The organism is Microbispora triticiradicis (assembly GCF_005864065.1).
GTDB lineage: Bacteria > Actinomycetota > Actinomycetes > Streptosporangiales > Streptosporangiaceae > Microbispora > Microbispora triticiradicis.
This window is the reverse complement of record NZ_VANP01000010.1, coordinates 1-115,343: the sequence shown is the minus strand read 5'-3', so window position 1 is coordinate 115,343 and position 115,343 is coordinate 1. Positions and strand designations below refer to the sequence as shown.

Annotated in this window: 102 protein-coding genes, 1 tRNA gene, 2 pseudogenes and 2 riboswitches (1 of these 107 running past the window's edge); of the genes and pseudogenes, 71 read left to right on the top strand and 34 right to left on the bottom strand. The window is 71.5% G+C overall.

Annotated elements, in window-relative coordinates:
- The 14 genes and pseudogenes from FED44_RS24640 to FED44_RS24575 form a co-directional block, all read left to right on the top strand.
- Positions 1–1,677, top strand: the 3' portion of a protein-coding gene (locus FED44_RS24640; protein WP_167521582.1) for a hypothetical protein. It extends 999 nt beyond the left edge of the window; only the last 1,677 of its 2,676 coding nucleotides appear in the window; its start codon lies off the left edge, out of view; its stop codon occupies positions 1,675–1,677.
- A gap of 142 nt (positions 1,678–1,819) precedes the next feature.
- Entirely contained in the window at positions 1,820–2,209 is a 390-nt protein-coding gene (locus FED44_RS24635; RefSeq protein ID WP_117409072.1) for a hypothetical protein, read from the top strand.
- 356 nt (positions 2,210–2,565) lie between these two features.
- Positions 2,566–3,699 (top strand): annotated as a pseudogene (locus FED44_RS24630) (MraY family glycosyltransferase); the annotation flags it as partial.
- Between the two features lie 434 nt (positions 3,700–4,133).
- Positions 4,134–4,556: a hypothetical protein gene (locus tag FED44_RS24625; RefSeq protein ID WP_117409071.1), complete on the top strand. Its 423-nt coding sequence runs from the start codon at positions 4,134–4,136 to the stop codon at positions 4,554–4,556.
- A gap of 36 nt (positions 4,557–4,592) precedes the next feature.
- Entirely contained in the window at positions 4,593–4,835 is a 243-nt protein-coding gene (locus FED44_RS24620; RefSeq protein WP_244302229.1) for a hypothetical protein, read from the top strand.
- Positions 4,836–4,966: 131 nt separating this feature from the next.
- Positions 4,967–5,758 (top strand): F0F1 ATP synthase subunit A, encoded by a 792-nt coding sequence (gene atpB / locus FED44_RS24615; protein ID WP_117409070.1) that lies wholly within the window; start codon positions 4,967–4,969, stop codon positions 5,756–5,758.
- Positions 5,759–5,840: 82 nt separating this feature from the next.
- Positions 5,841–6,062 carry an ATP synthase F0 subunit C gene (gene atpE / locus FED44_RS24610; RefSeq protein ID WP_117409069.1) on the top strand — a complete coding sequence of 74 codons (222 nt, stop codon included), beginning with the start codon at positions 5,841–5,843 and terminating at the stop codon, positions 6,060–6,062.
- A 29-nt stretch (positions 6,063–6,091) separates the two neighbouring features.
- Positions 6,092–6,637, top strand: coding sequence for a F0F1 ATP synthase subunit B (locus FED44_RS24605; protein ID WP_117409068.1), 546 nt, complete (start codon positions 6,092–6,094; stop codon positions 6,635–6,637).
- Positions 6,637–7,446: a F0F1 ATP synthase subunit delta gene (locus FED44_RS24600; protein ID WP_117409067.1), complete on the top strand. Its 810-nt coding sequence runs from the start codon at positions 6,637–6,639 to the stop codon at positions 7,444–7,446. The genes FED44_RS24605 and FED44_RS24600 overlap by 1 nt, the downstream gene beginning before the upstream one ends.
- A gap of 24 nt (positions 7,447–7,470) precedes the next feature.
- Positions 7,471–9,117: a F0F1 ATP synthase subunit alpha gene (atpA, locus tag FED44_RS24595; RefSeq protein ID WP_117409066.1), complete on the top strand. Its 1,647-nt coding sequence runs from the start codon at positions 7,471–7,473 to the stop codon at positions 9,115–9,117.
- A gap of 3 nt (positions 9,118–9,120) precedes the next feature.
- Complete coding sequence (locus tag FED44_RS24590; RefSeq protein ID WP_117409065.1) at positions 9,121–10,020, top strand: F0F1 ATP synthase subunit gamma; 900 nt, start codon at positions 9,121–9,123, stop codon at positions 10,018–10,020.
- Between the two features lies 1 nt (position 10,021).
- Positions 10,022–11,449, top strand: coding sequence for a F0F1 ATP synthase subunit beta (atpD, locus tag FED44_RS24585; RefSeq protein WP_138462208.1), 1,428 nt, complete (start codon positions 10,022–10,024; stop codon positions 11,447–11,449).
- A 71-nt stretch (positions 11,450–11,520) separates the two neighbouring features.
- Positions 11,521–11,922, top strand: coding sequence for a F0F1 ATP synthase subunit epsilon (locus tag FED44_RS24580; protein WP_117409063.1), 402 nt, complete (start codon positions 11,521–11,523; stop codon positions 11,920–11,922).
- A gap of 19 nt (positions 11,923–11,941) precedes the next feature.
- Entirely contained in the window at positions 11,942–12,373 is a 432-nt protein-coding gene (locus FED44_RS24575; RefSeq protein ID WP_138462207.1) for a DUF2550 family protein, read from the top strand.
- Between the two features lie 40 nt (positions 12,374–12,413).
- Here FED44_RS24575 and FED44_RS24570 read toward each other — a convergent pair whose 3' ends face one another.
- From FED44_RS24570 to nucS, 3 genes are all read right to left on the bottom strand, one after another.
- Positions 12,414–13,013, bottom strand: a complete 600-nt coding sequence (locus FED44_RS24570; protein ID WP_117409061.1) for a cob(I)yrinic acid a,c-diamide adenosyltransferase — start codon at positions 13,011–13,013, stop codon at positions 12,414–12,416.
- Positions 13,014–13,042: 29 nt separating this feature from the next.
- On the bottom strand, positions 13,043–13,651 hold the full coding sequence (locus tag FED44_RS24565; protein WP_138462206.1) for a TetR/AcrR family transcriptional regulator: 609 nt from the start codon (positions 13,649–13,651) through the stop codon (positions 13,043–13,045).
- Positions 13,652–14,078: 427 nt separating this feature from the next.
- Positions 14,079–14,753: an endonuclease NucS gene (gene nucS / locus FED44_RS24560; RefSeq protein ID WP_117409059.1), complete on the bottom strand. Its 675-nt coding sequence runs from the start codon at positions 14,751–14,753 to the stop codon at positions 14,079–14,081.
- 206 nt (positions 14,754–14,959) lie between these two features.
- On the opposite strand from nucS, the gene FED44_RS24555 reads away from it, so the two are divergent.
- The 3 genes from FED44_RS24555 (at position 14,960) to FED44_RS24545 (ending at position 16,883) form a co-directional block, all read left to right on the top strand.
- Positions 14,960–15,277, top strand: a complete 318-nt coding sequence (locus tag FED44_RS24555; protein ID WP_117409058.1) for an ATP/GTP-binding protein — start codon at positions 14,960–14,962, stop codon at positions 15,275–15,277.
- A 21-nt stretch (positions 15,278–15,298) separates the two neighbouring features.
- Complete coding sequence (locus tag FED44_RS24550) at positions 15,299–16,003, top strand: alpha/beta hydrolase (protein WP_138462205.1); 705 nt, start codon at positions 15,299–15,301, stop codon at positions 16,001–16,003.
- A 109-nt stretch (positions 16,004–16,112) separates the two neighbouring features.
- Positions 16,113–16,883 (top strand): alpha/beta fold hydrolase, encoded by a 771-nt coding sequence (locus tag FED44_RS24545; protein WP_138462204.1) that lies wholly within the window; start codon positions 16,113–16,115, stop codon positions 16,881–16,883.
- Positions 16,884–17,146: 263 nt separating this feature from the next.
- Here FED44_RS24545 and FED44_RS24540 read toward each other — a convergent pair whose 3' ends face one another.
- Complete coding sequence (locus tag FED44_RS24540; protein ID WP_117409055.1) at positions 17,147–18,451, bottom strand: DivIVA domain-containing protein; 1,305 nt, start codon at positions 18,449–18,451, stop codon at positions 17,147–17,149.
- 184 nt (positions 18,452–18,635) lie between these two features.
- Positions 18,636–19,058, bottom strand: coding sequence for a methylmalonyl-CoA epimerase (gene mce / locus FED44_RS24535; RefSeq protein ID WP_117409054.1), 423 nt, complete (start codon positions 19,056–19,058; stop codon positions 18,636–18,638).
- Between the two features lie 95 nt (positions 19,059–19,153).
- Here mce and FED44_RS24530 point away from each other — a divergent pair, with 95 nt between their 5' ends.
- On the top strand, positions 19,154–20,383 hold the full coding sequence (locus tag FED44_RS24530; RefSeq protein WP_117409053.1) for an acetyl-CoA C-acetyltransferase: 1,230 nt from the start codon (positions 19,154–19,156) through the stop codon (positions 20,381–20,383).
- A gap of 18 nt (positions 20,384–20,401) precedes the next feature.
- Positions 20,402–21,421 carry a methylmalonyl Co-A mutase-associated GTPase MeaB gene (gene meaB, locus FED44_RS24525; RefSeq protein WP_138462203.1) on the top strand — a complete coding sequence of 340 codons (1,020 nt, stop codon included), beginning with the start codon at positions 20,402–20,404 and terminating at the stop codon, positions 21,419–21,421.
- 54 nt (positions 21,422–21,475) lie between these two features.
- Here the strand turns inward: meaB and FED44_RS24520 are convergent, their stop codons facing one another.
- On the bottom strand, positions 21,476–22,207 hold the full coding sequence (locus FED44_RS24520; RefSeq protein WP_244302227.1) for a DUF4230 domain-containing protein: 732 nt from the start codon (positions 22,205–22,207) through the stop codon (positions 21,476–21,478).
- A 128-nt stretch (positions 22,208–22,335) separates the two neighbouring features.
- Positions 22,336–24,243: a hypothetical protein gene (locus tag FED44_RS24515; protein ID WP_187406038.1), complete on the bottom strand. Its 1,908-nt coding sequence runs from the start codon at positions 24,241–24,243 to the stop codon at positions 22,336–22,338.
- 421 nt (positions 24,244–24,664) lie between these two features.
- On the opposite strand from FED44_RS24515, the gene FED44_RS24510 reads away from it, so the two are divergent.
- The gene (locus tag FED44_RS24510; RefSeq protein WP_244302225.1) at positions 24,665–25,210 is read left to right on the top strand and encodes a MarR family transcriptional regulator; all 546 of its coding nucleotides are present in this window, start codon (positions 24,665–24,667) and stop codon (positions 25,208–25,210) included.
- 136 nt (positions 25,211–25,346) lie between these two features.
- Here the strand turns inward: FED44_RS24510 and FED44_RS24505 are convergent, their stop codons facing one another.
- Complete coding sequence (locus tag FED44_RS24505) at positions 25,347–27,077, bottom strand: S8 family serine peptidase (RefSeq protein WP_244302223.1); 1,731 nt, start codon at positions 27,075–27,077, stop codon at positions 25,347–25,349.
- A gap of 188 nt (positions 27,078–27,265) precedes the next feature.
- On the opposite strand from FED44_RS24505, the gene FED44_RS24500 reads away from it, so the two are divergent.
- Positions 27,266–28,936 carry an acyl-CoA mutase large subunit family protein gene (locus FED44_RS24500; protein WP_138462202.1) on the top strand — a complete coding sequence of 557 codons (1,671 nt, stop codon included), beginning with the start codon at positions 27,266–27,268 and terminating at the stop codon, positions 28,934–28,936.
- Positions 28,937–28,966: 30 nt separating this feature from the next.
- Here the strand turns inward: FED44_RS24500 and FED44_RS24495 are convergent, their stop codons facing one another.
- Positions 28,967–29,473 (bottom strand): DinB family protein, encoded by a 507-nt coding sequence (locus FED44_RS24495; protein WP_138462201.1) that lies wholly within the window; start codon positions 29,471–29,473, stop codon positions 28,967–28,969.
- Between the two features lie 127 nt (positions 29,474–29,600).
- On the opposite strand from FED44_RS24495, the gene FED44_RS24490 reads away from it, so the two are divergent.
- The 3 genes from FED44_RS24490 (at position 29,601) to FED44_RS24480 (ending at position 32,854) form a co-directional block, all read left to right on the top strand.
- Complete coding sequence (locus tag FED44_RS24490) at positions 29,601–30,512, top strand: tetratricopeptide repeat protein (RefSeq protein WP_117409085.1); 912 nt, start codon at positions 29,601–29,603, stop codon at positions 30,510–30,512.
- Positions 30,513–30,762: 250 nt separating this feature from the next.
- The gene (locus FED44_RS24485; RefSeq protein WP_138462200.1) at positions 30,763–32,172 is read left to right on the top strand and encodes an NAD-dependent malic enzyme; all 1,410 of its coding nucleotides are present in this window, start codon (positions 30,763–30,765) and stop codon (positions 32,170–32,172) included.
- A 106-nt stretch (positions 32,173–32,278) separates the two neighbouring features.
- Positions 32,279–32,854, top strand: coding sequence for a YqgE/AlgH family protein (locus FED44_RS24480; protein ID WP_117409087.1), 576 nt, complete (start codon positions 32,279–32,281; stop codon positions 32,852–32,854).
- A gap of 97 nt (positions 32,855–32,951) precedes the next feature.
- On the opposite strand, the gene FED44_RS24475 is transcribed toward FED44_RS24480, so the two are convergent.
- Positions 32,952–34,376 carry a cellulase family glycosylhydrolase gene (locus FED44_RS24475; RefSeq protein WP_138462199.1) on the bottom strand — a complete coding sequence of 475 codons (1,425 nt, stop codon included), beginning with the start codon at positions 34,374–34,376 and terminating at the stop codon, positions 32,952–32,954.
- On the opposite strand from FED44_RS24475, the pseudogene FED44_RS38530 reads away from it, so the two are divergent.
- Positions 34,360–34,842, top strand: a pseudogene (locus tag FED44_RS38530) (hypothetical protein); the annotation flags it as partial. The gene FED44_RS24475 and the pseudogene FED44_RS38530 sit on opposite strands and share 17 nt — an antisense overlap.
- A 291-nt stretch (positions 34,843–35,133) precedes the next feature.
- On the opposite strand, the gene FED44_RS37630 reads toward FED44_RS38530, so the two are convergent.
- Positions 35,134–35,775 carry a TetR family transcriptional regulator gene (locus tag FED44_RS37630; protein ID WP_117409089.1) on the bottom strand — a complete coding sequence of 214 codons (642 nt, stop codon included), beginning with the start codon at positions 35,773–35,775 and terminating at the stop codon, positions 35,134–35,136.
- Positions 35,776–35,909: 134 nt separating this feature from the next.
- On the opposite strand from FED44_RS37630, the gene FED44_RS24460 reads away from it, so the two are divergent.
- The 6 genes from FED44_RS24460 to FED44_RS24435 all read left to right on the top strand — a co-directional run bounded on the left by FED44_RS24460 (position 35,910) and on the right by FED44_RS24435 (position 43,052).
- Complete coding sequence (locus tag FED44_RS24460; RefSeq protein WP_138462197.1) at positions 35,910–37,472, top strand: DHA2 family efflux MFS transporter permease subunit; 1,563 nt, start codon at positions 35,910–35,912, stop codon at positions 37,470–37,472.
- A 131-nt stretch (positions 37,473–37,603) separates the two neighbouring features.
- Entirely contained in the window at positions 37,604–37,855 is a 252-nt protein-coding gene (locus tag FED44_RS24455) for a DUF3039 domain-containing protein (RefSeq protein WP_396699200.1), read from the top strand.
- Positions 37,856–37,926: 71 nt separating this feature from the next.
- On the top strand, positions 37,927–38,979 hold the full coding sequence (locus tag FED44_RS24450; protein WP_117409092.1) for a zinc metalloprotease: 1,053 nt from the start codon (positions 37,927–37,929) through the stop codon (positions 38,977–38,979).
- A 129-nt stretch (positions 38,980–39,108) separates the two neighbouring features.
- Positions 39,109–39,999, top strand: a complete 891-nt coding sequence (locus FED44_RS24445; RefSeq protein WP_138462196.1) for a hypothetical protein — start codon at positions 39,109–39,111, stop codon at positions 39,997–39,999.
- 461 nt (positions 40,000–40,460) lie between these two features.
- Positions 40,461–40,988 (top strand): hypothetical protein, encoded by a 528-nt coding sequence (locus FED44_RS24440; protein WP_138462195.1) that lies wholly within the window; start codon positions 40,461–40,463, stop codon positions 40,986–40,988.
- A gap of 309 nt (positions 40,989–41,297) precedes the next feature.
- A complete protein-coding gene (locus FED44_RS24435; RefSeq protein WP_138462194.1) occupies positions 41,298–43,052 on the top strand; it encodes a DEAD/DEAH box helicase in 1,755 nt (584 codons plus the stop codon).
- Positions 43,053–43,109: 57 nt separating this feature from the next.
- Here FED44_RS24435 and FED44_RS24430 read toward each other — a convergent pair whose 3' ends face one another.
- The 4 genes from FED44_RS24430 to FED44_RS24415 form a co-directional block, all read right to left on the bottom strand.
- Positions 43,110–43,901, bottom strand: a complete 792-nt coding sequence (locus tag FED44_RS24430) for a hypothetical protein (protein ID WP_138462193.1) — start codon at positions 43,899–43,901, stop codon at positions 43,110–43,112.
- A 241-nt stretch (positions 43,902–44,142) separates the two neighbouring features.
- Positions 44,143–44,823: a hypothetical protein gene (locus FED44_RS24425; protein WP_138462192.1), complete on the bottom strand. Its 681-nt coding sequence runs from the start codon at positions 44,821–44,823 to the stop codon at positions 44,143–44,145.
- Positions 44,824–44,912: 89 nt separating this feature from the next.
- Complete coding sequence (locus tag FED44_RS24420) at positions 44,913–45,485, bottom strand: isochorismatase family protein (protein ID WP_138462191.1); 573 nt, start codon at positions 45,483–45,485, stop codon at positions 44,913–44,915.
- Positions 45,486–45,549: 64 nt separating this feature from the next.
- Positions 45,550–46,827, bottom strand: coding sequence for a nicotinate phosphoribosyltransferase (locus FED44_RS24415; RefSeq protein ID WP_187406039.1), 1,278 nt, complete (start codon positions 46,825–46,827; stop codon positions 45,550–45,552).
- Between the two features lie 45 nt (positions 46,828–46,872).
- On the opposite strand from FED44_RS24415, the gene clpS reads away from it, so the two are divergent.
- The 5 genes from clpS to FED44_RS24390 all read left to right on the top strand — a co-directional run bounded on the left by clpS (position 46,873) and on the right by FED44_RS24390 (position 49,617).
- Entirely contained in the window at positions 46,873–47,160 is a 288-nt protein-coding gene (gene clpS, locus FED44_RS24410) for an ATP-dependent Clp protease adapter ClpS (RefSeq protein ID WP_117409393.1), read from the top strand.
- Positions 47,160–47,684, top strand: coding sequence for a DUF2017 domain-containing protein (locus FED44_RS24405; protein WP_117409394.1), 525 nt, complete (start codon positions 47,160–47,162; stop codon positions 47,682–47,684). Before clpS ends, FED44_RS24405 begins: the two co-directional genes overlap by 1 nt.
- A 10-nt stretch (positions 47,685–47,694) precedes the next feature.
- Positions 47,695–48,111, top strand: a complete 417-nt coding sequence (locus tag FED44_RS24400) for a M67 family metallopeptidase (protein ID WP_117409395.1) — start codon at positions 47,695–47,697, stop codon at positions 48,109–48,111.
- A gap of 279 nt (positions 48,112–48,390) precedes the next feature.
- A complete protein-coding gene (locus tag FED44_RS24395; RefSeq protein WP_117409396.1) occupies positions 48,391–48,669 on the top strand; it encodes a MoaD/ThiS family protein in 279 nt (92 codons plus the stop codon).
- On the top strand, positions 48,670–49,617 hold the full coding sequence (locus FED44_RS24390; RefSeq protein WP_117409397.1) for a PLP-dependent cysteine synthase family protein: 948 nt from the start codon (positions 48,670–48,672) through the stop codon (positions 49,615–49,617).
- Positions 49,618–49,675: 58 nt separating this feature from the next.
- On the opposite strand, the gene FED44_RS24385 is transcribed toward FED44_RS24390, so the two are convergent.
- Positions 49,676–51,352, bottom strand: coding sequence for a DUF3352 domain-containing protein (locus FED44_RS24385; RefSeq protein WP_138462190.1), 1,677 nt, complete (start codon positions 51,350–51,352; stop codon positions 49,676–49,678).
- Between the two features lie 189 nt (positions 51,353–51,541).
- Here FED44_RS24385 and FED44_RS24380 point away from each other — a divergent pair, with 189 nt between their 5' ends.
- The 10 genes from FED44_RS24380 to FED44_RS24335 all read left to right on the top strand — a co-directional run bounded on the left by FED44_RS24380 (position 51,542) and on the right by FED44_RS24335 (position 60,540).
- Complete coding sequence (locus FED44_RS24380; protein WP_117409399.1) at positions 51,542–52,336, top strand: thioesterase family protein; 795 nt, start codon at positions 51,542–51,544, stop codon at positions 52,334–52,336.
- Between the two features lie 94 nt (positions 52,337–52,430).
- Positions 52,431–53,267, top strand: a complete 837-nt coding sequence (gene murI / locus FED44_RS24375; RefSeq protein WP_396699189.1) for a glutamate racemase — start codon at positions 52,431–52,433, stop codon at positions 53,265–53,267.
- On the top strand, positions 53,264–54,016 hold the full coding sequence (locus FED44_RS24370) for an MBL fold metallo-hydrolase (protein WP_117409401.1): 753 nt from the start codon (positions 53,264–53,266) through the stop codon (positions 54,014–54,016). The genes murI and FED44_RS24370 overlap by 4 nt, the downstream gene beginning before the upstream one ends.
- A 5-nt stretch (positions 54,017–54,021) precedes the next feature.
- Positions 54,022–54,738 carry a ribonuclease PH gene (gene rph, locus FED44_RS24365; protein ID WP_117409402.1) on the top strand — a complete coding sequence of 239 codons (717 nt, stop codon included), beginning with the start codon at positions 54,022–54,024 and terminating at the stop codon, positions 54,736–54,738.
- Positions 54,739–54,763: 25 nt separating this feature from the next.
- Positions 54,764–55,366 carry an RdgB/HAM1 family non-canonical purine NTP pyrophosphatase gene (gene rdgB, locus FED44_RS24360; RefSeq protein WP_117409403.1) on the top strand — a complete coding sequence of 201 codons (603 nt, stop codon included), beginning with the start codon at positions 54,764–54,766 and terminating at the stop codon, positions 55,364–55,366.
- Between the two features lie 46 nt (positions 55,367–55,412).
- The gene (locus FED44_RS24355) at positions 55,413–57,290 is read left to right on the top strand and encodes a molybdopterin-dependent oxidoreductase (protein ID WP_244302222.1); all 1,878 of its coding nucleotides are present in this window, start codon (positions 55,413–55,415) and stop codon (positions 57,288–57,290) included.
- A 107-nt stretch (positions 57,291–57,397) separates the two neighbouring features.
- Positions 57,398–58,894, top strand: coding sequence for a toxin glutamine deamidase domain-containing protein (locus tag FED44_RS37625; protein WP_244302220.1), 1,497 nt, complete (start codon positions 57,398–57,400; stop codon positions 58,892–58,894).
- A 113-nt stretch (positions 58,895–59,007) separates the two neighbouring features.
- The gene (locus FED44_RS24345; protein WP_117409404.1) at positions 59,008–59,370 is read left to right on the top strand and encodes an ArsR/SmtB family transcription factor; all 363 of its coding nucleotides are present in this window, start codon (positions 59,008–59,010) and stop codon (positions 59,368–59,370) included.
- Positions 59,354–59,875, top strand: a complete 522-nt coding sequence (locus FED44_RS24340; RefSeq protein WP_138462189.1) for an SRPBCC family protein — start codon at positions 59,354–59,356, stop codon at positions 59,873–59,875. Before FED44_RS24345 ends, FED44_RS24340 begins: the two co-directional genes overlap by 17 nt.
- The gene (locus tag FED44_RS24335) at positions 59,875–60,540 is read left to right on the top strand and encodes a dihydrofolate reductase family protein (protein WP_138462188.1); all 666 of its coding nucleotides are present in this window, start codon (positions 59,875–59,877) and stop codon (positions 60,538–60,540) included. The genes FED44_RS24340 and FED44_RS24335 overlap by 1 nt, the downstream gene beginning before the upstream one ends.
- A 117-nt stretch (positions 60,541–60,657) precedes the next feature.
- Here FED44_RS24335 and FED44_RS24330 read toward each other — a convergent pair whose 3' ends face one another.
- The 4 genes from FED44_RS24330 to FED44_RS24315 form a co-directional block, all read right to left on the bottom strand.
- Positions 60,658–63,147 carry an ABC transporter permease gene (locus tag FED44_RS24330; RefSeq protein WP_138462187.1) on the bottom strand — a complete coding sequence of 830 codons (2,490 nt, stop codon included), beginning with the start codon at positions 63,145–63,147 and terminating at the stop codon, positions 60,658–60,660.
- A gap of 3 nt (positions 63,148–63,150) precedes the next feature.
- On the bottom strand, positions 63,151–63,894 hold the full coding sequence (locus FED44_RS24325) for an ABC transporter ATP-binding protein (RefSeq protein WP_138462186.1): 744 nt from the start codon (positions 63,892–63,894) through the stop codon (positions 63,151–63,153).
- Positions 63,895–64,008: 114 nt separating this feature from the next.
- Positions 64,009–64,674: a response regulator transcription factor gene (locus tag FED44_RS24320; RefSeq protein ID WP_208759158.1), complete on the bottom strand. Its 666-nt coding sequence runs from the start codon at positions 64,672–64,674 to the stop codon at positions 64,009–64,011.
- A gap of 159 nt (positions 64,675–64,833) precedes the next feature.
- The gene (locus FED44_RS24315; RefSeq protein WP_244302219.1) at positions 64,834–66,018 is read right to left on the bottom strand and encodes a sensor histidine kinase; all 1,185 of its coding nucleotides are present in this window, start codon (positions 66,016–66,018) and stop codon (positions 64,834–64,836) included.
- A gap of 839 nt (positions 66,019–66,857) precedes the next feature.
- Between FED44_RS24315 and FED44_RS24310 the strand changes: the two genes are divergently transcribed.
- Positions 66,858–67,181, top strand: coding sequence for a hypothetical protein (locus FED44_RS24310; RefSeq protein ID WP_138462185.1), 324 nt, complete (start codon positions 66,858–66,860; stop codon positions 67,179–67,181).
- Between the two features lie 138 nt (positions 67,182–67,319).
- On the opposite strand, the gene FED44_RS24305 is transcribed toward FED44_RS24310, so the two are convergent.
- From FED44_RS24305 to bcp, 3 genes are all read right to left on the bottom strand, one after another.
- Positions 67,320–68,513 carry an esterase-like activity of phytase family protein gene (locus FED44_RS24305; protein ID WP_138462184.1) on the bottom strand — a complete coding sequence of 398 codons (1,194 nt, stop codon included), beginning with the start codon at positions 68,511–68,513 and terminating at the stop codon, positions 67,320–67,322.
- A gap of 315 nt (positions 68,514–68,828) precedes the next feature.
- Positions 68,829–68,905: transfer RNA gene (locus tag FED44_RS24300), tRNA-Leu, on the bottom strand.
- A gap of 369 nt (positions 68,906–69,274) precedes the next feature.
- On the bottom strand, positions 69,275–69,742 hold the full coding sequence (bcp, locus tag FED44_RS24295; protein ID WP_111700041.1) for a thioredoxin-dependent thiol peroxidase: 468 nt from the start codon (positions 69,740–69,742) through the stop codon (positions 69,275–69,277).
- Between the two features lie 134 nt (positions 69,743–69,876).
- Here bcp and FED44_RS24290 point away from each other — a divergent pair, with 134 nt between their 5' ends.
- Complete coding sequence (locus tag FED44_RS24290) at positions 69,877–70,212, top strand: DUF3618 domain-containing protein (protein ID WP_117408107.1); 336 nt, start codon at positions 69,877–69,879, stop codon at positions 70,210–70,212.
- 38 nt (positions 70,213–70,250) lie between these two features.
- Here the strand turns inward: FED44_RS24290 and FED44_RS24285 are convergent, their stop codons facing one another.
- On the bottom strand, positions 70,251–71,426 hold the full coding sequence (locus FED44_RS24285) for an amino acid deaminase/aldolase (RefSeq protein ID WP_138462183.1): 1,176 nt from the start codon (positions 71,424–71,426) through the stop codon (positions 70,251–70,253).
- Between the two features lie 190 nt (positions 71,427–71,616).
- Here FED44_RS24285 and FED44_RS24280 point away from each other — a divergent pair, with 190 nt between their 5' ends.
- Positions 71,617–72,399, top strand: a complete 783-nt coding sequence (locus tag FED44_RS24280; RefSeq protein ID WP_138462182.1) for a DUF6286 domain-containing protein — start codon at positions 71,617–71,619, stop codon at positions 72,397–72,399.
- Position 72,400: 1 nt separating this feature from the next.
- Positions 72,401–72,874 (top strand): hypothetical protein, encoded by a 474-nt coding sequence (locus FED44_RS24275; protein ID WP_138462181.1) that lies wholly within the window; start codon positions 72,401–72,403, stop codon positions 72,872–72,874.
- On the opposite strand, the gene FED44_RS24270 is transcribed toward FED44_RS24275, so the two are convergent.
- From FED44_RS24270 to FED44_RS24250, 5 genes are all read right to left on the bottom strand, one after another.
- Positions 72,803–74,257 (bottom strand): hypothetical protein, encoded by a 1,455-nt coding sequence (locus FED44_RS24270; protein WP_138462180.1) that lies wholly within the window; start codon positions 74,255–74,257, stop codon positions 72,803–72,805. The genes FED44_RS24275 and FED44_RS24270 overlap by 72 nt on opposite strands.
- A gap of 81 nt (positions 74,258–74,338) precedes the next feature.
- Positions 74,339–75,712 carry an L-serine ammonia-lyase gene (locus FED44_RS24265; RefSeq protein ID WP_111700046.1) on the bottom strand — a complete coding sequence of 458 codons (1,374 nt, stop codon included), beginning with the start codon at positions 75,710–75,712 and terminating at the stop codon, positions 74,339–74,341.
- A gap of 34 nt (positions 75,713–75,746) precedes the next feature.
- Positions 75,747–76,136, bottom strand: a complete 390-nt coding sequence (gene gcvH, locus FED44_RS24260) for a glycine cleavage system protein GcvH (RefSeq protein ID WP_111700047.1) — start codon at positions 76,134–76,136, stop codon at positions 75,747–75,749.
- Positions 76,133–77,224 (bottom strand): glycine cleavage system aminomethyltransferase GcvT, encoded by a 1,092-nt coding sequence (gcvT, locus tag FED44_RS24255; protein ID WP_138462179.1) that lies wholly within the window; start codon positions 77,222–77,224, stop codon positions 76,133–76,135. The genes gcvH and gcvT overlap by 4 nt, the downstream gene beginning before the upstream one ends.
- Positions 77,225–77,267: 43 nt before the next feature.
- Positions 77,268–77,363, bottom strand: a riboswitch (glycine riboswitch).
- Positions 77,364–77,461, bottom strand: a riboswitch (glycine riboswitch).
- 69 nt (positions 77,462–77,530) lie between these two features.
- A complete protein-coding gene (locus tag FED44_RS24250) occupies positions 77,531–78,307 on the bottom strand; it encodes an AfsR/SARP family transcriptional regulator (RefSeq protein WP_138462178.1) in 777 nt (258 codons plus the stop codon).
- Between the two features lie 374 nt (positions 78,308–78,681).
- Between FED44_RS24250 and FED44_RS24245 the strand changes: the two genes are divergently transcribed.
- Positions 78,682–78,897 (top strand): hypothetical protein, encoded by a 216-nt coding sequence (locus FED44_RS24245; RefSeq protein WP_111700050.1) that lies wholly within the window; start codon positions 78,682–78,684, stop codon positions 78,895–78,897.
- On the opposite strand, the gene FED44_RS24240 is transcribed toward FED44_RS24245, so the two are convergent.
- Positions 78,876–79,664 carry an AfsR/SARP family transcriptional regulator gene (locus FED44_RS24240; protein WP_167521581.1) on the bottom strand — a complete coding sequence of 263 codons (789 nt, stop codon included), beginning with the start codon at positions 79,662–79,664 and terminating at the stop codon, positions 78,876–78,878. The two genes, FED44_RS24245 and FED44_RS24240, sit on opposite strands and share 22 nt — an antisense overlap.
- 319 nt (positions 79,665–79,983) lie before the next feature.
- Here FED44_RS24240 and FED44_RS24235 point away from each other — a divergent pair, with 319 nt between their 5' ends.
- Positions 79,984–86,163: a DNRLRE domain-containing protein gene (locus FED44_RS24235; protein ID WP_138462176.1), complete on the top strand. Its 6,180-nt coding sequence runs from the start codon at positions 79,984–79,986 to the stop codon at positions 86,161–86,163.
- A gap of 1,120 nt (positions 86,164–87,283) precedes the next feature.
- Positions 87,284–87,817, top strand: a complete 534-nt coding sequence (locus FED44_RS24230; RefSeq protein WP_138462175.1) for a hypothetical protein — start codon at positions 87,284–87,286, stop codon at positions 87,815–87,817.
- 151 nt (positions 87,818–87,968) lie between these two features.
- On the opposite strand, the gene FED44_RS24225 is transcribed toward FED44_RS24230, so the two are convergent.
- The 4 genes from FED44_RS24225 to FED44_RS24210 are packed head-to-tail and all read right to left on the bottom strand — an operon-like array spanning position 87,969 to position 92,174.
- Complete coding sequence (locus FED44_RS24225) at positions 87,969–88,664, bottom strand: gamma-glutamyl-gamma-aminobutyrate hydrolase family protein (protein WP_138462174.1); 696 nt, start codon at positions 88,662–88,664, stop codon at positions 87,969–87,971.
- A 51-nt stretch (positions 88,665–88,715) separates the two neighbouring features.
- Positions 88,716–89,480, bottom strand: coding sequence for a 3-oxoacyl-ACP reductase (locus FED44_RS24220; RefSeq protein ID WP_138462173.1), 765 nt, complete (start codon positions 89,478–89,480; stop codon positions 88,716–88,718).
- Positions 89,481–89,484: 4 nt separating this feature from the next.
- The gene (locus tag FED44_RS24215) at positions 89,485–90,792 is read right to left on the bottom strand and encodes an aldehyde dehydrogenase family protein (protein ID WP_244302251.1); all 1,308 of its coding nucleotides are present in this window, start codon (positions 90,790–90,792) and stop codon (positions 89,485–89,487) included.
- A 44-nt stretch (positions 90,793–90,836) separates the two neighbouring features.
- The gene (locus tag FED44_RS24210) at positions 90,837–92,174 is read right to left on the bottom strand and encodes a glutamine synthetase family protein (RefSeq protein WP_187406093.1); all 1,338 of its coding nucleotides are present in this window, start codon (positions 92,172–92,174) and stop codon (positions 90,837–90,839) included.
- Between the two features lie 235 nt (positions 92,175–92,409).
- Between FED44_RS24210 and FED44_RS24200 the strand changes: the two genes are divergently transcribed.
- From FED44_RS24200 to FED44_RS24120, 18 genes are all read left to right on the top strand, one after another.
- A complete protein-coding gene (locus FED44_RS24200) occupies positions 92,410–93,249 on the top strand; it encodes a FadR/GntR family transcriptional regulator (RefSeq protein WP_138462171.1) in 840 nt (279 codons plus the stop codon).
- A gap of 200 nt (positions 93,250–93,449) precedes the next feature.
- Positions 93,450–94,292, top strand: a complete 843-nt coding sequence (locus FED44_RS24195; RefSeq protein WP_138462170.1) for a hypothetical protein — start codon at positions 93,450–93,452, stop codon at positions 94,290–94,292.
- A 189-nt stretch (positions 94,293–94,481) separates the two neighbouring features.
- Positions 94,482–94,643, top strand: coding sequence for a hypothetical protein (locus FED44_RS35995; protein WP_165900921.1), 162 nt, complete (start codon positions 94,482–94,484; stop codon positions 94,641–94,643).
- A 143-nt stretch (positions 94,644–94,786) separates the two neighbouring features.
- On the top strand, positions 94,787–96,568 hold the full coding sequence (locus tag FED44_RS24190; RefSeq protein WP_244302217.1) for an ABC transporter ATP-binding protein: 1,782 nt from the start codon (positions 94,787–94,789) through the stop codon (positions 96,566–96,568).
- A 346-nt stretch (positions 96,569–96,914) separates the two neighbouring features.
- Positions 96,915–97,601, top strand: a complete 687-nt coding sequence (locus tag FED44_RS24185) for an SDR family oxidoreductase (protein ID WP_138462169.1) — start codon at positions 96,915–96,917, stop codon at positions 97,599–97,601.
- A 52-nt stretch (positions 97,602–97,653) separates the two neighbouring features.
- Positions 97,654–98,997, top strand: coding sequence for a formimidoylglutamate deiminase (locus FED44_RS24180; RefSeq protein WP_244302215.1), 1,344 nt, complete (start codon positions 97,654–97,656; stop codon positions 98,995–98,997).
- A gap of 113 nt (positions 98,998–99,110) precedes the next feature.
- On the top strand, positions 99,111–100,274 hold the full coding sequence (gene hutI / locus FED44_RS24175; protein WP_138462167.1) for an imidazolonepropionase: 1,164 nt from the start codon (positions 99,111–99,113) through the stop codon (positions 100,272–100,274).
- Between the two features lie 223 nt (positions 100,275–100,497).
- Positions 100,498–101,430: a sigma-70 family RNA polymerase sigma factor gene (locus tag FED44_RS24170; RefSeq protein WP_111699521.1), complete on the top strand. Its 933-nt coding sequence runs from the start codon at positions 100,498–100,500 to the stop codon at positions 101,428–101,430.
- A gap of 363 nt (positions 101,431–101,793) precedes the next feature.
- Positions 101,794–103,083, top strand: coding sequence for an ammonium transporter (locus tag FED44_RS24165; protein WP_208759146.1), 1,290 nt, complete (start codon positions 101,794–101,796; stop codon positions 103,081–103,083).
- A complete protein-coding gene (locus FED44_RS24160; RefSeq protein ID WP_111699519.1) occupies positions 103,080–103,418 on the top strand; it encodes a P-II family nitrogen regulator in 339 nt (112 codons plus the stop codon). Before FED44_RS24165 ends, FED44_RS24160 begins: the two co-directional genes overlap by 4 nt.
- A 4-nt stretch (positions 103,419–103,422) precedes the next feature.
- Positions 103,423–105,729 (top strand): [protein-PII] uridylyltransferase, encoded by a 2,307-nt coding sequence (locus FED44_RS24155; RefSeq protein ID WP_244302214.1) that lies wholly within the window; start codon positions 103,423–103,425, stop codon positions 105,727–105,729.
- A 272-nt stretch (positions 105,730–106,001) separates the two neighbouring features.
- Positions 106,002–109,346: a sensor histidine kinase gene (locus FED44_RS24150; protein ID WP_208759145.1), complete on the top strand. Its 3,345-nt coding sequence runs from the start codon at positions 106,002–106,004 to the stop codon at positions 109,344–109,346.
- The gene (locus tag FED44_RS24145) at positions 109,343–109,762 is read left to right on the top strand and encodes a roadblock/LC7 domain-containing protein (protein WP_111699517.1); all 420 of its coding nucleotides are present in this window, start codon (positions 109,343–109,345) and stop codon (positions 109,760–109,762) included. The genes FED44_RS24150 and FED44_RS24145 overlap by 4 nt, the downstream gene beginning before the upstream one ends.
- A 15-nt stretch (positions 109,763–109,777) precedes the next feature.
- Positions 109,778–110,137 (top strand): DUF742 domain-containing protein, encoded by a 360-nt coding sequence (locus FED44_RS24140; protein ID WP_111699516.1) that lies wholly within the window; start codon positions 109,778–109,780, stop codon positions 110,135–110,137.
- Positions 110,118–110,702, top strand: coding sequence for a GTP-binding protein (locus tag FED44_RS24135; RefSeq protein WP_111699515.1), 585 nt, complete (start codon positions 110,118–110,120; stop codon positions 110,700–110,702). The genes FED44_RS24140 and FED44_RS24135 overlap by 20 nt, the downstream gene beginning before the upstream one ends.
- A gap of 377 nt (positions 110,703–111,079) precedes the next feature.
- A complete protein-coding gene (locus tag FED44_RS24130) occupies positions 111,080–114,424 on the top strand; it encodes a sensor histidine kinase (RefSeq protein WP_138462165.1) in 3,345 nt (1,114 codons plus the stop codon).
- The gene (locus FED44_RS24125; protein ID WP_138462164.1) at positions 114,424–114,846 is read left to right on the top strand and encodes a roadblock/LC7 domain-containing protein; all 423 of its coding nucleotides are present in this window, start codon (positions 114,424–114,426) and stop codon (positions 114,844–114,846) included. The genes FED44_RS24130 and FED44_RS24125 overlap by 1 nt, the downstream gene beginning before the upstream one ends.
- A gap of 121 nt (positions 114,847–114,967) precedes the next feature.
- Positions 114,968–115,343, top strand: a 376-nt coding sequence (locus tag FED44_RS24120) for a DUF742 domain-containing protein (protein WP_138462163.1), incomplete at its 3' end; no start/stop codon positions are given.

The following is a 115,343-nucleotide window of genomic DNA, read 5'->3' as shown; positions in this document are numbered from 1 at the left end:
CACCCGAACGGGGCGCCCGGGTACGTCAACCCGCTCGAACCGAGCAACCAGACGGCGGACCAGCCCTCCCACACCGGGCTCGCGCCCGGGGATCCCGACGGCGACTACGTCGGCACGCCTGCCGACAACGCCACGGAGGATCCGTACGCGGCGGGCACCGCGACCTCCGTCCCCGGAACTCCCGACAGCCACGGCACGGCGACGACCCACACCGCGAGCACGGGCCAGACGGCGAACCAGGCCCCTCACACCGGGCTCGCGCCCGGGGATCCCGACGGCGACTACGTCGGCACGCCCGCCGACAACGCCACGGAGGATCCGTACGCGGCGGGCACCGCGACCTCTGTTCCGGGGACTCCCGACAGCCACGGCACGGCGACGACCCACACCGCGAGCACGGGCCAGACGACCACGTACAACTCCGCCACCAGCTACACCGACAGCGGCAGTGGCGCGACACACGGCACGACGACGGCCAGTCTCGAGATGAACAGGGCGGACAACGGTCCGGCGGGCACCGGTACCGCGACCGGCACGGCCGGTGGCACGGGCACGGGCTCCGGCGGCCTGGCCGATCATTCGGGCACGGGCACCGCGACCGGCACGGCCGGTGGCACGGGCACGGGCTCCGGCGGCCTGGCCGATCACCCGGGCACGGGCAGCGGTCACACAGGCACGGGCAGCGGTCACACCGGCGGAGGCACCGGGAACGGCACGACGGCCAGCGTCGCGATGGACGGAGTGGAGAGAGGTCACACCGGGACTGGCAGCGGTCACAGCGGTGCCGCGAACGGCACGGCCACCGGCACACTGAAGGATCACCCGAACGGCACGGCCACGGGCGGCCTGGCCGATCACCCGGGCACGGGGAACGGCACGGCGCAATCTCCCAAGCAGGTGGACATCACCCACCTCGACGATTCCGCCGGAACCTCGCACACGCCCTCCGGCATGTCCTGCACCTGTGGCGCGGCGCCTGGAGGCGCCATCGGTGGGCCGGGCTGCACCTGCGGCGCGATGCACGCCGGGCACGGTGGGACAGGTGGGCACGGTGGGACAGGTGGGCACGGTGCGGCGGGCTGGCCCGGCGGGGGTCAGGGAGAGACAGGTGATTGCGGCCCGGCGGACGGATACGGAACGCACGGCGCGGGTGGTCATGGCGCGGGTGGTCACGGCGCGAATGGTCATGGCGCGAGTGGTAACGGAGCCGGCGGCCACGGTACGCACGGAGCGGATGGCCATGGCACGGCTGGTGGCCACGGAGCGGGGAACGGCCAGGGAGCGGGTGGTCAGGGCGCGGGGAACGGCCAGGGATGGGGTGGCCACGGAGCGACCGGGGGTGACGGCACCGGGTCCGGCGTGACGGGAGCGGACCGGGACGGCGCGGCTGGGCGGACCGGGGACGGCGACGGCTACTCGTGGCCCGATCCGCGTGCGGTCGCCGCCACGCAGCCGGGGGACGTGCTCACCTATCCGGCCCGTCACATGCACGACGACGCGGCGCTGCAGATGCTGGCGGACCATCACCGCGACATCGCTCCCCACGACATGCCGGACGTCAGAGTTCCCGAGGGGGAGTGGGGCGAGGGCGACTGGGCGGCGAGGAAGATCCAGCCCGACGGGCCTCCGGGACGCGTCGAGGCCGTCGACCCCGGTCCGCCGACCCCGGAGAACTGACCGTGCGAGCACGAACGACGCTGTCGCCGGGCGTGGGGACCGCGGCCTGGTCCCCCGCCGGGCGCCGTATCGGGCACCGTGCCGCAGGGCACGCGATCACCATCGCCGGCGTTCCCGCCGGCCCCGCACAGGAGGCGCGATCGTGAGCTACGCCGACCCCCCGGCGCCGACCCCGCTGCAGCCCGGCGAGACCCCGCCGGCGCCGTCGAGCACCGACCTGCTCTCGCCCGGCGGGCAGCCGACGCACTGGGTGTTCAACCCGGAGTACCAGAAGCTCGTGGACCTGTGGATGCACGTGCTCCCGCTGCTGGACCAGCTCACCAAGTCCCTCGACAAGCCGTACGAGATGGCGCGCAGCAGGGACGTCTGGGACGCGCCCGTCGCCGGCCGGTACGTCCAGGACGTCGCCGAGTGGCGCAGCAGGCTCGGCATGTACCGCCAGGCGGTGCTCACGGCGATCAGCGACCAGGCGGCGGACACGCCGCGCTGGATCCCCGGCAAGACAAGCGCGCCGCACGCGTTCACGTCCTGACACCTGAGGGTGCCTCCGAGGCACCTGCCGGCACCCGCCGGCACCTGTCACGCCGCCGGTGGCCCGCCGGCCGCCGCACCGGCCGTACGCCGGCACCTGACCGTGCCCTCCCGGATCGGGCCCTCCGGGAGGGACTTCGGCGTCTCCCGCGCGGCGCCGAGGGCGTGGGCGCGGCCGGAATGGAGGAGATCGGGTCTCTCGTCGTCCGGGCCATCCGGCAGCCGGGTGCGATACCGTCAGTTCTCGAACGGGTAAAGGGGCTGACCGCGGAGCATCCGGCATATCCCCTCTAGGGATAGGGCGATCTGTGTCTTTTGCCCGTCACAACTGATCCGCCTATCCAGGAAACTAGGTCCGTGCGGGAATATCTCCTCTTGGCACTCGTGGCGGCAGCGGTGACGTATCTGCTCGTGCCGCCGGTCCGGGTGTTCGCGCTGCGCATCGGCGCCGCACCCGAGGTGCGGGAGCGGGACGTGCACAAGGTGCCCACCCCGCGGCTGGGCGGCCTGGCGATGTTCGGCGGGATGGTGGCGGCGCTGCTGGTGGCGGCCAACCTCCCGTACGTCGGTGGCGCGTTCGGCAGCGGCCAGACGGGCCGCACGGTGCTCGCCCTCCTGGCGGCGGGCGGCCTGATCGTCGTCACCGGGTTCCTGGACGACTGGCTCGGCATGGACGCGCTGGTCAAGTTCGGCGGGCAGATCGCGGCGGGCGGGCTGCTCGTCTACTTCGACATGTATCTCCAGTGGCTCCCGCTGCCGCAGTTCATGGGCGGGTCGCAGGCACTCGACACGACCCTGCGCACCATCCTCACGATCATGATCGTGGTCGTCGTGATCAACGCGGTGAACTTCGTCGACGGCCTCGACGGCCTGGCGGCGGGCATCGTCGGGATCGCCGCCGCGGCGACCTTCGCCTACTCGATCGTGCTCCAGCAGACCGCGAGCGGTTCGCGCATCAACGGGACGGCCGCCATCGCGGCGATCCTCATCGGGATGTGCGCCGGCTTCCTGCCGCACAACTTCCACCCCGCCAAGATCTTCATGGGTGACACCGGGGCCATGCTGATCGGCCTGCTGCTGGCCACCTCGATGATCACGATCCTTTCCTCGGTCGAACCGGACGCGATCGTCGGCAAGATCAACAAGTTCCCGGTGATCCTGCCGCTCGTGCTGCCGATCGCGGTCGTGGTGCTGCCTCTCGCCGACCTGATAATGGCGGTCGTCCGCCGTACGTCGGCCGGGCTCTCGCCGTTCGCCCCCGACCGCGGCCACCTGCACCACCGGATGCTCGACATCGGCCACTCCCACCGGCGCAGCGTTCTGATCATGTACGCGTGGACGTTCCTGTTCGCCTTCACGATCGTCGGCCTGTCGATCGTCGGCGTGGGGGTCGTCGTGTTCCCGCTGACGATCGTGTTCGCGGTGGCGGTGCTGGTCATCATGGGCCTGCCGCGGTGGCGGTCGCGCCGCACCCTGGCGCGCGACCAGAAGACCGGCGCCCTCGCGGCCGGCGGCGTAGCCTCCTCCCGCCCCTCGCGCCCCACGACCACCGAGCACGACACGCTCGTCTTCCCCGTCGTCCCCCCGCCGGCGCCGCCCCTGACTTCCGGGCGGCACGCGCCCGGCGCGCCCGGGCAGACCCCGCCCGTCGTGCCGGGGCAGGTCGCGCCCGGCAGGCTTCCCGCGAACGGCCGGAATCCCTACCCCGGACAGGGCCCCACTGGTGCCGGAGCCATCCCGCCCACGACCTCCCGTACGGACGCGGAAACCTTCCGCTGACCACCGACCGGCGCGCCCGCACCAGCAGAAACGCCAGGTAAAGGTGGCACTCCGAGGCTTGTGATAGCTTTCACTAGCAAGGGGTGAGGCACACGACGCCCCGGCAGGTAGCAATCGCTCGTTTGACAACCGATCCTGGAGTTCCGATGCAGGCCAACGACGTGCGCGTGCTCAAGGGCGCCGCCGTGCCGACCTTGATCGTCGGTCTCGTCGCCGTCCTCGTCGCGGCGATCGCGACCGGTGCGAAGGGTGCTCTGGGCGCCGGCATCGGTCTCGTCATCGTCGCCGTCTTCTTCACCGTCGGCCTGGCCGTCGTCTCCTGGGCCGGCCGGGTCTCGCCCATGGCGATGATGGCGGCAGCCGTGGTGGGCTACGTCGTCAAGGTCCTCGTGATCATGGTGATCCTGCGTGCCTTCGACGGGACGACCGCGTTCGACTCCCGGGTGCTCGCGCTGAGCGTCATCGCCTGCACGCTCGCGTGGACCATCGGTGAGATGCGCGGATTCATGAAGCTCAAGATGCTCTACGTCGAGCCGGACGCCGAGGTCCCCGGGCGGGGACGCGGATGACCATGCGTACGGGGCAGCCCGATATGACTAGTCCGCATGGCTCCTGCTATCGTCGTGCCCGCGATGAGCGAACAGGAGCGCAGGCCCGAGACCGACGGCCGCGACTTCGCCGACGCCGCCTGGTCGGTCCCGAGCTATCTGATGTCCGGGATCCTGTTGTGGGGCGGCATCGGCTGGTTGCTGAGCTGGTGGACCGGCGTGCACGCGTTCATCCCCATAGGCGTCATTCTCGGAGTCGGGCTGGCTGCCTACCTCATCTATCTGAAGTACGGCCGCTGACAGCCGGCCCGCTTTCCACGCTCTTCTGTTGATCAATCGTTGAAGGGAACGCCCGTGCGCGAGCGTAGCGAACGGACGAACAAGCACATGCTTCGGGCATTCAGCCCCGAGCGGGTAGGCGAGGTGACAAGGTGACCCCCCTCGTTCTCGTCGCCGAGGACGCGTTCACGGCACCGGGACCGTCGATCTTCGACTTCCCGCCCCTTTACGAAGGCGCGCCTTACTGGCTGACCAAGCCCGTGATCTTCGCCGTCGTCGGAGCCCTCCTGGTGTCCGCCCTGGCGTGGAGTGCTTTCGCCAACCCGAAGCTGGTGCCCCGGGGCATGCAGAACATCGGTGAGATGGGCTACCAGTTCGTCCGCGACCAGGTCGCCCGACCGTTCCTGGGCAAGGACGCCGAGCGGTGGATGCCGCTGCTGCTCAGCCTGTTCTTCCTGATCCTGCTGTGGAACTTCTTCGGCGTCATCCCGCTGATCCAGATCCCGATCGCCTCGCACATCGCGTTCCCGATCGTCTTCGCGGCCACCATCTACATTCTCAAGATCTACCTGGGCATCAAGCACCAGGGCTTCGGCGGCTACTTCAAGAACATGATGTTCCCGCCCGGACTGCCGAAGGCGATCTACGTCCTGCTGGCGCCGATCGAGTTCCTGTCGAACCTGATCATCGCGCCGTTCACGCACGCCGTCCGGCTCTTCGCGAACATGTTCGCCGGTCACCTGATCCTGGCCTTCTTCAGCGCCGTCGGGTTCTGGTTCCTGTTCGAGAAGCTCACCCCGCTCGGCTCGGGCCTCGGCGTCGTGGGTGTCGTCATGACGATCGCGATGACCGGCTTCGAGATGTTCATCCAGTTCCTGCAGGCGTTCCTGTTCACGCTGCTCGCCGCCATGTACATCGGCGGCTCCCTGCACGCGGACCACTGACGGACACCTGAGACCCGCCCCTGACGTAGACCAGACCGGTGAGTGAGGCACTCACCGGCCGACCAGTAAAGGAAGAACAGCAATGAGCGTTCTCGCTGAAGTCTCCGGCAACCTCGGCGCGATCGGTTACGGCCTCGCCGCCATCGGCCCCGGCATCGGCGTGGGCATCATCTTCGGTCAGGGCGTGCAGGCCATCGCCCGCCAGCCCGAGGCGTACGGCCTGATCCGCCAGAACATGCTGCTCGGCTTCGTTCTCACCGAGGCGCTGGCCCTCATCGGCCTGGTCGCGCCCTTCATCTACTGACGTACCCACTCTGACGGAAGGCTGCACCCATGATCTCGGCAGCTAACACCCTCGCGGCGGAGGCGAACAGCCCGCTGATGCCGCACGTCTACGAGCTGGTCGTCGGCAGCTTCGCCTTCCTCGTCGTCTTCCTCGTCGTCGGAAAGATCCTCACCCCGCGTATCCAGAAAACGCTGGCCGAGCGGACCGAGGTGATCGAGGGCGGCATCAAGAAGGCCGAGGACGCCCAGGCCGAAGCCCAGCGGACCCTGGAGCAGTACCGGGCCCAGCTCGCGGAGGCCCGCCAGGAGGCGGCCCGCCTTCGCGAGGAGGCCCGGGAGCAGGGCGCCCAGATCAAGGCCGAGCTCCGCGACGAGGCCCAGGCCGAGGCGCGGCGCATCATCGAGACCGCCCACGCGCAGATCGAGGCCGACCGCCAGCAGGCGCTGACCCAGCTGCGCGGTGAGATCGGGCGCCTGTCCACCGAGCTGGCGAGCCGGATCGTCGGCGAGTCGCTGGAGGACGAGGCCCGCCAGCGCCGCGTCGTCGACCGGTTCCTCGAGGAGCTCGAGGCGCGTCCGGAGGCGGTCCGCTGATGCGCGGCCTCAGCAGGACCGCCCTTGCGGAGGTCGAGGAGCGGTTCAACACCGCCGCCGCGGCCGCCGACCTCGGCGCCCTCGCCGAGGAGCTGTTCGCCGTCGCCGACCTGTTCGACCGTGAGCACGGGCTGCGGCGAGGGCTTTCGGACGCTTCGCGCCCGGCGGGGCAGAAGGAGAGCGTGCTGCGCTCCCTGCTGCAGGGCAAGGTCGGCGACGCCACGCTGGAGATCGCGGTCGCCGCGGTCGGCGCCAGGTGGTCCAGGGCCGGCGACCTGCCGGACGCCCTGGAGCGCGTCGGCGTGATGTCCGCCGCCGCCGAGGCCGAGTCGGAGCGCCGCCTCGACGACGTCGAGGACGAGCTGTTCCGCTTCGGCCGCATCCTCGCCGCCAACCCGCAGTTGCGCCGCGCGCTCAGCGACCCGGCCATCCCGGCCGAGCGCAAGAGCGGCCTGCTCGGCACGCTGCTCGGCGGAAAGGCCGCGCCCTCCACCGTACGGCTCGTCACGCAGGCGGTTGTGCACCCGCGAGGACGTAGCCTGGAGACGGCACTGGAGGAGTTCGGCTGGATCGTCGCGCGGGCGCGCGAGCGCCTCGTCGGCGTGGTCCGCAGCGCGGTGCCGCTCACGCAGCAGCAGAAGCAGCGGCTCGCGGCCTGGCTGCGAGCCACCTATGGGCGAGACGTCCACCTGAACGTCGAGGTGGACCCGAAGGTGCTCGGTGGGTTCTCCGTGAGGGTCGGAGACGACTACATCGACACCACGATCGCCGGACGTATCGAAGAAGTCCGCCGCCGGTTGGCCGGCTGAGGCGAATAGGGAGACAAGAAAGAGATGGCGGAGCTTACGATCCGGCCGGACGAGATCCGGGACGCCCTTGAGCGCTTCGTCCAGGCGTACGAGCCGGAAGGCGCAGCGCGCGAGGAGATCGGGACCGTCGTCGACGCCGGCGACGGCATCGCCCATGTCTCCGGTCTGCCCTCGGCGATGGCGAACGAGCTGCTGGAGTTCGAGAACGGCACCCGCGGCCTGGCGCTGAACCTCGACGTGCGCGAGATCGGCGCGGTCGTCCTGGGCGACTTCAGCGGCATCGAGGAGGGCCAGCAGGTCCGCCGCACCGGCGAGGTCCTGTCGGTGCCGGTCGGCGACGACTTCCTCGGCCGGGTGGTCGACCCCCTGGGCAACCCGCTCGACGGCAAGGGCGCGATCCAGGCCGAGGCGCGCCGCGCCCTGGAGCTGCAGGCCCCCTCGGTCGTCCAGCGTCAGCCGGTGAAGGAGCCGCTGCAGACCGGCCTCAAGGCGATCGACGCCATGACGCCGATCGGCCGCGGCCAGCGTCAGCTGATCATCGGCGACCGCGGCACCGGCAAGACCGCGATCGCGGTCGACACCATCCTCAACCAGAAGGAGAACTGGCTCTCCGGCGACCCGAGCCGCCAGGTTCGCTGCATCTACGTCGCCGTCGGCCAGAAGGGCTCCACGATCGCCCAGGTCCGCGGTCGTCTGGAGGAGGCGGGCGCGATGGAGTACACCACCATCGTCGCCGCTCCCGCGTCCGACCCGGCGGGCTACAAGTACATCGCCCCGTACACCGGTTCGGCCATCGGCCAGCACTGGATGTACCAGGGCAAGCACGTGCTGATCGTCTTCGACGACCTGACCAAGCAGGCCGACGCCTACCGCGCCGTGTCGCTGCTGCTCCGCCGTCCGCCGGGCCGTGAGGCGTTCCCCGGCGACGTCTTCTACCTCCACTCGCGTCTGCTGGAGCGCTGCGCCAAGCTCTCGGCCGACATGGGCGGCGGTTCGATGACCGGCCTGCCGATCATCGAGACCAAGGGCAACGACGTGTCGGCGTTCATCCCGACCAACGTCATCTCCATCACCGACGGCCAGTGCTTCCTGGAGACCGACCTGTTCAACGCCGGTGTCCGCCCGGCGATCAACGTCGGTGTCTCGGTCTCCCGAGTCGGCGGCTCCGCCCAGGTCAAGGCCATGCGCAAGGTGGCCGGCACGCTCCGTCTGTCGCTGTCCCAGTACCGCGACCTGGAGGCCTTCGCGGCCTTCGCGTCCGACCTCGACGCCGCCTCCCGCGCCCAGCTGGAGCGTGGTGCCCGCCTGGTCGAGCTGCTCAAGCAGCCGCAGTACAGCCCGTTCCCGGTCGAGAAGCAGGTCGTCTCGGTCTGGGCCGGCACCACCGGCGAGCTCGACGACGTGCCGATCGAGGACATCCGCCGCTTCGAGGCCGAGTTCCTCGACTACCTCGGGTCCACCCAGAAGGGCGTCTTCGACAGCATCCGGGAGACCCGGGAGCTGGCGGACGACACGGTGACCGCTCTCAAGGACGCCATCACGGAGTTCAAGAAGGGCTTCACCACCTCCAGCGGTGAGCTGCTCGTCAGGGACGAGCCGGTGGAGGCGCTGGACGCCAGCCAGGTCGGCCAGGAGAAGGTCGTCAGGCACGTCCGCAAGGCCGAGGCGTAACCCATGGGTGCCCAGCTTCGACAGCTGCGGCGGCGGATCAGGTCGGTCAAGTCCACCGCGAAGATCACCCGCGCGCAGGAGCTGATCGCATCGTCGCGCATCGTCAAGGCGCAGCAGCGGATGCAGGCGGCCGTGCCGTACGAGCGGGAGATCACCCACGCGGTGTCGGCGGTCCTGACGCACACCTCGGGAGTCGACCACCCGCTCACGGTGGCCAAGGAGCAGCCCGCCAGCGCGGGCGTCCTGATCGTCACCAGCGACCGCGGCTTCGCGGGCGGCTACAACGCCAACATCCTCCGTGAGGCCGAGGCGCTGAAGGGCCACCTGACCGGGCGCGGCCTGGCCGTGAAGCCGTACGTCGTGGGCCGCAAGGGCCTCACCTGGCACCGCTTCCGCGGCCGGGAGATGTTCGGCGAGTGGGACGGCTTCTCCGACAACCCGTCGTACGCCAACGCCAAGGAGATCGCCGACGCGCTCATCCAGTCGTTCAAGGTGGAGGACGGGATCGACGAGATCCACGTCGTCTACACCGGGTTCGTCTCGATGCTGACGCAGAACGTGATCGTCAAGCGGATCCTGCCGCTCGAGGTCGAGGAGTCGGAGACGCCCCCCGAGGGCATCCCGCCGTACTACGAGTTCGAGCCGACGGCCGGTGATGTGCTCGACACGCTGCTGCCGCGGTACATCGAGTCGCGTATCTACAACGCGCTGCTCCAGTCGGCCGCGTCCGAGCACGCCGCCCGGCGCCGCGCGATGAAGTCGGCCACCGACAACGCCAACGAACTCATCCGCGTGTTCACCCAGCAGATGAACCAGGCGCGCCAGGCCGAGATCACCCAGGAAATCAGCGAGATCGTCGGTGGCGCGAACGCGCTGGCTGACGCCGCAGCGGGGAAAGAGTGAAATGACCGCACAGACTGTTGAGACCACCGTGGGCCGTGTCGCCCGCGTCACCGGTCCGGTCGTCGACGTGGAGTTCCCCGTCGAGGCCATGCCGGACATCTACAACGCGCTCACCGTCGACGTCGACCTCGCCGGCGAGACCAAGACCCTGACGCTGGAGGTCGCCCAGCACCTCGGCGACAACATCGTCCGGGCCATCTCCATGCAGCCCACCGACGGTCTGGTCCGCGGCGCGGCCGTCACCGACACGGGCGTCGCGATCTCGGTGCCGGTCGGCGACTCCGTCAAGGGCCACGTGTGGAACGCCCTCGGTGAGCCGCTCGACGCGGACAAGGCCTCGATCCAGGTCAGCGAGAGGTGGCCCATCCACCGTCCGGCCCCGGCGTTCGACCAGCTTGAGGCCCGCACGGAGATGCTGCCCACCGGCATCAAGGTCATCGACCTGCTCACGCCGTACGTGAAGGGCGGCAAGATCGGCCTGTTCGGCGGCGCGGGCGTGGGCAAGACCGTTCTGATCCAGGAGATGATCCGCCGCGTCGCGCTGAAGTTCTCGGGCACCTCGGTGTTCGCGGGCGTCGGCGAGCGCACCCGTGAGGGCAACGACCTCTGGCTGGAGATGGAGGAGGCGGACGTCCTCAAGGACACCGCGCTCGTCTTCGGTCAGATGGACGAGCCCCCGGGCACCCGTCTGCGGGTGGCGCTGTCCGCTCTGACCATGGCGGAGTATTTCCGCGACGTGCAGAAGCAGGACGTGCTGCTGTTCATCGACAACATCTTCCGCTTCACCCAGGCGGGTTCGGAGGTCTCCACGCTGCTCGGCCGCATGCCGTCCGCCGTGGGTTACCAGCCGACCCTCGCCGACGAGATGGGCGTGCTCCAGGAGCGCATCACCTCCACCCGCGGTCACTCGATCACCTCCATGCAGGCGATCTACGTGCCCGCGGACGACATCACCGACCCGGCCCCGCACAACGCGTTCGCGCACCTCGACGCGCAGACCGTGCTGTCCCGGCCGATCTCGGAGAAGGGCATCTACCCCGCGGTGGACCCGCTCGACTCCTCCTCGCGGATCCTCGACCCGCAGATCATCGGTGACGAGCACTACGCGGTCGCCCAGGAGACCAAGCGGATCCTGCAGAAGTACAAGGAACTGCAGGACATCATCGCCATCCTGGGCATCGACGAGCTCTCCGAAGAGGACAGGGTCACCGTTCAGCGGGCGCGCCGCATCGAGCGGTTCCTGTCCCACCCGATGTACGCCGCCGAGGCGTTCACCGGCCAGCCGGGCGAGTTCGTCCCGCTGGACGAGACCATCGCCTCCTTCAAGGGGCTGTGCGCCGGCGAGTACGACCACCTGCCCGAGCAGGCCTTCTTCATGGTCGGTGGCATCGAGCAGGCCATCGCCAAGGCGAAGGACCTCGAGCGCTAGGACACCTTCGGCGCCTGCACGGCCCGGCGTCCGCCGGGCCGTGCAGGCGTCCGTCGAAAGGGAGCTGAGAAGTGGCAAAGCTTCGCGTGGGCGTCGTCTCGCCGGAACGTGAGCTCTGGACGGGCGAGGCCGACATGGTCATTGCCAAGACCGTGGACGGCGAGATCGGTATTATGCCGGAACACGCTCCCGTGCTCGGCGTCCTCGTCGAGGGCGGGGTGCTGCGCGTCAAGCGCGACGGCGACGCCGACCTCGTCGCGGCGGTGCACGGCGGGTTCATCTCCGTCGCCAACAACGACGTGTCGATTCTGGCGGAGACGGCCGAGCTCGGCTCCGAGGTCGACGTCGCACGGGCCAAGGACGCGCTGCAGCGTGCGCAGGCCTCGATCGAGGCCGACCAGGAGGACGCGGACGCGCGGCACCAGGCCAGGCGGGCGGCCGCCCGGCTGCGGGCCGCCGGCGAAGAGGTCTGACACGGCAGAGGAGGCGGCAGTGGCGGCGCTTGAGGTTCTCACGGGCGTTGTCGCCGTGCTCGCACTCCTCGTCCTCCGGGGCTTCGCCCTGGCCAGGGCCCGGGGCACGATCGTCTGCCGGGTGCGTGACGGCCGGGGAGGCTGGAAGAGCGGGGTCGCCCGCTACGTAGGGGGAGAACTCCACTGGATCCCGTTCCTGGGACTCGGCCTGAGGCCGCGCCACGCGATCGCGAGGCGCGGCCTCACGGTTTCCAGCCGGAGGATGCTCGGCTCGGGTGAGGGGCCCGCCGGCTACTGGACCGTCGTCTGCTCGACGGACCGCTCGGCGGCGAGCACCACCCGGCCCGTCATGGCCGGCTCGCTGTGCCTGGCGATGAGCGAGGACGCCCTGACCGGCTTCCTCGCCTGGCTGGAGTCCGCCCCGCCCAGCGCCCACCTCGACGCCGCTTAGAATTGCGGCGCCTTCGGCACCGCGCCCCTCGGTGAGCGCGCTAGCGGGTGGCGCCGGGCTTCCAGAGGACGTCGTCGCCGGCGGAGGCCACGCGGCACAGGATGAACATCAGGTCCGACAGGCGGTTCAGGTACTTGGCCGTCAGGGGATTGACGTCGTCGTGCGCCTCCAGCGCCGCCCAGGCCATCCGCTCGGCCCGGCGTACGACCGTGCGGGCGAGGTGGAGGAAGGCCGTGGCGGGGGCCCCGCCGGGCAGGATGAAACTACGCAGCGGCTTGAGGGTCGCGTTGAAGCGGTCGCACTGTTCTTCGAGCCAGACGATGTAGGACTCCTCCACCCGCAGCGGGGCGTACTCCTGCTGCGTGGGATCCTCCGCGACGGGGTTGCACAGGTCCGCGCCCACGTCGAACAGCTCGTTCTGCACCCTGCCCAGCACCGCCACCACGTCCTGCGGCAGGCCGCCGGTGGCCAGGGCGACTCCGATCGCCGCGTTGGCCTCCTCGACGTCGGCGTACGCCGCCAGGCGGGCATCGGTCTTGCGGGTGCGGCTCATGTCGCCGAGGGAGGTCGTGCCGTCGTCGCCCGTACGGGTGTAGATCTTGGACAGTACGACGGGCTTGTCGTTGTCGGCTCGGGTCATGCCGCTCAGCGTAGCCGCCGTCCGCCGCCTCAGTAAGCGGAGGCCGCCTGTGATCCGTCCGCGGCGAAGGTGCGGCGGAAGATGAACACGCAGGTCTCGACGAGCTCGTCCGTGGGCGGGGCCGGGTCGGTCAGCACCCACTCGATGAGCAACTCGGTGATGGCGCCGATGAGCCTGAGCGCCAGCAGGTGAAGGTCCAGGGGAGGCGTACGGCCCGCGCCCCGCGCCGAGCTTTCGATGATTTTGGTGAAGGCGGCCACGGCCTGCTGCCTGGCGCCGCTCAGCACGTTGCCGGCTCGCCGTACCTCCAGGTGCATCACCCGGGCGCGCCGCACGTCCGCGGTGACGAAGCGGACGTACTCCGCGATGCCCGCGACGATGCGGTCGTCGAGCGTGGGCGGGGCCTTCTCGATGGCCTCGCCCACCGAGGTCAGAGTCTCCTCGATGCACCGGTCATAAACCGCCCGCATGAGGTCCTCGCGACTGGAGAAGCATTCGTAGAAGGCGCGGTTCGAGATACGCGCGGTCGCGCAGAGCCGCTCGATGGTGGTGGAGTGGAAGCCGGGGTGCGCGAACAAGGAGTAAGCGGCTGATATGAGCCGTTCCCGCCTGTCTGCCAGCCTTTCGGCAGCCGACATCCCCCGATAGTCCCTTCCCGCCACTCTTCACCTCGCGCTCTCCTCGTCCCCCAGAACTCCCCATTATGAACGCAAGATCCTTTTAGTGGAAGTGCTGGGAATTAGCTGATTTGGGAACATGCTAAACCGGCCGAATGGCTTGACATAAGCATCAATCCTCACGACTATTAGCAATAGGTGTGAACCGGTACAGATGCAATTGCATCTGCGATTTCGGACCGTTCGGGGGCGAGGCGGTCGTCATCCCCGCGGCGAGCGGCAGCCGTGACCCGCCGCCTGCCGTCCCGGGGACGCGCGGGGAGCGGGCCCCGCCGCACGTCGATCACCCGTCTCACCTGGGCCGGTCAGGCCCGTGGCGAGACGGGGTGTGGAACTGGAGGAACGTGACGCCGGCTTCGCCGGTCTTTGCGAAGTCTCCGGAAAGTATCTAGAAAAGAGTGGGGTTCTCCGGCTCGATGCCGCGCAGGGCGTCGTAGTCGAGCGTGACGCAGTCGATGCCGCGGTCGGTGGCGAGCACGCGTGCCTGCGGTTTGATCTCCTGGGCGGCGAAGATCCCTTTCACCGGTGCCAGACGCGGGTCGCGATTGAGCAGTTCGAGATAGCGGGTGAGCTGCTCCACGCCGTCGATGTCGCCGCGCCGCTTGATCTCCACGGCCACCGCGCCGCCGAGGTGGTCGCGGCAGAGGATGTCCACCGGCCCGATGGCGGTCATGTACTCCCGGCGCACCAGCGTCCAGCCGTCCCCGAGCGTGGTGATGTGCTCGGCCAGCAGTTCCTGCAGGTGCGCCTCGACGCCGTCCTTGCGCAGCCCCGGATCGATGCCCAGTTCGTGGCTGGAGTCGTGCAGGACCTCCTCGATGGTCAGCACCAGCTTCTCGCCGGTCTTGCCGTGCACCACCGACCAGGTGAGCACACCGTCGATCGTCTCCTCGCGGACCTTGCAGGGCGGGTTCATCCAGTTCAGAGGCTTGAACGCCCGGTCGTCGGCGTGAATGGACACGCTGCCGTCCGCCTTCATCAGGATGAGCCGGGGCGCCATGGGAAGGTGAGCCGTCAACCGCCCCACGTAATCGACGCTGCACCGCGCGATGACCAGCCGCATGAGCGCCAACCCTATCGGGCTTCCGGAGGGCCGGAGCCGTTCTGCGGAACCGTCCGCCGGGGCGCGAGGTGTCCGCGCCGTCGCCCGGTCGTCCCGGCGTGACCGATGCGACGAGCATCCCGGCGTACGCGCGTGAACCGGTGCTGGAAGAATGGAGTGAGATCTCCCGTTCCGCCTGACATGAACGCCCCGGAAGGACCCCCGCCGTGAGCCCCCGCCGTGCCCGCCGCCGCGGCCCGTTCGAACGCCCGGACGGCCGCGCGGCACGACCGGTCGGCGCTTCGGTTCCGGGCGTGGACCGCGTGGAGAGCGCGCCGGACGGGGAATGGGTCGTCCGCAACGTCTCCGGCGTCACCCAGGGCAAGGCCTACCGGTGTCCCGGCTGCGAGCAGGAGATCAGGCCGGGGCTGCCGCACGTGGTGAGCTGGCCGGCGTGGTCCGGAGGCGAGGACGAGCGGCGGCACTGGCACACCGCGTGCTGGCGCAACCGGGTCAACCGCGGCCCGGGCCGCAGCCGCTACTGACACGACGTATACGAGGTGGGAATGGACATCAGGGCCTCCACGGTGCTGCCTGCCCGGCGCGAGGACATCGAGCTGCACACGGCGGACGGGCTGACCCTCGTCGGCGAGCTGGCGATGCCCGAGACCGGCCCGCCGGTGGCCACGCTGGTCTGCCTGCACCCCCTGCCCACCCACGGCGGCATGATGGACAGCCACGTGCTGCGCAAGGCGTCGTACCGGCTGCCCGCGCTCGCCGGCATCGCCGTGCTGCGTTTCAACACGCGTGGCACGACCTCCGACCGGGGCACCTCGCAGGGGGCGTTCGACGGGGGAGAGGGGGAGCGGTGGGACGTGGCCGCCGCCCTGGAGTACGCCGACTTCCACGACCTGCCGAACCCGTGGCTGCTCGGCTGGTCCTTCGGCACCGAGCTCGCGTTGCGCTGGGGCCGCGACCCGCTCGTGCGGGGGGCGATCCTGCTGTCGCCGCCGCTGAAGCGGGCAGGGGACGAGGACGTCGCCGCCTGGGGCGAGTTCGGCCGCCCGCTGGTCGCCCTGGTCCCGGAGTTCGACGACTACCTGCGCCCCGAGGAGGCCGCGCTGCGGTTCGCCGCGGCACCGCAGGCCGAGGTCATCGGCGTCGAGGGAGCCAAGCACCTGTGGGTCGGCGAGCCGTACGTGCGCGTCGTGCTCGACGAGATCGTCAAGCGCCTGAACCCCGCCGCCGCGCCCCTGCCCACCACCGTGTGACCCGCCGCCCGCGCGTGCGCCCGCCGTCCGTACGCGGCGCACGCGCGCGCCAGGTCGCGAATCGGTGACGAAGGGCGGCCGGAGGTGTGCCGCGCGTTACCGTGAGCTGATGCAGCTCTACTCGCGATCCGCAGGAAGCGGCCTGCCTGTCGTCCTGCTCCACGCGTTTCCGCTGTCGTCGGCGATGTGGCTCGCCCAGCGGGAGGGCCTGGCGCCCCTCTGCCGGGTGATCACTCCCGACCTGCGCGGCTTCGGCGGCACGCTCCTCGGCGACGACGAGCCCTCGGTCGACGCGATGGCCGACGACGTGGTGCGGCTGCTCGACCAGGAGGGCGTCGAACGCGCGGTGGTCGGCGGCCAGTCGATGGGCGGCTACGTGACCATGGCGCTGTGCCGCCGCCACCCCGGCCGGGTGCTCGGGGTGATCCTCGCCGACACCAAGGCGCAGGCCGACCCGGAGCCGGCGCGGGCCAACCGGGAGCGGATCGCCGCCGCCGTCCTGGCGGGCGACACGGGCGTCCTGCTCGATGGGCTGCCCACGCTTGTCGGCGCGACCACCAGGGAGCGCAGGGGGATGGTCCTGGGGAGGGTCCGTGGCCTCATGCAGGCGGCGCCTCCCGCGGCGGTCGCCTGGGCCCAGCGGGCGATGGCCGCCCGGCCCGACGCGTTCGGCACGCTCCGGTCCCTGACGGTGCCCGCGCTGGTCGTGGTGGGCGACGAGGACGAGATCTCGCCGCTCGCGGACGCGCGGGCGATGGCGGAGGCCGTCCCGGACGCGCGGCTCGCCGTCATCGAGAAGGCGGGCCACCTGTCGGCCATCGAGCAGCCCGAGGCGTTCAACCGCGTCGTCGCGGAGTTCGTGAAATCCCTCGCGCACTGATCGCCGTCCGATCAGGCGTAGGTCTGCTCACCCGGAAGTCTGCTCACCAGGAACCCGGGAGTCCGGTCACGCGGAGCCCGGTCGTGTGGAGCCGGTCGTGTGGAGCCGGGTCACGTGGTGTCCAGTCACCCCATGTCCGGCTACGTGGAGCCCGGTCACGCGGAACGGGGCCCGGCGGTGTCCGCCGGGCCCCGTTCGCTTAGCCGTCACTGTCACCTGGCCGTCGCGCGGCCGTCGTCGACTCCCCCGAATGTGCCGGTGATCTACTCCTGCCACCACTCCGAATCGTCGTCGCTCTTCGCAGAGCTGATCGGCTCCGCCGGAGCGGCGGAAACGGCCGGCTTGTCCGCGATGGGCGGAGCGGCCGAGAGGGCCGGCTTCGCCGGAGCGGCGGCGACCGGCGCCGGCTCCGCCGCGTCCATGCCCGGCAGCGGAGCGCCGCCGAGCAGCTGACGGAGCTGCGCGAGGTGGCTGGTGATGCTGTCGCGCTGGCGGGTCAGCTCGTCCACCTGGCGCTGCATCGCCGTACGGGTGCGCTCGGCCTCGTTCTTGGCGTCGGTCACTATCGTGTCGGCGCTGGTCTTGGCCTCGGCCACGAGCTGGTCGGCGTTCTTGCGCGCGTTGGCCAGCAGCTGCTTGGCGTGGGTGTCGGCCTCGCGGCGGGTCTGCTCGGCCTGCTGCGTGGCCTTGGCGGCGCGCTGCTCGGCGGTGGCGGCGCGCTGCTCGGCCTCGGCGACCAGCTTCTGCGTGTTGGCCTGGGCGGTGGCGTGCCGCTCGGCCTCCTGGCGCTCGGCGTCCTCGCGGCGGGCGGCGAGCTGGATCTCGAACTCCGCCTCGTCCTGGGCCCGCTTGGCCTCCGACTCCTCGAGAATCCGCTGCGCCTGCGCCCGCATCTCGTCCGCCTGGCGCTTGGCCGTGGTGAGCACCTCGTCGCGCTCGCGCTTGGTGGAGGCCCGCAGCTGGGCCACCTCGCGCTCGGTCGTGGTGCGCAGCTTGGCGATCTCCCGCTCGGCGTCGGCCCGCTTCTCCGCGACCTCGTGGTCGGCGGTGGCCCGGATCTTGGCCACCTCGCGCTCGGTCGTCGCGGTCAGCTCGTCGGACTCGCGCCGTGCGGTGGAACGGATCTCCTCGGCATCGCGCTCAGCGGTGCTGCGCATCTCCTCGGCCTCGCGAGCGGCCAGCGCCCGCTTCTCCGCCGCCTCGTTCTCCGCCGCGGCCCGCAGGTCGGCGGCGTCCACCTTCGCGGCGGCGCGGATCTCGTTCGCCTCCGACCTGGCCGCCTGCACCAGCTCGGTGGCCTGCTCCTCCGCCAGCCGCAGCAGCTGCTCGATGCGGGCGCCGAGACCTGAGTACGTGGGCCGCTCCTGCTCCTGGAGCTGGCGCTGGGAGTCGGAGAGCTCCCTCTGGAGCCCGCTCACCTGCTCCTTGGCCTGCCGCAGTTCGGTGTCGAGCGTCTTCAGGTGGTCGTGGACCTGGTGCCGGTCATAACCCCGGAGCACCACGTCGAATTCGCGGGAAGGGGCATCCTCGAAGAAGTTGTTGAGCTGGGCGTCGATGTCGGACTGCATGAGGCTCGATCCTGGTTGTCGAGACGGCTACAGGGGCCGGACGGGGGGGTCGGTTCCGAGGCGAGGAGCCGGTATTGGCATCCACGTCCGGTGATGAACGCCAGCGTACTCCGGTACTGCCGCGTTGGCGGCCCCCTCCGACTTTCTGCGCGACTTGTTACGTATGAACGTTTCTTGCGTTTACTTAACGCCTGGACGACTCGACAAGCTCGGTGAGAACCCCGCCCACGTCCTTGGGATGCAGAAACGCGATCGAGGCTCCCATCGAGCCGTGCCTGGGCCGCTGGTCGATCAGGCGCACGCCCTTCGCCCCGATCTCCTCCAGGGCTTTGGTGACGTCCGCCACGCCGTAACCGATATGATGCACGCCCTCGCCCCGCTTGGCGAGGAACTTGCCCACGGCTGTGTCGGGGTGCAGCGGTTCGAGAAGCTGGACGTACGACGCGCCCTGGTCGCCGTCGGCGACGTGCAGCATCGCCTCCCGGACGCCCTGCTCCTCGTTCACCTCCCGGCTGACGACGGTCAGCCCGAAGACCGACTCGTAGAACTCGATCTTCTCTTCGAGGTTGGTGCAGGCCACGCCCACGTGGTCGATTCGCAGGAGCATCGCAGGTCCCTTCGCCGCGCCCGAATCCGGGCGACCCAACTACTCCTGGGTATGGTGACACCGTTGCCCCCGATCTCGCAGTGGAGGGTCTCGAAATGTCTGGTTCCGTCATCGTCGCCGGAGCACGCACGCCCATCGGACGCCTTCTCGGCTCACTGTCCGGCCTGTCCGCCGTCGAACTGGGCGGAATCGCGATCAGGGCGGCGCTGGAGCGGGCGGGTGTCTCACCGGACCAGGTCCAGTACGTGATCATGGGTCAGGTGCTCCAGGCGGGCGCCGGGCAGATCCCCTCCCGCCAGGCCGCGGTGAAGGCCGGAATCCCCATGACCGTGCCCTCCCTCACCATCAACAAGGTCTGCCTGTCGGGCCTGGACGCGATCGCGCTGGCCGACCAGCTCATCCGCGCGGGCGAGTTCGACGTCGTCGTCGCGGGCGGCATGGAGTCGATGACGAACGCCCCGCACCTGCTGCCCGGGCTGCGCAAGGGCGTGAAGTACGGCGGCGGCGAAATCCTGGACTCGACGGCGTACGACGGCCTGACCGACGCCTTCGACCAGATCGCGATGGGGGAGTCCACCGAGCGTCACAACGCGAGGCTCGGCCTGACCCGCGAGGAGCAGGACGCCTTCTCCGCGCGTTCGCACCAGCGCGCCGCCGAGGCCACCGAGAAGGGCCTGTTCGACGACGAGATCGTCCCGGTGCCGCTGCCGCAGCGCAGGGGGGCGGCGGGGCGTGGCCGTGGGGGGGAAACACAGGGAGGGCCGGTCCTGTTCTCGGCCGACGAGGGCATCCGCGCGGACACCACGGCGGAGTCCCTGGCGAAACTGCGGCCGGCGTTCACCGAGGACGGCACGATCACGGCGGGATCCGCCTCGCAGATCTCCGACGGGGCCGTCGCCGTGGTCGTGATGTCGCGGGCCAGGGCCGAGGAGCTGGGCCTCGAATGGCTGGCCGAGATCGGCGCGCACGGCAACGTGGCCGGGCCGGACAACTCGCTCCAGTCGCAGCCCGCCAACGCGATCAGCCAGGCGCTGGCCAAGCAGGGGATCGGCGTGGACGACCTCGACCTGCTGGAGATCAACGAGGCGTTCGCGCAGGTCGTGCTGCAGTCGGCCAAGGAGCTCGGCGTACCGCTCGACAAGATCAACGTCAATGGCGGCGGCATCGCGCTCGGCCACCCGATCGGCGCGTCCGGCGCCCGCATCGTGCTCACCCTGGCCCACGAGCTGCGCAGGCGCGGCGGCGGCCTCGGCGCGGCCGGCCTGTGCGGCGGCGGTGGGCAGGGCGACGCGCTGATCATCCGGGTGCCCGCGCCCGGGGCCTGACCGGGGAACGGAGCGAACGTGGACGTCCGGGAGCTCGCCGCCCAGGCGCGGCTGGGACGGCCGAGGGCGGTCGCCCGGCTGATCTCACTCGTCGAGAACGCGGCGGAGAACATCGCGGAGAACATGGCCGGGAACGCCGCCGGTCCGGGTGGTGGAGGCGGGGTGGAGGGCGGGGGGACGAACCACGTCCTGCGCGAGGTCATGGCCGACCTCGCCACCGGCGCGGCCAGGCCGTACACCGCCCGGGTGATCGGCCTGACCGGCGCGCCCGGCGTCGGCAAGTCGACCTCGACGGGCATGCTCATCCGGGCCTTCCGCAGGCGGGGGAGCAGGGTGGGGGTGCTGGCGGTCGATCCGTCCAGCCCGTTCACCGGCGGCGCGCTGCTCGGCGACCGCGTGCGGATGCAGGAGCACGCGACCGATCCGGAGGTCTTCATCCGCAGCATGTCCAGCCGGGGCCACCTGGGCGGCCTCGCGTGGGCCACGCCGCAGGCGCTGCGGGTGCTGGAGGCCGCCGGCTGCGAGGTGATCCTCGTCGAGACGGTCGGCGTCGGTCAGGCCGAGGTGGACGTCGCCCGGCTGGCGGACACCACCGTCGTCATCCTCGCCCCCGGCATGGGCGACGGCGTGCAGGCCGCGAAGGCGGGCATCCTGGAGGTCGCCGACGTCCTGGTGGTGAACAAGGCCGACCGGGACGGCGTCCAGTCGACGGTGCGCGAGCTGCGGAACATGACGGGGCTCGCCGAGCCGGCGTGGCGTCCCCCGATCGTCACGACGGTCGCCTCCAGAGAGGAGGGCGCCGACGATCTCATGGCCGTGCTCGACAAGCATCAGGCATACCTGGAGGAGTCGGGCGAGGGGCGCAGGCGGCGGCTGGCCCGCGCCCGCGACGAGATCGAGGCCATCGCGCTCGCCAGGCTCCGCTCCCGCTTCGCGGGGCTGCACGGCGACCGCCTGGATGCGCTGGCCGCACGGTTGCTCGACGCCGGGACCGACCCCTACACCGCCGCCGACGACCTCATCGCCGCGCTGCGCTGAGCGGCGCTCTGCCGCGCTTCCACTCGCGACCCCTGCCGGGCCGGGCCGCCTGGATCAGGGCTCGCCGGTGTACTTGATGGTGACGCTGGTGAAGCCGAGCGACTTCAGCATACCCTCCATCATGGCCTTGGTGTTCTGGTCGGCCCTGGAGCGCAGGTCGCTGGCGGCGGCGGCGTCGCCGATCTTGCGTTCGGCCAGGACGTAGAGCTCCTGCTGGTTCTGCGGCGAGGACGAGAGCACGTCGGAGATGCGGTCGAAGATGCCCCGCTCCTGCGCGAACACGTACGACCGCTTGTTGTCGAGGTTCGGCTTCTCCAGCTCGGCGTGCGGCAGCCGTACGGTCACGGCCTTGCGGTCGGGGGAGACCGTGAGCGCGTCCTTCGGCAGGCCCGAGAAGTCCACGTACGCGTCGACGCTGCCGGCTCCGACGAACAGGGTCCGGCTGCCCTTGATCGCGTCGGGCAGGAACTTCGCGTCCTTCTCCAGATCGACGATCACCTGGAACTCGCCGGTCGCGGCCTCGAAGCGGCTCAGGTTCTGCACCGACCGCAGCAGCGCGGGCCCGCTCCTGTCGATGGTCTGATCGCCCAGCGGGTCGATCCAGGACCAGGTCAGGCGGGCGCCGACCACGAGCAGGGCGATCACGAGGAGCAGACCGGCGAGCACCCGCCAGCCGCGCCCCGGGCGGCGGGCGGGTCTCCCGGCGCCCGTCGTGGCGTCGGTGGCGGCGTCGGCCGTGGGGCCGGCGTCGGCCGGTGCGAAGGAGGGACGTGTCTGTCGGTCCACGGGTGGAATCTTCCCGGTATTTCGGCGATCTCACGCCGGGCAAGATCGATTCTCCTTTTCGCCGGTCTTCGGCTCTCCCAAACCCCGTCTTCGGCCCGCCCCAACCAGGACGACTCCCCGCCCCTCGATCAGGCGGGCGCCAGGAGGGCGGCGGGCACGTCCGTCACCTGGGGGGCCTCCTGCGAGTCCCCGGCGTCGCGACCGCCGGTGTCACGGGCGCCGGTGCCGCGGGTGCCGGTGCCGTCGCGCCGGGAGTCGTCGTCGGTGCGCCGGTCGTCGCGGCCGGGGTCGGGGACGCGTTCCACGGCGCCGCGACGCTCGACGTGCCCAGGGGCATGGTCCGGCGGATCGCCGGGCCGCCGCCCTCCGGAACTCCTCTCGTCCGCCGGGCCCGTGTCGTGCGCCCGGCCGTGCCGCCCGGAGGCCGGGCCCCCCGAGATTTCCGGTCGCGCGCTCTCGGGGCCTCCGTTCCAGGAGCCGGGCGGAAGGCCCCCGCCGGGGCCGCCGGCCGCACCGGGCCGGGTCCGCCCGCCGGAGCCCCCCGCGTCGCCGGCGCCGTCCAGGCCCGCCGAACCGGCCCCGCCTGTACCAGCACTGCCCGGACCAGCACTGCCCGGACCAGCACCGCCCGGACCAGCACTGCCCGGACCAGCACCGCCCGGACCAGCACCGCCCGGACCTGTGCCGGGGCCCGCGCCCCCGGGTCCCGTACCGGCGGACGGCGTCGCACCGGCGGACGGCGTCGCGCCGGCGTGCCCGGCGGCCGGGGTGGGATCGACGGGATAAGGAGTCACGGCGGGGTTCACGGGCCGGGTGCCGCCCCCGAAGTGCCTGGCCTGCAGGCCGCAGGAGACGAAGTCGGAGTAGAACAGCCGCAGCCAGTCGTGCCGCTGGGCATCGGTCAGCTCCGAGAACCACAGGGCGGCGGCGTGCTGCTCGGGCAGGTCCCCCGGGGGCAGCGGATCGTTGCGCAGCCAGGCGACGACGATCGCCCGGTAGCCCTCCGCGACCACCCCCGAGCAGGGACGGGCCAGCCCGTCGAGGAACTCGCCGGCGGCCCGCCGGGCGTACCCGGCGCCGAGATCACCGAGGTGGACGACCACGACACCCGGCGCCACCGGCCCGTCCTCGCCGGGCGCGCGCTGCTCGACCCGCTTGAAGGCGGCCGGGGTCCCGGCCAGCCGCGCCGCGAGCATGGTGAACATGCCCGCGAGGTCGGTCAGCCCGGCGCGCAGCGCCGGACGCACGCACACCGTGATGGGCCATTCCTGGCAGGCGTAGCGCTCGCTCGCGAGCGTGGTCCGCGGCTCGCTCACCAGCCGGGCCGCGCCCGTCCCCGCCGCCAGGACGGCGATCACCGCGGCGGCCAGCGCCAGCGTCCTTCCGGTCACCAGGGCGACCCAGCCGAGGAACAGCGCGGCGCTGAGCCCCACCAGCCAGAGCGCCTGGTCCGCGTAGGCGGTCTCGCCGACCGTGAGCAGCTCGTACGGCTGCCGGGCGGCGGGGATGAGCCGGCCGGCCCAGTTGGGCCCCGTCGCCAGCAGGGTGAACACGCCGTACGTGCCCGCTGCCGCGAGCAGCGGGACGACGGTGACCGGCAGGACCCAGCCCAGTATCCAGCCGACCATCACGTACAGCCCCAGGCCCGCGACGGACATGGCGAGCCCGCCGGGCAGCAGCGCGCCGCCCTGCCCGGTCAGCGCGGCGCGCAGGCCGAGCAGCAGGACCGTCGCCCCGAAGGACCCGGTCACGACCGCGATGATCGACAACGGCGCCCTGGCGGCCCGCCAGGGCGTCAGGACGCGGCCGTGCTCGGCGCGGCGCCTGCGCAGCGCCACCCACGCCGCGAACGCGGCGCCGACGGGCCCCGTCAGCCGTAGCGAGCCGATGACGGCCGCCACTATCTCGTCCCAGTCCATGAAACCGGGAATCAGGACGCTCCACGCGGCGACGAGCCCGAGCACGAGCAGCACGGTCCCCGCGACCAGCACGCCGTGTTTCAGCTCTCCGCGTGAACCGCCCCTGTGCTCACCCACAGCCGGGCGCGGCCCCCGGCCACGCCGTCGAAGTCCGGCGCGCATGCGGCGCCGGGACAGCAGTGCTGCCCATTGAGAATCTCCCCCGTGTCTGTGTGAGCGGTGTGCGAACCCGCGCCGTTCCCCGTGGCGCTGGTCCGCCGGCAGGCCCCGCCTCGCCTGCTCCGGGCCGGTGTCCGCGGATCCCGTTGTCCGCGGCGGCCGGCCGATGACCGGCCGCTTCCCCTGCGGCGAGATCCTGTGACACCCGGTAGCAGACGGGGCTCCCCGTGCTGCCGGGTTTGCCGCCGCCTCACCTTTCGACGTGGCAACCATAACGGAGCGTGACCCTGCTGGGAGGAGTTCTGGGGTCAAGGAATCAGTCCGGTTACGCTGGGTGCCCCGGCCGATCATGGCCGGCGCCGCGCTACCGTATATCGCTGTGTCCGTTCCGCCCAGCTCAGAGCCACCGCCCGTGGCCGGTCCCCGGCCGCTCAAGCTCCCGTTCGACCCGATCGAGCGGGCCGCCGAGACCTGGCGCGCGACGTTCGGGCCGTCGTCCGCCATGGCCGCCGTGACTTCGATCATGAGAGCCCATCAGATCCTGCTGGCGCAACTGGACACGCTGCTCAAGCCGTACGACCTGACCTTCGCCAGGTACGAGGCGCTCGTGCTGCTGACATTCAGCCGGACGGGGGCGCTGCCCCTGTCGAAGATCGGCGAGCGGCTGATGGTGCATCCCACGAGCGTCACCAACACGGTCGACCGGCTGGAGCGCGCCGGGCTGGTGCGGCGCATGCGCAACCCGCGCGACGGCCGCGGGGTGCTCGCCGAGATCACCGACGAGGGCCGGGACATCGTACGGCGGGCCACGGACGACCTGATGAACGCCGGTTTCTGCCTGGGCATGTACGACGACGCCGAACTGGGCGAGATGTTCGGCCTGCTCCGGACGCTCCGGGTCGCGGCGGGCGACTTCAGCCCCTGACCCCGGCTCCTCACGAGGCCCCCTGACCAGGCCCCCTGACGTGGACGGGCCCCGGCCGCTGTCGCGCGGCCGGGGCCCGGAACGGCGGGCCGGTGGCGCGCCCGCGTGTCACGGGCGCGCCACCGGCCGGCGATGGTCAGTGGCCGACGGCGTGGAGGGCGTCGACGATGCCCTTGCCGTAGAAGCCGTTGCCGGCGGCGGTGCCCTCGCAGACGTGCGTGGCGGTCACCGTGCTGCCGCTCGGCAGGTTGCGGGTGTAGGTGTAGGCGGGCGGGTTCGGGCAGGCCGTCTTGGTCGCCGTCCCCTTGAGGATCGCCTCGACCTTGTCCGGGTTCAGGGTCAGGCCGCCGCGGAAGCGGTCGTGCTGGCCGTACCGGCTGACGATCAGCGCCGCGACGCCGGCCGCGCGCGGCGAGGCCATCGAGGTGCCCTGCAGGTACTGGTAGTAGGCGCAGGTCGAGCCCTTGCAGTCCTTCACCACGTAATCGACGGTGGGGTCGCCGTTCGCGTCGATCTCGCCGTTGGCCACGGCCAGCGCCTTCGGGTAGGCGGACAGGGTGGCCTTGCTGACGTCCCGCGTGTTGCCGGGAGTGTCGTAGACGTCGCCGCCGGGCGAGGCCACGTCGATGTAGCCGTTGCCGTAGCTGGAGTAGTAGGCCTTGCGCTTGCTGATGCCGGTGGAGGACACCGAGATGACGTGCTCGGCCTCGGCCGGCAGCGAGACGCAGGACGCGGGGATGGTCCGGGTCCTGGCCGCCTGGCCGGGGAAGGTGGCGTAGTCGGGGCTGGTCGCGTCGACGTTGGTCTTGGTGTAGTCGATCGCCTCGTTGCCGGCCGCGCCGACCAGCGTCACCCCGTGCGCGTGGGCGTAGTCGATCGCCCGCTGGGTGGCGGCGATGTAGAGCCGCTGCTGCGCCTGCTCCTCGGGGGTGTCAGCCGGGTTGTCGGCGCAGTTGAACAGCCACGGGTCGATGTAGTAGCTCATGTTCACCACGTCGACGCCGACGTCGCCCGCGTACGTGAGGGCGTCGATGGTCGGCTGGAGGAAGAAGTAGCCCGAGTCCTGGCCGGCCCGCAGGTTCACGATCGTCACCTTGGGCGCGACGCCCGAGATGCCCAGCTTGTTGATGGGGGAGGCGATCGACGAGGCGACGTGGGTGCCGTGGCCGTCCTCGTCCACGTCGTTCGGGTCGGTGCAGGACCCGTCGGGGTCGTCCTCGCACGGCCCGTCGATCTCGGTGCCGTTGGCGTCCGCGGGCACGTCGACGGTGAAGTTCCGGCTCAGCCTGCGGTCGAAGTTGGGCGCGATGTCGGGGTGGGAGCCGTCGACGCCGGTGTCGAGGATGCCGACGAGGACGCGCTTGTCACCCTGCTCGTACCTGTGCGCCTCGTCCGCGTGGATCTGCTTCATGTCCCACTGCAGGTCGGCGAGCGGCTCGTCCTTGACGTTGCGCCCCCACTTGGGACCCTTGCCGCCCCGGCCCTCCCTCTCGACGCCCCGGTTCCTGGCCGCCCGCGAGGGGCCCTTCCGCGCGGCGGCGGACGCCTTGGCGTCGTCGGGCGCGCTGCCGATCACCCGGTTGGGCGCGACGCCCTCGATGGCCGCGGCCCCGGCGAGGGCCTTGGCGAAGCCGGCGTTCGTGCTGCTGACCGTGGCCACGCCGACCTCGGCGTTCACCTTCACCACGCTGCCGCCGGCGGCCTCGATCGCCTTCTGGGCGTCCGCCGCGGACGTGCCTTCCTTGTACAACACCACGTACTCGGTCTGGGTCGCCGATCCCGCGGCCGCCGGTGCGGCCTGCGCGGGTACGGCAAGGGTTGCCGCCACCATCGCCGCGGTCGCGGCGACGACTGTCAAGCGGTTCACATCCACCTCCGTGTGGACCTTCAAGGGCGGTGACCATATTTGAAGATTTCCGCGCGCTGTCAAAGGCCTGTTGGATTTCGCGACCAACGTGTGACGTGACCTTGGTGGAACCGGGGAGTCAGACGGTGGTGGCCGAAATTACTAGGACGTCCTAGTATTCGGAGAGGAGCGACGACCGGGGAGGACGCATGCAGCCGGATGAGCCGATCGAGGCGGGGCGGGCCCGCTGGCAGGCGCGGTACGACGCCGCCTTCAAGCGCGACCGCGAGTTCCGGACCCTGTCGGGGCTCGACGTGGACCCCGTCTACGGCCCTCCCGGTGCGGACCCGCGGTTCGGGCGCATCGGGTGGCCGGGGGAGTTCCCCTTCACCCGGGGCCTGTACGCCACCGGCTACCGCGGCCGTCCCTGGACGATCCGGCAGTTCGCGGGGTTCGGCAACGCCCGGCAGACCAACGAGCGCTACAAGATGATCCTCGGCGCCGGAGGCGGCGGCCTTTCGGTGGCGTTCGACATGCCGACGCTGATGGGCCGCGACTCCGACGACCCGCGCTCGCTCGGCGAGGTGGGCCACTGCGGTGTCGCGGTCGACTCGGCCCTCGACATGGACCTGCTGTTCGACGGCATCCCGCTCGGCGAGGTGACCACCTCGATGACCATCAGCGGACCGGCCGTACCGATCTTCTGCATGTACGTGGTCGCGGCCGAGCGGCAGGGCGTGCCGGCCGGGCGGCTGAACGGCACCCTCCAGACCGACATCTTCAAGGAGTACATCGCGCAGAAGGAGTGGCTGTTCGCCCCGGAGCCGCACCTGCGCCTGATCGGCGACCTCATGGAATTCTGCGCCGCCGAGATCCCCGCGTACAAGCCGCTGTCGGTGTCGGGCTACCACATCCGCGAGGCGGGGTCCACGGCCGCGCAGGAGCTGGCCTTCACGCTCGCCGACGGGTTCGGGTACGTCGAGCTCGGCCTGTCACGCGGACTCGACGTGGACGTCTTCGCCCCGGGGCTCTCGTTCTTCTTCGACGCGCACATCGACTTCTTCGAGGAGATCGCGAAGTTCCGCGCGGCACGCCGGATCTGGGCCCGCTGGATGCGCGACGTGTACGGCGCCCGTACGGAGAAGGCGCAGTGGCTGCGCTTCCACACCCAGACGGCCGGGGTGTCGCTGACCGCGCAGCAGCCGGACAACAACATCGTGCGTACGGCCGTCGAGGCGCTGGCGGCGGTGCTCGGCGGCACCAACTCGCTGCACACCAACGCGCTCGACGAGGTGCTCGCGCTGCCGTCGGAGAAGGCCGCCGAGATCGCGCTGCGCACCCAGCAGGTGATCATGGAGGAGACCGAGGTCGTCAACGTGGTCGACCCGCTCGGCGGCTCCTGGTACGTGGAGGCGCTGACCGACCGGCTGGAGGCGGAGGCGGAGGAGATCTTCGCCAGGATCCGGGACATGGGCGGCGACGGCACGATGACCGCCGGCATCCTGCGGGGCATCGAGGACGGCTGGTTCATGTCGGAGATCGCCGAGTCGGCCTTCGACTACCAGCGCAAGCTGGAGAAGGGCGACAAGCGGATCGTCGGCGTGAACTGCCACACCTCGACGGTGGAGGAGCCGCTGGAGATCCTGCGGATCGGCCACGAGGTCGAGGCCGAGCAGCGCCGGGTGCTCGCCGAGCGGCGCGGGGCACGGGACCGGCAGGCGGTGGACGCGGCGCTGGCCGCCCTGCGGAGCGCGTCGGGGACGGCCGAGAACATGATCCCGCCGATGCTGGCGGCGGTCAGGGCCGAGGCCACCCTGGGCGAGATCTGCGACGTCCTGCGCGAGGAGTGGGGCACCTACTCCGAGCCCGCCGCCTTCTAGCCGCTTCCGGACACGCTCAGACGCCCACGCTCAGACGCCCACGGTCCCGTCGACGCCCTCGCGCAGGAGGTCGGCGTGGCCGTTGTGCCGGGCGTACTCGTGCATCATGTGCAGCATCACGAGCCGCAGCGACACCTCCTCGCCCCACCGGGGCTGGTAGGCGGTGACGTCGAGCGACTCGGCCGCCCGCTCGATCCTGCGGGAGTGCTCGACCTCCGCCTGCCAGGCGGCGAACGCCTCCGCGCCGGTGGACCCGCTCGCGTCGTACGCCGCCTGGTAGTCGCCTTCCGGCGACCAGACGAGCGGCACGTCCTCCTTATCGATCACACGGCGGAACCACGTGCGCTCGACCTCCGCCATGTGCCTGACCAGGCCGAGCAGCGAGAGCGTCGAAGGCGGCATCGACGTGCGGCGCAGCTCCTCGTCCGACAGGCCCTCGCACTTCAGCGCGAGCGTGGCCCGGTGGAAGTCGAGGAACGCGCGCAGCATCTCGCGCTCACCGGCGACGCTCGGCGGGCCGATGCGTTCCACTGCCATGTCCTGCTCCCTTCGACGCGGCGATCCGCACCGTTCACCCTATGACGGGAGCCGGCCCGCCCCGATCGCAGAGGAAGACAGCGAGGATGGCACGGATCACGCGGGAGAGTACGGCAGGATTGGGGGTATGGCAGCGGAGTTCTCTCGACCTGGATCGCTCTACGGCGCCGTGGACCTCGGCGCGCGCAAGCAGGCCCTGGAGGCCCAGGCGCGGCGTGAGGCCGCAGGTCCGTCAGGAGCCGCCTCGGCGGCCGTCATCGAGGTGACCTCGGCCACCTTCAACGCCGACGTCGTGGAGCGCTCGCTGAGCGTGCCCGTGATCGTCGAGGCGACGATGCGCCGAGCCGAGCAGGTCCAGCAGTTCAGTGGGGTGATGGACAAGCTGGCCGCGGAGGCGGCGGGCGCGTGGCTGCTGGCCCGCGTCGACGTGGAGGCCGAGCCGCAGCTCGCCCAGGCGTTGCGGATGCGCGCGGTGCCCACCGTCTACCTGGCCTTCCAGGGACAGCTCATGCCCCTGTTCGAGGGCCCGCTGCCGGAGGCGCAGCTCCGGCAGGCGCTCTCGCAGGTGTTCGAGCAACTCGGCGTCGAGGCGGGCGCGCCCGCGGACGAGTCGGACGAGCCGCCGGTCGACCCCGAGCTCCTGCGGGCGGAGCAGGCCGTCGAGAAGGGCGACCTGGACGCGGCGGCCGCCGCCTACCAGCGCCTGCTGGCCAGGTCGCCGGGGGACGAGGGCGCGAAGATCGGGCTCGCCGGGGTCGGCCTGCTGCGCCGCACGATGGACCTCGACGAGGCCGACGTGCTCGGGCGGGCCGCGGACGCCTCCGACGACGTCGACCTCCAGCTCCAGGCCGCCGACCTCGAAATGGTGAGCGGGCGGGTGGACGAGGCGTTCGACCGGCTCATCGGGCTCGTGCGGCGCACTCGTGGCGCTGACAGGGACCGGGTCCGGGTGCACCTGCTCGGGCTGTTCGACGCGCTGCCCGCCGACGACCCCTCGGTCGTACGGTCGCGCAGGGCCCTGGCCAACGCCCTGTTCTGAGAGCGGCCGGCGGGACGGCGTTCCGGCGCCGTCCCGTTCCCGCCGCGCACGGTCGCGGGACGGCACCGTGCGGCGCCGCGCGGCGCCCGGACCGTGGGCTGAAACACCCGGCCGGAGATGGCACGATGGATAACACTCATTTGCCGCCCACGCCGGGGTGCGAGAGCGTGACCGCCACGCGGAGGCCGCGCGTATGGGAGCAGCCGGGCGGGCGCGGCCAGGCACCACCCCCGCAAAGGAGCGGATAGACGTGGCCACAGTGCCCAGCGTTTCCTACTCGATCACTGTGCGCCTCGAGGTGCCCGCGGGAGGCAAGGCCGTCAGCCTGCTGACCCACGCGGTGGAGAACGCGGGCGGCGTCGTGACCGCCCTCGACGTGACCAACGCCGGGCACGAGAAACTCCGCATCGACGTGACGTGCGCGGCCAAGGACGCCGACCACGTCCAGGCGATCGTGGACAGCCTCGGCGCGGTCGAGGACGTGGCCATCCACAAGGTCTCCGACCGCACCTTCCTCATGCACCTCGGCGGCAAGATCGAGATGCAGTCCAAGGTCCCCCTGCGCAACCGCGACGAGCTGTCGATGGCCTACACCCCGGGGGTGGCGCGGGTCAGCCTGGCGATCGCGCGCAACCCGGAGGACGCCCGCCGCCTCACCATCAAGCGCAACTCGGTCGCGGTCGTCACCGACGGCTCCGCCGTCCTCGGGCTCGGCAACATCGGCCCCGCCGCCGCGCTGCCGGTGATGGAGGGCAAGGCCGCCCTGTTCAAGCGGTTCGCCGGCATCGACGCCTGGCCCATCTGCCTCGACACCCAGGACGTGGACGAGATCGTCGCGACCGTGCGGGCCATCGCGCCGGGGTTCGGCGGCATCAACCTGGAGGACATCTCCGCGCCGCGCTGTTTCGAGGTCGAGCGGCGGCTGCGCGAACTGCTCGACATCCCGGTCTTCCACGACGACCAGCACGGCACCGCCATCTGCGTGCTCGCCGCGCTGACGAACGCGCTGAAGGTGGTCCGCAAGGAGATCTCCGAGGTGCGGATCGCGATGGCCGGGGCGGGCGCGGCCGGCACCGCGGTGCTCCGCCTGCTGCTGGCCGCCGGGGCGCGCAACGTCGTCGTCTGCGACTACCGGGGCGCGGTCCACCTCGGGCGCGACGACCTCGACGAGTCGCTCCGGTGGATCGCCGAGCACACCAACGCCGACGGGTACGGCGGCGACCTGCGCGGCGCGGTCAAGGGCGCCGACGTCTTCATCGGCGTCTCCGCCCCCGGAATCCTCACCGGGGACGACGTCGCGGCGATGGCGCGGGACGCGGTGGTGTTCGCGCTGGCCAACCCCGAGCCCGAGGTCTCCCCGGACGACGCCCGCGAGCACGCGGCGGTCGTGGCGACCGGCCGGTCCGACTACCCCAACCAGATCAACAACGTGCTGGCGTTCCCGGGCGTGTTCCGTGGGCTGCTCGACGCGCAGGCGGACGGCGTGACCCCGGAGATGCTGCTCGCGGCGGCCCGCGCGCTGGCCGCGGTGGTGAGCGCCGAGGAACTCGGGCCCAACTACATCATCCCCAGCGTCTTCCACCCCGACGTGGCCAACGCTGTGGCGGCCGCCGTACGGGAGTCGGCCGGAGGCCGGCCGCGCGGCTTCACGGAGGCCTGACCGGCGTCCGGCACCGACGGCGACGCTCCGCTCGCGTTGGGTCACATGCCGCGGCAAACCGGGGGCGACGTACACGAATTCGCATTCCTCCCTCATGATGGGATGTATGGCGGAGGCGATCTACGTCGGCGGGTTGCTAGTAGCGACGCCACTGCTCGACGACCCCAACTTCCGGCGTAGCGTCGTGCTCGTGCTGGAGCACGACGAGGACGGCGGCACCCTGGGCGTGGTGCTCAACCGGCCCAGTGAGATCGCGGTGACCCAGGTCCTGCCCTCGTGGGACCCCCTGGTCACCGGTCCTCCGGTGCTGTTCGAGGGAGGTCCGGTGCAGACGGACAGCGCGCTCGCGCTCGCCGTCGTGCTGAGCGGGGAGGAGCCGCTGGGCTGGCGCCGGCTGCAGGGCAGGGCCGCGGTGTCGCGCCTCGGCACGGTGGATCTCGACGCGCCCCCGGAGATCCTGGCCGGGGAGATCTCGCAGATGCGGATCTTCGCGGGCTACGCGGGCTGGACGGCGGGGCAGCTGGAGAACGAACTGCAGGAGGGCGCCTGGTACGTCGTCGACTCGGAGCAGGGGGACACCTTCGATCCCGACCCCTCCGCGCTGTGGCGCACCGTGCTGCGCCGGCAGAAGGGCGATCTCGCCCTGGTCGCCACGTTCCCGGACGACCCGCTGCTCAACTGACCACCGGCCTTCTCGGGGACCCGATCGGCCAGTACGGCGCAGGCCGGGCGCGGTGAGCGCGCCCGGCCTTTGATGCTCTTTCAGGAGTCGCCGTGTCTCAGCTCGCGGTGCAGGTCACCGCGGGCACCGGGTTGGCGCCGTTCCAGGAGCCGAGGAAGCCGAACGAGGTGGACGCTCCGGCGCCGAGGCCGCCGTTGTAGCTCACGTTCTTCGCCGTGACCGACGAGCCGCTCGACGTCACCGCGGCGTTCCACGCCTGGGTGACCGTCTGGCCGTTGGCGTACGTCCAGGTGACGGTCCAGCCGGAGATCGAGCCGGAACCGGCCTTGACGGTCACCTCGGCCTGGAACCCGCCGCCCCACTGGTTCGTGACCTGGTACGTCGCCGAGCAGCCCCGGCCGTTGCCGCTGGGCGACGTGCTCGGAGACGTGCTCGGGGACGCGCTGGGCGACGCGGAGGGGCTGCGGGGCGGGCTCGGGGAGGTGCTGGGGGACGTGCTGGGCGAGCCGGACGGGCTGGCTGACGGGCTCACCGGCGGCCCGCTGTAGACCGTGGCCTCCTTGGCGGTCGACTTGATGCCGTTCGCGCCGTTGAACAGCCGCTGGCCCCAGGAGGTGAGCTGGCCGACGTTGAAGTTCGTGACCTGGTCCAGGTACTCGACGCCGCCGCCGTTGCCGCTCCACGACCAGCCGAGGTAGCCGATGCCCCGCGACTGGGCCTGGGACATGATCGTGTCCTCGTCCGGGTCGCCGTCCGAGTGCATGTTGCCGAACTCGCCGATGACCAGCGGGAGGTTCGCGGTCTGGAACGCCTGCAGATAGCCGGTGATCTCGGCCGCCGTGTCGAATACGCCGTACATGTGGATCGAGAAGACGGTGTTCTTCTGGGTGTCGCTCGCGAAGACCGAGGCGGCGTTGTCGCGCATGACGAACTGCCAGTCCTGGCCCCAGTTCGGCGCGTCCACCATGAGCAGGTGCTGGAACCCGGCGGCGCGCATCCGGACGATCGCGTTCTTGGTCGCGGTGGTCCAGGCGGACGGGTTGTTGTTGCCGTACGGCTCGTTGCCGATGTTGATGACGACGTAGTTCTCCTGGCCGGTCAGCACGCTCTTCAGGCCGACCCAGTAGTCGACGGCCTGGTCGAGCGTGTACGCCCCGCTCTGCTCGGCGTACCCGGTGGTGTCGTGGTTCTCCAGCACGCAGATTAACCGGTTCTGCTTGCACAGCGAGATGACGTTGGCGACGTCGCTCGCCGAGTTGGCCGTCCAGCGTCCGCCGCTCAGCACGACGCGCACGGTGTTGGCGCCCAGCGACTTGATGTTCGCGAACGAGCCCGTCTGGCTCGCGTACCAGGTGTGCGCGTGGCTGGTGCCGCGCATCACGAAGTTGTTCCCGTTGGCTTCGACGATTTTCGTGCCGCTGACGTGGAGGCCGGTCGCGGCCTGTGCGGTCTGGTTCATCGCGGCCACCGACAGCAGGAGGGCGAGTAGTGCCGCGCCCACGGCGATGAGACGTGTCTTCATTCTGTACCTCGGGTGGGGGAGCGACGCCGTTGGGAGCGCCTCCGGCACCATAGGCGGCACGGCCCGGGACCGTACAGGAGACGGCCCGGCGTGGCCGCCGGGCGGGCCCGCCGCAACTGAACCGGTTCGGCGGGGCGGGCCGCCGGACCAGCGCGATCGCTTCCCGTCCCCCTCACCTGGGCCGCCGCGACCCGATGAAACGTTCACCGGCCGCGCGGCCGCCGGTAGGGTCGCGGGCGTGCCCGAACCCGGTTGGCCGCCCCAGGAGGCCGTGCGGCTCGACGGCGGTGTCCCGGTCGCCCTGGTGGCGGCCGGCGCCGGGCTGTCGTCGCTGCCGGCCGCCGTACGGGGGGCGGAGACGCTCCGGCACATCGACCTCGACGGGAACGCGCTCACGTCGCTGCCCGGATGGATCGCGCGGCTGGAACGCCTGCGGGTCCTGTGGCTCTACGGCAACCGGATCACGGCCATCCCGCCCGAACTGGGGGATCTGGCCGCGCTCGAACACCTCGGCCTCGGACGCGACGCGCTGACCTCGGTGCCCGCCGCGCTGCTCGCCGAGAACCGGCTGGCGGAGCTGCCCGCGTCCATCGGCGGCATGGCGGCCCTGCACGAGTTGCGCGCGCACGACAACCGGCTCGCCTGGAGAAGCTCGACCTGCGCTGGGTCAAGTTCGACGAGGCGCCCGCCTGCGTCCGGCCGCTGCGCGAGCGCGGCTGCGTCGTCCTCCTGTGAGTCGTCCTCCTGCCGGGGGCCCTCAGCGCGGAGGCGGAACGACTCCGGCCGTCCCGGGGCGTACGGGCAGGTCCCAGCCGGGGCGGAGGGAGCGCTCGGCGAGCGTGAGCAGGTCCTCGTACCGCCGTGCCATGTCGCCCAGGTCCTCGGTCGGCCCGTCCAGGCAGAGCAGGCCGATGCCGACGAACAGCGACACGACGAACTGCGGCTGGAGGTCGTCGGGCGGGACTCCCATCCTGCGGGCCACTTCGGCGACGAGCCTGCGCTCGTTCTCCCGCACCAGCCGCATGCCCCCGGCGAGCAGGGACGGAGTGGAGTGGATGAGCCGGCGGGCCTTGACGATCCTGCCCGTCTCCGCCTCGTCGAGCTCTCGTAGGATGCCCAGCATGGCCCGCATCGACTGACTCAGCGCCGTGAACGGCGACTCCGACTCCGGGCGGGTGACCAGTTCGGCGAGGAACATCTCCTGCTCCTCGGCGGTCAGCGAGAGTGCCGCGTCCTCCTTCGAGGCGAAGTAGCGGAAGAACGTCCTCGACGACACGTCCACCTCGGCGGCGATCTGCTCGACCGTGGTCGCCTCGTAGCCCCTGGTGAGGAAGAGGTCGAGAGCCGCGTCGACCAGGGCGTCCCGGGTGCGTTGCTTCTTGCGCTCGCGGAGCCCCACGGCGTCACCTCCTCGAAAACTGCCGGTAGCAACCTGCAGATGTCACCGTATGTCGGATAAAAGGATTTGTCATCTGTCATTGACTGACACTAAATTGCCAGGGGTCTGCTCAGTGGTGCTTAGGGGGAACCTCGATGACACAAGCCGTATCGGTGGACGCGGACGCGCCTCCAGGACGGGGCCAAGGACGTCCGTGGCTCACGCTGCTCGCCGTCTCGCTCGGCGTGATCATGGTCATGCTGGACGGCACGGTCGTGGCCATCGCCAACCCGGTGATCCAGGTGGAACTCAAGGCGACGCTGTCGGACCTGCAATGGGTGACCAGCGGTTACCTGCTCGCGCTCGCGGTCTTCCTGATCACGGCGGGCAAGCTCGGCGACCTCTTCGGGCACAAGCGGGTCTTCCTCGCCGGCGTGGCGGGCTTCGCGCTGACCTCGCTGGCGATCGGCCTGTCGTCCTCGGTGGGCATGCTGATCGCGTTGCGGGTGCTGCAGGGCCTCTTCGGCGCGCTGCTCCAGCCCGCCGCGCTCGCGTTGCTCAGGTCGGCGTTCCCCGCCGAGAGGCTGAACATGGCCATGGGCGCGTGGGGCGCGATCATCGGCCTGTCGAGCGCGGGCGGCCCGATCATCGGCGGCCTCCTGGTGGAGAACGTGAGCTGGCAGTCGGTGTTCTTCGTCAACGTGCCGGTCGGCGCGGCGGCCCTGGCGTTCGGGCTGTGGGCCCTGAGGGAGAGCAGGGCGCAGGCACTGTCCAGGGTCGACTGGCTCGGCGTCCTGCTGCTGTCGGTCGCGATGTTCGACCTGGTGTGGGCCATCATCAAGGCGCCCAGCTGGGGCTGGGGCGACGTGCGCACCCTCGCCTTCCTGGCCGCCACCGTGGTGTTCGGCGCGCTGTTCGTGTTCTGGCAGTCCAGGGTCCGCGAGCCGCTGCTGCCGCTCAGCCTGTTCCGCAACGCGTCGGTCTCGATCGGCACCGTGCTGATGATCCTGATGGCGTTCTCGATGTTCGGCGCGATGTTCTTCCTCACGTTCTTCTTCCAGGGCGTGCACGGGCTCACGCCGCTCGACTCCGGTCTGCGCATGCTGCCCATGAGCGCCGGCATGATCGTCGCCTCGCCCATCGCCGGCGTCCTCATCGGCAAGCTCGGCCCGAAGATCACCATCGCGGGCGGCATGGTGATCAGCGCGGTCGCGATGTTCCTCATGTCGCGGCTCAGCGTGGAGGCCGCCTTCGCCGACACCGCGATCCCGTTCGTGCTGCTCGCATTCGGCCTGTCGCCGGTGTTCGTCGGCGCCACCGAGATCATCGTCGGCAACGCGCCGGAGGAGCTGAGCGGCGTCGCCGGCGGCGTGCAGAACTCCGCCATGCAGGTCGGCGGCGCGCTCGGCACCGCCATCCTCGGCGCGATCGTGTCCGCCAGGGCGGCCGACGTGCTGCCCGGCCACCTCGGCCCGGCCGCGGCGGCCGTGCCGCCCGAGCAGATGGGCCTGCTGGAGGCCGCCGCGTCGGTCGGCGCCGCCCCGCCGGGGACCGGCCCCCTCGCGAAGGTGCTGGCGGACGCCTCACACCTGTCCTTCATGGACGGCCTGCACCTCGGCTTCCTCGTGAGCACGGCCGTCGCCCTGCTCGCCGCGGCCCTGGCCCTGTTCGTCCGGGCCGGCCGAAAGACCGAGGGCGCCCCGGTCCACCTGGGCTGACGGCACGCCGTCCGCTCCTCGTACGGCCCCCGCCACCACGCGGGGGCCGTACGTGTTTCCGGCGGGAGGCGGCCCGCCGCGCGCGTCCGCGGACCGAGGGGAGCGCGCCCGCTGCAATAGACTTGGTCCTCGTGAGCGGCACGAAGATTCTTCCCGAGAGCGACGTAACACCCCGGCTCTCGCACGGCGACGGCGACCACGAGCGCTTCTCGCACTTCGCCGACAAGAACAAGATCACTGAGAGCTACGTGACCGGTGCGCCGGTGCGAGCCCTGTGCGGCAAGGTCTGGGTGCCCAGCCGCGACCCGAAGAAGTATCCGGTCTGCCCGGAGTGCAAGGAGATCTACGAAGGACTGCCGAAGGGCGAGCCGCCCGGCGAGTGAGTGTCGGTACGGGATGACCTTCCCCCCGACGGCTAACGTCAGCCTTCTGACCAGCCGTATCGGGGGAAAGAATGGTTCGGCGACCCATCGCCGTCGTCCTCGCATGCCTGTACGCGCTGGGCGGCGTCCTCGCCGCCCCGGCGTCCGCCGCCTCCCCGCAGGCCGCCCGGCCGGATGACTGCCCTGCGGCGGCCCAGACCGGCGTCGCGCGGCGCCCGGGCGCGGAAACCGCCCTTCCTCGGCGGCTCACGCACGCGATGGAGCCGCGCGACCCCGGACCGGGCGAGGCCGCCCGCATGTCGGCCGATCTCGACCGCAGGCTCCGCGCGGCGGAGCGGAGCGGCGCCGCGGGTCTCTCCCGGCGCGACCCGGGCGCCGTCGAGCGGATCACCGTCCCGGTGTGGGTGCACATCGTCAGGGACGGCGCGCTCGGCCTGCCAGACGCCGCCGTGGCCAGGCAGATCGCCGTGCTCAACACCGCCTACTCCGGCGGGTACGGGGGCGCCGACACCGGGGTGAGGTTCGAGCTCAAGGGCGTCACCCACACCGACAACCGCGCCTGGTTCCGCGACCCTCTGGGATACGAGGAGCCGCTGAAGGAGAAGCTCCGCACCGGCGGCCCCGAGACGCTCAACCTGTTCATCGCCCAGATGAGCCGGCTCGTGCTCGGATACTCCACCTATCCCTACTGGTACAAGGACGACCCCGGCCTCGACGGAGTGGTCGTCGACTGGCGGAGCGTGCCCGGCGGCCCCCTGCGCGACTTCGCCAGGGGCTTCACCGCCGTCCACGAGATCGGCCACTGGCTCGGCCTGCTGCACACCTTCGAGAACGGCTGCGCCGCACCGGGCGACTCGGTGGACGACACCCCCGCCGAGGCCCGGCCGACCACCGGCTGCCCGCCGAGGAAGGACAGCTGTCCCGCGCCGGGGAACGACCCGACGCACAACTTCATGGACTACTCCCAGGACCGGTGCATGCGCGAGTTCACCCCGGGCCAGGCCGTGCGGATCCGGCAGATGTGGGACGTGTACCGCCGGCCGGGTCCGCGGGGCGCCGACCCGGAGGTGACGTCGGACGCTCTCGCCGCACCGCCCGATGACGAATCGGCCGGGAGGCGTTGACGCGGCGGCGCGTGTGTGAATAACTCCCAGCAGCGTTCACGGTCACAGGGCTCCGCGGGTGGCCCTGATCGCTCCGTCGCTCGCCGGTTCCGTCCCACGCACGCCCGGCCAGGTCGCCCGGGAGGCTTTGTGGATGACGAGTGGACCCGCCGGGTCTGGCCGCCCGCCGAGCAGCCCCCCGGCCGGGGCGAGACGGGCCCCGAGACCACCGGCAGGGGCCTCACGCGTCCGTACGGCGTGCCGGGAGCGGGCGGGGACGCGGGGGCGGAGGGCGCCTCCGGCCGGCACCGCCCGGCGCGCGACGCCGGGGGGCGCGAGCGCACGGCCCCGTACGGCGCGCCGGTTTCCGGGCGGGCGACGGCCGAACCCTCCGTGTGGCCGCTCACGCCGCCCGGCGAGGAGGAGGACGAGCTTCCGCCCGCCGCCCGCCGGTACGGCGCGCCCGCCACGCCGCCCCGGCGCATGCCCCGATGGCTGTGGCGGCTCCTGGTGGGCGGCCTCGCGCTGGCCTGCTCGGCGGCGGTCATCGGCGCGGTGGTGGTCACGGTCCTGAACCGGGCCGAGCGCGTGCCGCCCACCGTGATCCACGACCAGGTCGCCGGGGTCGCCTACACCCTCCCGCCCGAGTGGCGTGAGGGGGTGGTCGCCCCGGTGAGCGGCTTCACCACCGTCGCCGCGCGGGGGGACAGCGCCACGGTCATGGCCCGGCCGGGCGACCCGGTCGATCCGCCCGGCCTCCGCTCGGAGGTCATCGACCTGAGCGACCTCTACGCCCGCCTGCTGCTGCACGGTGACAAGGTCGAGGTGCTCGACGACCGCGCGGTGACCGTCGGCGGGCGACCGGGCCACACGCGGGCCGTACGGGCCGAGTACAGCGACGTCGTGAACGAGCCCGCCTTCATGCGGGTGACCCTGCTGACCCGGTCCGACGGCGGCAGCACGGTCCTGCTCGGGCTGGCGCACCCCGACCAGCCGCGGTCCCGAGCCGAGATCGAGGGCCTCATGTGGGGCGCCCGCTGACGGCGGTGGACCGATCCGCCGGGCCTTCTCCGTACGGCGGATACGGCACGTCGCGTGCCAGGAAAATGGCATCTTGGCGGCGTTCTGCCCGATATAGCGGTCAATCGGAAAACCGGTTGTCATAACGGTCGCGCGCTCTGTCCTGTATGCCCTGACGGATGAGTATATGAATGGGCGAGTGCCCGGTCAGTGGTTCCGTCGTGCGATGCGGGGAATCGCGGTAATCGCCGGAACGGCTTTGAGATAGGCGTAACATCTGTTTGCCGGTATCCGATAAGTGGCTCGCTGCCCGCGTTTCTCCGGACGGGTATCTTCGAGGTCGCATCGCACGAAAAACGCGGTGACCCGGAAAGACCAATTCTCACCATGGGGGGGAAATCAAATTGATTTCTCGTAGGAGCAGCTCTGCCTCTGGTTCGCGTGGCGCCGGTCGCCTGCTGACCTGGTCCGCCGCGGTGGCGGTGACCTGCGCGACCGTGGGGCTGTCGGGCTCGATCGCGGCGAGCGCCACCTCGACGAAGACCACCCCGGTCGCGCATGGGGCGACGAGTCCGCAGGGCGGGGAGAAGAGCTTCATTCCCCTCCCGCGTCTCGACTCGGCGAACATCATCACGACCTTCAACGTGCTGCCGGCGGCGGGCGCCACCACAAGCGTGGTGCCGCTCACCTCGCAGACCTTCACCGGCTCGGCCCGCAGGGGCCACGTGTTCGTCAACGACGGCACGTCCTGGGCCGACCTCACCTCGGTGTTCTCCCCGGGCTTCCTGTACGACGTGACCCTGGCGCCGTCGCCGAGCACCACCCTGCTGGGCACCGGCGGCGTTCTGAGCAGCCTCACCGCCAGCGGCACTCCCGTGGGGCGGCTCAGGGTCACCGTGCGGAAGGCCGACGGCAGCATCTTCGTCTCCGACTGCAGCGTCGCGAACACGAGCGGCGCCTCGACCCTGCCGCTGACCGCCTCGGACTGCACCACGCCGGCGCGTCTGTGACGACGGGCTGACCGACGCCGGGGCGGGTGGTCCGCGGAAGCCTGGGGGCTCCGCGGGCCGGCCGCCTCGTGCGTGCCCGCCGTCCGGCCTGGGCCGCGATCCTCCTGGTCCGTGGCTCCGTCCGGTACGGATCGGGCCACGTCCGACGGCGGTCAGTTCCGGAGCTGTGGGGATTCCCACACCATGCGATTTCGGACCACCATGCGCGTGGTCGGCGCGTTCTGTCGGTGTGGCGGGCTACTCTGATGGCACTGTGAGGGAGCGAACCGATAGAGACACCAGTGTTCCGATGAGTTCGGGGAGGCGTCGTTGAGCGTTTCGGCCGCGTCCCACCTCTCCCCGTCCTACCCCGACAGAGCCGCCTGGGGGACCGCCCCCAAGCTGCGTGCCTGGCAGCAGGAGGCCTACGACCTCTACGTCCAGCGCGAGCCGAGAGACTTCCTGACCGTCGCCACCCCCGGCGCCGGAAAGACGACGTACGCGCTGCGGATCGCCAGCGAACTGCTCAGCCGCGGTGTCGTGCGCGCACTGACCATCGTCACGCCGACCGAACACCTCAAGCGGCAGTGGGCCGACGCGGCGGCGCGGGTCGGGATCGGCATCGACCCCGAGTTCAAGAACAGCCAGGGCGCGACCTCCCGCGACTACACCGGCGTCGCGGTCACCTACGCCCAGATCGCGATGCACCCGGCGCTGCACCGCGCCCGCACCGAGGCGCGCAAGACCTTGGTGATCTTCGACGAGATCCACCACGCCGGTGACGCCAAGTCGTGGGGAGACGGCGTCCGCGAGGCGTTCGAGCCGGCGACCAGGCGGCTGGCGCTGACCGGCACGCCGTTCCGGTCGGACGAGAGCCCGATCCCGTTCGTCACCTATGTGGAGGACGGCGAGGGCGCCCTGCGCAGCGTCGCCGACTACTCCTACGGGTACGGCCCGGCCCTGGGCGACGGCGTCGTCCGGCCGGTCATCTTCCTCGCCTACTCGGGGGAGATGAAGTGGCGCACGCGGGCCGGAGACGAGATCGCCGCCACGCTCGGCACGCCGCTGACCAAGGACCAGCTCTCCCAGGCCTGGCGCGCCGCGCTCGACCCGAAGGGCGATTGGATCCGCCAGGTCATCCACGCCGCCGACCGCAGGCTCACCGAGGTCCGGCGCGGCGTCCCGGACGCCGGCGGCCTGGTCATCGCCTCCGACCACGAGTCCGCCCGGGCGTACGCCCGGCACATCCGGACCGTGACCGGCGAAGGCGCGGAGGTCGTCCTCTCCGACGACCCCGGCGCGTCCAAGAAGATCAAGGACTTCGCCACCTCCGAGCGGCGCTGGCTGGTCGCGGTCCGGATGGTCTCCGAGGGCGTCGACATCCCCCGGCTGTGCGTCGGCGTGTACGCCACGAGCACCTCCACCCCGCTGTTCTTCGCCCAGGCCGTCGGGCGGTTCGTGCGCGCCCGCAAGCGCGGCGAGACGGCGTCGGTGTTCCTGCCGTCGGTGCCCGTCCTCATGGGCCTGGCGGGGGAGATGGAGACCGAGCGCGACCACGTGCTGGGCCGCCGCCGCGACGAGGACGGCCTCGACGACATGCTGCTGGAGCAGGCGCAGCAGGAGAAGAAGCAGCCCGACGCGCTCGGCGACGAGCTGCCCTTCCAGACCCTTGAGGCGTCCGCGACCTTCGACCGGGTGCTGTTCGACGGCGGCGAGTTCGGCACCGCCGCCGCCCCCGGCTCGCCGGAGGAGGAGGACTTCATCGGCCTGCCCGGCCTGCTGGAGCCCGACCAGGTGGCGTCCCTGCTGCGTAAGCGTCAGGCCGACCAGCAGGCGGCGATGCGCAAGACCCGCAAGGGCGAGGAGCAGGCGCCGGCCCTCGCGCCGCACGAGCAGCTCGCGGAGCTCCGCAAGGAGCTCAACGGCCTCGTCGGGGCGTGGAACCACCGCACCGGCCAGCCGCACGGCGTCATCCACGCGGAGCTACGCCGGGCCTGCGGCGGGCCCGCCATCGCCCAGGCCACCGCCGAGCAGGTCCGCGAGCGGATCGCGATGATCCGCAAATGGGCCACCCAGCGCAGGTGACCCCGCCTCGGCCCTCGGTCCGCCGCCCCTGACAGGACGGCGAACCGAGGGACGCCGTCAGCTCGCGCCGGGCGCGGCCCCGGACCCCGAGGCGTGCTGGACCTGGGCGGACAGGCCGTCCAGCCGCTCGAGGATGGCCTCGAACATCGTCGCGTTGGACGCCGCCATCCTGTCCATCTGCCCGCTGAGACCCTCGACGCGTTCCGTCAGCCCGTCGACTCCTCTTGAGAGGCCGTCGACCCGGTCGTTGAGTCCATCGACCCGGTCGTTGAGTCCGTCGACTCGTTTCGTGAGGTCGCCGAAGCGTTCGTTGAGGGTGTCGACGCGCCGGGTGAGTCCGTCGAAGCGTTCGGTCAGCCCGTCGACTCGTTGGGTCAGCTCATCGACGCGTCCGTTGAGTCCGTCGACTCGTTTCGTGAGGTCGTCGACGCGTTGGGTGAGTCCGTCGACGCGTTCTGTCAGCCCGTCGACGCGTTCGGTCAGGCCGTCGAAGCGCTCGCTGAGGGTGTCGACTCGTTTGGTGAGGTCTTCGACTTGGTGGGTGAGTCCGTCGACTCGGACGTTGAGGGCCTCGACGTTGCGGTCAAGGCGGCGGATCTCGCCGTCGATGCGGTCGAGCCGGATGGTCACGACACCCATCTGACGCTTGAGGACGCCGACGTCCGCTTTCGTCTCCTCGGCGACCTGCTCGACCCGGAGCAGGCGGTCGCTCATCGCATCGATCTTGTCCCAATTCATCTGCATCGCGTCGTACGCGTGCCCCACGGACTGCTTGCGGCAATAGACGCTGAGTTCCATAAAGTCATTCTCCAAGCGCTTGACGCGTTGTTTGAGGGTGGGCACGGCCATAGGGCGTCCTCCAACTGTAGGGCAGCGCGGCCGGGGCTCGCTGCGAAGGCGGGTGCGTGGAGGACATTGCTATCAGCTTCGAACCTTCATGGGAGGGCGAGGATTCGGGAAATTCGCGGGATGCCCGGGGCGGGATAAGGATTGTCCATACCGGTGTGGTGAACGGCCACCGGAGGCATGAGTGGCGTGTGTGTTTGTTTCCACCGGCGCGGGAAAGCGGAGAATGGCCAATCGTCATTCACTAGGACATGTGCGACCTGAGTGGAATTCGGTCGCCGGTGTGGCCGTCGATGGCGACGTAGCGGCGATGGTGCCGGGTGGCCGGGCTCAGCCGGAGGCTGAGGGAGGCGACACCCCCCTCCACGCGTATCGGAACGCGGTGCGTCCCCTCCTGGGTCCCGTCCTCCGCGCCCTCCCGCACCCAGATGCGCAGGCGGTGCCCGGCCTGGTGCACCGCCACCGTCGCGGTGTCGCACTGCCCCGTGGTGGCGGGCCAGTAGACGGTGAGGCCGTGCAGGGCCCGCCCGCGGAACGACAGCCGTACGGCGTCGGGGGTGGCGACGCGCTCGTCGCAGGCGGACCCGCCGCTCGCCGCGGGAGGGGGTGACGCCGGCGAGGTGGCGGGGCCCGCCGGGCCGCCCGGCGCCTCCCGCCCGCTCTGGCCGTCCGTCTCGTCCTGCCCGGGCGCGGCCGGCGGGCGCTCCTTCGGTGCGGTGGCGCCGGTGTCGCGGACGGCGACCGTCTGCGCGGGCGTCGCCTCGGGCCGCTGGGCGAATCCCAGGGCGATCGTGACCGCCTGCAGCGCCGCCAGGGTCAGCGCGCCCGCGGCGCGAAGCGCACCGCGGTGGCCGCGGCCGAAGAGCAGCCAGACGCAGACCGGGGTGAGGACGAGCCAGCACAGGCCGAGCGAGAACGCGAACATCGGGCCGCCAATCCACGAAGGGTCGTCACTCCAGGTAATACACCCGTGACGCTTCGCGGTGAAGGAATTGACGTCCGGCGCGGCGTGGATCAGGACTGGAGGACGGGCTCCCCGGTGAGCTCCACGCCGGCCTCGGCCAGCCGGGAGAGCGCCGCCTCGGTCGTCTTCCTGGCTACGCCGGCGGTCAGGTCCAGCAGGACCCGTACGGAGAAGCCGCCGGCCGCCGCGTCGAGGGCGGTGGCCCGGACGCAGTGGTCGGTGGCGATGCCGACCACGTCGACGGCCTCCACTCCCCGCTCACGCAGCCACGCGGCGAGCCCCACGCCGTCGGCGGTGGCGCCCTCGAACCCGCTGTAGGCCGCCTGCCTCGCCCCCTTGCTGAAGATCTCCTCGACCTTCGCCGTGTCGAAGGCCGGGTGGAAGTCGGCGCCGGAGGTGCCGACCACGCAGTGCGGCGGCCAGGTGTCGACGTAGTCGGGCTCGGCGGCGAAGTGCGGTCCGGGATCGACGTGGTAGTCACGGGTGGCCACCACGTGGTCGTACCCGTGTTCGTCGACGTGGCGGCCGATCGCGGCGGCCACCCCGGCGCCCCCGCCGACCGGCAGGCTGCCGCCCTCGCAGAAGTCGTTCTGCACGTCCACGATGATGAGCGCGGTCTTCATGGGGTCACCTCACAGTGGCGATCACGGAGGACCGGCGTCGTCCTCATGCGCCGGTCCTCCGCGATCACTTGAAGATAGTAGGGACTGCGGGGTCTCCAGGGGAGAGGCTGCGGGCTTCGAGTGGCAACTCCGCCGAAGTCGCCCGGTGGCGCTCGCGGGCGGTCAGCAGGCTCTCCCGGCCCACGACCTTGCCGTCCCGGACGAGTTCGGCCAGCAGCGGACGGTCCTCGGACTCCACCGGCTCGCGGGTGATCACCTCGGCGGTGGCGATGCCGTCGCCGGTCCTGCGGTAGGCCCACTTGCGGCCGCCGACGCTCGGCTTGCCGACGGACGCCTTCGCTACCGGCTGGAGGACGCCCGACGCGTCCTCCCTGGCGACCAGTTTGTAGACCAGGCTGGCCGTCGGGTGGCCCGACCCGGTGGACAGGGCGGTGCCGACGCCGTACGCGTCGACCGGCGCCGCCGCCAGCGCGGCGATCGCGAACTCGTCCAGGTCGCTGGTGACGACGATCCGCGTCCGGTCCGCGCCCAGGTCGTCGAGCAGGCGGCGCACCTCGACGGCCACCACGGCGAGGTCGCCGGAGTCGATGCGGACCGCGCCGAGGTCCGGCCCGGCCAGCTCCACCGCCGTCCGTACGGCCCTCGCCACGTCGTAGGTGTCCACGAGCAGGGTGGTGCCGAGCCCGAGGGACTCGATCTGGATCCGGAAGGCCTCCGCCTCCGAGTCGTGCAGCAGGGTGAACGCGTGGGCGGCGGTGCCCGCGGTCGGCACGCCGTACAGGTGACCGGCCATGAGGTTGGAGGTGGAGGCGAAGCCGCACAGGTAGGCGGCCCTGGCGGCGGCGACCGCGGCGTACTCGTGGGTGCGGCGCGAGCCCATCTCGATCAGCGGCCGGTCGCCGGCCGCCTGCGCCATGCGGGAGGCGGCGGCGGCGATCGCGCAGTCGTGGTTGAGGATCGACAGGATCAGCGTCTCCAGCAGCACGGCCTCGGCGAAGGTCCCCTCCACCACCATGATCGGGGAGCCGGGGAAGAACGCCTCGCCCTCGCGGTAGCCGTACACGTTGCCGGAGAAGCGGTAGCCGGCGAGGAAGTCGCCCGTCGGCCCGTCCACGATCCCGGCGGAGCACAGGAACTCGATGTCCTGCTCGTCGAAGCGGAAGTCCTCCAGCGCGTCGAGGAACCGCCCGGTGCCGGCCACCACGCCGTAGCGCCGTCCTCCGGGCAGCCGCCGGGCGAACACCTCGAAGACCGCCCGCCGGTGCGCCGCACCGCCCGCCAGCGCGGCCTGGAGCATCGTCAGTTCGTACTGGTCGGTCAGCAGGGCCGTGCCCGTGGTCATGCGCACGTGTCGAAGACTACGACGGTCGTGGTGCAGGATGGTTACGTGGGTAGCACAGCTCCAGCCGAGGTAGAGCGTCCGTCGTCGGACGTGCGCCCCGATCTGCCGTGGCTCACGATCGTGTGGAACGACCCGGTCAATCTCATGTCGTACGTCACGTACGTCTTCCAGACCGTGTTCGGTTATCCCCGGCAGAAGGCCGAGAAGCTGATGATGGACGTCCATCACAAGGGCAGGGCCGTGGTCTCCAGCGGCACCCGGGAGGAGATGGAGCGGGACGTGCAGATACTCCACTCCTACGGCCTGTGGGCGACCCTGCAGCAGGACAGATGATGAGCACGGGATTCAAGGCGGCACGCGACGGCGTCTCGATCCACCTCGACGCGGGCGAGGTGTCGATCCTGCGCTCGCTGGTGTCACAGGTGCTGGGCCTGGTGGAGCCGGGCACCACGGGGGACGACCCGCTGGAGCGCGCGCTCGGCATCGGCTCGGCCACCCCGCCGGACGACCCCGTGCTCGCGCGGCTGTTCCCCTCGGCGTACGCCGAGGACGACGAGGCGGCGGGGGAGTTCCGGCGCTACACGGAGGCGACGCTGCGCGACGGCAAGCGGGCCGACGCGACCACCCTGCTGGAGACGGCGGCGCCGGGGCGGCTGACGCTGACCGCGGAGCAGGGGCAGGCGTGGCTGCGGGCGCTCAACGACGTCCGCCTCGCGCTCGGCGTGCGCCTGGAGGTGACCGAGGAGGTCCACGAGGAGATCGCCTCGATGTCCGAGGACGACCCGCGTTATCCCGCGTTCGTGACCTACGACTGGCTCACCTACCTGCAGGACAGCCTCGTCCGGGCCCTTTGGTAGGTTTTCCGGCATGCTGACGATCTCACGCGAGCTGGTCGACAGGATCGTGGCCCACGCGCGGGCCGATCACCCGGACGAGGCGTGCGGCATCGTGGCCGGGCCCGCCGGATCGGACCGTCCCGAGCGCTTCGTTCCCATGGAGAACGCCGAGCGGTCCCCGACGTTCTACCGCTTCGACTCCATGGAGCAGTTCCGGGTGTGGCGGGAGATGGACGACAGGGACGAGGTGCCCGTCGTGATCTACCACTCCCACACCGCCACCGAGGCGTACCCCTCCCGTACGGACATCGGTTACGCCTCCGAGCCCGACGCCCACTACGTGCTGGTCTCGACCGCCTCCGAGGAGGAGACGCCGTTCCGGTCGTTCCGGATCAATGACGGGGTCGTGACGGAGGAGGACGTCAAGATCGTCGAGGCGTACGGTTAAACTTGAACCATGCCTTACGATGACGCTCGTCCTGTGTCGTCACCGGCTGTCCTGATGCGCCGGGTACGCCCGGAATCTCCTGTTCAGGCGTTCCTCTTCGCGCACACGCCGTCCGTCGTCGTCTACGACTGTCGCTGAGCCCCGGCCGGCTGCCGCCGCCCGGTTGGAATCGCCGCCCGTCCCGCCATGTTCCATCCAGATGAACGGACGCGCCCGGCGGACGTGAGTAAACGGACGCCCACCACAACGACGACCACAGATCAAGGAGATTGAGCCGAGATGGCCATCGAGGTCCGCATTCCTACCATCCTCCGCAGCTACACCGATGGCGCCAAGGCGGTCAACGCCAAGGGATCGACCCTCGAAGAGCTGATCGGCGACCTGGAGTCGCGCCACCCCGGCCTGAAGAGCCGGCTGGTGGACGAGTCGGGGCTGCGCCGTTTCGTCAACGTCTACCTCAACGACGAGGACGTGCGCTTCCTCGGCGGGCTCGGCACCCCGGTCGCCGACGGCGACACCGTGACCGTGCTCCCGGCCGTCGCGGGCGGAGCGCGCTAGATGCGCTTCGACTCGCTGATCGACTCGGTCGGGCACACCCCGCTGGTGGGGCTGCCCCGGCTCTCGCCCTCCGCCGACGTGCGGATCTGGGCGAAGCTGGAGGACCGCAACCCGACCGGGTCGGTCAAGGACAGGCCGGCGCTGTGGATGATCGAGCAGGCCGAGAAGGACGGGCTGCTCACGCCGGGCTGCACGATCCTGGAGCCGACCTCCGGCAACACCGGCATCTCGCTGGCGATGTCGGCCCGGCTCAAGGGCTACCGGCTGATCTGCGTCATGCCCGAGAACACCTCGGAGGAGCGCCGCCAGCTGCTGCGCATGTGGGGCGCGGAGATCATCTCCTCGCCGGCGGCAGGCGGCTCCAACGAGGCCGTACGGGTGGCCAAGGGCCTGGCGGCCGAGCATCCCGACTGGGTGATGCTCTACCAGTACGGCAACCCGGCGAACTGGCGCTCCCACTACGAGTCCACCGGGCCGGAGATCCTCGCGGACCTGCCGGGCGTGACCCACTTCGTCGCCGGGCTCGGCACGACCGGCACGCTCATGGGCGTCGGGCGCTACCTGCGCGAGCACGTGCCGGACGTGAAGATCGTGGCCGCCGAGCCGCGGTACGGCGAGCTGGTCTACGGCCTGCGCAACGTGGACGAGGGGTTCGTCCCCGAGCTGTACGACGCGTCCGTGCTGACCACCCGCTACTCGGTGACCTCGGCCGACGCGTTGCGGCGCACCCGTGAGCTGCTGGCGTCCGAGGGCATCTTCGCCGGCATCTCGACCGGCTGCGCCCTGCACGCGGCCCTCGGCATGGCCCGCAAGGCCGTGGAGGCGGGGGAGCGGGCCGACATCGTGTTCATCGTCGCCGACGGCGGGTGGAAGTACCTGTCCACCGGCGCCTACGAGGGCACGCTCGACGAGGCCGAGGACCGCCTGGAAGGCCAGCTCTGGGCCTGACTCCGGCCCGCCGCCGCGCCACCCGCCGGACGGCGGCGCGGCCGTGCGGGCCGGGGGCTCAGTCGAACACGACCCTGAGGGTGAAGCTCGACCCGGCCTCGCCCGAGGTGCCGCTCAGGCCGACCGCCCGCAGCTTCTCCAGGTCCCGCCGCCCGGCGTCTCCGGCGCCGCTCAGGTACAGCTTCTCCAGCCGGTCGAGGTCGGCGTACACCGCGTAGGTGGCGTTCCCGGCGTCCGGGACGGCCAACCGGAACGTCTCGGATTCGGCGAGCGCGCCGCCGCCGCCGAGCGTGGCGGCGTACTCCGGGCTCGTCGCGAGCACGAACCGCCCGTCGCCGCTCGCGGTGGCGAAGTCCGTCGGCCGCTCGATGCCGTCGAGGTAGGCCTTCACCCTGTCCACCACGTCCTGGGCCTTGGCGGCGTCGGTCGTGAGCACCGCGCCGAAGCGGGGCTGGGAGCCGTCCAGGCCCTGCTCGTCGAGGGCGAGCGTGAGGTTCCTGCCCAGCAGCGTCACCAGGTCGTCCGGCAGGGACAGGCCGTACTGCCGCGCGGCGCCGAGCGTCTCGGCGTACGGCCCGCCTCCCGCGCCGTTCGCCGCCCGCTCGATCGAGGGCCACTGCTCGCGCAGCAGGTCGCCCAGGCCGGAGAACGAGGCCGCCGCGACCGTGGACGCGGGCAGTTCGCCGATCCGCACCGGCTCGGGACGGCCCGGCGCCGTCTTCCCGCCGCGGGTGATCCCGGCCAGCTCCGCGTAGTCGCCGGAGAACCGGAGGGCGCCGGCGAAGCGCATGTCTTTGACGCGGTCGAGCAGCGGCTCCGCGCCGTTCCGCGACGGCCACGCGGCCTCGGCGACCTTCTCCACGTCGGCCCAGAACGACAGCACGCCCGGCTCGCCCAGCGTGCGGAGGTCGTCGGCGAAGCGGGGATCGCCGGACAGCGGCGCCGCCGTGACGTACCGGTCGGCCAGCTCCTGGGTCGGGGCGATGACGGCGTACCCGTCGCGGAACGCGAGGCCGCCCTTCCCGTCGCGCAGGCCGAGGCGCGCGATGCCCTCTCTGGCCGCCGCCTCGTCCCTGACCTGTACGGCGATCGCCCCGACGGGGTCGCCGCCGCCGGTCGCGGGGAGCACTGCGAGGCCGACGCGGTCGCCCAGCCACGGCTCGACGTCCCTGGCGTAGTCGACCTTCGCGAGGCCGGAGCCGTCCTTCCCCAGGGCGGTGACGAGTGCCTCGCGCGGGTCGTCGCCGCCGAAGGCGTCCCGGGTGGTGGAGAACCTGCGGGCGATGCCGAACAACGCGAGCTTCTGGTCGGCGGAGGGATCGAGGTCGAGCCGGACGTAGGCGATCGCGTCCGCGGGCAGCACGTCCTGCGGCTGGGTGCCGCCGCCGCTGAGCTTCGAGGCGGCCCACACGCCGCCCCCGCCGACCACTCCGACGAGCACGGCGGCGACGAGCGCGAGGATCCAGCCGCGTGCTCCCCGCCGGCCCCCCGGAGCCGGCGCCGGCGTGTGCGGCGGCGGTTCGGCCACAGTGGTGAAGCCGATCTCCTCCTGCTCGCTCCAGCCGGGCAGCCGCACGGTGTGCGCCTCCCGGCCCGAGGGGCGGGGGAACCGGTAGGAGATGGTGCGGTCGAGGTCGCTCTCGTCACGCGGGCTCCAGAGGCCCGACGCCGGTTCGGTGTGTCGGGGGTGCGGAGTCCGGGGGTCCGGCTGCCGGGGGGAGCGGTCGGCGGGCATTGGCTCACTCACTAGCGTCGTCGGGTCGTACGCCCGGAGGCGTCGTCGCCCGGAGGTTAGGAGCGGCCGCTAGAAGGGCGCTTGCAGCCCGCTTGACCGTGACGCTGAGGTGATCCCTGTCCGCTGCGGCGGAGAGCGTCACGCTACAGTAACCAGCAGAACATCATTCGGTAGAGCGGCGAGGGGCGCATGACCAAGTTCGACGAGGCCACGCGGGCGATCCGGGTCGACGACACCACCTACGACGTGTGTCTCGACGACGGATACTCGATGGGCGGGCCGCTGAACGGCGGTTACCTGATGGCCACCGTGCTGCGTGCGGTGGCGGACGCCTCGGCGCACCCGCACCCGGTGTCCACCAGCGCCCACTTCCTGCGGGTGGCCCGGCCGGGCCCGGCCCAGGTCGTGCTCGACCAGCTCAAGTCGGGCCGTACGGCGGCGATGACCCGGGCGCGGCTCGTGCGGGACGGCGAGGCGTTCGTCGAGATGCTCGTCGCGACCGCCACGCTCGACGGGTCGGCGGACCCGGACTGGTCGGACGGCCCCTCGGTGGCCATGCCCGGCCTGGCGGACTGCGTGCGCCTGCCCGATCCAAAAGCAGCGTCGGCCATGAACTTCAGCGCGCGGATGGAGATGCTGTTCGACCCGCCCACGATCGGCTGGCTGACCGGGGAGCCCACCGGGCGGCCCGAGTCGCGGGCCTACTTCCGGCTGGCCGAGCCGCAGGACCCCGACCCGTTCGTGCTGGCGATGGCGGTGGACGCGCTGCCGCCGGTCGTGTTCTCGGCGGGGGCGCGGGGCTGGGCCCCCACGGTCGAGCTGACCTGGCACCTGCGCGCCCTGCCCGCCCCGGGTTGGCTGACCCTCATCGGCGGCGGGCGGCTGATCAGCGACGGCTGGTTCGACGAGGAGGTCGAGGTGTGGGACTCGGCGGGCCGGCTGGTCGCCCAGTCGCGCCAGCTCGCCCGGCTCGGCCGCGGCTGAGCCCTGCCCTATCGCCGTGCCTCCGGCACGGCGGCTCGCGATGTGAGCTTTCTTACCGCCGGTGGCCGGGACCGGTCCCCTAACCTTGGGAAGCGTGCCGGAGGACAACAGCAGGGCGATCGGGATCTTTGACAGCGGGGTGGGCGGCCTGACCGTCGCCCGGGCGATCATCGACCAGCTGCCCCACGAATCGATCTTGTATGTGGCCGACACGGCCAACCAGCCGTACGGGCCCAAGCGCATCGCCGAGCTCCGCGCGTACGCGCTGGAGGTGATGGACCACCTGGTCGAGCACGGGGTGAAGATGCTGGTCATCGCGTGCAACAGCGCCAGCTCCGCCGTGCTCAGGGACGCCAGGGAGCGATACGACGTCCCCGTCGTCGAGGTGATCCAGCCCGCCGCGCGGCGGGCCGTGCGGGCCACCGGGAACGGCAGGGTCGGCGTGATCGCCACGCGGGCCACCATCGAGTCGATGGCCTACCACGACGCCTTCGCCGCGGCCCCCGACGTCGAACTGGTCGCGGTGGCCACCCCCCTGCTGGTGGAGTTCGTCGAGCGCGGCGAGACGATGAGCGACGACCTCATCGAGGTGGTCCGGGGCTACCTCAAGCCGATCCAGGACGCGGGCTGCGACACGCTGATCCTCGGCTGCACCCACTATCCGCTGCTCACCGGCGCGCTGTCGTACGTCGCCGGGGACGGGGTCACGCTCGTGTCGAGCGCGGAGGAGACCGCCAAGGACGTCTACCGGATCCTGCACGACCGGGGGCTGTCCAACGGCGCGGGCCGGCCGAGGCACCGCTTCCGGGCGACCGGCGACACGGAACTGTTCGAACGGCTCGGCCAGCGGTTCCTCGGCCCGGAGCTGCAGTCGGTGGAGCGGACCGCCCCCGGGCTCGGAGAGGCGACCGGCGTGGGGAGTCCGCGATGAAGCTGACCGTCGTCGGGTGCTCGGGCAGCTTCCCCGGCCCCGACAGCCCGTCCTCCTGCTACCTCCTCGAAGCCGAGGGCTTCCGGATGCTCGTCGACTTCGGCAGCGGGTCACTGGGTGCTCTGCAGCGGCACGCGGGGCTCTACGACGTCGACGCCGTCCTGCTGTCCCACCTGCACGCCGACCACTGCCTCGACCTGTGCGCCTACCACGTCGTACGCACCTACACCCCGGACGGCCCGCTGCCGAAGATCCCGGTGTACGCCCCCGCCGGAGCGTCCAAGCGGCTCAACGCGGCGTACGCCATGCCGGACGAGCCGGTGCTGGAGAACTCCTTCGACTTCCTGCGGCTGTCACCCGGCACGCGGCACGTCGGCCCGTTCGAGGTGACGGCCGCCCCCATGAACCACCCGGTGGAGACGTACGGCTTCCGCGTGTCCAGCAGGGGCCGTTCGGTGGCGTACTCGGCGGACACCGGGGAGTCGGCCGAACTGGTCAAGCTCGCCCACGACGCCGACGTGCTGCTGTGCGAGGCCTCCTTCCTCGACGGGCCGGACCTCACGCCCGGCCTGCACCTCAGCGGCAGGCAGGCCGCCGAGCACGCCGCGCGGGCCGGGGCGGGCACGCTCGTCCTCACCCACCTCGTGCCGTGGTACGACAAGGCCCGGGTCCTGGAGGACGCCTCACGCGGCGGTTTCGACGGGCCGATGGAGTTGGCACGGAGCGGCGCCGTGTATGACCTAGGGTGACCCGTATGGCTCGTTCACACGGTCGTCGATCCGACCAGCTACGCCCCGTGACCATCACCCGGAACTGGCTCGCCCACGCGGAGGGCTCCGTACTGGTGGAGTTCGGGGGCACCAAGGTGCTGTGCGCCGCGACGGTCGAAAGCGGCGTGCCCCGCTGGCGCAAGGGCAGCGGGCTGGGCTGGGTGACGGCCGAGTACGCCATGCTGCCCCGGTCGACCAACACCCGCACCGACCGCGAGTCGGTCCGCGGCAAGATCGGCGGGCGCACCCACGAGATCTCCCGGCTGATCGGCCGCTCCCTGCGCGCCTGCGTCGACTACAAGGCCCTTGGGGAGAACTCCGTACTGCTCGACTGCGACGTGCTGCAGGCCGACGGCGGCACCCGCACCGCCGCCATCACCGGCGCGTACGTCGCGCTGGCCGACGCGATCACCTGGATGCGGCAGCGCCGGATGTGCCCCGGCGACCCGCTGGTGAACTCGGTCGCCGCCGTCTCGGTCGGGATCGTCGGCACCGAGCCCATGCTCGACCTCGACTACAGCGAGGACGTCAAGGCCGAGACCGACATGAACGTGGTGATGACCGGCAGGGGCGACTACGTGGAGGTCCAGGGCACGGCCGAGGGCACGCCCTTCGACCGCACGACGCTCAACGGCCTGCTCGACCTCGCCGCGAGCGGCTGCGCCGACCTCACCCGCCTGCAGACCGAGGCCCTCTCCTAACCTGACGAGCACCGAGGACGAGAGCATGAACAAGGTGGTCCTGGCCACCCGGAACGCCGGGAAGATCGTCGAACTGCGCCGGATCCTCGCCGACGCCGGCGTGCCGGTCGAACTGCTGGGCCTGGAGGCCTTTCCGCACATCGGCGACGTGGCCGAGACCGGCCTCACCTTCGCCGAGAACGCGCTGCTCAAGGCGCACGCGGTCGCCTCGCAGAGCGGCCTGCCCGCCGTCGCCGACGACTCCGGCCTGTGCGTGGACGCGCTGAACGGCATGCCCGGCATCTTCTCCGCCCGCTGGTCGGGCCGCCACGGCGACGACGACGCCAACCTCGACCTGCTGCTGGCGCAGATCGGCGACGTGCCGGACGGCCGCCGCCAGGCCCACTTCGCCTGCTGTGCGGCGCTCGCGCTGCCGAACGGCGAGGAGCACGTGGTGGAGGGGGCCATGCACGGCTTCCTCATCCGGGAGCGGCGCGGCACGGGCGGCTTCGGCTACGACCCGATCTTCGTGCCGGACGGCGACACCCGGACGACCTCGGAGATGTCGGCAGAGGAGAAGGACGCGATCAGCCACCGGGGCAGGGCCTTCCGCGCGCTGGCCCCGGTGATCGGCGAGGTCGTCTCGTAATCGCGCCGTAAGACCGCCGGGGCGGGGCGGGCGTAGCGTTCGGATCGTGAACGCAGAAGGCATCCGCGAAGCCGCCCGCGAAGGCAGCGGCGTGCCCGCCTGGGCCGCCGTCCTGACCGGTCTCGTCGCCGCCGGGGTGGCGCTGGGGGCGGCCCAGCTCGCCGCCGGTCTGGTCGACCCCGCCGCGGCGCCGGTCGTCGCGGTGGGCGGCGTCGTGATCGACGCCACGCCCGCCGGTCTGAAGGAGTGGGCGATCCGCACGTTCGGCTCCGCCGACAAACCGGTGCTGCTGACCGGGATCGTCATGGTGCTCGCGCTCGTCGCCGCCGGCCTGGGACTGCTCGCCCGCCGCCGGACCGCGTACGGCATGGCGGGGCTGGCCGCTTTCGGGCTCGTCGGCGCCGCCGCGGCGCTGTCCCGGCCGGACGCGGGAGCGGCGCACGTGCTGCCCTCGCTCGCGGGGGCCGCGGCCGGGGCGTACGCCCTCTCGCGGCTGTGGCGCCGGGCCACGCGGAGCGACGAGGACGAATACGTCACCGCCAGCAGGGCCGCCGACCGGGCCTCCTACAGGGCCGCCGAGGTGCAGAGCCGCACGCCGGCCCAGCCGGCCGGTGAGGCCGGCCCGGCCGGCAGCCCGGTCAGCCCGGTCAGCCCGGCCAAGCCGGCCGTGATGCGGGCGGGAACCGTGTCCCCCGGCCCTGTGTCCCCCGGCCCTGTGTCCCCCGGCCCTGTGTCCCCCGGCCCTGTGTCCCCCGGCCCTGTGTCCCCCGGCCCTGTGTCGCCCGGCCCTGTGTCCCCCGCCCCCGCGCCGTCCTCCGCGCCGTTTTCCGCGCGGCCCGCCGAGCCGTACGCCTTCGACCGGCGCAGGCTGCTGAACGGGGTGGCGGCGGGTGTCGTGGTCGCGGGGGCCGGCGGGCTCGGCGGATGGCTGCTGTCCGGGCGCAAGAACGGCGAACTGGCCAGGCGCGGCGTGGCGAAGATCCTCCCGCGTGCGGCGCGACCGGCCGCGCCCATCCCGGCCGGGGCGGACCTGCGCATCTCGGGCCTCACCCCCTTCGTGACCCCGAACGCGGACTTCTACCGGGTGGACACCGCTCTCGTGGTGCCGACGGTGGACCCGGCCCGCTGGACGCTGAAGATCCACGGACTGGTGGACCGGCCGGTCGAGCTGACCTTCGCCGACCTGCTCAAACGGCCGCTGACGGAGGCCGACGTCACGCTGACGTGCGTGTCCAACGAGGTCGGCGGGTCGTACGCCGGCAACGCGCGCTGGCTCGGCGCGCGCCTGGCCGACGTGCTGCGCGACGCCGGGATCCGGCGCGAGGCCGACATGCTGCTCAGCGTCTCCGAGGACGGCTGGACCTGCGGCACACCGGTCGACGTGGTCATGGACGGCCGGGACGCGCTGCTGGCCGTCGCGATGAACGGCGAGGTGCTCCCCGAGGAGCACGGCTTCCCGGTCCGTCAGGTCGTCCCCGGCCTCTACGGGTACGTCTCGGCGACCAAGTGGGTCACTGAGATCAGGGTCACCCGGTTCGACCGGGACGAGGCGTACTGGACGCCCCGCGGATGGGCCGCGAAGGGCCCCATCAAGACCCAGTCGAGGATCGACCTGCCGCGCGGCGGGGACAAGGTGCGGGCGGGCCGTACGACCGTGGCGGGCGTGGCCTGGGCCCAGCACCGGGGGATCGACGCGGTGGAGGTCCGGGTGGACGGCGCCGGCTGGCAGCAGGCGAAGCTGGCCGACGTCACGGGCCCCGACACCTGGCGGCAATGGTCGGCCGAGGTGGACCTGACACCGGGCAGGCACACGATCTCGGTGCGGGCCACCGACGCCACCGGCTACACCCAGACCGCGGACGAGGCGCCGCCCGCGCCGGACGGCGCGACCGGGTATCACTCCATCACCGTCACGGCCCGCTGAGGCGCTCACAACGGGCCGGGTCTGGAGTTGGGAAAACCCGCCGCGCCTCGTACGGCCCGCCCCTACCATCGGCACCCTGATGGGGCGCGAAGAGGGGGGCCAAACGCGTGAACCAGGAGAAGGCGCGCCGGCATGCGAGGTGGCGGCTGCCGTCGGGTGTGTACAACCCGGTCGTCGCGGCCGACGGCCGGCGATGGCGGGACTACGAGCAGGCGGCCGAGGCGCCTGCTCCCTCGCTGGGGGACCGCCGCCTGGAGGTGCGGATCGCGGCACTGCCGCTGGGCGCGGACACCGGGGCCGTGCCGGTCGTTCCCGCCGCCAGGAACGGCGACAACGCGGGCCACGGCATGAGCACGTTGACCGGCCGACGCGGCGGGCCGCCGGCGGTGTGGGACGCCGTGGCCGCCACGACGCCCGCCGGGGACACCGGGGTCGTCGCGGACGCCGGTGATCCTCAGGTCGCCGTGACCGCCGGGGAGACCATCGAGGAGGCCACCGCGGAGACCGCCGCGGAGACCACCGGGGAGACGGCGGAGGCGACGGCCGAGGGGACCGCCGCCGACGCCGTTCCCGGCGGCTCGCCGGTTGGCGTGGAGGACACCGGCGCGCTCCCGCCCGTGGAGGACGACCAGGACGCTCTCACCGGGACGGCCGAGGCCGATCTCCCGTACGCCGGCGACGGCGTGGTGGACGGCGGCGCGACGGATGCCCCGGAGGGAGAGCGACCGGTCCCCGGGGAAACGGATGAGACCGCTTCGGCCGGGTGCGCGTGGCCGGACGAGGAGACCGACCGTCGCGGGCCCGTGGACGAGACCGCCGGAACCCGCCGGGACGAGGCGCCCGGCGACGACCCCGAGGATCGCGCGGGGGCGGCTTCCGAGGCAGGTCCCGAGCTCGACGCGGTGACGGTTCACGGGAGCGGCGCCGGCATGGAGGAGTTCGCGGACGGCGACGATTTCTGGTCGGCCGTCCTGCGGGACGAGACGGAGCGCGACTGGCTGGACGGCCCCGATCGCCCGCGGCGGCTGGAGGAGACCCGCACGTACGGCCGGCCGGGCGGCCTCGCCGAGGCGGACCCGGATGGTCAGGCGAGCCTGGCACAGGCGGTGAACGGGCGCTTCCCGGACCCGCGTGGCACCTGGATCCGCCTCATCAACGCCGAGGGCCCGACGGAGGACGCCTTCAGGTCCAACAACGCCGTCGACTGCGCGCTGTCGGTGATGTCGACCTGGCACGGCGAGCCCGTGGTGGCGGCGCGCAGGCACCCGGAGTACGACCCGTCGGGCCGGCCGCTGCTGACCGGGGAGACCGGGGGCGTCGCGCGGGCCGAGGAGTGGCTCGGGCACCGCTTCGAGTACGTGGGCCACGGCCGCCGGGCGTACGTGGCCGTCGCGCAGCGGCTGATCTTCGGCGGGCACGGCGCGGCCGCCGTCCTCATCACCCGGTGGGCCGGGGGCGGCAGCCACGCGTGGAACGCCGTGAACTGCCGGGGAGAGGTCGTGTGGATCGACGCCCAGCGGGGTCACATGGCGGTGGACCCGCCGTACGAGGACGTCACAGGCGTCTTCGCGGTGGTCGTCGACCGCCAGGGCCGCCGTCTGTGACGCCGCCTGAACCGAACGCCGCCACAGACACCGCCTATCAAGCCGGACCAGCCCGAGCCGGTCGTTGAGCACAGGCTGTCTTACGCATTCCGATATAGGCATATGATGACGCCATGGCACGAGCGGCAACGACCTCGGACGCGTTCAACGCGATCGCCGAGCCGCAGCGGCGGGAGATCCTGGTGCTGCTGCGGGGTGGCGAGCGGCCCGTGACCGAACTGGCGCGGGACCTGGGGATGAGCCAGCCACAGGCGTCCAAGCACCTGCGGGTGCTCCGCGAGGTCGGGCTGGTGCGGGTCCGCGGGGCGGGCAAGCAGCGGCTGTACGGCCTGGACGCCCGCGGGCTGCGGCCGGTCCACGAGTGGGTGGGCGGCTTCGAGAGATTCTGGGACGAGACCTTCGACCGGCTGGACGAGTACGTGCGAAATCTGGAACAGGCAAGGCAGGAGGAACCACCGGATGGCGACGACCGGTAGCGGCGGCGAGCCCGACCACACGACCACGGACCGCGAGATCGTGCTCTCCCGGGCCATCGGCGCCCCGCGGGAGCTGGTGTTCGAGGCGTTCACGCAGGTCCGGCACCTGTCGCAGTGGTGGGGCCCGGAGGGGTTCACGACCACGACGCGGTCCTTCGAGTTCCGCGTCGGCGGGGACTGGGCCTTCGTGATGCACGGGCCGGACGGGACCGACTACCAGGAGTGGATCACCTGGACCGAGATCGTCCCGCCGGAGCGGATCGCGCTGGTGCACGGCGAGTACCGCGACGACCCCAACGCCTTCGAGTCAGTCCTGACCTTCGAGTTGGTCGGCGAGAAGACCAGGATCACGATGCGCACCGTGTTCCCCACCAAGGAGCTCCGTGAGGAGGCCGTGCAGAAATACCACGCGATCGAGGGCGGCGAGCAGACCCTGGGCAACCTGGCGGCCTACGTCGCCGAACTCACCTGGAACGAGACCACACCGAAGGGAGCGGAGGACTGATGGCCGGGAAGGTGTTCTTCAGCGTGACGATGTCGCTCGACGGCTTCATGGCGCCTGAGGCCGTGCCCGTCGAGGACGTCTTCTCGCCCGAAGGCCGGAACGACCCGAGAGTCCAGCGCTGGATGACGAAGTGGTCGGAACTGCAGGCGTGGGCGTTCCCGCAGCGGTGGATCCGCGAGAACCTCAAGCTCGGCGAGGGCGGCGAGGAAGGACTCGACAACGACATCGCTCGGGCGACGTACGAGCGCACCGGCGCGAGCGTCATGGGCAAGCGGATGTTCGACGCCGGCGAGCCGGCCTGGCCGGAGGAGGCGCCGTTCCACACCCCGGTGTTCGTCGTGACCCACACGAAGCGTGACCCGTGGGAGCGGCCGGGCGGCACGATCTTTCACTTCGTCAACGACGGCGTCTCCAGCGCACTGGACCAGGCCCGCGAGGCCGCGGGCGACCGCGACGTCCGCATCGCCGGCGGCGCCGAGACGATCCAGGAGTACCTGGACAGCGGTCTGCTCGACGAGTTTTCGATCACCCTCGCGCCCGTGCTGTTCGGCACCGGCATCCGCCTGTTCGACCGCGTGGACCCGGCCCGCCTCGCCCTCGAACAGACCCGTACGGACGCGTCATCCCGGGTGACCCACCTGACCTACACCGTCGGCAGGCGGTAGCCGACGCGAGGCAAGCCTGCCCGGGAGACGCGGTGCGCACCGGCACTCCCGGCGTGTGTGTGGGCGCCGCGTCCGCCCGCTCCGGCGGACGCGGCGCCGATCCGGGCAGCCGGCCCGTCAGGAGGCCGCCAGCGCGCCGACGACCGAGGCGCGGGCCGCGCGCCGGGCGGGCAGCACCGCGGCGAGCACCCCGGCCAGGCCCGACGCGGCGATGAAGACCAGGATCTGCGTGACCGGGAGCCGGAAGGAGACGTCCTTGGTCAGCGTCGCCGTGGCCGCCCAGCCGTACAGCACCCCGAGCACGACGCCGACGATCGCGCCCACCAGGCCGAGGACCAGCGCCTCGACCGACAGCATCCCCCGAAGCTGCGGCCGGGTCAGGCCGAGCGCGCGCAACAGCGCCGACTCGCGGGTGCGCTCGTGCACCGACAGCGACAGCGTGTTCGCGATGCCGAGCAGCGAGATCACGATCGCGAGGGCCAGCAGCCCGGTGACCACCATGAGCACGGTGTCGATCGCCTCGTCGAACTGGCCGCGGATCTCGGTCGTGCTGCCGACCTTCACCGCCGGGTAGGCCGCGGTCGCGTCGTCCACGACCGCGCGCGCCCGCTCGGCGGGCACGCCGGGGGCGGCGTTCAGCAGGATCTGCGCGTCGTCCACCCTGCCGAAGCGCTGCTCGAAGGCCTGCTCGGCCATGGTGAACGGCGGCAGTAGGGACACGCCGGCCTTCAGCACCGCCACCACCGTGAGCGGGACGCTCCGCCCGCCCGACGTGACGGTCACGTGGTCGCCGACCTTGACGCCGAGGTCCTGGGCCACGAAGTCGGCCACCGCGACATCGCCCGCGCCGAGACCGTCCAGCGTGCCGGCCGACGCCTCCGGCTTGACGGAGGTGCCGAGGGCGGCTCGGGTGACGGTGCCCACCTCGTAGTCGTGGCCGTTCACCTTGGCCTTCTTCCCCCGGAACTCGGTCACCGCGGACAGGTCGCGGCTCGCGCGCAACGTGTCGGCGATCGAGCGGGGGATGCCGCCCGTCTGCGCCGTCAGGATGTAGTCGGCCGGGAACTGCCGGTCGAGCTGGTCGCTCACGGTGCTCCGCACCGTCGCGGTCAGGACCGACATGAACGTCATCAGCGTCACGCCGACGGTCAGCGCCACGGTGGTGGTCGCCGCGCGCCTGGGGTTGCGCCGGGAGTTGCCCACCGCGAGCCGCCCCGGCACGCCGAACAGCCGCGCCGGGACCCAGCCCGCCAGCCCGCTCAGCGGCCGTACGATCACCGGGCCGAGGACGAGCACCGCGAAGAAGACGAGCACGCCGCCGGCCATGACCGTCAGCAGCGCCACCTGTCCCGGGTTCTGGAGCACGCCCGCCGCGGTGAGGCCGGCCCCCGCCACCGTGAACAGGGTGGCGAAGACCACCCGGACGACCCCGGTGCGGAACGTGTGCTCCTCGGTCTGCGTGCCCAGCGCCGCGACGGGCGGCACACGGGTGGCCTGGCGCGCGGGGAGCAGCGCCGCGGCCACCGTCACGACGACGCCGGTGCACAGCCCGATGGCGATCGTCTGCGGGGAGAGACTCACCGTGCCCGTGGGGACGTCCGTACCGGTGGCGCGCAGTACGGCGACCGCGGCGGCGCCGAGGCCGAGGCCGGTCAGCAGGCCGAGCACCGACGACAGCAGGCCGACCACGGCCGACTCCAGCACGATCGAGCCGAAGACCTGCCGCCGGGTCGCGCCGATGCAGCGCAGCAACGCCATCTCGCGGGTCCGCTGGGCGACCAGGATGCCGAAGGTGTTGTAGATCACGAGCGCGGCGACGAGCAGCGCGACCGCGGCGAACAGCAGCAGCCCGGTCCGGAGGAACGCCGTGTCCACGTGGTTGCGCCGGGCCAGCTCGTCGCCGCGTTCCCGCCCGGTCACGACCTTCGCGCCGCTCCCCACGGCCGCCGCGACGGCCGTACGCAGGGTCTCCGGCGCGGGACCGGAGGAGAGGACGTCGATCTCGGTGAAGCCCTTCGCGCCGGTCACGAGCCGGGCCGTCTCCGGCGTGAACGCGACCGCCCCCCGGTAGGCGAGGTCCGGGTCGAGACCCACGTCGAAGGTCCCGACGAGGCGGAACTCGTGCCGATCGCCCGCCTTGTCGAGCACCGCGACGGTGGCCCCGGGCGCGTACCCCTGGGCCTTGGCGGTGTTCTCGTCGAGCACCGCCTCACCGGCGGCGGAGGCCGCCCTACCGGAAGTGATCTTCATGCGGCTCGCCGGGATGGAGACGCCGGCGGTGGGGTAGTCGCCCACGACCTTGCCGTCCCTGCCGATCAGCGGCGCGTCGCCGGACAGCACGGGCTGGGCGTCCCGGACGCCCCGCACCGCTCTGACCGCGGCGAGCGCGCGCTCCGGCAGGGTCCCGTCGTCCTCGGCGTCGGCGGGCGTCACCACCACGTCCACCTTGTCGGCGTCCGCGGCGAACGACTGGGAGAACCCGGCGTCGATCGTGTCGGTGAGCACGAACGTGCCCGCGATGAACCCGACCCCGAGCACGATCGCCAGGGAGGTGAGCAGCAGGCGCAGCCGGTGTGCCAGGAGCCCGGCGAGAGTCGTTCGGAGCACGGCTCAGGCCTCCAGCGCCATCAGCGCGTCGAGCACGGTCTGCGGCGTCGGCCGCTCCAGCTCGCTCACCAGCAGCCCGTCTCGCAGGAAGATCACCCGGTCGGCGTACGACGCCGCCACCGGGTCGTGGGTCACCATCACGATCGTCTGCCCGAGCTCGCGTACCGACCTGCGGAGGAATGCCAGCACCTCCGCGCCGCTGCGCGAGTCGAGGTTGCCGGTCGGCTCGTCGGCGAAGATCACCTGAGGCTTGCTGATCAGCGCCCGTGCCACGGCGACGCGCTGCTGCTGGCCGCCCGACAGCTCGCTCGGCCGGTGCCCGAGCCGGTCCCGCAGGCCGACCGTCTCGATCACCCGGTCGAACAGCGCCTGGTCGGCCTGGCGGCCCGCGATCTCCAGCGGCAGCCGGATGTTCTGCTCGGCCGTCAGCGTCGGCAACAGGTTGAACGCCTGGAAGATGAAACCCACGCGCTCGCGCCGCAGCAGCGTGAGCTGCTTGTCGTTGAGCCGGGTGAGCTCGGCGTCGCCGATGCCGACCCGCCCGTCCGTCACGGTGTCGAGCCCGGCCAGGCAGTGCATCAGCGTCGACTTGCCGGAGCCGGACGGCCCCATGATCGCGGTGAACGCCTCGGCGGCGAAGTCGACGTCGACGCCGCGAAGGGCGTGCACCGCCGCGTCGCCCGCGCCGTACACCTTGGTCAGGCCGCGCGCGACCACGGCGGTGCGGGTCTGGGTTGTTGTGCTCATGAGTTCACGCTATGGGCGTGATCAGGGCGTTTCCTCGGCCTCGCGGACGTTCTCGATCTGCGGCCCCGGGACCGGGCGGCGAAGCGCGGGTGCGACTTCCGGGGTACCCCCGGCTCAGCCCCTCGGATGATCGGGGGCCACCACCCCGGTCTCGTACGCGTACACGACCGCCTGGGCCCGGTCACGCAACCCGAGCTTGGCCAGCACACGGCCGAGATGCGTCTTCACGGTCGCCTCCGCCAGATGCAGCCGCGCCGCGATCTCGGTGTTCGAGAGGCCGCGGGCCACGTGGTAGAGCACCTCCCGCTCCCGCGCCGTCAGCGCACCGGTGTCCTGTCGCCGCCGGTCCCCCTCCGGCAGGAGCACGGCGAACCGGTCGAGCAGCCGGCGGGTCGTGCTCGGCGCGACCACCGCGTCCCCCGAGTGGACCGACCGGATCGCGCTGATCAGCTCGGCCGGGGGCACGTCCTTGAGCAGGAACCCCGCCGCACCCGCCTTGATCGCCGCGAACGCGTACTCGTCCAGGTCGAACGTCGTCAGGATCAGCACCCTCGGGCCGTCGGGCGCGGCGCAGATGACGCGGGCCGCCTCCACGCCGTCCATCCTGGGCATGCGGACGTCCATCAGGACGACGTCCGCCTCGACCGTGCGCAGCACCTCGACGGCGGCCTGCCCGTCCGCCGCCTCACCCACGACCTCGATGTCCGGCTGCGCTCCGAGGACCATCCGGAACCCCGTCCGCACCAGCTCCTGGTCGTCGACCAGCATGACGCGTATCACTGCCACTTCGCTCCGCTCGTCACCGTCGCGCTTCCGACACCGTACGCGAGCCCGCCGGCGGCCCGGCTCCCGAACTTTCCCCGGACCGGCCCGGACGGCTGACGCGGCGTCGGCGAATCCGGCACGGGCTCCGGGCGGCTCGCGGCTTGGCTCATGGATTCAGGCGGCCATTCCGGCGGGGATGCGGGCGACCACCTGGAAGCCACCGCCCGTGCGGGGGGCCGCCTCGATGCTCCCGCCGTACATCGCCGCCCTCTCCCGCATTCCGATGAGACCGTGGCCGCCGACCACCCGCGGCGCCGCCGCGCCCCTGCCGTCGTCGCTGATGCGCAACTCGATCAGCCCAGGGCCGTACGCCATCTCCACCCGCGCCCGCGTGCCCGGCCCGCCGTGCTTGATCGCGTTCGTCAGCGCCTCCTGCACGATCCGGTAGACAGCGAGCTGCTCGCCCTCCGGGAGCGTGCGGGGCGTGCCGGACACCGTGAACTCCGTCGGCAGCCCCGAGTCCCTGACCTGCCTGACCAGCTCGTCGAGCTGCGCGACGCCGGGCTGCGGCGCGTACTCCTCGGCCGGGCTGCCCGCGTCCTGCCGCAGCACGCCCACCAGCCTGCGCATCTCCGCCAGCGCCTGCCGTCCGGTCGCCGAGATCGCCTGCATCGCGCGGCGCGCCTGTTCCGGGTCGCTGTCGATCGCGTACGCCGCGCCGTCGGCCTGGACGACCATCACGCTGACGTTGTGCGCCACCACGTCATGGAGTTCGCGGGCGATACGGGCCCGCTCGGCGGCGGCCGCGATGCGGGCCTGCTGGTCGCGTTCCCGCTCGGCCCGCTCGGCGCGTTCCACCAGGCTCTCGACGTAACGGCGGCGGGTGTTGGCGTACATGCCGCCGATCCACACGGCGACGACGAAGACCGAGGCCGACGGCCACGCCCGCATGGGATCGGGAGACCAGCTCAGCATGGCGAGCAGCAGCCCTCCCTCGGCGACCACCCCGGCGGCCAGCGCCCACCGCCGCGGGCAGCGGGCGGCGACGCCGTACATCGCGACGAGCACCGCCAGGTTCGCGGGCAGGACGGCGATGTTCAGCAGCCACTGCGCGAAGCTGACCACGGACACCACCGCGAACACCTCACGCGGGTGGTTGCGGCGCCACAGCAGCGGCACGACGAGAGCGGCGGACAGCAGCAGCAGCACGGGCACGCCGACGTGCCGCGCGTGCATCATCCCGCTGGTGCGACTGAACGCCTCGACCGTCGACACGCACAAGAGCGCCAGCGGGAAGATCGCCAGCGTGTCCACGATCCTGCTGTGGCGCCGAGTCCAGGCGCGCATACTGCCGAACACGTACCCAACGATACGTATCGGCTGTTCACAAAGGTCTCACCCTTGCGACGGATACCGCCGTACGACTCAGGTCGCAGTCGACGGCGGCCCTTACGCGATTCTTACGGATCACGGCGCATCCTTGTTACCGGGAACGCTTCTTGGAAGCGGGGTAAAGGGAGATCTGAATGGCGGGTCAGGACGCGGTGCCGCGCGGTGCTGAGGACGAGCCGCGCGGCCCGCGCCCTGAGTCGGCCGCCATGCCGCAGGGGAGTGCTGTAACGGAGGTGAGCATCGTGCCGCAGGGGAGTGCCATGCCGCAGCCGGGCACCGTTTCACCGGCGGGCGCTGTCGCACCGGCGGACGTGGTTCCGCAGCCGGGCACCGTTTCACCGGCGGGCGCTGTCGCACCGGCGGACGTGGTTCCGCAGGCGGGCACTGTTTCATCGGCGGGCGCCGTGCCCTTGCCGGGTGCCGTGCCGGGCGAGGCCGCCGCGACGCGGCCGGGTGCCGTTCCTCCGCCGCCTCCGGCCACGTCGATCTCACCCCTGACCAGCCCTCTGGCCAGTCCCTGGACCAGCCCCGGGAGTACGGCCCAGGCCGGTGGAGCGTCGGCTCCGCCCGGTCCTGCGAGCCCTCCCGGACCGCCCTCATTCGTCGGCCCCGCGGGCACATCGCCGGGGGCCCCAGGACCACGTCCGGCCGGCTACGCGAACGCGCGCCGCGCCCTTCCCTCGGGCAGGCCCGCGATCCTTCCGCCGGGCACCACCTCGATCCCTCCGCTGGGCGGCGGGTCCGCGTTCGGCCCGGGAGGGGCCGGGTGGCGGGCCCCCGGCTGGCGGGAAGCGGCTACGCATCCCGTGGGGGCCCTGCGAAGCGAGTCCGTCCGGTCGCCGGGGGGCCTGGGCGGACGCCTGACGGAGCGGCTGCCGCGTGGCCAGACCGGGCGGCTGATCACTGTCGGCATCGCGTCGGCGCTCGTCGGAGCGCTCCTCGGCGGTGGCGTCGTAGCCGCCACCAGTCTGATCTGGGATCAGACGCACGCCGGGGCGACCCGGGAGGCCGGCGGCGATCAGGACGGCCTGTTTCCCCGTGGCGGGAACCTCCCGGGCGGCGAGGACGGCCGTCTGCCCCAGTGGTGCCGGCGCACCGAGACCGGCATCGTCTGCCGGCCGAACGGCTGAGACGTCGTTTCCGGCAGGCGCGTGCCGACGTGGTGGCCGGCACGCGCCTGCATGTTCTCCCGGTAGGCCCGATGCTCACCGGGTCCGCGGAACCACCGCCGGGCCACGGGTCACGGGGCCCGGCGGATCAGCCGAGGATCACTGGAGCGCGCGCCGGTCAGCGTGCAGGGGCCGCGCCAGCCGTACGGTGATGAACTCGTCGTTGTCGGCCTTACCCGCCGTGCGGCCGGACGAGAACGGGAAGTTGTTGTCGTTCAGCAGCGCGAGCGTGTGGTCGTCGAGCAGGGCCACGTCCTCGATCGTCTGGAACGGGAAGCGGAACGTCCGCCCGAAGCCGCCGAGACCCCTGGGGTTGGCCAGGTTCAGCAGGTCGGCGACGAGAGTCTTGTCCATGCGCCCGTCGTGGTCGCGGTCGGCGGCGTCCGCCAGGTAGACGCGCTTGAAGGCCGCGGCGTCACCCTGCTCGTTGTCCCGCTCGATGACCAGGAAACGGTTGTCGTCCACGGAGATCGCGTCCCCGATGGCGTTCGACGGTGACTCCAGCCGATAGGTCCGCCATGTCGAGCCGTACCGGCCCGTGCGCAGGTCGAAGTCGTACATGCGCAGGTCGCCGGGGGTGTCACCATCCACCGTCCCCTCCAGCAGGGGGTGGAGGTGACGGCCGTCGACCGAGCGCGCCATGCCCTCGAACCCCTTGCTGCTGCGGATGTTCGGCTGCCCGCCGTTCAGGTCCGGGTTCTCGGGAGCCTTGACCCCGGGCAGCGGGATCGGAGCCCGGAGGAGCCGCCCGGAGGACGAGAAGTGCAGCAGGAACGGGCCGAACTCGTCGCCGATCCAGTAGGTGCCGTCGGACGACCGCACGATCGACTCCACGTCGAAGTCGGCGCCGGTGAGCACGCGGTCCGCCCGGGTCAGGGCGAACGGCACGCGCTTGTCGGGGTCGCTCAGGTTGAACCCGCCGAGCACCTTCAGCCTCCCGTCCCTGAGGCCGGGCCTGATCCGGTGGACGCGCAGCAGGAAGTCCGCGCTGTTGGCCTTGTTGCCGTAGCCGTTGTCGGACAGCACGTCGTAGGTGCCGTCACCTCTTCTGACGACGCCGCTGAAACCCTGGACGGGCTGCCCGGAGAAGGGCGCGGCGATGCCGTTGAACGGCCCGGCGCCGATGGCCGACCCCGAGGGCTCGCTGCCGGGGACGAAGGTCTCGGCGGGCAGGACGGCGAATCCCGTGAGCGTCGCCTGGCCGAAGTCCGCGGGCCGGGGAACGGCCATGGCGGGGGACGACAGCCCGAGGGCCAGCGCGGCGGCACCCAACGTGATCGAAAGCTTTCTCATGACGGGCACGTTAGGGACGCCGCGTGACAGACGCCCCAACAGCAGGCGGCCACGGTCGAACAACTGGCCTTTCGGCGCCACCGTGGAAGTCTCCGCACGACGTCACTCCCGCTCACTCCGAGCACGCAGCAGAGCGATGGCCGTGCGGATCGCGGAGGACCGGGAGGGGGCCTCTTCCGCGCGACATATCGTTCGAGAAATGCGAGGTCGTCCGCCGAAACCATCGCGGCCATTTTCGCGGGCGCCGTTTTCCTGGCACCGGCAGAATCGCCTTGTGTCGCCGCATCGAATGCGCCGCTATTTTTCTTTGAATCCTGGTGGGGTCGGCGGGATTCGAACCCGCACTGTACGGCACCTAAAGCCGCGGTCTCCTGCCGTTGGACTACGACCCCTTTTCCTCTTCCCTTTCCCGCGCAATTCTCGGCCTGAGAATGGCAGTTCGGGCAGAGAAATCTCAGATTCTCTTTCCTGTTGTCCAGCCAGTTTCCGTTGGCGTGGTCGATGTGCAATGTGAGCGATCGACCCTGCCAAGTGCCGTCTATCTTACAGTCTGCGCACCGGTAGAGGACTCCCACTTCCTGTAGCGCCCGCCGGAGCTTGGTGGGCTTCTGCCGAGGCGAGTCCTCGGGCCGCATGACCAGGATCTCCGTCGGCAGGTACCTACGCGGCGACGGCTTGCCCTTGTTGGGCGAGGTTCGCCGGAAGTGGGAGGTGTCGATGCCGAAGTGCTTGAGGCGGCGGCTGATGTGGGCGTGGCTGGATCAGGAAATTCCCAGCTCTTTCACGAGGCGGGCGACGTGGCCGGTGGCTTTCACGTTGTAGAGTGCCTTCTCGACCTTTCCGTCGGGGTCGATGACGAACGTGGACCGGATGACGCCCATCACGGTCCTGCCGTAGTTCGTCTTCTCGCCGTACGCGCCGTAGGCCTTGTGCACGTCGAGACCGGTGTCCGACAGCAGCGGGAACGTGAGCGCGTCGCGCTCGCGGAACTGCCGCAGCTTGGCCGGCTTGTCCTTGGACACGCCGAGCACCACGAGACCCCGCTCGGTCAGGGCGCCGAGGTTGTCGCGGAAGTCGCAGGCCTGCTTGGTGCACCCGGGGGTCATCGCCGCCGGGTAGAAGTACAGGATGACCCGGCGGCCGCGGAAGGACTCCAGCGAGACCTCGTTGTCGTCGGCGTCGGTAAGGGTGAAGTCCGGCGCGGCGTCGCCGGGCTGGAGCTTGCTCATCACGTCCTCCGGAAAAGGTGACCCGCGGCGATCGGCGGGCAAGCGACAACCAAACTACCGGCTCGGCCGCTGCACGGGGCGACCGCCGGACCTGGCAGACTGATCACACACGAATACCACAGGAGGGGGATCGCATGGCGGACACCGATCCCGATGCGCTGGAAAAGAGGATCGAGCGCACGCGGGCGGAGCTCGCTCGCACGGTCGACGCCATCGCGGACCGGGTGAGCCCGAAGCGCGTCGCCGAGCGCGGCGTGGCGAAGGCCAAGTCGAACGCGATGGACTTCGTCGCGTCCGTGGAGGACCTGGTGCTGGGCACGCCGCGCGGGATCACGACGTACGGCCCGGGGGACGCCGAGGCCGAGCCAGGCGAGTATCCGGCGCGCAGCCTCGCCCCGGTGCTGATCGGCGTGGGGATCGTGGTGGCGGTCGGCGCGACGATCGTGCTGCTGCGCCGCCGGTCCCGCTGACCGGCCCGCACCGATCACGAAGACCGGAGGGCAGGGCGTCAGAGGAACGTCATGCCCTCACCCCGGTACGTCGGGACCTCCTCGGTCACCCGATCTCCTTCGACCAGGTGCAGGACGGGGAAACGCTCGCACAGCTCCCCGGCCTTGGCGTGGCGGAACCAGACGCGGTCGCCGAGGCGCAGCCCGGCCGCGGCCTCCCCGAGCAGGGGCGTCTGCACCTCGCCCGCTCCCTCGTCCGGGTGGTAGCGGAGCCCGCGCGGCAGGTACGGCTGGGGCAGCCGGGTGGGTCCCGCCGCTCCGGAGGCGGGATAGCCCCCGCCGAGCACGGTCACGACCTCCGGCGAGGGCCGGCGCACCACCGGCAGGGCGAACAGCGCCGCGGGCCGGCCGGTGAAGCCGCGGTAGAAGTCGAACAACCGGGGGTGGAAGAACCCCGACCCCGCCGCGACCTCGGTGATCGCCCGTTCGGCGATGGTCTTCTCGATGCTTCCCGTGCCGCCGCCGTTGACGAACTCCAGGTCGGCGACCTGCCGTACGGCCCGCACGATCCGGCCGCGCCGTACGGCCAGCTGGCGGCGCGACCGCCGCTGCATCCAGCGCACCGCCCCGCCGTACGGCCCGGGGACGGCGTCGCCCACCCCGGCGATCTGCGCCTCGTACGCCATGAGCCCGGCCAGGCGCAGCCCGGGCCGCCGGACGATGTCGGCGGCGATGTCGGCGGCCTGCCCGGGCTCGCGGACCGGCGACCGCAGCGCGCCCGCGCGGAACCTGCCGCCGAAGGCCGTGAAACCCGCGTCGATGTCGAGGCAGACGCGGATGGGGTGAGGCGTCCGGAGGCTCTCGATCAGGTCGAGGTGCTCGGGCGAGTCGACGGTCACGGTGATCTCCCGGGCCGCGGCCTCGTCCGACCCCAGGGCGCGCAGGGCCGTCCGGTCGGCCGTCGGGTACGCCACGAGCACGTCCCGCAGGCCGGTGGAGGCCAGCCACAACGCCTCGGGCAGCGTGAACGCCATGATTCCCGAGAAGCCGTCCATGGCCAGGACCCGCTCCAGCACGGCCCGGCAGCGGATCGACTTGCTCGCGACGCGGATCGGTTTGCCCCGGGCCCGGCGCACCATGCCGGCCGCGTTCGACCGCAGGGCGTCCATGTCGAGGACCGCGAAGGGGGGCTCCAGGTGGGCCGTCGCCCGGTCGAGGCGCTGCCGGTCGTCCATGGAGGCAGCCTAACGCGGAGTACATGAGCCTGGTTCACGTTAATTGGCCCAGGCAAAATCTCGGCCGGGAGGCCGCCATGATCGCCCATCCGGGCGGGTGTCCCGCCCGGCGCGGCGCGGCGCCGATATACCCATGAGGGCGTGACTACCGAGCGGGCCCTGCGCGGTGCGCGGGAGGGGTGAGCGGCTGATGAGCATCCTGCAGGAGATCCTGACGGGTTCGTCGGCCAGGAGCGCCAGGACCACCACCAGTGGCACCGGGGATGCCGGAGGCGTCACGGGCGCCGACGGCGACATGCGCGCGGAATACGCCGAGGACGCCGTACGCGCCACGGGAGGCGGAACCGCCATCCGTTCCGGACCCGCCGGCTGGGCCCGGAGCGACGAGGGTGCGGGAAGAGGCGGCACGACGGTCCCGGAGGACGGCACGGCCGGTCGTCGCACCGTCGCACGTGTCCTGCGGCCGGGACGCACTCCCGCCGCGATCGTCGTCGCCGCCGTGCTCGCCCTGATCGGCTGGGCGCTCACCGCCCAGACCGTCGCCGTCATGCTCAGGGTGCCCGTGCCCTGGCGGCTGCCGCCCCGCCTGCTGAACCTCACCCTGGCCGACCCGGCCGTCCCGCTCGCCGCGGTCGGCATGATCGTCTTCGGTGTGGGCCTGGTGGCCCTCGCCGTCGTGCCCGGCCGTCCCCGTCTCGTGCCCCTGCGGTGCGAGGACCCGCTGCTCGCGATGGGCCTGACCCGCGTCGGGCTGCGTCGCACGCTCATCTCCTCGGCCCGCGAGGTCGAGGACGTCCGGCGCGCCAACGTCCACATCCTGCGCGGCCGGATCGAGGTCACCGTGGTCACCGGCACGGCCAGGACCGGGGCGGTGCTGCGCGAGGTCGGCGCGGCCGTGGGCGACCGCCTGGCCGGCCTCCGCGTTCAGGCCCGCCACGAGGTGGTCGTACGGCTCCGGGGAAGGGGAAACTGACATGCGCCCGCGTCTCGGAAACCGTGTCGGACTGCTCCTCGTGGGTCTGGTGCTGGTCGCGGGAGGACTCGGCCTGCTGGCCGCCGCACGGCGGCCCGGGTCGCCGCCGGTCGGCATGGGCGTGCTCGGCGGCAGGCCGTGGGCGCTCCCCCTGCTGGCCGGGGCGGCGATGCTGGTCGCCCTGGTCGCGACCCGCTGGCTCGTCCTGGCCCTCGGCTGGGGACGGCTCGGCAGGCGCACCGGCGCGGGCATCGCGATGCTCGGCGTGGCGCTCAAGGGCGTCGAGGGGATCGGCCGCCTGTCGGTCAGAGTCGTCGGGGACGGCAGGCTGCGGGTGTCGGTGTCCCTGCAGCGATCGGCCGACCTGCGGCAGGTGATCAGACGGCTGGACGAGTCGGCGGTCTCACGCCTTCGCCGCACGGTCGGCCGGGACGACGCGCCCGCCGTCGTCCGCCTGCACGTTCGCGGACGCTGACCGTCTCCGGCCCCCGGCCGCGGTCCGGGCGGAGGAGCCGGTTGAGGCCACGGGGGCCACGGGGGCGCCGAGCGCCAGCCCGGCGGCCAGGCAGGCGAGCGGCACGACAGGCACCACGTAACGGTGGTCGAAGGCGGCGATCAGGGGCGGCAGCAGGAGCAGGACCATCGCGGCGGTCCACGGCAGCAGCGCGGCCCACCGCCGCGCGAGCAGCCCGGCGAGCCCGGCCAGCAGCACCACCGCCAGCAGCGGCCCGCGCAGGAAGCCCTGCTCCTGGTAGGCGCGCAGCCATCCGGCGAACGGCTCGGCCACCCGCGTGCCGCCCGAGGCGCCCTGGTAGGCGGTGGTGAGCTCGGCCGCCGTACGGCCGCCGGAGGCCACCTTGGAGGTGAACGGCTTCACCGAGGCGGGAAAGACGTACGCGCTCTGCGGCCCTGGGGAGGGGTACGGCCTGCGGTCCCACTCGAACGCCCACAGGGCGTCGTGCAGACCGGTCGCCAGGAAGTCGAGCGGCTGGCTGCGGATCGCCAGCGAGGCGAACTCGCCCGCCAGCCGCTCCCGGTCCTTCTTGACCCGCTGGATGGGGGAGCGGGCGTCCCAGATGTAGGCGGGCGCGGCGAGCCGGGGCCCCGACGGGCACAGCACCGCGAGGTCCCGCGGCGGCTTCATCACCGCGCAGTCGGCGAAGGTCATCGTGCGCGACCACAGCCAGGTGCTGCTGCCGCCCATCCCGTACGACCCGTGGGCGTCGTGGAACCAGACGGCGTACCCGCCGAGGACGGCCGAGGCGGCGGCGAGCCCGGCGAGCGCGGTCCGCCAGCGCCGGGCGAACAGCGCCGGGAGCAGCGCGAGCGCGATCAGCGGCAGCCCGAGGGTCCGGGTGACCGTCGCCAGCCCGAGCAGCAGCAGCGCCACGACGACGAGCCATCCGCCCGGCCGGGGCCGCCACAGCAGGATCGTCACCGCGGACACGACCAGGGCGGTGAACAGCAGGTCGGCCATGACCAGGTGTTCGAGCTGGATCTGGTGGACGTCGAGCAGCACCGGCGCGGCGGCCAGCGCCGCCCCCCAGCCCGGCAGCCGCGTACGGCGGCGGAGCAGGGCGTAGACGCAGACCGCCATGCCGAGGCCGAGCAGGTGCTGGACGACCACGACCGCGGTGACGCTGTGCAGAGGGCTGAGCGCCCACAGGAACAGCGAGTAGCCGGACGGCCGGGACGGCAGGGGCCGCAGGTCGAGGGCGGAGCTGAGGTAGGCGAACGAGTCGGCCCAGAACCACAGCGCGGGCCGGTAGCCGAGCACGGCGAGCGCGCGCAGGGCGGCGCCCGCCGCCAGCAGGACCAGGAACGCCCGATGCGGGCGCAGCGCCTCGCGCCACCTCACGTGACGGCCCTCCTCCTCGTCGGCGAGATCACCACCTTATTGGGCGTCCGCCGGCGTGCCGTCCGCGCCCGCGAAGGGGGATCAGCACTCGATGACGTTGACGGCGAGGCCGCCGCGCGAGGTCTCCTTGTACTTGTCGAGCATGTCCCTGCCCGTGTCACGCATCGTCTTGATGGCCTTGTCGAGCGGCACGAAGTGCCGGCCGTCCCCGCGCAGCGCGATGCGCGCGGCGGTCACGGCCTTGATCGAGGCGACGGCGTTGCGCTCGATGCACGGGATCTGGACCAGGCCGCCGATGGGGTCGCACGTCAGGCCGAGGTTGTGCTCGATGCCGATCTCCGCCGCGTTCTCCACCTGCTCGGGGGTGCCGCCGAGGGCCTCGGTGAGGCCCGCCGCGGCCATCGAGCAGGCGGAACCGACCTCGCCCTGGCAGCCGACCTCCGCGCCGGAGATGGAGGCGTTCTCCTTGAACAGCACGCCGATCGCGCCCGCAGTGAGCAGGAACCGGACGACGCCGTCATCTCCGGCGCCGGGAAGGAACCGCGTGTAGTAGGAGAGGACGGCCGGGATGATCCCGGCGGCGCCGTTGGTGGGAGCGGTGACGACCCGGCCGCCCGCCGCGTTCTCCTCGTTCACGGCCAGCGCGAACAGCGTGATCCAGTCCATCGCCCGCAGCGGGTCGGCCCCGTCGGCCTCGCCCTGGAGCTTGCGGTGGAGCTGGTGCGCCCGGCGCCTTACCTTGAGCCCGCCCGGCAGGACGCCCTCGCGGGTGGTCCCGCGCCGCACGCACTCGGCCATGACGGCCCAAAGGTGCAGCAGGCGGGCCCGGATCTCCTCCGGCGTGCGGCCGAAGGCCCGCTCGTTCTCCATCATCAGCCCGGAGATCGACAGGCCGGTCTCCGCGCAGTGCGCGAGCAGTTCCCGCCCGGTCGTGAAGGGGTACGGCAGCACCGTGTCGTCGGGCTTGATCCGGTCGGCGCCGGTGGCGTTCTCGTCCACCACGAAGCCGCCGCCGACCGAGTAGTACACCTTCTCGCGCAGCACGGCCTCGTCGGCGTACGCCGTGAACCGCATGCCGTTCGGATGGTGGGGGAGCGACACCTTGCGCTCGAAGACGAGATGCTCGCCGACGACGAACGGGATCTCCCGGAGGCCGTGCAGCGTCACCGTGCCGCTCGCCCGCATCGCGGCCAGCCGTTCGTCGACGGTGTCGACGTCGACCAGCTCGGGCTTGTCGCCGGACAGGCCGAGCAGGACCGCCTTGTCGCTGCCGTGACCCTTGCCGGTCAGGCCGAGCGAGCCGTACAGGACGGCCTCGACCCGGGTGACCTTCTCCAGCAGTCCGTCCTCGTGCAGCCCGCGGGCGAACCTGTGCGCCGCGGCCATCGGGCCGCCCGTGTGCGAGCTGGACGGCCCGATCCCCACCTTGAACAGGTCGAAGACGCTGATCGCCATTGATCGTCGCCCTTCCCGTGCGCGGCCGGGACCGTCAGGACTCGCCGGAGGTGAGGGTGCCGTACTCCGCCGCGGACAGCAGGTCCTCCGGCTCCCCCTCCACGCGCACCCGGAACAGCCAGCCGTCGCCGTATGGGTCGGTGTTGAGCAGGGAGGGGTCGTCCACGACGGCGGAGTTGATCTCGACGATCTCGCCGCCGACCGGGGCGAAGATGTCGCTCACCGACTTGGTCGACTCGACCTCGCCGACCGCGTCACCGGCCGCCACCGTCGTGCCCGCCTCCGGCACCTGCACGAACACCACGTCGCCGAGCTGCTCGGCGGCGTACTCCGTGATGCCCACCGTCACGGTGAGGCCGTCGTCGATCCCGGCCACCCACTCGTGCTCCTTGGTGTAGCTCAGCTCCTCGGGAATGCTGCTCACTTGCTCCTCCTGTAGAAAGGCAGATCGACGACGTCGACCGGTTCATGGCTGCCCCGGATGTCGACCGTCAGGCCGCCCTCGCGGAGGGCGTCCTCGGTGACGTACGCCATGGCGATCGGCTTGCCGAGGGACTGCGACGGCGCGCCGCTGGTCACCTCGCCGACGACGGCGCCCTCCCGGGTGACGGGGTAGCCGTGGCGGGGCACCCGGCGGCCGCGGGCCACCAGCCCGACCAGTCGGCGCGTGGCGCCGTTCTGCGCGGCCCGTTCCAGGGCGGACCGGCCCACGAAGTCGCCCGGCTTGTCGAAGCGGACGACCCGCCCGAGGCCGGCGTCGAACGGGGTGGCCGAGGAGGTCAGCTCGTTGCCGTACAGCGGCATGCCGGCCTCCAGGCGCAGCGTGTCGCGGGCCGACAGCCCCGCGGGGACGAGCCCGAGATCACGGCCCGCCTCGCCGAGCGCGTCCCACAGGGGTACGGCGTGCTCGTTGAGGACGAACAGCTCGAAGCCGTCCTCGCCCGTGTAGCCCGTCCGCGCGATCAGGGCGGGCGCGCCGGCGACGACACCGGGGAGGATGGCGTAGTACTTCAGGCCGTCGACGTCCGCGTCGGTCAGCCCGCGCAGGATCTCGGCGGCACGTGGCCCCTGCACGGCCACCAGCGCGTACTCGTCGGACCGGTCCGTCACCCGCGCGTCGTACCCCTCGGACCGGGCGGCCAGTTCACGTGCCACGACGGCGTAGTTGGAGGCGTTGGCGACGACCATGTACCGGTCCTCGTCGAGGCGGTAGACGATGAGGTCGTCGAGGATGCCGCCGTCCTCGTCCACGATCATCGTGTAGCGGGCGCGGCCGGGAGCGAGGATGCTGAGGTGGCCCACCAGGGCGTGGTCGAGCGCCTCGCCCGCCTGCGGGCCGGTGACGAAGATCTCCCCCATGTGGGACAGGTCGAACAGGCCCGCGGCCGTGCGCACCGCGTTGTGCTCGGCCGACTCGCTGCCGTACCGCAACGGCATCTGCCATCCGGCGAAGTCGGTCAGGGTCGCGCCAAGGCGTTCGTGTACCCCGCGGAGCGGGGTGGATCGGGACATGCGGACCTCGGAAAGGACGGATGCTGCACTGAACTACCGGGCATCCTCCCCCTCTGTCATCGGCGCCTGAGAGCTTCGTCCGATCTTTGCCGGACTTTCACCTTCGGCGAGGCCTCGCGGCCTTCTTTCCAGAGGTCACCTGGCCCGTGCGGTCCTTTGCCTTGAGAGGTTCGCGGGGAGGGCTTGCTCCTTCAGGGGCCCTGACCGGCTGCCAGGACGCTCTCCCGCACGGGATGATCGGTGCGCTGCCAGCCTAGTGGTTCGCCGCCGTCCCCGTAACCTGCCGGGTCGCCCGCTTTCAGGTGCCTAGTTCGCGCTAGGGGTGATGCCTCTGGGAGTCGTGCGGCTACGGGCGGGAAAGGCGCTCAAGGCGTCGCCGGTGAGGATCCGCTGGTGGAGGGCCTGGGTGTCGGGGGACGGCTCGGTGCCGAGGCGGTCGACCAGGGTGCGACGCAGCCGCTGGTAGGAGGCGAAGGCGTCATGGGTCCGGCCCGACCGGTGCAGGGCCAGCATGAGCTGCCGGTGGGGGCGTTCGCGCAGCGGATGCCGGGTGGCCCACTGGGCCAGGCCGCCGACGATCTCGCGGTGGTGCCCGAGCGCCAGCCGTACGTCGAAGAGGTCCTCGGTCGCCGCCCGCCGATCCTCGTCGAGCCGTTCGGCCCACACGCGGAGCCCGTCGACCTGCCGCACATCGAGGAGGGCGTCGCCCCGCCACAGGCTCAGCGCGTTCTCGAACAACCGCACCGCATTGTGGTAATCGCCATTCTCGCGAGCGATTCTGCCCTGCGCCACCCATTGGTTGAATTCTGCAACGTCCACGGACCCCGGTCGGACGGAAAGAAGGTATCCGCCCTTCACCGTACGGACCGGAGAAAGGCCGGGGTCGCGGGGGGAGAGCCGCCGCCGCACCTGGGCGACGTAGGTGGTAAGATTGCGCGGCGCCGAAATAGTGGGACGGCCATTCCACAGTAGTGCGGTGAGCTGGTCCCGGTGCAGCGCGATATTCGCATTAAGGACGAGCAGCGCCAGGAGCTGCCGATGTCTCGCGGCGAGGCCGGCGATGGCGTCTCCTCGGTCGTTCATGGCCGAAAACGGTCCGAGCACGGCGTATAACACGGTTCCCCTCGCGCAAGGCAGCGTGAACGCGCCGACGACGGCGGCTTTGATCGGCGTTTGACGATATCTCTCCCCGCCTTCATTCGTCAAAATTACGCGTTTTCCGGCCGCCCGTAGATGTGTTGCCGGCCACTCGGCATTGCGTTCCGTAAAGTCATGAATGCCCAGCGAACATGCACGTGCATGTTATGAAATCGGTTACATCATCGGGATTCGCCGTGAGGCGGTGCAAAAGGCAGCAAGCGGGATCCCCACCGGGCGATGACTGCCGGGCCGGACGAACGCCCGGCCACCCGGTCCCACGAGGCCGCCCTCCCGGACCTCCCGTCGCCGTAGCGCTCGTGCTCGCGGCGACCCTCGCGGCGCTTCATCGGGCCCTGATGCTGACGGCGGGAATGGCCGACGCGGGCGCCACGTGTCTGCGCGCGCTCGGTGCCGCCCTCGACCTGCCGCTGAGGGCCGGGGTCACGGCGCTCACACTGGTCAAGCTGTTCCAGTTCCTCGCCGGCCGGACCGGGGACGGACGCGTGGTGCTTCAGCCGGCTGTGGACACGTAGGCGAGGGACCGGCCGATCTCCGGGTCGCCGGCCAGGATTCGCTGGTGGAGGGTCCGCGTGCCGGGAGCGGGCCCGGCGCCCATCTGGTCGACGAGAGTCCGGTGAAGGCGCTGGTAGGCCATGGACGCCTCATGAGTGCGACCGGATCTGTGCAGGGCGAGCATGAGCTGCCGGTGAGGGCGTTCACGCAGCGGGTGCGTCGACGCCCACTGGGCCAGGGCGCTGACGATCTCGTGGTGCTGCCCGGCTGCCAGCCGTACGTCGAACAGGTCCTCGGTGACGGTGCGCCGGTCCTCGTCGAGCCGATCGGCCCACACCGCGAGTGCGTCGACGCGCCTGACATCGAGCAGGGCGTCGCCCCGCCACAACCGCAGGGCGCCGCCCAGCAGTTCGGCCGCATCGTGGTAATCGCGCCTGTCCCGGGCCGTTCTTCCGTGCATTGTCAGGTAATTGAACTTGTCGACATCCACGGAGTCCGAGGGTGCGGAAAGGACATAGCCGCTGCCGACCGTCCGCAGCGCGGAGTTCGCCGGTTCGCGAGGGGAGAGCAGGCGGCGCAGGCGCGCGATGTAGGTGGTGAGGTTGCGGCGGGCGGAGTCGGGCGGACGACCGTTCCACAGCAGGTCGACCAGCCTGTCACGATGCATGACGATGTTCACGTTGAGCAGGAGTAACGCCAGGAGCTGCCGCTGCCTCGGCGTGAGCTCCGCGATGACCTCGCCCTGAACGTCGAAGGCCAGGAACGGTCCAAGCAGCGCGTACAGCACGGTCCCCCTCGCGCATGGCGGCTGGTGAGCGGTTTTCGCTTCGACGGCTTCCCCGGTGTCCGCTGGAATCAGCATGCAAGGAACGGGCATAAGTGTCTTGTCTTTTTCTGCACACTTGACGTCGTTTCGTGCACGGTGCCGATGAGCTCTGGCTCCGCCCATGGCTGTAACGGAGGCGGGATAGGTGACGTAGGTCGAAAATGTGTCGGCTGTATGTCGATGATCCGTAGCGTCGGGCGCGTATGCCCCCGGCCTGTGGAGCGTCGATATGATCCCCCCTCTTCGGCAGATGTTCGCTGTCACCGCTCGGAATCGGCAGGTGAAGCGACGAACACGGCTCACGGCGTTGGTCGCCGGTCTGGCCACGGTGGCGGCCACGCTCGTGGTTCCGCCGTCCGCGGTCGCCGCGCCGGTGGCCAAGGCGGCGCCGGCACCCCCGGCTCCGGTCTCCGACCGTCCGGACGCGACGTCGGCGGCGCTGTCGGCACGGTTGCAGAACTCTCCGGTCGAGGACCTGTCGGCGCGTACGGAGGACTCGACGACGGTCTATCTGCCGGACGGCTCGGCGAGGACGGAGATCTTCGCGGGTCCGGTGCGGGTGAAGCAGAACGGCGCGTGGACGCCGGTCGACACCACTTTGGTGGAGCGGAACGGTCATCTGGAGCCGAAGGCGGCGGCGGCCGGGGCGCAGGTGGAGATCTCGGCCGGTGGCAGCGGCCCGCTGGCCGAACTGGTCACGGGGTCGGGCAAGGACGAGCACCGGTTCGGCGTGCGCTGGGCGACCGCGCTGGGCAGACCGCAGGTCTCGGGCAACACCGCGACGTGGGCGGACATCGCGCCCGGCGCGGACCTGGTGGTGCAGGCGCAGCCCCGGGGGTTCGTGCACTACGTGGTGCTGAAGCAGAAGCCGACCGCGCCGGTGGAGATCCGGCTGCCGGTCGAGCTGGCCGGAGCCGATCTGTCCAAGGACTCCAGAAACCGGCTGAAACTGGTCGACAACGCCGGCAAGGGCAAGGGTGACCTGGTCGCCGCCGCGCCGCCGCCGCACATGTGGGACGCGGCGGCGGCCGACTCACCGGACGCGGGCAGGAGGTCGGAGGTCGGCTCGGCGATCGAGAAGGGCTCCGACGGCCCGGTCCTGGTGCTGAAGCCGTCGATGGACTTCCTGAACGCGCCGGACGTGACGTACCCGGTGACGATCGACCCGTACATGCAGATGACCCTGCAGACCGACACGTTCGTCTCCGACGACTACCCCAACTCGGCGACCTCGGCCACCTGGCTGCACGTGGGCCGGTTCGGGTCGGGGACGAAGACCGCGCGCACGTATCTGCAGTTCAAGCTCGGCGGCCTGATCAGCAAGCACATCATGAACGCCGACCTGTACCTGTCGAACTACAAGGCCAACGCCTGCGGCGGCGTGGCCGCCGGCCTGGGCATCCGGGTCAAGCGGGTCACCTCCGCCTGGTCGTCGTCCACGCTGACGCAGACGAACCACCCGACCTCGACCACGACCGGGATGGTGGACAACACCAGCCAGGCCTACGGGTACGACTCCAGCTGTCCGGAACACGACATGCTGTGGTCGATCGAGGACATCGTCCAGTACTGGACCGACCACCCGACCGAGAACTACGGCCTGCAGGTCCGGGCGGTATCGGAGACCCAGGCCACCAACTGGCGGATGTACCGCTCCTCAGAGAACACCGTCGGCGCGGACGGCCCGCGGCTGACAATCCAGTGGAACTCCTACCCGACCGTCCCGCACCACCTGACCGTCAACCCCAGCGCGGGCGGCACGAACGGCGGCACGTTCGTCACCTCGCTCACGCCGACGATGACCGGCATGGTCGGGGACGGGGAGTGGGACACCGAGACGATCAGCTTCTACCTGGAACACGACCCGAGCTACCCGGCCGAGGGCACCGGCAGCGTGTGGACCGGCAGCGTGACCGGGATCCTGCAGGGCGAGCTGGGCACGGTGACCGTACCGTCGGGCAAGCTCGTCGACGGGTACCACTACCGGTGGCGGGCCAGAGGCGACGACGGCACCGACTACTCCCGCGACTACTCCTCCTACCGGTACTTCACCGTCGACATGACCGCCCCGGCCGCGCCCACGATCTCCTGCCCGGACTACGCCTCAGGCGTGTGGACGGCGAAGGCGTCCGCTCCGGTGACCTGCACCCTCGACACCACCTCCGCCGACGGCGCGGGCTACTACTGGGGTCTGGACGACGCCTCGGCGCCGACCCTGGTCGAGGACAACGACGGCGGCGGCGACGCCAAGACGATCACGATCGACCCCGCCCAGGGCTGGCACACGCTGTCGGTCAAGGCCCGCGACATGGCCCTGCGCACCTCCACGGTGACCACCTACAGCTTCGGCGTGGGGGCCGGTGAGGTCACCGCGCCGCTCGCCGGGGACCGCACCCAGGCCGCTGTCACGCTGGGATCCCGGGCCGCCCCCGGCGCCACCGGGGTCCGGTACGAATACAAGGCCGACGTCAGCGGCTCCGGAACGTGGGCGGCGATCCCGACCACGCACGTCACCGTGCCGGGGTCGGCGACCCCGATCTCCGGCTGGCCGTACACCACCGTGACCACGGGAACCAGCGCGGTCTTCGGCTCGCTGTACTGGGACGTCGCCGCGACGATGGCCGCGGCCGGCCGGGGTGACGGCCCGGTGCAGGTGCGGGCCTGCTTCGTCAAGACCTCCGGCGAGGCGTGCTCCGACGCACGCGAGTTCACCCTGGAGCGGGCCGCCTTCGGCTCCTCCTACGCCACCCAGCAACTGGGCCCGGGCACGGTCTCCCTGCTGACCGGCGACTACTCGGTCTCCGCCCCGGATGTATCGGCGTTCGGGTTGTCGGTCTCGCGCGGACACACCACCCTGGCTCCCGCCTCGGCGACCGGCGCCGCGGGGGTCTTCGGCCCCGGCTGGACCGCGTCCTTCCCCGGTGGGGCCTCCAGCGTGTCGGGAATGAGGTTCGAGGACCACTCCGGCGCCGGGTACGTGCTGTTCACCGGCACCGACGGCTCGACCGAGACCTACACGGTGCAATCGGACGGTACCTACAAGGGCATCTCCGACGCCTCCGACGGCTCCACGGTGACCAAGGACTCGGCCACCCAGTTCACCCACACCGACGCGGCGGGCACCAAAACCGTCTTCACCCTCACGGGCGGCGCGTGGACGGTCACGCTGATCGACGAGGCGGGCGCCGAGAACACCACCGCCTACACCTACGACGCCTCCGGACGGGTCAGCCGGATGCTCGCCCCCGTCCCCGCCGGGGTCACCTGCACCACCCTGGTCGCCGGCTGTAAGACGCTCGACATCACCTACGCCGCGAGCACCACGGCGAGCGGCGTGTCCAGCGGCTGGGGCGACTACACCGGCCTGGTCAAGTCCATCTCCTACACCGCCTACGACCCCGGCACCTCGGCGATGAAGACCACCTCCCTCGCCACGTACACCTACGACTCCACCGGGCACCTGCGCACGGTGACCGATCCCCGCACCAATTTGACCCTCACCTACTACTACGACGGCGCGGGACGGATCTCGCAGGTCACCCCGCCGGGGCTCAACCCCTGGCGGATGGACTACGACACCTCCGGCCGCCTGGCGGACGTCCAGCGCGAGGCCGGCGCCACCGACATCGTCCAGGCAGTGTCGTACGGGGTGCCGATCAACTCACCGGTCGACGTTACCGGCGCCACCGCCGCGACCTGGTCGCAGACGACCGACCTGCCCCGCACCGGCACCGCGGTCTTCCCTGCCTGGCGGGTGCCTCCGCAGGCCGGTGACGGCTCCTACGCCCCCGCCTCCGGCGACTACCCGTACGCGGTGCTGACGTACATGGACGTCAACGGCCGTGCCGTCAACACAGCGACGTACGGCGCGGGCGCTTGGCAGGTCTCGGCGACGCGGTACGACGACAACGGCAACACCATCTGGGACCTGAGCGCGGGCAACCGTGCCGAGGCCCTGGCACCGACGTCCTCGACGGACGCCTACGTGGCCGGGCGCGTCAGCACGGCCGAGCGCGCCGATCTGCTGGCGAACCTCACGGCGTACAACGACGACGGGGACGTCCTGACCAGCGACGGCCCCACCCACCAGGTGATGCTCGCTGATGGCACGCTGGCCTCAGCCCGGCAGCACACCGGCTACAGCTACGACGAGGGCAAGCCCGACCCCGATATCGACTATCACCTCGTGACCACCACGACGGTGAAACCTCTCGTCGTCAACGGCGCCGGCACCGTCGCCGCGGCCGACACCCACACCGAGAAGATCGGCTACGACCCAATAATCTCCGGCGACCCCTCCGGCTGGGACCTCTTCCAGCCGACCAGTCAAAAGACCACCGTCGTGGGCGGGACCGACATCGTCCGCAAGACCCGCTACGACGACGCCGGCAGGGAAATCGAGCGGCGCATGCCGTCCTCGTCCGGCTCGGACGCGGGCACGACCAGGACGACGTACTACACCGCCGCCGCCAACTCCACGTACCCGTCCTGCGGCGGCAAGCCGCAGTGGGTTGGGCTCGTGTGCCGCACAGCCGCCGCCGCCAACCCCTCCAGCGGCGGCAGCCTGCCCGTCACCACCGTCACCTACGGCTACTGGGGCCAGACCGCCCAGACCGTGGAGACGTCGGGGTCCGCGACGCGGACATCGACGGTCTCGGTCGATGCCGCTGGCCGCACGAGCCAGACCAGCCTGACCGAGACCGGTGTCGGCAGCACGGCGCTGCCGGACCGCACCTACACCTATGACAACGCGACCGGCCTGCAGACCGGGGTCACCGCGGGCGGGGTCTCGGTCACGACCGCCTACGACGCGCTGGGCCGGGCCTACTCGACCACCGACGCGGATGGCAGCACCGCTGTCACGACGTTCGACACGGCGGGCCGGGTCGCCACAGTGAACGACGGCAAGGGCACCTACACCTACGCCTACGACGGCACCGACGCCGCCGGGAAGGCTGAACGCCGTGGCCTGCCCACGGGAATCGCGGTCTCCACGATCGGTTCGTTCGCGGCCGCTTTCGATGCTGCCGGCCGCCTGGTCAAGCAGGTGTACCCGAACGGGTTGACCGCCGCCAGCACATGGGACGACACGGGCAAGCAGACGGGCCTGGCCTACGCCAAGTCGGGCACGACGTGGCTGGCGTTCACCGCCATCCCCGATGCCGACGGCCGGACGGTGGAGACGGCGGGGCCGAACGGCAGCCTGCAGCGCTACACCTACGACACCGCCGGGCGCCTGACGAAGGTCGCCGACACCTACAACCTGTCGTGCGAGACCCGCACCTACGGGTTCGACGTGAACACCAACCGCACGTCCCAGGCGAGCTATCCGGCGGCTGACGACGGGTCGTGCTCCACATCGACAACGCCGACGACCGCAACGCACACCTTCGACTCGGCCGACCGGATCACCGACACGGGGTACTCCTACGACGCGTTCGGCCGCACCACCACCGTCCCGGCCACGTCAACGGCCAACGGCGCGGCGGTCACGGCCGGCTACTACGCGGGCGACATGGTCAGGACGCTCACCCAGGCGTCCACGACCAAGACCTTTACTCTCGACCCGCTCGGCCGCATTCGCCAGACCACGTCCTCGGCCGGCACCCAGACCAACCACTACGCCGGTGGCGGCGACTCGCCGGCCTGGATCGGCGAGGCCAACGGCAGCTGGACCCGCAACGTCGCGGCGTTCACCGGCCTGTCGGCCACGCAGACCAGCGGTGGCACGCTGACGCTGCAGCTCACCAACCTGCACGGAGATGTGGTCGCCACCTGCGCCGATAGCAGTAGCGCCACGGGTGTGGACAATTACACCGAACAGACCGAATATGGCCTCGACCGTGCGACCAACACGAGTGACCGCTACGAATGGCTGGGAGGCGCCCAACGAGCCAGCGACACCGTCGGCGACATCGTCCTCATGGGCGTCCGCCTCTACAACCCCGCCACCAGCCGATTCCTCCAGATCGACCCCGTCGAAGGGGGCAGCGCAAATCCATATGATTACTGCAATGCCGATCCGATCAATTGTATCGACCTCGACGGCAATGCTCCCTGGTGGGTAGCGCTGGCCGCAAGTGTGGCTGCTGGGGGTGTTGCTTGGGCAGCGTGCAGTTCGGTTCCCTTCCTGAGGGCGTTGGGGCCGGCGTGCGATATGCTCGCGGGCGGTGTCGGGAATGCGGTATATGAATGGGTCGCCAACGGCTGGAACACCAAAAACGTCATCATCGCCTTTGTTGTCGGTCTGGCGGGGGGACTTGTGCCGTCAGCGGGGAGGCTGGTTCCGAAGATTCTCAAAGCGATTCCCAAGGCGTTGCGGGGCATGATCAACTTTTTGAATCGTCACGGAAGGCAGGCCGCCCGGGCCATTCAGTTTCTCACCTGGCTTCTGGCGCAGTGGGCTCTGATGGATGCAAAGATCCGGGCGGATCTCAAGAGGAGAGGGGTATATAAGTAACCCTGATCGACTTTCTGTGAGACGAAGTGGGCCTGCCCGGCGACATGGAGTGGCTGGGCGGTCCACGCGTCTTGTCGATTCCGTCAACGCTGTTCAGCCGGTCGGCCGCCATGAGCGGTCGGAGGGGTTCAATGCTGGACATTGGCGGAACCCTTTCGACTCATCTCCTGTCCGTCGCAGAAGGCCATGGTAGAACGCAGTTGAGCGAGGTCCTATGGATTCAAAGGGAAGGCAAGGGATTTTCGTCGAGGTTGCCATCTTTGCGGCGTTTTATATCATCATAGTTACGGTGTCCGGCCTGCTTCTGGGTCTTCGGTCAGCAATCGGCACTGCGGTGGTCGTCGCATTGATATCGATGCTTTCGATCGGTCGGAGGGTCTGGAAAGGAAGACGTGACTCATGATCGGTCGGGCCGCAGCTGCAGATCGAGATCTTGATCCCTCAGGCCGAGACATCTGTTCGTAGGTGGATGCCTACGTAGCTAATGTGATGTCTCAGGACTCCAGAAACCCCCAAACTCAACGGGTTGGGGGTTTCTGCTTGTTCTGGGGCGGTAGTCGTGAGCGGGGTCGAAGATCAGCTCGTGTAGGCGGCCTGTCGATGTTCGAGAGAAAGGTCTATGGACTTCATGGTGATTGTGAACAAACGAGAGCTGCGGCGAGCGGCGCTGCAGGCGGTTCCGCTGAACCGTGTCCCGCATGCTCGGCTGAAGTGCGCTCCTACGCCTGTACTGTCCAAGCGCCTTGACAGACCACGATCTACAGCTGTCGTATCGGACATCTGCAATCTTCTTTTCCTTCGTGGCACATGTGATGCTCTCGTTCCTGTTATGCGCCATGGCGCCTGGGCCTATCGTCATTGTGATCATCTGGGCGATTCCGGTTATTTAGGTCGTGGCAGTCGTGACGATCTCCGCGCTGCGCGAGAACGTGAGATCGGCGGTCCCCTGGATTGTCTGGCCGGTCTTCTGGGCTTGCCTCAACGTCATGACGACGAATTGGTGAGGTGGCTCCCGGGTGGGAGTATCTGAAGTAGCCGATGTGGTACCGGGCTGGAGGTGTAACCACCGCCTGCTGCTGGATACGACTGCGGGTCGCCGGCCTCGAGCACAGGGGAACGATTGAATCCCGATGATGAGTTCGCGCAGTGGATCTCGCTGCTGCGAGAGGACGAGGCATTTGACGCCGAGGTGGATCGCCTCGGCACAGAGGCCATCGCAGAGCTGCGGAGAGTCTATGCCGAAGACGGCCTGCTCTTCGGGGACGACCTTCGAAGGCGGTTGCTCGCCCTGCGGTTCGCTCATGCCGAGCATGCTCTTCGGCTGGTGCTTTCGGACTTTCCTGCTACCGTCGACTGGGCTGTCACTCCCACAGTCTCGATGAACGCGCTGGTCTACGCTCGGGGGCCGGGAGTGATCGTCCATGGGTGGGAAGTACTTGGAATCGGATTTCAGGACACATTGATAGAGATCGCGGCGAACATTCAAGCGGACTACATCGACGAGTTTTTCCACGTCTGGCCGTCGTGTTCCAGTCATCGACTCGGTTTGAAGCCGGACATGCGAAACGGCGTCGGTGTGTGGATGTGCGGCTCCGGTCCGCATGTGGTCGCACGAATAGGCAAAATAGAAGACGGCAGACTCCGCAAGCGCTGAGCCCCCGCCACGTTTCCCGTACGGGCGAGCGCGGTTCCACCCGGCTGACCGTCATGCCGACCACCTGTAGACGGACGGGAACTGGACGATCTGGTCCGTCACCCCGGCGGCGGCTGGTACCTGGGACGGCGGATTGACCGCCTCCAGACGATCAGGAGCGAGTTCGGGCGGCCTCGACGAGGGCGTGGAACAAGGGGCCGTCCTCGTCGGCCTCGGGGTGCCACTGGACGGCGAGGGCGAACGCCGCGCCGGTGACCTCGACGGCCTCGATCGTGCCGTCGTCCGAGCGGGCGGTGACCTCCAGGCCGTCGGCCAGGCGGTCGATCGCCTGGTGGTGGTAGTGCGCGGGGGCCAGCTCCTCGTCGCCGTAGACCTTGGCCAGTGACGGCGAGAGCCGTACGGGGAGGCGGCCGAAGACTCCGGGGGCGGGGGAGTGGCCGGTGTGGTCCACGACCGCGGGAAGGTGCTGGTGGAGGGTGCCGCCGAGCGTCACGTTGAGCACCTGCAAACCCCGGCAGATGCCCAGGAACGGCAGCCCGGCCGCCAGCGCGGTGCTCATCAGCCCAAACTCGGCGTCGTCCCGAAATTTCCGGATGTAGCCGGTCTGCTCGGCCGGGACTGCCCCGTACCGGGCGGGGTCGATGTCGCCCCCGCCCGCGATGATCAGCGCGTCGAGACGGCCGATCAGTGCGGCGGGCTCCCCGGCGGGGGGCAGGATGACCGGCTGCCCGCCCGCCCGCACGACGTGGTCGACGTACATGTACGGCAGCAGCGCCGCCGGCATGTCCCACACGGTGAACCTCGCCGGCTCCACGTAGCAGGTGACGCCGATGACCGGACGGGACATGCCCTGCCTCCCCCTTCGTCTGACAAAACGCTTCCGCCCGGCCCCGAGCCCCTAAAGCGGAGTGACGTACGCGCCGGAGATGCCGCCGTCGACCAGGAACTCCGAGGCGGTGATGAAGGACGCGTCGTCGGAGGCGAGGAACGCGACCGCCGCGGCGATCTCCTCGGCCCGCGCGAAGCGCCCGATCGGCACGTGGACGAGGCGGCGCTGGGCGCGCTCGGGGTCCTTGGCGAACAGTTCCCGCAGCAGCGGGGTGTCCACCGGCCCGGGGCACAGCGCGTTCACCCGGATGCCCTCGCGGGCGAACTGGACGCCCAGTTCGCGGCTCATCGCGAGCACCCCGCCCTTGGACGCGGTGTAGGAGATCTGCGAGGTGGCCGAGCCCATCACCGCGACGAACGACGCGGTGTTGATGATCGAGCCCCTGCCCTGCCTCCGCATGTACGGGATCACGTGCTTGCAGCACAGGTACACGCTGGTGAGGTTGACCTCCTGCACCCGCCGCCACGCGTCGATCCCGGTCTCCAGGATCGAGTCGTCGTCGGGCGGGGAGATGCCCGCGTTGTTGAACGCGATGTCGACGGCGCCGAGCTCCTCGGACGCGGTCCGGTACATCCGGGCCACGTCCTCCTCGTTCGCCACGTCCACCCGGACGAACAGGCCGCCCACCTCGTCGGCGGCCTTGGCGCCGGCCGTCTCGTCGAGGTCGGCGACCACGACCTTCGCCCCCTCCTCGGCGAACCGGCGGGCCGTGGCCAGTCCGATGCCGCTGCCCGCCCCGGTGATGACGGCGACGCGGTCCTGCAAACGCTGCATTGATCTACTCCGTGGAGATGAAGACGTTCTTGGTCTCGGTGAACGCGGACAGGGCGTCGGGGCCGAGCTCGCGGCCCAGGCCCGACTGCTTGAAGCCGCCGAAGGGGGTCCAGTAGCGGACGCTGGAGTGCGAGTTGACCGACAGGTTGCCCGCCTCGACGGCCCGCGCCACGCGCAGCGCCCGGCCCACGTCGCGGGTCCAGATCGACCCCGACAGGCCGTACGCCGTGTCGTTGGCGATCCGCACCGCGTCGGCCTCGTCCTCGAACGGCACGACGGCGACCACCGGCCCGAAGATCTCCTCGGTGAAGGCCCGCCGGAAGGACTCCGAGGACGACCCGGCGAGCACCGTGGGCGGGAACCAGTAGCCCGGCCCGCTCGGGCACGACCCCCGCGCGTACACGTCCGCCTCGTTGACGAACGAGGCGACCCGCTCCCGGTGCTCGGCGCTGATCAGCGGGCCCATCTGCGACGCCGGGTCGCCCGGGTCCCCGACCTTCACCTCGCGTACGGCCTCGGTGAGTCGCGCGAGGAAGTCGTCGTGGACGGAACGCTGCACGAGGATGCGCGAGCGGGCGCAGCAGTCCTGGCCGGAGTTGTCGAAGACCGCCATCGGGGCCGACTCCGCCGCCCTGGCGAGGTCGGAGTCGGCGAAGACGATGTTGGCGCTCTTGCCGCCGAGCTCCAGCGTGACCCGCTTGACCTGCTCAGCGGCCTTGGCTCCGATGAGCTTCCCGACCTCGGTGGACCCGGTGAACACGATCTTCCGTACGTCCGGGTGCTCCACCAGCCGGGCTCCCGCGACCTCCCCCTCACCCGGGACGACCTGGAGCACGCCCTCGGGCAGTCCGGCCTCCAGGGCGAGCTCGGCCAGCCGCAGCGCGGTCAGCGGGGTCCACTCGGCGGGCTTCACGATCACCGTGTTGCCGGCGGCCAGGGCCGGGGCCACCCCCCAGGTCATGATGACCATCGGGAAGTTCCACGGCACGATGATCCCGACCACGCCCAGCGGCTCGGCGAACGTGACGTCCACCCCGCCCGGCACCGGGATCTGCCTGCCGTGGTCGCGCTCGGGCGCGCCCGCGTAGAAGTCGAGCACGTCGCGGACGTTGCCCGCCTCCCAGCGCGCGTTGCCGGCCGTGTGCCCCGCGCCGGTGATCTCCAGCCGCGCGAGTTCCTCGGCGTGCTCGTCCACGATCCGCGCGAAGCGGCGCAGCAGCCGGGCCCGGTCGCCCGGCGCGACCGCCCGCCAGGCCGGGAACGCGGCACGCGCTCTTTCGACGGCGCGGTCCACCTCGGCGGCGTCCGCCATCTCGACCTCGGCGATCACTTCCTCGGTCGCCGGATTGACTATCTTCACAGCCGCTCGAACCCCCGATAGAGCTCCCAGTCGGTGACCGCCGCGTCGAAGGCGGCCAGTTCGACCCTCGCGTTGTTGGCGTAGTGCTCGACCACGTCCTTGCCGAACGCCTCCTCGGCGATGCGTGACCCCTCCCAGAGGGCCAGGGCGTCGCGGAGGGTGGCCGGCACCCGCTCGGCCGGGGAGTCGTAGGCGTTCCCGCCGAACGGCTCCTCCAGATCGAGCCCGGTGTCGACGCCGCGCAACCCGGCCGCGATCATCGCCGCGACCGCGAGGTACGGATTCACGTCGCCGCCCGGCACCCGGTTCTCCACCCGCAACGAGGACCCGTGGCCGACCAGCCGCATCGAGCAGGTGCGGTTGTCCACCCCCCACTTCACGGCCGTGGGCGCGAAGCTGCCGGGCACGAAGCGCTTGTAGGAGTTGACGTTGGGGGCGTAGGCGAGGGTGAGCTCGCGCAGCCCCGCGAGCTGGCCGGCCACGAACCGCCGCCCGGTCTCCGACAGCCCGTACGGCTCGTCGCCCGCCATGACCGGCCTGCCGTCGGCGTCCCGCAGCGAGAGGTGGATGTGGCAGGAGTTGCCCTCGCGCTGGTTCGGCTTGGCCATGAAGGTGATCGACCTGCCCTCCTGGGCGGCGATCTCCTTGGCGCCGTTCTTGTAGAACACGTGGTTGTCGCAGGTGGTCAGCGCGTCGGCGTAGCGGAAGGCGATCTCGTGCTGGCCCAGGTTGCACTCGCCCTTGGCGGACTCGACGTACAGCCCGGCGCCCTCCATGCCGAGCCTGATCCTGCGCAGCAGCGGCTCGATGCGGGAGGTGCCGAGCAGCGAGTAGTCGACGTTGTAGAGGTTGGCCGGAGTGAGGTCGCGGTAGCCCCGCTGCCACGCCTGCTCGTAGCTGTCGTCGTAGACGACGAACTCCAGCTCGGTGCCGACCTGGGCGGTCCAGCCGCGTTCGGCGAGCCGGGCGAGCTGGCGGCGCAGGATCTGCCGGGGAGAGGCCACGACGTCCGAGCCGTCCTCCCACACCAGGTCGGCCAGCAGGAGCACGGTGCCCTCGTGCCACGGCACCCGGCGCAGCGTCGACAGGTCGGGCCGCATCACGAAGTCGCCGTAGCCGCGCTCCCAGGACGACATGGCGTAGCCGTCCACGGTGTTCATGTCGACGTCCACGGCGAGCAGGTAGTTGCACCCCTCCGCGGCGTGGTCCAGCACCTCCTCCAGGAAGTAGCGCGCGGACAGCCGCTTGCCCTGCAGCCGTCCCTGCATGTCGGTGACGGCGAGCAGGACCGTGTCGACCCGGCCCGCCTCGACATCGTCGCGAAGTCGTTCCACGGCGAGCACGACGCCTCCCGTCCAAATGTCTAGAATCAGACCATTGAAGGCATGCAAGCACCCTGCTCCCCTCGTAGTCAACAACACGCGGGACCAACCTCGATCGTGTGGCGGGCCGTCGCCGCGCGGAGGACCCGATGGACACGGCGCTGTTCACGCGGGACGCGCGGGGGATACGGCGGGACGCGCGGGCACGGCGTGTCAGGGCGGAGAAGGGGCGGAGGGACGGCGAGGCATGGACAGCACCCCGGCGCGGGCACCCGCCCCCCGGCCCGCCCCCGAGCCGCGTCCGGCCTCCGCGCCGCGGGCCGCCGCACGGCAGGACTCCAAGGCCGGGGACAGGGCGGCGGACGGCGCGCTCACGGGCGGGGTGTCGCTGCTGCGGCCGGTGCGGGCGGGCAACGCGTTCGAGGAGACCGTCGAGCGCCTGCTCCAGGCCATCAAGCTGGGTGTCGTCGCGCACGGGGAGAAGCTGCCGCCCGAGCGGGAGCTCGCGAACCGGCTCGGCATCAGCCGGGTCACCCTTCGTGAGGCGATCCGGGCCCTGCAGGAAGCCGGTTACCTCGACGTACGGCGCGGCAGGTACGGCGGCGCGTTCGTCGTCTACCGCCCGCCGCGCCCCCGCAAGGGCGACCTGCGCAGAGCGCTCACCCGGATGGGCGAGGACGAGCTAGAAGACGCCCTGACGTTCCGGATGGCCGTGGAGTGCGGGGCGGCCCGGGTCCTCGCGACGACCGAGCTGACCCCGGACCGGCGGGAGACCCTGAAGGCCCGGCTGGCCGGGGTGAACGACGCCGCCCCGGCCGACTACCGCCGCAGGGACATCGCCTTCCACCTCGCCATCGGGGAGCTCACCGGCTCCCCGCTGCTGGCCGCCGCGTGCGCGGACGCCCGGCTGCGGGTCACCGACCTGCTCGACGCGATCCCCGTGCTGGGTCCGAACATCGAGCACGCGGCGGTGCAGCACGCCGCCATCGCCGCCGCGATCCTGGACGGCGACCCCGAGGCGGCGGGCCGGGCGGTGGCCGAGCACCTGGAGGGGACGGCCGCGCTGCTGCGCGGCTTCCTCGCCTGAGCCCCGCGTAAGCGCCGCCTGGGACCGCATGAGCACTGCCTGAGCACCGCCTGAGCACCGCGTGAGCACCGCGTGAGCGCTGCCCGAGCACCGCGTGGAGCGCTGCCTGAGCGCCGCCGGGTCCGGCGCGCACCGCATGACCGTTGCCTGACCACCCCGAGGCGGGCCGTAGCATCGGGGACCAGGGGATGGATAGCCGTATGGCCGACTGGTTTCGCGAACGCGTCGTCGACGCGCACCGTTTGCCGTTGTTCTGCTTCTTCGTGGCGCTGATCACGGCGTTCCTGTGCACGCGGGTGAACGTCCGGCTGATCAGGGCCAGGACGCGGTGGTTCGGCAACGTCAGCGTCGGCGAGATGCACATCCACCACGTCGTCTTCGGGGTGGTGCTCACCCTGCTCGGCGGGGTGGCCGGGCTGGTCCTGTCGGGCGTCTCCCAGGGGTGGTACTCGTTCAGTTCGGCCGTCTTCGGCGTGGGCGCGGCCCTCGTGCTCGACGAGTTCGCGCTGATCCTGCACCTGCGGGACGTCTACTGGCAGGAGGAGGGCCGCACCTCGGTCGACGCGGTCTTCGTGGCGATCGCCGCCACCGGCCTGCTCCTGTTCGGGCTGCACCCGCTCGGCTGGGACGGCGGGACCGCCCCCGCCTTCCTCGTGGTCAACCTCGTCTTCGCCGTGATCACCCTGCTCAAGGGGAAGATCTGGAGCGGCCTGCTGGGGCTGTTCGTGCCGCCGTCGCTGTACGTGGGGGCGGTGCGGGTGGCCCGCCCCGGCTCGCCGTGGGCCCGGTGGTTCTACTCCGAGCGGGCGCGGCGGCCCCGGCCCCGCCTCATGGCCAAGGCGATCCACCGGGAGGAACGCTGGCGCAGGCCGGTCATCCGGGTGAAGATCGCCATCCAGGAGTTCGTCTCCGGCCGTCACGACCTTCCCGCGCCCGCGTCGCCCGTACGGCGCCACCGGCGGCGGGCGGTGGCCCCGCGTCCCCGGCGGGGGGCGGAGCGGGCCGGGCGGCACTGGCGGTCGGGCCGCCCCCGGGCCCGCTGAGCGTCCGGGAGCCCCCTTGAGCGCCCGGGAACCCTGTGCCTCCGGGAACTCTGTGCGTCCGGGAACGCGTGTCCGCTGATCGGACGAAAAGAATTTCGTCGGATTCTGTGGGTATTTCAGCTTATGTACAAGCTGGCGGGGGGCGGGAGGGTCGGCATGGAGTCTCGCGGGCGATTCGTGTTCCGGAAAATGGCGGCGCAACTCAAACAGGAGGCGGCGTTGCTCACCGGCGACCGCCTGATGGCCGCCGAGGCGCGCACCGAGGAGGCCGAGGCATCCCTGTGCCTCACCTGGTACGAGATCATGGACACCATCAGGGACATCCGGCTGCTCTACGGCGTAGGAGGCTGAGGGGTCGCTCACCGGCGCGGCCCGAGGTCACGGGCCGGCCGGGTGCGCCGGCCAGAGACGCGGAATCTCCGCGCGCACCGGCCTTTCCGGTGCGTTAGGGTCCCCGGAAGATCGCACGGTGGGCTCTCGCGGAGGAGATTGCGGTGGCGACGGACGGCGACGACGACGGTTCACCCGCTCCGCCACGCAAGGCGTCACTGGGGGACCGGGCCGCCTGGCGGGTGCTGCTCGACCAGGTCCGGCCTCATCGGCGGACGCTCCTGCTGGGCGGCCTGCTCAGCCTCGCCGGCAGCCTCGCCGGGCTCGCGATGCCGCTGATGGCCAAGCGGGTGATCGACGCGTTCGGCGCGGGCGGCACGATGACCGGCCCGGTGCTCGGTCTCTCGGCCGCGGTCATGGCGGGCGCACTGGTCGCGGCGGCGGGGCGCTTCCTCCTCGAACGCATGGGCGAGACCATCGTGCTCGCCTCGCGCCGGACCCTGGTGGACCGCATCCTGCGGCTCAGGGTGCCCGAGGTGGACCGGCTCAGCCCCGGCGACCTGCTGTCGCGCGTCGGCTCCGACACCACCCTGCTGCGGGCCGTCTGTACCGACGCGCTGGCGTCGCTGGTCGGAGGCGCGTTCACGTTCCTCGGCGCGGCGGTGATGATGGCGATCATGGACGGCCTGCTGCTCGGGGTCACCCTGGCCGTCGTCGCCCTGGTCGCGGTCATGGGCGTGGTTATCGCCCCGCGCATCCGGCGGGCCTCGCTGCGGGCCCAGGAGGCGCTGGGGGAGATGGGCTCGATGCTCGACCGGGCGCTTCAGGCGTTCCGTACGGTCAAGGCCAGCGGCGCGGAGGCCCGCGAGACCGCGGTGGTGACCGCGGCGGCCACCGAGGCGCGCGACCGCGGGGTGGCCGCCGCCGGATGGACGTCGCTGGCCGGGGTCGGCGCGTGGACGTCCATCCAGCTCGCCTTCCTCGCGGTGCTGGGAGTGGGCGGCGCCCGGGTCGCGTCGGGGGAGATGGAGATCTCCGCGCTGATCGCGTTCCTCATGTACCTGTTCTACCTGGTCTCCCCGATCGGGCAGATCATCCAGAGCCTCACCCAGATGCAGAACGGCCTGGCCGCGGTCACCCGCATCCAGGAGATCGCCCTGCTGCCCGCGGAACCGGTCGCCGCGCCCGCCCCGGCGTCGGGCGGCGCGCCCGTCGGGGTCACGTTCACGGACGTCGTCTTCCGGTACGACGAGGACCGGCCGGTCGTGCACCACGGCGTGACCTTCGAGGTGCCGGCGGGCGGCATGACCGCGCTGGTCGGCCCCTCAGGCGCGGGCAAGTCGACGGTGTTCGGCCTCATCGAGCGGTTCTACGAGGCCCGCGAGGGCAGCATCGCGGTCGGCGGGCGCGACATCCGCGACTGGCCGCTCGGCGAGCTGCGGGCCATGCTCGGGTACGTCGAGCAGGACGCCCCCGTGCTCGCCGGGACGCTGCGGGAGAACCTGCTCTTCGGCGCGCCGGAGGCGACCGGCGAGGAGATCGCCCGCGCCCTGGCCCGCACCCGCCTCGACGACCTGGTCGAGCGGCTGCCCGAGGGGCTGGATACGCCGGTCGGCCACCGCGGGGTCCTGCTGTCGGGCGGGGAGCGGCAGCGGGTGGCCATCGCCAGGGCGCTGCTGCGCCGGCCGAGGCTGCTGCTGCTCGACGAGGCGACGTCCCAGCTCGACGCCGTCAACGAATTGCGGCTGCGGGAGGTCGTGGCGGAGGTGGCGCGGGAGACGACGGTCCTGGTGATCGCCCACCGCCTGTCCACGGTGACCGGAGCCGACCGGATCGTGGTGATGGAGGCCGGGCGTGTGCGGGCCTGGGGCACCCACGACGAGCTCGTCGCGGCCGACGCGCTCTACCGGGAGCTCGCCGCCACGCAGTTCCTCGTGGCGACCTGACCGGCGACCGGCGGGCTCGCGCCGACGGGCCGCCGGACGGGCGATCGGATGGACGATCGGACAGGTGATGGGGAACCGTGAGCAGCCCTTACACCTGACCACAGCTTCTTTCGACCGGGAGCCGGGAAGGCAGGAGGTGCGTTACCTCTCCTTCACCACCGCCCCGGACGCCGGGGGCAACGCGCGTGCGGGCGCGCCCGGTGGCCGGGCCGGAGGCGGGGCGCTCCGGTCAGTGGGCCGGGGCGCCCCGCCGCGTTCCAGCGCGGTCCACCGGAAACGCGGGCCGGGCCGGCGTGCGCGGGGCGGGACGGCGGCGACCCGGCGTGGCGACCTAAGGTAGTGCTCCATGCGACCCACGGCTTTGATCACCGGCGCCTCGCGCGGTATCGGCGCGGCGATCGCCCGCGCCCTCGCCCCCACATACGACCTGCTGCTCGGCGGCCGGGACGGCACGGCGCTCGACGCGATGTGCCACGAGCTGCCCGGGTCCCGTCCCTGGGCGGTGGAGCTCACCGACCTGACCCCCGCCGAGGTGGAGGGGGTGGAACGGCTCGACCTGCTGGTGCACAGCGCGGGGATCGTCAGGCTCGGCAACCTCGCCGACACGCCGGCCGAGGTGTGGCGCAGGACGCTGGAGGTCAACGTCGTCGCGGTCGCCGAGCTGACCCGGCTGCTGCTGCCCGCCCTCCGGGCGGCCCGGGGGCACGTCGTGCTGATCAACTCCGGCGCGGGGCAGCGGGCCAACCCCAACTGGGGCTCCTACGCCGCGAGCAAGTTCGCCCTCCGCGCGTACGGCGACGTGCTGCGCGAGGAGGAGCACGCGAACGGCGTGCGGGTCACCTCGATCTTCCCCGGCCGGGTGGCCACGGACATGCAAAGGGACGTGCGCCAGCAGGAGGGTGAGCCGTACGAGCCGGGAAGGTATCTGGAGGCGGAGTCGGTGGCGCGCGCCGTGCTGACCGCGGTGACGGCCACCCCGGACGCGCATGTCACCGAGCTCACCGTGCGGCCTGCGGCGGGACCGACCCGCTGACGGCCCGTCGGACCGGCCGTGGCGCCAGCCACGCCGCCCAGCTGGAGGACCGGTGCACGTGACTTACTGGTGCGAGATGGCGTGGCTGCCGCCCGGCGAGGTCGTGGAGAGCGTCGCGGTGGCGATCGAGGGCTCCCGCATCGGGGACGTCCGGCCGGGTGTGCCGCCTCCGCCGGGAGCCGAGCGGCTGGCCGGGCTGACCCTGCCCGGCCTGGCCAACTGCCACTCGCACGCCTTCCACCGTGCCCTGCGCGGCCACACCCAGACGGGCCGGGGCGACTTCTGGAGCTGGCGGGAGCGGATGTACGCGGTCGCCGAGACGCTCGACCCGGACCGCTACCTCGCGCTGGCCACCGCGACGTACGCGGAGATGGCGCTCGCCGGGATCACCGCCGTGGCCGAGTTCCACTACCTGCACCACGGCCCCGGGGGCACGCCGTACGCGGACCCGAACGCGATGGGCGAGGCGCTGGTCGAGGCGGCCAGGCGGGCCGGTCTGCGCATCGCCCTGCTGGACGCCTGCTACCTGACCGGCGGCATCGGCGACGCGCTCACCGGTGCCCAGGTGCGGTTCGGCGACGGGGACGCCGAGCGCTGGGCGGCCAGGGCCGAGGCACTGGCGCGGGCGCACGAGGGGGCGCGGGACGTGGAGATCGGCGCGGCCATCCACTCCGTGCGCGCGGTGCCTCCCGAGCAGATGCACGTCGTCGTCGACTTCGCCCACCGGCACACCGGCCCGCTGCACGTCCACGTGTCCGAGCAGCGGGCCGAGAACGAGGCGTGCGTGGAGGCGTACGCGGCGACACCGGTGCAGGTGCTGCACGACCACGGCGCGCTCGGGCCGCGCTCGACCGCGGTGCACGCCACCCACCTGTCCGACGTGGACGTGGCGCTGCTGGGCGGTTCGACCAGCCACGTGTGCATGTGCCCCACCACCGAGCGGGACCTCGCCGACGGCGTGGGCCCCGCCCGCCGGCTCCTGGACGCCGGCACGCCCGTCACGCTGGGCAGCGACAGCCAGGCGGTCATCGACCTGTTCGAGGAGGCGCGGGCGGTGGAGCTGGACGAGCGGCTGGTCACGGGGGAGCGCGGCCACTGGCCGGCCGCCGACCTCCTGCACGCCGCGACCGCCGCCGGGCAGGCGTCCCTTGGCTTCCCCGACGCGGGGTGCCTGGTGCCCGGCGCGTGGGCCGACCTCGTCTCCGTACGGCTCGACTCGGTCCGCACGGCGGGGGCGACGAGGGCGTCGGCGGCGGCGTCGGTGGTCTTCGCGGCGACGGCCGCCGACGTGCACTCGGTGGTGTCCGGCGGGCGGCGCGTCGTGACGGACGGGCGGCACGTCCTCGGCGACGCGGGCGCGCTGCTGCGCGAGGCGCTCGCCCCGCTCGTCCCCTGACCGGCGCCGCGGCCGGCCCGGGTCGCGCGGGCGCCCTGCTCGGCCCCGAATAGGGGATTCCAGGCGGGCCCGGCGGGTTTGCGCGGCGCTGGGCCTGGCGAGGATCAGGAGACGTGTGGCCGAGCGACGCGACTTCCACGGTGTTCACCGAGATCGGACTGCTGTTCACGGGAGATCCCGAACGAGAGGAGATCCGGGACGCCGCGCTGGTCGCGGAGAAGGGGGTGGTCCGCTGGATCGGGCCCACGGCCGGCGCCCCGCCCGCCGACGAGCGGGTCTGTGTCGAGGGACGCGCCGTCGTCCCGGGGTTCGTCGACAGCCACGCCCATCTGGTGTTCGCGGGCGACCGCACCGCGGAGTTCGCCGCGCGGATGGCGGGCCTGCCCTACACGGCGGGCGGCATCCGCGCCACCGTCGCCGCGACCCGGGCGGCCACCATCCCCGAGCTCGTCTCCACGACCGCGCTGCTGGTCTCGGAGATGACGATGCAGGGCACGACGACCTTCGAGATCAAGAGCGGGTACGGCCTCACCGTCGAGGACGAGCGGCGCAGCCTGGAGATCGCCCGGCAGTTCACCGAGGAGACGACGTTCCTGGGCGCGCACGTCGTCCCGCCGGAGACCACCGCCGACGAGTACGTCGAGCTGGTGACCGGCCCGATGCTGGAGGCGTGCGCGCCGTACGCCAGGTGGGTGGACGTGTTCTGCGAACGCGGCGCGTTCGGCGAGGAGCACGCGAGGCGGGTGCTCGCGGCGGGCCGCGAGGCCGGGCTCCAGGTCAGGGTGCACGCCAACCAGCTGGGGGAGGGGCCGGGCGTGCGGCTGGCCTGTGAGATGGGGGCGGCGTCGGCCGACCACTGCACCTTCCTCGGCGACGCCGACGTGGACGCGCTCGCGTCCTCCGGGGTGGTGGCCACGCTGCTGCCGGGAGCGGAGTTCTCCACCAGGTCGCCGTACCCCGACGCGCGGCGGCTGCTCGACGCGGGGGTCGCCGTGGCGCTGGCCACCGACTGCAACCCGGGGTCGTCATTCACCACGTCGATGCCGTTCTGCATCGCCCTGGCCGTCCGGGAGATGGGCATGACGCCGCTGGAGGCCGTACGGGCGGCCACCCGCGGGGGCGCGCGGGCGCTGCGGCGCACCGACGTCGGCACCCTGGGCGTGGGCGGCCGCGCGGACCTCGTCATCCTGGAGGCGCCCTCGTACGTCCATCTGGCGTACCGGCCCGGCGTGCCGCTGGTGGCACAGGTGTGGCGAGGGGGACGCCGCCTTGTTTAGACCCGGCACACCTGGGTAAACGGCTTTTTTCCCGGCCCCGCATCCTCCTTGGGGAGGAACTGGAAACCATTCCCCGGTCGTATTCATTTGGGGAATCTTTGCCATGGACCGGCCGTTGACCGGGTCAGGAGCAGGAAGCCGGGGGCCACGCCGAACGGGGCGGACGTGTCCGGTCACCGGCTCACATATTGCATATCGTGGCGGCGGAACGAGGTGCCATCGTATGGCGACGGGGAATCGGACGCAGGAGCAGCAGATCGCTGACCGGGATCTGCTGGGGACGTATCTGGCCGAGATCGGCCGCGTTCCGTTGCTGACCGCGGACCAGGAGGTCGAGCTCGCCAAGCGGATCGAGGCGGGGTTGTTCGCCGAGCAGTTGCTCGACGGCGGGAGGGCCGAGCCCAAGATCGCGGACGCGACCGACGAGGAGCTCGAGCGCCTCGCCGTTTCGGGGCGGCGGGCGAAGGACGAGTTCATCCAGGCCAACCTGCGTCTCGTGGTCGCCGTGGCGAGGAAGTACTCGGGGCGGGGGATGCCCCTGATCGACCTGGTTCAGGAGGGCAACCTCGGGCTGGTCCGGGCGGTGGAGAAGTTCGACTACCGCCGGGGGTACAAGTTCTCGACCTACGCCACCTGGTGGATCCGGCAGTCGGTCGGCCGTTCCATCCACGAGCAGGCGCGGCCGGTGCGGCTGCCCACCCACGCGGGCGAGCAGATGACCCGGCTCATGCGGGTCCGCAGGGACATGCTGGCCGAGTTCGACGCCGAGCCGACCGACGCCGACCTCGCCGAGGTGCTCGACCTGCCGATCGAACGCGTGCAGGAGCTGCGCCGCTGGGCGTCCGACCCCGTCTCGCTCCAGCTCGGGGTGGGCGACGAGGACGAGACCGAGCTGGGCGACATGATCGCCGACGAGACCTGGGCCGACCCTGAGCAGCAGGCCATGGCCACGCTGGAGAAGGAGCGCCTGGAGCAGTGGCTGACCGGCCTGGAGGGCCAGATCCGCGACATGCTCCGCTGGCGGTACGGCCTGGTGGACGGCCGCGAGCACACCCTCACCGAGGTGGGCGAGCGTTACGGCATCGGCCGTGACCGCGCCCGGCGCATCGAGCGCGACGCGCTGACGCGGCTGCGGAAGATGGCCAGCGCCGCCTGACGACCGCCGTACCGGGGTGACCCGGCGGGTGGCCCGGGCGGCCCCTCAAGCGGCTCGGTGAACCCCGGCGGCACCCGTGGCGGCCGGCGTGCCGGCCACGACGACGCGCACCCCCAGGGGTGCGCGTTTTGTCGTTCCCTGCACGTCCGAAACTTGGCCGAAACACGAGATGGGCGAGTTTCACACATGTGAAACACGCATGGTCATGAGCTGAAACGGCGGAAGAACACGCTTTCGCCAACGTCAGTGAGCCAGCCGGCCGAGGAAGCCCGGGACGACGCCACTGAGGGAGTGATAACCGGCCACACGCCAAATGTAAGGAGGGCCGCGTCGGTGAAGATCGATACCGGTACCACCGCCTGGATGATCACAGCAACCGCACTGGTGCTGTTGATGACGCCCGGGCTCGCGTTCTTCTATGGGGGCATGACCAGGGCGAAGAGCGTCCTGAACATGATGATGATGTCGTTCGTCAGCATCATCACCGTCACCCTGACCTGGGTCCTGTACGGCCACTCGCTGGCCTTTGACGCCTTCGGTGACGGGGACAACGTCATCAACAAGATCATCGGCGGCGGGGACGCCCTGGGTCTGCAGAGCCTCATCGACACGGCCACCAAGGACGACGGCACCGGCATGCCGAACCTGGTGTTCTCGGCCTTCCAGCTCACCTTCGCGATCATCACCGTCGCCCTCATCAGCGGCGCCATCGCCGACCGGGCCAAGTTCGGGGCGTGGGTGGTCTTCGGCATCGCCTGGGCGACGCTGGTCTACTTCCCGGTCGCGCACTGGGTCTGGGGCGGCGGCTGGCTCGCCGGTCTCGGTATCGAGGACTTCGCGGGCGGCACCGTCGTCCACGTGAACGCCGGAGCCGCGGGCCTCGCGCTCGCGTTCGTGCTCGGCAAGCGGACCGGCTGGCGCAAGGACCCCATGCGCCCGCACAACCTCACCCTGGTCCTGCTCGGCGTGGGCCTGCTGTGGTTCGGCTGGTTCGGCTTCAACGCGGGCTCCGAGCTCGCCGTCGACGGCACCGCCGGTCTCGCGTTCATGAACACCCAGGTCGCCACGGCCGCCGCGGCCGGCGCCTGGATCCTCGTGGAGAAGCTGCGCGACGGCCACTCCACCACCCTCGGCGTCGCCTCCGGCGCCGTCGCCGGCCTGGTCGCCATCACCCCCGCCTGTGGTTTCGTCGACCCGTGGGCGGCGCTCGTGCTCGGCCTCGTGGCCGGCGCGGTCTGCGCGTACGCCGTGGGCCTGAAGTACCGCTTCGGCTTCGACGACTCGCTCGACGTGGTCGGCGTCCACCTGGTCGGCGGCGCGATCGGCGCGGTCTCCCTCGGTCTCATCGCCCGCTACCCCTTCGCCGACGGCCAGAACGAGGGCCTCATCTACGGCGGCCCGATCTCGCAGCTCGGCGTCCAGGTGCTCGGCCCTGTCGCGGTGGGCCTCTACTCCTTCATCATGGCCTATGTGATCGGGAAGATCATCGACAAGACGATGGGCTTCCGGATCGAGCAGGAGGACGAGGTCACCGGCATCGACATCACCACCCACGCCGAGACCGGCTACGACCTCGGCACCGTCCACTCCTCGGGAGTGGCCTCCGTCAACGGGCCCGTTTCCGCGGCACAGGCGAAGAAGGTCGACGCATGAAACTCATCACCGCAGTCATAAAGCCGTTCAAACTGGACGACGTGAAGGCCGCCCTGGAGCAGTTCGGCATCAAGGGAATGACGGTCTCGGAGGCCAGCGGCTACGGCCGCCAGCGTGGCCACACCGAGGTCTACCGTGGCGCCGAGTACCAGGTCGACCTCGTGCCCAAGGTCCGGGTCGAGGTCCTGGCCGAGGAGGACGACGCCGAGGACGTCATCGACGTCATCGTCAAGGCGGCGCAGACCGGGAAGATCGGCGACGGCAAGGTCTGGTCGGTTCCCGTGGACACGGTCATCCGGGTCCGCACCGGGGAGCGCGGACCGGAGGCGCTGTAACCGGATGATGAGAGGGGAGGCGCGCTCGTTCGCCGCGACCCGCAAGGACCGGGCCGCGGACATCGACAGATGGCTCACCGATCTGTTCCGCACGGCGGCCACCCGGCCGTACGCGCGGGAGGAGGGATCGGGAGGGAAGGGCGGCCTCCCCGACGAGCGAGGCCCCGCCGCTCCCACCGGGATCAGCGGCGTGGCCCTGGTCGCGGTGGGCAGCCTGGGCCGGGGCGAACTCGCCCCCGGCAGCGACCTGGACCTCGTCCTGCTCCACAACGGCCGCGACGACGTGGCGAGGATCGCCGACCGGATCTGGTACCCCATCTGGGACTCGGGGATCGGTCTCGACCACTCCGTCCGCACCGTGGACGAGGCGGTGAAGGTCGCGAGGGAGGACCTCAAGGCCGTGCTCGGGCTGATCCAGGCGCGGCACGTGGTGGGCGATCCCGAACTGACCCGGTCCGCCCGGGAGGCGGTGCTCGTGGAGTGGCGGGCCGACTCCCGGCGCAGGCTGGCCGAGCTGCGGGCGTCGGCGGACAAACGCGCCGAGACCGGCGGCGAGCTGGCCTTCCTCCTCGAACCCGACCTCAAGGACGCCAGGGGCGGCCTGCGCGACGTGCAGGCGATGCAGGCCGTGGCCGCCGCCTGGGTGGCCTCGGCCCCCGGCCCCCGCGTCCGCGAGGCGTACGAACTGCTGCTGGACATCAGGCACGGGCTGCACCTGGTCACCGCCCGGGGAACCGACCGCCTGGTGCTCCAGGAGCAGGACGCGGTCGCCGGGACGCTGGGCATGCTCGACGCCGAGGCGCTGATGCGCCGCCTGGCGGAGGCCGGCCGCACCATCTCCCACGCCTTCGACGCCACCTGGCGCACCGTCGACCGGCTGCTGACCGGTCCCGCGCCGCGCGGACGGCGGCCACTCGCGGACGGCGTCGTCGAACACGGCGGCGAGGTCGTGCTGGCCCGCGGCGTCACCCCGCGCTCCGACCCCACGCTCGTGCTGCGGGCGGCGGCGGCCGCCGCCGAGGCGGGGCTGCCGATGGCGCCGGCGACGGTCAACGCGCTCGCCGCCCAGTCGCCTCCGCTGCCCGTGCCGTGGCCCCCGGAGGCCCGCGGCGCGCTGGTGGCGCTGCTCGGCGCGGGCCGGGCCGCCGTACCGGTCTGGGAGGAGCTCGACCAGGCCGGCGTGCTCGTCAAGCTGATCCCCGACTGGGAGCGCGTGCGGCACCGTCCCCAGCGCAACCCGGTCCACCGGTACACCGTGGACCGGCACCTCATCGAGACCGCGGCCGGAGCCGCCGCCTTCACCCGCGAGGTGTCCCGCCCGGACCTGCTGCTGATCTCGGCGCTGCTGCACGACATCGGCAAGGGCTGGCCGGGCGACCACTCGACCACCGGTGAGATCGTCGCCCGGGACATCGGCGCCCGGATGGGCCTGCCACAGGCGGACGTGGAGATCCTCGCCACAGTGGTGCGGCATCACCTGCTGCTGCCCGAGACCGCCACCCGGCGGGACCTCGACGACCCGGTGACCATCTCCCGGGTGGCCGAGGCGATCGGCTCCCGGGAGGTCCTCGAACTGCTGGCGGCGCTCGCCGTGGCCGACGGCACCGCGACCGGCCCGGCCGCGTGGAACTCCTGGAAGGCGTCTCTGGTCTCCGACCTGGTCAGGCGGGTGAGGTCGGTGCTGTCCGGCACGCCGCCGGCGCCGGCGCCCGCGTTGTCGGCCGAGCAGGCGGCGCTCGCCCGGCACGGCGGCGGAGCGGTGCGGGTCAACGGCAGCGCGGTCACCGTGGTCGCGCCCGACCGGCCGGGCCTGCTGTGGCGGGCGGCCGGGGTGCTCGCGGCGCACCGGATGGCGGTGCGCGCCGCCTCCGCCGCGTCCGCCGGCTCGACCGCCGTCATCGAGTTCGTCGTCGTCCCCGAGTACGGCTCGCCGCCGGATCCGGCGACGCTGGAGGCCGATCTGCGCCTCGTCCTGGCCGGACGGCTCGACATCGAGCAGCGCCTGGCCCGGCGGGCGAGGTCCATGCGCCCTTCCCGGGTGCCGGTGGCGCCGCCGCGCGTCACACTACTTGACGACGCGTCCAACACGGCGAGTGTGGTGGAGGTGAGAGCGCACGACAGGCCTGGTCTGCTGTGGCGTATCGGCCGTGCCTTCGGCGAGTGCGGACTTGACGTACGGGCCGCGCGTGTGGAGACTCTGGGCGCAGAAGCGGTGGATGTCTTCTATGTGGCGGATCGTACGGGCCGCCCCATTGTGGACGAACAGCAGCGGATCCAGGTGCGTGAGCACGTCCTCGCGGCCCTCAGGTGATAAGGGTCACGATCCTCACCTCTTGGTAACAATTGGGGCGCTGCGGCAGGGGTAGGGCCGCTCGCCTTGATGACCTTGTGGTCGAATTGTCCCCGCTTATATAGCTGTGTCACTTCATGCTGTCCAGACGCGTGAAGGCAGGCCGAACGATGGCGGGGCCGGTGAGCATGAAGCAGTCGAATACCGATAACCGCAGGCGGAGGAGCCCGTTCTCACCGCGCAACTGGAGGGTTCCCACACGCCTGACCGCGCTGATCCTCGCTCCGACGCTCGTGGCCGTGCTCCTCGCCGGCCTCCGCGTCGTCAGCTCGATGGACAGCCTGACCTCCTACCAGCGGACCAGGTCGGCGGCGGAGTACTCGGTGCACCTGCGGGACCTGGCCGAACAGCTCGCCCTCGAACGCGACCTGTTCGTCTGGGGAGGCAACAGCAGGCGCAAGTTCGACATCGACGGCCAGACCGAGCTGACCCGCGCCGACCAGCGCGCGGTGGTGGACCCCCTGGTGCAGCAGGTGAGGGCCGACCTCAAGAACGTCGACGCGGACTACGGCGCGCGGGCGGGGGAGCAGGCCCAGCAGCTCACGAGCCGCTTCGCCAGCCTCGCCGGCATCCGCGCCAACGGCGCGCCGGAGGACTACAGCGCGCTGATCGCCAACATCCTGCGCCTGCACGACGAGCTGGGCACGAGCGACGGCGCCCCCGAGATCGTCGGCGACGTCCGCGCCCTGGGCGGTCTCGCCCACGCCAAGGAGGAGGTGGCCCTGCAGCGGGCCGCCCTCACCCGCGAGTTCATGGAGCGCAACCAGACCTTCACCACCTTCGAGCTGCAGGACTTCCTGGCCGCCCAGTCGCGCCAGGCGAGCTACCTCGCGACGTTCTACTCGGAGGCCCCGCAGGCCGAGGCGACCCGCCTGGTGACCCTCTTCGCCGATCCGGGCGTCGTGAACGGCGAGCTGACCAAGTCGTGGGCGCTCAGGCTGGGCCTGCAGAACCAGTCGCTCAGCCGTTACCGCAGCAGGGACAACACGGCCCAGCGGTGGTTCCAGGACAGTACCAAGACCATCGAGCAGATGGCGGCCGTCGAGGGCCGCGTGTCGTCGCTGGTGCAGGACCGGACCCGCGACCTGCAGTCGGCCGAGCAGCGCAACGCCCTCATCGCCGGGGCCCTGATCCTCGCCCTCCTCGTCCTCGTGCTGGCCACCACGGCGCTCATCGCGCGCTCGATGGTCCGGCCGCTGCGCCGCCTGCGGGTGGAGGCGCTCGACATCGCCGGACGCAGGCTGCCCGAGATCGTACGGCGGATGCGCGAGTCGGACGACCCCGACCGGGAGTCGCAGGTGCAACCGATCGCGGTCGGCAGCACCGACGAGATCGGCGAGGTCGCCCAGGCATTCGACGAGGTCCACCTGCAGGCCGTACGGCTGGCCGCCGAGGAGTCGCGCCTGCGGGCCAACGTCAACTCGATGTTCGTGAACCTCTCGCGCCGCACCCAGACGCTGGTGGAGCGTCAGATCTCACTGATCGACGGCCTGGAGCGGGGCGAGGAGGACGGCCGGCGCCTCGCCGACCTGTTCAAGCTGGACCACCTCGCCACCCGCATGCGCCGCAACAGTGAGAACCTCCTGGTGCTCGCCGGCCACGAGCCGCCGCGCAAGCGCAGCCAGCCCGCCCGGCTGGTCGACGTGGTCCGCGCCTCGCTGTCGGAGGTCGAGGACTACGAACGGGTCGTCGTCCGGATTCCCCGCAGCATCGCCCTGGCCGGGCACGCCGCCAACGACGTCGTCCACCTCCTGGCCGAGCTCGTCGAGAACGCCATCGCCTTCTCGCCGCGCAACACCAAGGTCGTGGTCTCCAGCAGCCCGGTCGAGGGCGGGGCCGTGATGCTCGGGGTCACCGACGCCGGAATCGGCATGTCCGCCGAGGAACTGGCGGAGATCAACCGCCGCCTCGCCGAGCCGCCCACGATCGACGTGTCGGTGTCCCGCCGGATGGGCCTGTTCGTGGTCGGCCGCCTCGCGCTGCGCCACGGCATCCGGGTGCAGCTGCGCCGGGGTGACGGCGCGGGCATCATCGCGATGGTGCTGTTCCCCGCGCAGCTCATCTCCAACGCCGACCAGCCCCTCATGCCGCGTCCGTCGGTCCCGGTCGGGCAGACCGCGGCCGGGCTGCCGGCCCGGCAGGCGTTCGCCGAGCCCAACCCCACCGGCCAGGCGCCGGGAGCGGGCCCGTTCGAGCCGTGGAACCCCGGAAACGGCGCGGCCGGCGGCGTGGGATCGCGCCGTCCCCCGGTGGCCGGCGGCGCCGGGTCCGGCGGAAACGGCTCGGGCGGCTTCTCCGCGTTCGGCGCTCCGGTCAGGGAGGCGCCCGCGCCGCCCGAGCATCCGTACGGCGCGCCGGGTCCCGCCGAGGCGCCGCCGGCCGAGACCCCATACGCCGGAAACACGGCCACCGGTAACACGTACACGGGGAACTCGGGTCCGCAGCCGATGCCCGGAGCACCGGGAGGGTCTCCGGACGCGGACTCCCTCCGCCCGGCCTTCGGCGGGCAGGCGGGCGCGTCGTGGCCCTCGGCGTTCGGCACGCCGCTCGATGAGGAGCCCGCGCCCGGCCGGTCCGAATCCTCCTGGCCGTCACTGCCCACCGGGCCGACCCCGCTCCCGCGGCGGGACGCGGCCACCCCGGCCGGCACGACCGGGCCGAACGCGTTCCCGCAGCCGCCGCAGAGCACGGGTGAGAACGCGCTCGCACCCTCTGCTTACAGCACCGGGCCGAACGCGTTCCCGCCGTCACCCCAGAGCACGGGTGAGAACGCGTTCCCGTCCTCTCCCCAGAGCACCGGACCGAACGCCTTCGCCCCGTCGCCCCAGAGCACCGGGCCCAACGCGTTCCCGCCGTCGCCGCAGAGCACGGGTCCGAACGCCTTCACTCGGGAAAGCACGGGGGTGAGCGCTTTCACTCCGGCGCCGGGAGGCACGAGATCACCGGGAGACACCGGGCCGACCGCCTTCCCTCCGCCGCCCGCAAGGGCGCGGGCCGGCGGCGCGGGGGACCTCGCGTCGGCGACCGGTCCGCTGCCGGAGGCGGAGGACTCGCCGCTGGAGCGCGGCGACGAGTTCCTGCCGATCTTCGCCTCGGTCGAGTCGGCCTGGTTCCGCCGTCCTTCCGACACCGGTCCCACCGCGGTCCCGCCCGCGGACGGGGAGACCGCGGCGGAGACCACAGGAGAAATCGCGAGAACCCCCCGGGCCGCCGCGGCCCCGGCACCGGCCCCCGGGCCGATGGACGGGCCGGCGGACGGACGGGCGAATGCCGCCGAGCAGTCCGGCGACACCGGCTTGTGGCGGTCGCGGGCCGACAGTGGTTTCCAGGCCGCGGCGAGCGTGCGCGACCCGTCGCTCGGCGGCGTCACCGCCGCCGGACTGCCCAAGCGCATGCCGAAGGCCAACCTGGTGCCCGGCTCGGTCGGCACGGAGAGCGCCGCGCCTCCGCGTCCGCCGGTCTCGGCCGAGGCGGTGCGCAACCGCCTTTCCAGCTTCCAGCAGGGTGTGCGGCGGGGTCGGGCCCAAGCGGCCGGCGGCCTCACCGAAGGGTCGGGTAAAGAGGAGGAGGGCTCGTGACTGAGCTGAGCGTGGAAGCACGCAGGTTCGACTGGCTGATCACCGACTTCGTCGGCACCACCCCTGGGGTGGCGCACGCGGTGGTGGTCTCGTCGGACGGCCTGCGGCTGGCCCAATCGGACGGCTTCCCCCCTGACCGCGCCGACCAGCTCGCGGCGGTCGCCGCCGGCCTGCTCAGCCTCACCGTCGGCGCCTCGCGGGTGTTCGAGGGAGGCTCGGTCACCCAGACCGTGGTCGAGATGCAGCGCGGGCTGCTGCTGGTCATGGCGATCAGCGACGGGTCCTGCCTGGCCGTGCTGGCCTCCCCGGACTGCGACATGGGTCTGGTGGCCTACCAGATGACCCTGCTCGTGGAACGGGCCGGACAGGTGCTCACCCCGGCGCTGCGCGCCGAGCTGCAGACATCGCGGCGATGACCATGGGAGTGAGGCATGCGCGATCGTGACGGGACAGAGGACGAACCTCTGTTCCGTCCGTACGCCGTCACCGGTGGGCGAGCCGAGCCGCGTTATCACCTGGCGATGGAAACGCTCGTATCATCGGTGGCCTTGAAGAGCAATGACTATTCCCTGCTCGGTCCGGAGCAGGAATCGATCATGATGCTGTGTCGTACCGTACGATCGGTCGCGGAGATCTCGGCGCTGCTCCGGGTCCCGCTCGGCGTGGCCCGTGTGCTCATCGCCGACATGGCCGACGAGGGTCTGGTCCGCCTGCACATGCCGCAGCTCAACCAGGGACAGCCAGACCTCAACCTGCTCGAAAGGGTGCTCAGTGGACTACGCAGGCTCTAGTCGTGGTCTTACCTCGACGAAGATCGTCGTGGCGGGTGGGTTCGGCGTCGGGAAGACGACCTTCGTCGGTGCCGTCTCCGAGATCCTTCCGCTGACGACCGAGGCCGTGATGACCGACGCCAGCGCCGGCATCGACGACCTGGGGCTCACGCCGAACAAGACGACCACGACGGTCGCGATGGACTTCGGCCGGCTCTCGCTCGACCAGGACCTCATTCTCTATCTGTTCGGCACTCCGGGGCAGCACCGCTTCTGGTTCATGTGGGACGACCTCGTCCGCGGTGCCATCGGGGCGGTCGTGCTCGTGGACAGCCGCAGGCTCGCCGACTGTTTCCCGGCCATCGACTACTTCGAGGAGGCCCAGCTTCCGTTCCTCGTCGCGATGAACGGCTGGGAGGGGCAGTTCCTCCACTCGGAGGACGAGGTCCGCGAGGCGCTGTCCCTGCCCCCGCACGTTCCGGTCGTCCGTACGGACGCCAGGTCGCGGGACGCCGTCAAGTCCACGCTCATCAGCCTGGTCGAGTACGTGCTCACGGTCCGGGCCGCGTACGGCAGGACATACTGAGCGCGGTCCCGTGAGCCCTCGGGGAGAGGGCGGCGAGGGCGGTACCCCCGGGGTGCCGCCCTTCGTGGCGTCCGGCCGCGGCCGCGCCCGGCCGGGCCGCCCGCGTCACCGGATTCCGAGCCTTCTGCCTGTGGTTTCGTGAGATGGTGGCCTAGCCGGAAGGGCAGAATCCGGTAATGAAGACGACCCGATATTTAATCAAATAACATCATCTCCGTGCCTGTATAGGTTGTTTGTGCACGGGTGTTCGGTTGGCCTCCCTGGTGTCGGTGTGCTGCAATTACCCTCGCCTGCAGGACGTCTCCCGTGTCACGCCGACCACATCCGTGACGAGACACTCCCCCTGTGCGCACATACGGCGAGAGGTTGCGAAGCCTGTGAGGACACTAGACCCCCGGACCGATGAGAGCCCCGGGACCGGGGTTCCGGCTGAGCAGGAGCCCGACGAGGGAAGCCGTTTCCTCCTGCGTAACTGGCGGGTGCGTTCCCGGCTGGTGGCGCTGATCCTCATACCCACGCTGGCCGCACTGGTGCTCGGCGGGTTCCGCATCGTGACCTCGGTGGCCACGGCGGCGCAGTACCAGCAGACGAGCCAGCTGGCCCGGCTGGTGGACCGCGTCGCGAACCTCACCCACGAACTGCAGACCGAGCGGGACCGGTCCGCGTGGAGCGCCACGATCGGCCGCCCGGCCAAGGCGGCCGCCGCCGTCAAGGCGCAGACCATCCTCACGAACAAGGCGGCCACCGCCGTACGCGACCTGGCGAACGAGATCAGGACCGGCGTGAGCGACCGGGCCTCCGCCGAGATCGAGCACATCCTCGGCAAGCTCGACGGCGTGGAGTCGCTGCGCGGCCAGGCCGCGGAGGGGAACCTGCAGCCGCGGGCGGTGCTCGACCAGTACACCCTCGTCATCGACAACCTGCTGGCCCTGCAGGACGAACTGGCCAAGGGCACGGTCGACGACCGGCTCGGCTCCATGTCGGTCACCCTGGCCGCACTCGCCCGCGCGAAGGAGAGCGCCTCCCAGCAGCGCGGCCTGCTGTCCACGGTGCTGACCTCCGGCCGGTTCGAGCAGGCCCAGCTCCAGAGCTTCCTCGGCGCGATGTCCGCCCAGGAGAGCGAGCTGCGCGCGTTCCGCAAGAGCGCCACGCCGGAGGAACGGACCGACTACGACAACACGGTCTCCGGCGGCAGGGTCGACCAGGCGGAGTTCCTCCGGACGCTCGTGCTCGACCGGGCCAACTCGGGCTTCGACCTCAGAGGCCTCGACCAGTCCGTGCGCGACGACACCCGTCTGTGGTTCGACGCGATCTCGCAGCCGATCAACCGGATGCGCACCGTCGAGGCCAAGCTGACGTCGGCGATCGTGGCCCGCGGCCAGTCGCTCAAGGACGACGAGCAGCAGCGGGCCGTCGTCATCGCCGTCGCCGTCGCGCTCCTGCTGATCGCGGTGCTGCTCGTCACCGCCGGCGTCGCCCGCTCGCTCGTACGCCCGCTGCGACGGCTGCGCAGCGAGGCCCTGGAGGTCGCCGGGCAGCGCCTGCCCGACACGGTCCAGAAGCTGCGGGAGGCCGGTGACAACGCCCAGGTGCCGGCCATCGTCCCCATCGGCGTGGTCGGCCGCGACGAGATCGGCGAGGTGGCGCGGGCCTTCGACGAGGTCCACCGTGAGGCCATCCGCCTCGCGGGCGACGAGGCGCGCCTGCGCAGCAACGTCAACGCCATGTTCGTGAACCTGTCGCGGCGCACGCAGACCCTGGTGGAACGCCAGCTGTCCCTGATCGAGGGACTGGAGCAGGGCGAGCAGGACGAGGACCGGCTGGGCAACCTGTTCAAGCTCGACCATCTCGCCACCCGCATGCGCCGTAACAGTGAGAACCTGCTGGTCCTCGCCGGGCAGGAGGCCGCGCGCCGCTGGGGCCAGCCGGTGCCCATCGTCGACATCGTCCGCGCCTCCCTGTCGGAGGTCGAGAACTACGAGCGCGTCGACATCCAGGTGCAGCCCGGCGCGTCCATCGTCGGCCAGGCGGTCAACGACGTCGTCCACCTGGTGGCCGAGCTGGTCGAGAACGCCATCTCCTTCTCGCCCCGCGACACCAAGGTCACCGTGTCGAGCAACCGCATCGACGGCGGTGGCCTGATCATCTCCGTGAGCGACCTCGGCATCGGCATGACGCCCGAGGAACTGGCGGAGACGAACTACCGACTGGCCAACCCGCCGGTGGTGGACGTGTCGGTGTCCCGCCGGATGGGCCTGTTCGTGGTCGGCCGCCTCGCGCTGCGCCACGGCGTCCGGGTGCAGCTGCGCCAGCAGGACAGCGGCGGCCTGACGGCCATGGTGCTGCTGCCCGAGTCGCTGCTGGCCCACGCCGGCCCGGCCTTCCCGGGAGTGCCGGGCATGCCCCAGCCGGAGCTGACCAGCCCGATGCCGGCCGTCGGGACCGGGCCGCAGTTCGGCGCCCCCGCGTTCGGCGAGCCCGCGTTCGGCGCGCCGGCCCTCGCCAGCCCGACCTCGTTCGACAACCCGCCGCGCACCCCCGTGTTCGGCGCGGACGCGCCGGGGGTCGGCGCCCCGGCCGCCGCCTCCTTCGAGCGCGGGCCCTTCGAGACCTTCCCGCGCGAGACGACCGGTTTCGACCCCGATCCGTTCTCGCGCAATCCGTTCGAGCCGCCGCAGCGGAACGCGGGCAACGACCCTTTCGCCCGGAACCCCTTCGAATCGGGCGGCTTCGAGCGCCCCGCGGAGCCGGATCCCTTCGCCCGGAACCCCTTCGACAGCGGGGGGTTCGGCCAGCCCGACCCGTTCGCCCGCAGCCCGTTCGAGTCCGGCCCCTTCGACCGGGCGGCCTTCGACAAGACGCCCCTCGACAAGGAGGCCCCCGACAGGGGCTTCGCCGACAGGACGCCGTTCGAGAAGACGCCGGCCGAGCGGGACCCGTTCGAGACCACGACCTTCGACTCCGGACCCTTCGACTCACGCGCGTTCGAGTCACGCCCGTTCGACTCGGGCGCGTTCGAGTCGGGCTCGTTCGAGTCCAGTCCCTTCGACACCAACCCTTTCAACCGCGGCCGCGTGGGTGAGGCGCCCGTCGACACGCCCTGGCCCGGCCACCTGCCGCCGCCGGGGAGCGCCTCCTGGCCGGGAGGGCAGGAGGAGGGCGGCGCGGGCTGGCCCGGCTGGGCCGGACGAGGTTCCTTCGAAGGCGAGGACAACACCGGCCCGCTTCCGGTGGTGCGCAGCTCGCCGCTGGAGTCGGAGGAGGAGTACCTCCCCATCTTCGCCGCAGTCGAGTCGGACTGGTTCAAGAAGGCCGACGGCCCGGAGGAGAAGGACGACTCCGCCGAAGACGGCGCGGAGAGCAGGGCCTGGTCGTCCCCGGCCGACGTCGGCTGGCAGGCGGCCCAGGCGGCCAGCGAGCCGGCCCTCGGCGGGGTCACCTCGTCGGGTCTGCCCAAGCGGGTGCCCAAGGCCAACCTCGTGCCGGGTTCCGCCAACGCTCCCGCACCCTCCGCGGAACCCGCCCCCGCGGCGGCGGCCACCCCGCCGCCACCCCCGCCCGTGCTCTCGCCCGAGCGGGTGCGCAGCAGGCTCTCCAGCTTCCAGCAGGGCGTACGGCAGGGCCGTGCGGTCGCGCGCGGGGAGGCCGGAGAGGACCAGGGATACCCCGGGGCGGCGTCCCTGGGCATGCCTGATGCCCAGGACAGTGAGAAGGAGGACTGATGAGGGAGATGAGTCAGGCCGCACGCGGCATCAACTGGTTGATCACGGACTTCGTGAACAACGTGCCCGGTGTGGCGCACACCGTGGTGGTGTCGGCCGACGGGTTGCCTCTGGCGTTCTCGGACGGATTTCCGAAGGATCGGGCGGATCAGCTGGCGGCGGTGGCCGCGGGGTTGATCAGTCTGACGCAGGGGGCGTCCCGGGTGTTCGAGGGCGGCCCCGTCACGCAGACCGTGGTGGAGATGCAGCGGGGTTTGTTGCTGATCATGTCGATCAGTGACGGGTCGTGTCTGGCGGTGCTGGCTGCGGCGGACTCGGATCTCGGTCTGGTGGCCTATCAGATGACGTTGCTGGTGGAGCGTGCGGGGCAGGTGCTGACCCCCGCGGTCCGGGCCGAGCTGCAGTCGTCCCACCCGAGGTGACCGGCGTTCCGTGAGCTGAGACCCACGGCGGAGGACAGATCGGGAAACGCGCCCCGGGAGCGGGGCGCACGGGGTGGCCACCGGGATTCCGGAGTGACAACGAGAACGTCAGGAGGACGTTGTGGCAGGCGGAGGCTGGAACAACGAGCCCTACCCGCCGGTGGCCGACGCCCACCGGCAGTACGGCGGTGCGACCCCCGTCCCGAGGCCGGCGCAGACGGAGCAGAGCTCCCTCGTCCGGCCCTACGCGGTGACGGGAGGACGGACGACGCCACGCCTCCAGCTGGCGATGGAGGCGCTGGTCTCCTCCGCCACCTCGGTGCACCAGGACCTTTCCACGCTCACCCCGGAGCGCCAGGCGATCAGCACGCTGTGCCGTCAGGTGCGGTCGGTGGCGGAGGTGTCGGCGTTGCTGCGGATTCCGCTGGGTGTGGTTCGTGTGGTGATCGCGGACATGGCGGCGGAGGGGTTGGTGCATGTGCATCAGCCGCAGTTGG

Bases quoted from the DNA above. Each gene is read 5' to 3' on its own strand.
- FED44_RS24395 (WP_117409396.1), top strand. From the start codon at position 48,391: ATGGCCATCGAGGTCCGCATTCCTACCATCCTCCGCAGCTACACCGAT.
- FED44_RS24475 (WP_138462199.1), bottom strand. From the start codon at position 34,376: ATGAAGACACGTCTCATCGCCGTGGGCGCGGCACTACTCGCCCTCCTG.
- FED44_RS24290 (WP_117408107.1), top strand. From the start codon at position 69,877: ATGGCGGACACCGATCCCGATGCGCTGGAAAAGAGGATCGAGCGCACG.
- FED44_RS24285 (WP_138462183.1), bottom strand. From the start codon at position 71,426: ATGGACGACCGGCAGCGCCTCGACCGGGCGACGGCCCACCTGGAGCCC.
- FED44_RS24480 (WP_117409087.1), top strand. From the start codon at position 32,279: ATGGCGGAGGCGATCTACGTCGGCGGGTTGCTAGTAGCGACGCCACTG.
- FED44_RS24125 (WP_138462164.1), top strand. From the start codon at position 114,424: ATGAGGGAGATGAGTCAGGCCGCACGCGGCATCAACTGGTTGATCACG.
- FED44_RS24220 (WP_138462173.1), bottom strand. From the start codon at position 89,480: ATGCAGCGTTTGCAGGACCGCGTCGCCGTCATCACCGGGGCGGGCAGC.
- FED44_RS24165 (WP_208759146.1), top strand. From the start codon at position 101,794: ATGATCACAGCAACCGCACTGGTGCTGTTGATGACGCCCGGGCTCGCG.
- FED44_RS24450 (WP_117409092.1), top strand. From the start codon at position 37,927: ATGGTTCGGCGACCCATCGCCGTCGTCCTCGCATGCCTGTACGCGCTG.
- FED44_RS24250 (WP_138462178.1), bottom strand. From the start codon at position 78,307: ATGAACGACCGAGGAGACGCCATCGCCGGCCTCGCCGCGAGACATCGG.
- atpD (WP_138462208.1), top strand. From the start codon at position 10,022: ATGACCGCACAGACTGTTGAGACCACCGTGGGCCGTGTCGCCCGCGTC.
- FED44_RS24280 (WP_138462182.1), top strand. From the start codon at position 71,617: ATGAGCATCCTGCAGGAGATCCTGACGGGTTCGTCGGCCAGGAGCGCC.
- FED44_RS24380 (WP_117409399.1), top strand. From the start codon at position 51,542: ATGACCAAGTTCGACGAGGCCACGCGGGCGATCCGGGTCGACGACACC.
- FED44_RS24550 (WP_138462205.1), top strand. From the start codon at position 15,299: ATGGACATCAGGGCCTCCACGGTGCTGCCTGCCCGGCGCGAGGACATC.
- FED44_RS24385 (WP_138462190.1), bottom strand. From the start codon at position 51,352: ATGCCCGCCGACCGCTCCCCCCGGCAGCCGGACCCCCGGACTCCGCAC.
- FED44_RS24275 (WP_138462181.1), top strand. From the start codon at position 72,401: ATGCGCCCGCGTCTCGGAAACCGTGTCGGACTGCTCCTCGTGGGTCTG.
- FED44_RS24500 (WP_138462202.1), top strand. From the start codon at position 27,266: ATGCAGCCGGATGAGCCGATCGAGGCGGGGCGGGCCCGCTGGCAGGCG.
- FED44_RS24185 (WP_138462169.1), top strand. From the start codon at position 96,915: ATGCGACCCACGGCTTTGATCACCGGCGCCTCGCGCGGTATCGGCGCG.
- nucS (WP_117409059.1), bottom strand. From the start codon at position 14,753: ATGCGGCTGGTCATCGCGCGGTGCAGCGTCGATTACGTGGGGCGGTTG.
- FED44_RS24590 (WP_117409065.1), top strand. From the start codon at position 9,121: ATGGGTGCCCAGCTTCGACAGCTGCGGCGGCGGATCAGGTCGGTCAAG.
- mce (WP_117409054.1), bottom strand. From the start codon at position 19,058: ATGCTCCTGCGAATCGACCACGTGGGCGTGGCCTGCACCAACCTCGAA.
- FED44_RS24620 (WP_244302229.1), top strand. From the start codon at position 4,593: ATGGCTCCTGCTATCGTCGTGCCCGCGATGAGCGAACAGGAGCGCAGG.
- FED44_RS24225 (WP_138462174.1), bottom strand. From the start codon at position 88,664: ATGTCCCGTCCGGTCATCGGCGTCACCTGCTACGTGGAGCCGGCGAGG.
- FED44_RS24400 (WP_117409395.1), top strand. From the start codon at position 47,695: ATGCTGACGATCTCACGCGAGCTGGTCGACAGGATCGTGGCCCACGCG.
- FED44_RS24155 (WP_244302214.1), top strand. From the start codon at position 103,423: ATGATGAGAGGGGAGGCGCGCTCGTTCGCCGCGACCCGCAAGGACCGG.
- gcvT (WP_138462179.1), bottom strand. From the start codon at position 77,224: ATGTCCCGATCCACCCCGCTCCGCGGGGTACACGAACGCCTTGGCGCG.
- FED44_RS24140 (WP_111699516.1), top strand. From the start codon at position 109,778: ATGCGCGATCGTGACGGGACAGAGGACGAACCTCTGTTCCGTCCGTAC.
- FED44_RS24530 (WP_117409053.1), top strand. From the start codon at position 19,154: ATGTCTGGTTCCGTCATCGTCGCCGGAGCACGCACGCCCATCGGACGC.
- rdgB (WP_117409403.1), top strand. From the start codon at position 54,764: ATGAACAAGGTGGTCCTGGCCACCCGGAACGCCGGGAAGATCGTCGAA.
- FED44_RS24545 (WP_138462204.1), top strand. From the start codon at position 16,113: ATGCAGCTCTACTCGCGATCCGCAGGAAGCGGCCTGCCTGTCGTCCTG.
- atpE (WP_117409069.1), top strand. From the start codon at position 5,841: ATGAGCGTTCTCGCTGAAGTCTCCGGCAACCTCGGCGCGATCGGTTAC.
- FED44_RS24415 (WP_187406039.1), bottom strand. From the start codon at position 46,827: ATGACCACGGGCACGGCCCTGCTGACCGACCAGTACGAACTGACGATG.
- bcp (WP_111700041.1), bottom strand. From the start codon at position 69,742: ATGAGCAAGCTCCAGCCCGGCGACGCCGCGCCGGACTTCACCCTTACC.
- FED44_RS24565 (WP_138462206.1), bottom strand. From the start codon at position 13,651: ATGTCGGCTGCCGAAAGGCTGGCAGACAGGCGGGAACGGCTCATATCA.
- FED44_RS24265 (WP_111700046.1), bottom strand. From the start codon at position 75,712: ATGGCGATCAGCGTCTTCGACCTGTTCAAGGTGGGGATCGGGCCGTCC.
- FED44_RS24420 (WP_138462191.1), bottom strand. From the start codon at position 45,485: ATGAAGACCGCGCTCATCATCGTGGACGTGCAGAACGACTTCTGCGAG.
- FED44_RS24460 (WP_138462197.1), top strand. From the start codon at position 35,910: ATGACACAAGCCGTATCGGTGGACGCGGACGCGCCTCCAGGACGGGGC.
- FED44_RS24215 (WP_244302251.1), bottom strand. From the start codon at position 90,792: ATGGCGGACGCCGCCGAGGTGGACCGCGCCGTCGAAAGAGCGCGTGCC.
- FED44_RS24370 (WP_117409401.1), top strand. From the start codon at position 53,264: ATGAAGCTGACCGTCGTCGGGTGCTCGGGCAGCTTCCCCGGCCCCGAC.
- FED44_RS24325 (WP_138462186.1), bottom strand. From the start codon at position 63,894: ATGAGCACAACAACCCAGACCCGCACCGCCGTGGTCGCGCGCGGCCTG.
- FED44_RS24540 (WP_117409055.1), bottom strand. From the start codon at position 18,451: ATGCAGTCCGACATCGACGCCCAGCTCAACAACTTCTTCGAGGATGCC.
- FED44_RS24160 (WP_111699519.1), top strand. From the start codon at position 103,080: ATGAAACTCATCACCGCAGTCATAAAGCCGTTCAAACTGGACGACGTG.
- FED44_RS24390 (WP_117409397.1), top strand. From the start codon at position 48,670: ATGCGCTTCGACTCGCTGATCGACTCGGTCGGGCACACCCCGCTGGTG.
- FED44_RS24430 (WP_138462193.1), bottom strand. From the start codon at position 43,901: ATGGCCGTGCCCACCCTCAAACAACGCGTCAAGCGCTTGGAGAATGAC.
- FED44_RS24345 (WP_117409404.1), top strand. From the start codon at position 59,008: ATGGCACGAGCGGCAACGACCTCGGACGCGTTCAACGCGATCGCCGAG.
- FED44_RS24495 (WP_138462201.1), bottom strand. From the start codon at position 29,473: ATGGCAGTGGAACGCATCGGCCCGCCGAGCGTCGCCGGTGAGCGCGAG.
- FED44_RS24625 (WP_117409071.1), top strand. From the start codon at position 4,134: ATGCAGGCCAACGACGTGCGCGTGCTCAAGGGCGCCGCCGTGCCGACC.
- atpA (WP_117409066.1), top strand. From the start codon at position 7,471: ATGGCGGAGCTTACGATCCGGCCGGACGAGATCCGGGACGCCCTTGAG.
- FED44_RS24570 (WP_117409061.1), bottom strand. From the start codon at position 13,013: ATGACCCGAGCCGACAACGACAAGCCCGTCGTACTGTCCAAGATCTAC.
- FED44_RS24340 (WP_138462189.1), top strand. From the start codon at position 59,354: ATGGCGACGACCGGTAGCGGCGGCGAGCCCGACCACACGACCACGGAC.
- rph (WP_117409402.1), top strand. From the start codon at position 54,022: ATGGCTCGTTCACACGGTCGTCGATCCGACCAGCTACGCCCCGTGACC.
- FED44_RS24600 (WP_117409067.1), top strand. From the start codon at position 6,637: ATGCGCGGCCTCAGCAGGACCGCCCTTGCGGAGGTCGAGGAGCGGTTC.
- FED44_RS24425 (WP_138462192.1), bottom strand. From the start codon at position 44,823: ATGTTCGCGTTCTCGCTCGGCCTGTGCTGGCTCGTCCTCACCCCGGTC.
- FED44_RS24170 (WP_111699521.1), top strand. From the start codon at position 100,498: ATGGCGACGGGGAATCGGACGCAGGAGCAGCAGATCGCTGACCGGGAT.
- FED44_RS24200 (WP_138462171.1), top strand. From the start codon at position 92,410: ATGGACAGCACCCCGGCGCGGGCACCCGCCCCCCGGCCCGCCCCCGAG.
- FED44_RS24405 (WP_117409394.1), top strand. From the start codon at position 47,160: ATGAGCACGGGATTCAAGGCGGCACGCGACGGCGTCTCGATCCACCTC.
- FED44_RS24335 (WP_138462188.1), top strand. From the start codon at position 59,875: ATGGCCGGGAAGGTGTTCTTCAGCGTGACGATGTCGCTCGACGGCTTC.
- FED44_RS24605 (WP_117409068.1), top strand. From the start codon at position 6,092: ATGATCTCGGCAGCTAACACCCTCGCGGCGGAGGCGAACAGCCCGCTG.
- FED44_RS24195 (WP_138462170.1), top strand. From the start codon at position 93,450: ATGGCCGACTGGTTTCGCGAACGCGTCGTCGACGCGCACCGTTTGCCG.
- FED44_RS35995 (WP_165900921.1), top strand. From the start codon at position 94,482: ATGGCGGCGCAACTCAAACAGGAGGCGGCGTTGCTCACCGGCGACCGC.
- FED44_RS24490 (WP_117409085.1), top strand. From the start codon at position 29,601: ATGGCAGCGGAGTTCTCTCGACCTGGATCGCTCTACGGCGCCGTGGAC.
- FED44_RS24305 (WP_138462184.1), bottom strand. From the start codon at position 68,513: ATGAGAAAGCTTTCGATCACGTTGGGTGCCGCCGCGCTGGCCCTCGGG.